Annotated in this window: 102 protein-coding genes and 1 other RNA gene (1 of these 103 running past the window's edge); 46 read left to right on the top strand and 57 right to left on the bottom strand. The window is 63.0% G+C overall.

Going from position 1 to position 115,343, the window contains the following annotated elements; translation table 11 throughout:
- The 8 genes from ccoG to ACIQUS_RS19740 form a co-directional block, all read left to right on the top strand.
- Positions 1 to 573: the final stretch of a cytochrome c oxidase accessory protein CcoG gene (gene ccoG, locus ACIQUS_RS19775; RefSeq protein ID WP_403050140.1), read on the top strand. 843 nt of this gene lie to the left of the window's left edge; the window shows 573 of its 1,416 coding nt (coding positions 844-1,416); its start codon lies beyond the left edge, outside the window; it ends in the stop codon at positions 571 to 573.
- Positions 574 to 585: 12 nt separating this feature from the next.
- Positions 586 to 1,122, top strand: a complete 537-nt coding sequence (locus tag ACIQUS_RS19770; protein ID WP_403050137.1) for a FixH family protein — start codon at positions 586 to 588, stop codon at positions 1,120 to 1,122.
- 90 nt (positions 1,123 to 1,212) lie between these two features.
- Complete coding sequence (locus ACIQUS_RS19765) at positions 1,213 to 3,666, top strand: heavy metal translocating P-type ATPase (protein WP_403050134.1); 2,454 nt, start codon at positions 1,213 to 1,215, stop codon at positions 3,664 to 3,666.
- 12 nt (positions 3,667 to 3,678) lie between these two features.
- Positions 3,679 to 3,891: a cbb3-type cytochrome oxidase assembly protein CcoS gene (gene ccoS, locus ACIQUS_RS19760; protein ID WP_285862367.1), complete on the top strand. Its 213-nt coding sequence runs from the start codon at positions 3,679 to 3,681 to the stop codon at positions 3,889 to 3,891.
- Positions 3,884 to 4,567 carry a sulfite exporter TauE/SafE family protein gene (locus ACIQUS_RS19755; RefSeq protein ID WP_403050130.1) on the top strand — a complete coding sequence of 228 codons (684 nt, stop codon included), beginning with the start codon at positions 3,884 to 3,886 and terminating at the stop codon, positions 4,565 to 4,567. The genes ccoS and ACIQUS_RS19755 overlap by 8 nt, the downstream gene beginning before the upstream one ends.
- 84 nt (positions 4,568 to 4,651) lie before the next feature.
- A complete protein-coding gene (hemN, locus tag ACIQUS_RS19750) occupies positions 4,652 to 6,034 on the top strand; it encodes an oxygen-independent coproporphyrinogen III oxidase (protein WP_403050127.1) in 1,383 nt (460 codons plus the stop codon).
- A 155-nt stretch (positions 6,035 to 6,189) separates the two neighbouring features.
- Positions 6,190 to 6,924, top strand: a complete 735-nt coding sequence (gene fnrA / locus ACIQUS_RS19745) for a Crp/Fnr family transcriptional regulator FnrA (RefSeq protein ID WP_403050124.1) — start codon at positions 6,190 to 6,192, stop codon at positions 6,922 to 6,924.
- A gap of 55 nt (positions 6,925 to 6,979) precedes the next feature.
- Positions 6,980 to 7,528: an adenine phosphoribosyltransferase gene (locus ACIQUS_RS19740; RefSeq protein ID WP_403050121.1), complete on the top strand. Its 549-nt coding sequence runs from the start codon at positions 6,980 to 6,982 to the stop codon at positions 7,526 to 7,528.
- Between the two features lie 50 nt (positions 7,529 to 7,578).
- Here the strand turns inward: ACIQUS_RS19740 and recR are convergent, their stop codons facing one another.
- Positions 7,579 to 8,181, bottom strand: a complete 603-nt coding sequence (recR, locus tag ACIQUS_RS19735) for a recombination mediator RecR (protein ID WP_403050118.1) — start codon at positions 8,179 to 8,181, stop codon at positions 7,579 to 7,581.
- A gap of 360 nt (positions 8,182 to 8,541) precedes the next feature.
- On the opposite strand from recR, the gene ACIQUS_RS19730 reads away from it, so the two are divergent.
- The 4 genes from ACIQUS_RS19730 (at position 8,542) to ACIQUS_RS19715 (ending at position 13,626) form a co-directional block, all read left to right on the top strand.
- On the top strand, positions 8,542 to 9,081 hold the full coding sequence (locus tag ACIQUS_RS19730; RefSeq protein ID WP_403050115.1) for a fimbrial protein: 540 nt from the start codon (positions 8,542 to 8,544) through the stop codon (positions 9,079 to 9,081).
- Between the two features lie 89 nt (positions 9,082 to 9,170).
- Positions 9,171 to 9,905, top strand: a complete 735-nt coding sequence (locus ACIQUS_RS19725; RefSeq protein ID WP_403050112.1) for a molecular chaperone — start codon at positions 9,171 to 9,173, stop codon at positions 9,903 to 9,905.
- A 163-nt stretch (positions 9,906 to 10,068) separates the two neighbouring features.
- Positions 10,069 to 12,576 (top strand): fimbria/pilus outer membrane usher protein, encoded by a 2,508-nt coding sequence (locus tag ACIQUS_RS19720; protein ID WP_403050109.1) that lies wholly within the window; start codon positions 10,069 to 10,071, stop codon positions 12,574 to 12,576.
- Positions 12,577 to 12,660: 84 nt separating this feature from the next.
- Positions 12,661 to 13,626, top strand: coding sequence for a fimbrial protein (locus tag ACIQUS_RS19715; protein WP_403050106.1), 966 nt, complete (start codon positions 12,661 to 12,663; stop codon positions 13,624 to 13,626).
- 40 nt (positions 13,627 to 13,666) lie between these two features.
- Here ACIQUS_RS19715 and ACIQUS_RS19710 read toward each other — a convergent pair whose 3' ends face one another.
- From ACIQUS_RS19710 to ACIQUS_RS19675, 8 genes are all read right to left on the bottom strand, one after another.
- The gene (locus tag ACIQUS_RS19710) at positions 13,667 to 13,993 is read right to left on the bottom strand and encodes a YbaB/EbfC family nucleoid-associated protein (RefSeq protein WP_403050103.1); all 327 of its coding nucleotides are present in this window, start codon (positions 13,991 to 13,993) and stop codon (positions 13,667 to 13,669) included.
- Between the two features lie 69 nt (positions 13,994 to 14,062).
- Positions 14,063 to 16,075 (bottom strand): DNA polymerase III subunit gamma/tau, encoded by a 2,013-nt coding sequence (gene dnaX, locus ACIQUS_RS19705; RefSeq protein WP_403050100.1) that lies wholly within the window; start codon positions 16,073 to 16,075, stop codon positions 14,063 to 14,065.
- A 91-nt stretch (positions 16,076 to 16,166) separates the two neighbouring features.
- Entirely contained in the window at positions 16,167 to 20,804 is a 4,638-nt protein-coding gene (locus ACIQUS_RS19700) for a dermonecrotic toxin domain-containing protein (protein WP_403050097.1), read from the bottom strand.
- Positions 20,805 to 20,952: 148 nt separating this feature from the next.
- Positions 20,953 to 21,049: signal recognition particle sRNA small type (gene ffs / locus ACIQUS_RS19695), an RNA gene on the bottom strand.
- Positions 21,050 to 21,238: 189 nt separating this feature from the next.
- Positions 21,239 to 23,593: an NAD-dependent DNA ligase LigA gene (gene ligA / locus ACIQUS_RS19690; RefSeq protein ID WP_403050094.1), complete on the bottom strand. Its 2,355-nt coding sequence runs from the start codon at positions 23,591 to 23,593 to the stop codon at positions 21,239 to 21,241.
- Between the two features lie 68 nt (positions 23,594 to 23,661).
- Positions 23,662 to 24,534 (bottom strand): cell division protein ZipA, encoded by an 873-nt coding sequence (gene zipA, locus ACIQUS_RS19685; RefSeq protein WP_403050091.1) that lies wholly within the window; start codon positions 24,532 to 24,534, stop codon positions 23,662 to 23,664.
- 203 nt (positions 24,535 to 24,737) lie between these two features.
- Complete coding sequence (gene smc / locus ACIQUS_RS19680; RefSeq protein ID WP_403050088.1) at positions 24,738 to 28,226, bottom strand: chromosome segregation protein SMC; 3,489 nt, start codon at positions 28,224 to 28,226, stop codon at positions 24,738 to 24,740.
- 2 nt (positions 28,227 to 28,228) lie between these two features.
- Complete coding sequence (locus ACIQUS_RS19675) at positions 28,229 to 28,888, bottom strand: GntR family transcriptional regulator (protein WP_403050085.1); 660 nt, start codon at positions 28,886 to 28,888, stop codon at positions 28,229 to 28,231.
- A 272-nt stretch (positions 28,889 to 29,160) separates the two neighbouring features.
- On the opposite strand from ACIQUS_RS19675, the gene xdhA reads away from it, so the two are divergent.
- From xdhA to guaD, 4 genes are all read left to right on the top strand, one after another.
- Positions 29,161 to 30,615, top strand: a complete 1,455-nt coding sequence (gene xdhA / locus ACIQUS_RS19670; RefSeq protein WP_403050082.1) for a xanthine dehydrogenase small subunit — start codon at positions 29,161 to 29,163, stop codon at positions 30,613 to 30,615.
- On the top strand, positions 30,608 to 33,004 hold the full coding sequence (xdhB, locus tag ACIQUS_RS19665; RefSeq protein ID WP_403050079.1) for a xanthine dehydrogenase molybdopterin binding subunit: 2,397 nt from the start codon (positions 30,608 to 30,610) through the stop codon (positions 33,002 to 33,004). The genes xdhA and xdhB overlap by 8 nt, the downstream gene beginning before the upstream one ends.
- A 100-nt stretch (positions 33,005 to 33,104) precedes the next feature.
- The gene (gene xdhC, locus ACIQUS_RS19660; RefSeq protein WP_403050076.1) at positions 33,105 to 33,950 is read left to right on the top strand and encodes a xanthine dehydrogenase accessory protein XdhC; all 846 of its coding nucleotides are present in this window, start codon (positions 33,105 to 33,107) and stop codon (positions 33,948 to 33,950) included.
- Between the two features lie 10 nt (positions 33,951 to 33,960).
- A complete protein-coding gene (gene guaD / locus ACIQUS_RS19655; RefSeq protein ID WP_403050073.1) occupies positions 33,961 to 35,265 on the top strand; it encodes a guanine deaminase in 1,305 nt (434 codons plus the stop codon).
- An 84-nt stretch (positions 35,266 to 35,349) separates the two neighbouring features.
- Here the strand turns inward: guaD and ACIQUS_RS19650 are convergent, their stop codons facing one another.
- Positions 35,350 to 36,117 carry a GntR family transcriptional regulator gene (locus ACIQUS_RS19650; protein ID WP_403050070.1) on the bottom strand — a complete coding sequence of 256 codons (768 nt, stop codon included), beginning with the start codon at positions 36,115 to 36,117 and terminating at the stop codon, positions 35,350 to 35,352.
- A 360-nt stretch (positions 36,118 to 36,477) separates the two neighbouring features.
- Here ACIQUS_RS19650 and ACIQUS_RS19645 point away from each other — a divergent pair, with 360 nt between their 5' ends.
- Positions 36,478 to 37,827 (top strand): NCS2 family permease, encoded by a 1,350-nt coding sequence (locus ACIQUS_RS19645; protein ID WP_403050067.1) that lies wholly within the window; start codon positions 36,478 to 36,480, stop codon positions 37,825 to 37,827.
- A gap of 329 nt (positions 37,828 to 38,156) precedes the next feature.
- Here the strand turns inward: ACIQUS_RS19645 and uraH are convergent, their stop codons facing one another.
- Positions 38,157 to 38,510 (bottom strand): hydroxyisourate hydrolase, encoded by a 354-nt coding sequence (uraH, locus tag ACIQUS_RS19640; protein ID WP_403050064.1) that lies wholly within the window; start codon positions 38,508 to 38,510, stop codon positions 38,157 to 38,159.
- Between the two features lie 397 nt (positions 38,511 to 38,907).
- Here uraH and puuE point away from each other — a divergent pair, with 397 nt between their 5' ends.
- The 7 genes from puuE (at position 38,908) to ACIQUS_RS19605 (ending at position 45,823) form a co-directional block, all read left to right on the top strand.
- On the top strand, positions 38,908 to 39,837 hold the full coding sequence (puuE, locus tag ACIQUS_RS19635; RefSeq protein ID WP_403050061.1) for an allantoinase PuuE: 930 nt from the start codon (positions 38,908 to 38,910) through the stop codon (positions 39,835 to 39,837).
- Positions 39,834 to 40,349, top strand: a complete 516-nt coding sequence (uraD, locus tag ACIQUS_RS19630) for a 2-oxo-4-hydroxy-4-carboxy-5-ureidoimidazoline decarboxylase (protein WP_403050058.1) — start codon at positions 39,834 to 39,836, stop codon at positions 40,347 to 40,349. The genes puuE and uraD overlap by 4 nt, the downstream gene beginning before the upstream one ends.
- Before the next feature lie 48 nt (positions 40,350 to 40,397).
- A complete protein-coding gene (locus ACIQUS_RS19625) occupies positions 40,398 to 40,901 on the top strand; it encodes an ureidoglycolate lyase (protein ID WP_403050055.1) in 504 nt (167 codons plus the stop codon).
- A 50-nt stretch (positions 40,902 to 40,951) separates the two neighbouring features.
- The gene (locus tag ACIQUS_RS19620; RefSeq protein WP_403050052.1) at positions 40,952 to 42,277 is read left to right on the top strand and encodes a urate hydroxylase PuuD; all 1,326 of its coding nucleotides are present in this window, start codon (positions 40,952 to 40,954) and stop codon (positions 42,275 to 42,277) included.
- A gap of 119 nt (positions 42,278 to 42,396) precedes the next feature.
- Positions 42,397 to 43,752, top strand: a complete 1,356-nt coding sequence (locus ACIQUS_RS19615; protein WP_403050049.1) for a nucleobase:cation symporter-2 family protein — start codon at positions 42,397 to 42,399, stop codon at positions 43,750 to 43,752.
- A gap of 132 nt (positions 43,753 to 43,884) precedes the next feature.
- Complete coding sequence (locus ACIQUS_RS19610) at positions 43,885 to 44,670, top strand: outer membrane protein OmpK (protein WP_403050046.1); 786 nt, start codon at positions 43,885 to 43,887, stop codon at positions 44,668 to 44,670.
- Positions 44,671 to 45,034: 364 nt separating this feature from the next.
- Complete coding sequence (locus ACIQUS_RS19605; RefSeq protein ID WP_403050043.1) at positions 45,035 to 45,823, top strand: outer membrane protein OmpK; 789 nt, start codon at positions 45,035 to 45,037, stop codon at positions 45,821 to 45,823.
- 71 nt (positions 45,824 to 45,894) lie between these two features.
- Here ACIQUS_RS19605 and ACIQUS_RS19600 read toward each other — a convergent pair whose 3' ends face one another.
- A complete protein-coding gene (locus tag ACIQUS_RS19600) occupies positions 45,895 to 46,212 on the bottom strand; it encodes a hypothetical protein (RefSeq protein ID WP_403050040.1) in 318 nt (105 codons plus the stop codon).
- Between the two features lie 163 nt (positions 46,213 to 46,375).
- On the opposite strand from ACIQUS_RS19600, the gene ACIQUS_RS19595 reads away from it, so the two are divergent.
- Positions 46,376 to 48,322, top strand: coding sequence for an LTA synthase family protein (locus tag ACIQUS_RS19595; RefSeq protein WP_403050037.1), 1,947 nt, complete (start codon positions 46,376 to 46,378; stop codon positions 48,320 to 48,322).
- A gap of 19 nt (positions 48,323 to 48,341) precedes the next feature.
- On the opposite strand, the gene ACIQUS_RS19590 is transcribed toward ACIQUS_RS19595, so the two are convergent.
- A complete protein-coding gene (locus ACIQUS_RS19590) occupies positions 48,342 to 49,250 on the bottom strand; it encodes a DUF808 domain-containing protein (protein ID WP_403050034.1) in 909 nt (302 codons plus the stop codon).
- Positions 49,251 to 49,374: 124 nt separating this feature from the next.
- On the opposite strand from ACIQUS_RS19590, the gene ACIQUS_RS19585 reads away from it, so the two are divergent.
- Complete coding sequence (locus ACIQUS_RS19585) at positions 49,375 to 49,983, top strand: TetR/AcrR family transcriptional regulator (RefSeq protein ID WP_403050031.1); 609 nt, start codon at positions 49,375 to 49,377, stop codon at positions 49,981 to 49,983.
- A gap of 47 nt (positions 49,984 to 50,030) precedes the next feature.
- Here the strand turns inward: ACIQUS_RS19585 and ACIQUS_RS19580 are convergent, their stop codons facing one another.
- Together ACIQUS_RS19580 and ACIQUS_RS19575 are read right to left on the bottom strand one after the other, a co-directional pair.
- A complete protein-coding gene (locus ACIQUS_RS19580) occupies positions 50,031 to 51,539 on the bottom strand; it encodes a type IV secretion protein Rhs (protein WP_403050029.1) in 1,509 nt (502 codons plus the stop codon).
- Between the two features lie 393 nt (positions 51,540 to 51,932).
- Entirely contained in the window at positions 51,933 to 52,373 is a 441-nt protein-coding gene (locus ACIQUS_RS19575) for a heme-binding protein (protein ID WP_045200407.1), read from the bottom strand.
- A 257-nt stretch (positions 52,374 to 52,630) separates the two neighbouring features.
- Between ACIQUS_RS19575 and gcl the strand changes: the two genes are divergently transcribed.
- The 12 genes from gcl to ACIQUS_RS19515 all read left to right on the top strand — a co-directional run bounded on the left by gcl (position 52,631) and on the right by ACIQUS_RS19515 (position 68,485).
- Positions 52,631 to 54,406: a glyoxylate carboligase gene (gene gcl, locus ACIQUS_RS19570; RefSeq protein WP_403050026.1), complete on the top strand. Its 1,776-nt coding sequence runs from the start codon at positions 52,631 to 52,633 to the stop codon at positions 54,404 to 54,406.
- 57 nt (positions 54,407 to 54,463) lie between these two features.
- Complete coding sequence (hyi, locus tag ACIQUS_RS19565; protein WP_403050023.1) at positions 54,464 to 55,246, top strand: hydroxypyruvate isomerase; 783 nt, start codon at positions 54,464 to 54,466, stop codon at positions 55,244 to 55,246.
- Between the two features lie 111 nt (positions 55,247 to 55,357).
- Positions 55,358 to 56,251: a 2-hydroxy-3-oxopropionate reductase gene (locus tag ACIQUS_RS19560; RefSeq protein ID WP_403050020.1), complete on the top strand. Its 894-nt coding sequence runs from the start codon at positions 55,358 to 55,360 to the stop codon at positions 56,249 to 56,251.
- A gap of 165 nt (positions 56,252 to 56,416) precedes the next feature.
- On the top strand, positions 56,417 to 57,697 hold the full coding sequence (locus tag ACIQUS_RS19555; protein ID WP_403050017.1) for a glycerate kinase: 1,281 nt from the start codon (positions 56,417 to 56,419) through the stop codon (positions 57,695 to 57,697).
- Complete coding sequence (gene pyk, locus ACIQUS_RS19550) at positions 57,687 to 59,102, top strand: pyruvate kinase (protein WP_403050014.1); 1,416 nt, start codon at positions 57,687 to 57,689, stop codon at positions 59,100 to 59,102. Before ACIQUS_RS19555 ends, pyk begins: the two co-directional genes overlap by 11 nt.
- A gap of 158 nt (positions 59,103 to 59,260) precedes the next feature.
- A complete protein-coding gene (locus tag ACIQUS_RS19545; protein ID WP_403050011.1) occupies positions 59,261 to 60,148 on the top strand; it encodes an urea transporter in 888 nt (295 codons plus the stop codon).
- A gap of 44 nt (positions 60,149 to 60,192) precedes the next feature.
- Positions 60,193 to 61,017 (top strand): ion transporter, encoded by an 825-nt coding sequence (locus tag ACIQUS_RS19540; protein ID WP_403050009.1) that lies wholly within the window; start codon positions 60,193 to 60,195, stop codon positions 61,015 to 61,017.
- Between the two features lie 93 nt (positions 61,018 to 61,110).
- The gene (locus tag ACIQUS_RS19535; RefSeq protein ID WP_403050006.1) at positions 61,111 to 62,109 is read left to right on the top strand and encodes a sulfate ABC transporter substrate-binding protein; all 999 of its coding nucleotides are present in this window, start codon (positions 61,111 to 61,113) and stop codon (positions 62,107 to 62,109) included.
- Between the two features lie 167 nt (positions 62,110 to 62,276).
- Positions 62,277 to 64,313, top strand: a complete 2,037-nt coding sequence (locus tag ACIQUS_RS19530) for a mechanosensitive ion channel family protein (RefSeq protein WP_403050003.1) — start codon at positions 62,277 to 62,279, stop codon at positions 64,311 to 64,313.
- Between the two features lie 43 nt (positions 64,314 to 64,356).
- The gene (locus ACIQUS_RS19525; protein WP_403050000.1) at positions 64,357 to 64,743 is read left to right on the top strand and encodes a DUF2946 domain-containing protein; all 387 of its coding nucleotides are present in this window, start codon (positions 64,357 to 64,359) and stop codon (positions 64,741 to 64,743) included.
- 102 nt (positions 64,744 to 64,845) lie between these two features.
- Positions 64,846 to 67,014 (top strand): TonB-dependent receptor, encoded by a 2,169-nt coding sequence (locus ACIQUS_RS19520; protein WP_403049997.1) that lies wholly within the window; start codon positions 64,846 to 64,848, stop codon positions 67,012 to 67,014.
- Between the two features lie 10 nt (positions 67,015 to 67,024).
- Positions 67,025 to 68,485 carry a PepSY domain-containing protein gene (locus ACIQUS_RS19515; protein ID WP_403049994.1) on the top strand — a complete coding sequence of 487 codons (1,461 nt, stop codon included), beginning with the start codon at positions 67,025 to 67,027 and terminating at the stop codon, positions 68,483 to 68,485.
- 124 nt (positions 68,486 to 68,609) lie between these two features.
- On the opposite strand, the gene ACIQUS_RS19510 is transcribed toward ACIQUS_RS19515, so the two are convergent.
- The gene (locus ACIQUS_RS19510) at positions 68,610 to 69,533 is read right to left on the bottom strand and encodes a class I SAM-dependent methyltransferase (RefSeq protein WP_403049991.1); all 924 of its coding nucleotides are present in this window, start codon (positions 69,531 to 69,533) and stop codon (positions 68,610 to 68,612) included.
- Between the two features lie 106 nt (positions 69,534 to 69,639).
- Here ACIQUS_RS19510 and ACIQUS_RS19505 point away from each other — a divergent pair, with 106 nt between their 5' ends.
- A complete protein-coding gene (locus ACIQUS_RS19505) occupies positions 69,640 to 70,332 on the top strand; it encodes an alpha/beta hydrolase (protein ID WP_403049988.1) in 693 nt (230 codons plus the stop codon).
- Here the strand turns inward: ACIQUS_RS19505 and ACIQUS_RS19500 are convergent.
- On the bottom strand, positions 70,319 to 71,224 hold the full coding sequence (locus ACIQUS_RS19500; RefSeq protein WP_403049985.1) for a DMT family transporter: 906 nt from the start codon (positions 71,222 to 71,224) through the stop codon (positions 70,319 to 70,321). The genes ACIQUS_RS19505 and ACIQUS_RS19500 overlap by 14 nt on opposite strands.
- A 131-nt stretch (positions 71,225 to 71,355) precedes the next feature.
- Here ACIQUS_RS19500 and ACIQUS_RS19495 point away from each other — a divergent pair, with 131 nt between their 5' ends.
- On the top strand, positions 71,356 to 71,793 hold the full coding sequence (locus ACIQUS_RS19495) for an Lrp/AsnC family transcriptional regulator (RefSeq protein ID WP_285865813.1): 438 nt from the start codon (positions 71,356 to 71,358) through the stop codon (positions 71,791 to 71,793).
- A 156-nt stretch (positions 71,794 to 71,949) separates the two neighbouring features.
- Here the strand turns inward: ACIQUS_RS19495 and ACIQUS_RS19490 are convergent, their stop codons facing one another.
- From ACIQUS_RS19490 to ACIQUS_RS19480, 3 genes are read right to left on the bottom strand one after another with little or no spacing between them, the layout of a single operon-like run.
- Positions 71,950 to 72,846, bottom strand: coding sequence for a transporter substrate-binding domain-containing protein (locus tag ACIQUS_RS19490; RefSeq protein WP_403049981.1), 897 nt, complete (start codon positions 72,844 to 72,846; stop codon positions 71,950 to 71,952).
- A gap of 9 nt (positions 72,847 to 72,855) precedes the next feature.
- A complete protein-coding gene (locus ACIQUS_RS19485) occupies positions 72,856 to 73,206 on the bottom strand; it encodes a RidA family protein (RefSeq protein ID WP_403049978.1) in 351 nt (116 codons plus the stop codon).
- A 35-nt stretch (positions 73,207 to 73,241) separates the two neighbouring features.
- Entirely contained in the window at positions 73,242 to 74,483 is a 1,242-nt protein-coding gene (locus ACIQUS_RS19480) for a D-amino acid dehydrogenase (RefSeq protein ID WP_403049975.1), read from the bottom strand.
- 105 nt (positions 74,484 to 74,588) lie between these two features.
- Between ACIQUS_RS19480 and ACIQUS_RS19475 the strand changes: the two genes are divergently transcribed.
- A complete protein-coding gene (locus tag ACIQUS_RS19475; RefSeq protein ID WP_403049972.1) occupies positions 74,589 to 75,503 on the top strand; it encodes a LysR family transcriptional regulator in 915 nt (304 codons plus the stop codon).
- A gap of 13 nt (positions 75,504 to 75,516) precedes the next feature.
- Here ACIQUS_RS19475 and ACIQUS_RS19470 read toward each other — a convergent pair whose 3' ends face one another.
- The 3 genes from ACIQUS_RS19470 to ACIQUS_RS19460 form a co-directional block, all read right to left on the bottom strand.
- Positions 75,517 to 76,179 (bottom strand): histidine phosphatase family protein, encoded by a 663-nt coding sequence (locus tag ACIQUS_RS19470; RefSeq protein ID WP_403049969.1) that lies wholly within the window; start codon positions 76,177 to 76,179, stop codon positions 75,517 to 75,519.
- 206 nt (positions 76,180 to 76,385) lie between these two features.
- Positions 76,386 to 76,724 (bottom strand): FKBP-type peptidyl-prolyl cis-trans isomerase, encoded by a 339-nt coding sequence (locus ACIQUS_RS19465; RefSeq protein WP_403049966.1) that lies wholly within the window; start codon positions 76,722 to 76,724, stop codon positions 76,386 to 76,388.
- A 68-nt stretch (positions 76,725 to 76,792) separates the two neighbouring features.
- Complete coding sequence (locus ACIQUS_RS19460) at positions 76,793 to 77,719, bottom strand: DMT family transporter (protein WP_403050230.1); 927 nt, start codon at positions 77,717 to 77,719, stop codon at positions 76,793 to 76,795.
- 166 nt (positions 77,720 to 77,885) lie between these two features.
- On the opposite strand from ACIQUS_RS19460, the gene ACIQUS_RS19455 reads away from it, so the two are divergent.
- Entirely contained in the window at positions 77,886 to 78,779 is an 894-nt protein-coding gene (locus ACIQUS_RS19455) for a LysR substrate-binding domain-containing protein (RefSeq protein WP_403049963.1), read from the top strand.
- Here ACIQUS_RS19455 and ACIQUS_RS19450 read toward each other — a convergent pair.
- The 12 genes from ACIQUS_RS19450 to ccmA all read right to left on the bottom strand — a co-directional run bounded on the left by ACIQUS_RS19450 (position 78,772) and on the right by ccmA (position 87,622).
- Positions 78,772 to 79,179, bottom strand: coding sequence for a GFA family protein (locus ACIQUS_RS19450; protein ID WP_403049960.1), 408 nt, complete (start codon positions 79,177 to 79,179; stop codon positions 78,772 to 78,774). The genes ACIQUS_RS19455 and ACIQUS_RS19450 overlap by 8 nt on opposite strands.
- A gap of 113 nt (positions 79,180 to 79,292) precedes the next feature.
- Positions 79,293 to 80,231: a 2-hydroxyacid dehydrogenase gene (locus tag ACIQUS_RS19445; RefSeq protein WP_403049957.1), complete on the bottom strand. Its 939-nt coding sequence runs from the start codon at positions 80,229 to 80,231 to the stop codon at positions 79,293 to 79,295.
- Positions 80,232 to 80,278: 47 nt separating this feature from the next.
- Positions 80,279 to 80,692: a hypothetical protein gene (locus tag ACIQUS_RS19440; RefSeq protein WP_403049954.1), complete on the bottom strand. Its 414-nt coding sequence runs from the start codon at positions 80,690 to 80,692 to the stop codon at positions 80,279 to 80,281.
- A gap of 10 nt (positions 80,693 to 80,702) precedes the next feature.
- On the bottom strand, positions 80,703 to 81,899 hold the full coding sequence (ccmI, locus tag ACIQUS_RS19435) for a c-type cytochrome biogenesis protein CcmI (protein ID WP_403049952.1): 1,197 nt from the start codon (positions 81,897 to 81,899) through the stop codon (positions 80,703 to 80,705).
- A complete protein-coding gene (locus ACIQUS_RS19430) occupies positions 81,892 to 82,368 on the bottom strand; it encodes a cytochrome c-type biogenesis protein (RefSeq protein WP_403049949.1) in 477 nt (158 codons plus the stop codon). The genes ccmI and ACIQUS_RS19430 overlap by 8 nt, the downstream gene beginning before the upstream one ends.
- On the bottom strand, positions 82,365 to 82,898 hold the full coding sequence (locus tag ACIQUS_RS19425; protein ID WP_403049946.1) for a DsbE family thiol:disulfide interchange protein: 534 nt from the start codon (positions 82,896 to 82,898) through the stop codon (positions 82,365 to 82,367). The genes ACIQUS_RS19430 and ACIQUS_RS19425 overlap by 4 nt, the downstream gene beginning before the upstream one ends.
- Entirely contained in the window at positions 82,895 to 84,868 is a 1,974-nt protein-coding gene (locus tag ACIQUS_RS19420; protein WP_403050227.1) for a heme lyase CcmF/NrfE family subunit, read from the bottom strand. Before ACIQUS_RS19420 ends, ACIQUS_RS19425 begins: the two co-directional genes overlap by 4 nt.
- 11 nt (positions 84,869 to 84,879) lie before the next feature.
- Positions 84,880 to 85,335, bottom strand: coding sequence for a cytochrome c maturation protein CcmE (ccmE, locus tag ACIQUS_RS19415; protein ID WP_191833248.1), 456 nt, complete (start codon positions 85,333 to 85,335; stop codon positions 84,880 to 84,882).
- The gene (gene ccmD / locus ACIQUS_RS19410; protein WP_028945460.1) at positions 85,332 to 85,508 is read right to left on the bottom strand and encodes a heme exporter protein CcmD; all 177 of its coding nucleotides are present in this window, start codon (positions 85,506 to 85,508) and stop codon (positions 85,332 to 85,334) included. Before ccmD ends, ccmE begins: the two co-directional genes overlap by 4 nt.
- Positions 85,505 to 86,281, bottom strand: a complete 777-nt coding sequence (locus ACIQUS_RS19405; protein ID WP_403049942.1) for a heme ABC transporter permease — start codon at positions 86,279 to 86,281, stop codon at positions 85,505 to 85,507. Before ACIQUS_RS19405 ends, ccmD begins: the two co-directional genes overlap by 4 nt.
- Positions 86,282 to 86,324: 43 nt before the next feature.
- Positions 86,325 to 86,993, bottom strand: coding sequence for a heme exporter protein CcmB (ccmB, locus tag ACIQUS_RS19400; protein WP_403049939.1), 669 nt, complete (start codon positions 86,991 to 86,993; stop codon positions 86,325 to 86,327).
- Positions 86,990 to 87,622, bottom strand: coding sequence for a cytochrome c biogenesis heme-transporting ATPase CcmA (gene ccmA, locus ACIQUS_RS19395; protein WP_403049936.1), 633 nt, complete (start codon positions 87,620 to 87,622; stop codon positions 86,990 to 86,992). The genes ccmB and ccmA overlap by 4 nt, the downstream gene beginning before the upstream one ends.
- A 188-nt stretch (positions 87,623 to 87,810) precedes the next feature.
- Here ccmA and ACIQUS_RS19390 point away from each other — a divergent pair, with 188 nt between their 5' ends.
- The 4 genes from ACIQUS_RS19390 (at position 87,811) to ACIQUS_RS19375 (ending at position 95,424) form a co-directional block, all read left to right on the top strand.
- A complete protein-coding gene (locus ACIQUS_RS19390; RefSeq protein ID WP_403049933.1) occupies positions 87,811 to 89,379 on the top strand; it encodes a flagellar hook-length control protein FliK in 1,569 nt (522 codons plus the stop codon).
- Complete coding sequence (locus ACIQUS_RS19385) at positions 89,376 to 89,723, top strand: EscU/YscU/HrcU family type III secretion system export apparatus switch protein (protein WP_403049930.1); 348 nt, start codon at positions 89,376 to 89,378, stop codon at positions 89,721 to 89,723. Before ACIQUS_RS19390 ends, ACIQUS_RS19385 begins: the two co-directional genes overlap by 4 nt.
- A 70-nt stretch (positions 89,724 to 89,793) precedes the next feature.
- Positions 89,794 to 92,598: a dermonecrotic toxin domain-containing protein gene (locus tag ACIQUS_RS19380; RefSeq protein ID WP_403049927.1), complete on the top strand. Its 2,805-nt coding sequence runs from the start codon at positions 89,794 to 89,796 to the stop codon at positions 92,596 to 92,598.
- A 90-nt stretch (positions 92,599 to 92,688) separates the two neighbouring features.
- Positions 92,689 to 95,424 (top strand): dermonecrotic toxin domain-containing protein, encoded by a 2,736-nt coding sequence (locus tag ACIQUS_RS19375; RefSeq protein WP_403049924.1) that lies wholly within the window; start codon positions 92,689 to 92,691, stop codon positions 95,422 to 95,424.
- A 19-nt stretch (positions 95,425 to 95,443) separates the two neighbouring features.
- On the opposite strand, the gene ACIQUS_RS19370 is transcribed toward ACIQUS_RS19375, so the two are convergent.
- The 22 genes from ACIQUS_RS19370 to fliL all read right to left on the bottom strand — a co-directional run bounded on the left by ACIQUS_RS19370 (position 95,444) and on the right by fliL (position 115,104).
- Positions 95,444 to 95,836 (bottom strand): DUF2802 domain-containing protein, encoded by a 393-nt coding sequence (locus tag ACIQUS_RS19370; RefSeq protein ID WP_403049921.1) that lies wholly within the window; start codon positions 95,834 to 95,836, stop codon positions 95,444 to 95,446.
- 1 nt (position 95,837) lies between these two features.
- Complete coding sequence (locus tag ACIQUS_RS19365; RefSeq protein WP_403049918.1) at positions 95,838 to 96,317, bottom strand: chemotaxis protein CheW; 480 nt, start codon at positions 96,315 to 96,317, stop codon at positions 95,838 to 95,840.
- Between the two features lie 61 nt (positions 96,318 to 96,378).
- On the bottom strand, positions 96,379 to 97,251 hold the full coding sequence (locus ACIQUS_RS19360) for a chemotaxis protein CheW (protein WP_403049915.1): 873 nt from the start codon (positions 97,249 to 97,251) through the stop codon (positions 96,379 to 96,381).
- Entirely contained in the window at positions 97,251 to 98,039 is a 789-nt protein-coding gene (locus ACIQUS_RS19355; protein ID WP_403049912.1) for a ParA family protein, read from the bottom strand. The genes ACIQUS_RS19360 and ACIQUS_RS19355 overlap by 1 nt, the downstream gene beginning before the upstream one ends.
- Positions 98,040 to 98,084: 45 nt before the next feature.
- Positions 98,085 to 98,972, bottom strand: coding sequence for a flagellar motor protein MotD (gene motD, locus ACIQUS_RS19350; protein ID WP_403049909.1), 888 nt, complete (start codon positions 98,970 to 98,972; stop codon positions 98,085 to 98,087).
- A 3-nt stretch (positions 98,973 to 98,975) separates the two neighbouring features.
- The gene (locus ACIQUS_RS19345) at positions 98,976 to 99,716 is read right to left on the bottom strand and encodes a flagellar motor protein (RefSeq protein ID WP_403049906.1); all 741 of its coding nucleotides are present in this window, start codon (positions 99,714 to 99,716) and stop codon (positions 98,976 to 98,978) included.
- Complete coding sequence (locus tag ACIQUS_RS19340; protein ID WP_403049903.1) at positions 99,716 to 100,828, bottom strand: chemotaxis response regulator protein-glutamate methylesterase; 1,113 nt, start codon at positions 100,826 to 100,828, stop codon at positions 99,716 to 99,718. The genes ACIQUS_RS19345 and ACIQUS_RS19340 overlap by 1 nt, the downstream gene beginning before the upstream one ends.
- A gap of 45 nt (positions 100,829 to 100,873) precedes the next feature.
- Positions 100,874 to 103,090: a chemotaxis protein CheA gene (locus ACIQUS_RS19335; RefSeq protein WP_403049900.1), complete on the bottom strand. Its 2,217-nt coding sequence runs from the start codon at positions 103,088 to 103,090 to the stop codon at positions 100,874 to 100,876.
- 12 nt (positions 103,091 to 103,102) lie between these two features.
- Positions 103,103 to 103,891, bottom strand: a complete 789-nt coding sequence (locus ACIQUS_RS19330) for a protein phosphatase CheZ (RefSeq protein ID WP_403049897.1) — start codon at positions 103,889 to 103,891, stop codon at positions 103,103 to 103,105.
- A gap of 19 nt (positions 103,892 to 103,910) precedes the next feature.
- On the bottom strand, positions 103,911 to 104,285 hold the full coding sequence (locus ACIQUS_RS19325; protein WP_036990294.1) for a chemotaxis response regulator CheY: 375 nt from the start codon (positions 104,283 to 104,285) through the stop codon (positions 103,911 to 103,913).
- Between the two features lie 104 nt (positions 104,286 to 104,389).
- On the bottom strand, positions 104,390 to 105,130 hold the full coding sequence (gene fliA / locus ACIQUS_RS19320; RefSeq protein WP_285865441.1) for an RNA polymerase sigma factor FliA: 741 nt from the start codon (positions 105,128 to 105,130) through the stop codon (positions 104,390 to 104,392).
- The gene (fleN, locus tag ACIQUS_RS19315; RefSeq protein ID WP_016393812.1) at positions 105,127 to 105,960 is read right to left on the bottom strand and encodes a flagellar synthesis regulator FleN; all 834 of its coding nucleotides are present in this window, start codon (positions 105,958 to 105,960) and stop codon (positions 105,127 to 105,129) included. The genes fliA and fleN overlap by 4 nt, the downstream gene beginning before the upstream one ends.
- 119 nt (positions 105,961 to 106,079) lie before the next feature.
- Positions 106,080 to 107,390 carry a flagellar biosynthesis protein FlhF gene (gene flhF, locus ACIQUS_RS19310; RefSeq protein ID WP_403049892.1) on the bottom strand — a complete coding sequence of 437 codons (1,311 nt, stop codon included), beginning with the start codon at positions 107,388 to 107,390 and terminating at the stop codon, positions 106,080 to 106,082.
- Between the two features lie 11 nt (positions 107,391 to 107,401).
- A complete protein-coding gene (flhA, locus tag ACIQUS_RS19305) occupies positions 107,402 to 109,531 on the bottom strand; it encodes a flagellar biosynthesis protein FlhA (protein ID WP_403049889.1) in 2,130 nt (709 codons plus the stop codon).
- Positions 109,532 to 109,693: 162 nt separating this feature from the next.
- Positions 109,694 to 110,827 carry a flagellar biosynthesis protein FlhB gene (gene flhB, locus ACIQUS_RS19300; protein ID WP_403049885.1) on the bottom strand — a complete coding sequence of 378 codons (1,134 nt, stop codon included), beginning with the start codon at positions 110,825 to 110,827 and terminating at the stop codon, positions 109,694 to 109,696.
- 2 nt (positions 110,828 to 110,829) lie between these two features.
- Positions 110,830 to 111,606: a flagellar biosynthetic protein FliR gene (gene fliR, locus ACIQUS_RS19295; RefSeq protein ID WP_403049882.1), complete on the bottom strand. Its 777-nt coding sequence runs from the start codon at positions 111,604 to 111,606 to the stop codon at positions 110,830 to 110,832.
- 7 nt (positions 111,607 to 111,613) lie between these two features.
- Positions 111,614 to 111,883, bottom strand: a complete 270-nt coding sequence (fliQ, locus tag ACIQUS_RS19290; protein WP_403049879.1) for a flagellar biosynthesis protein FliQ — start codon at positions 111,881 to 111,883, stop codon at positions 111,614 to 111,616.
- Positions 111,884 to 111,904: 21 nt separating this feature from the next.
- Complete coding sequence (fliP, locus tag ACIQUS_RS19285) at positions 111,905 to 112,657, bottom strand: flagellar type III secretion system pore protein FliP (protein ID WP_285865579.1); 753 nt, start codon at positions 112,655 to 112,657, stop codon at positions 111,905 to 111,907.
- Positions 112,657 to 113,049, bottom strand: a complete 393-nt coding sequence (gene fliO, locus ACIQUS_RS19280) for a flagellar biosynthetic protein FliO (RefSeq protein ID WP_403050224.1) — start codon at positions 113,047 to 113,049, stop codon at positions 112,657 to 112,659. Before fliO ends, fliP begins: the two co-directional genes overlap by 1 nt.
- 60 nt (positions 113,050 to 113,109) lie before the next feature.
- Positions 113,110 to 113,580: a flagellar motor switch protein FliN gene (fliN, locus tag ACIQUS_RS19275; protein WP_403049875.1), complete on the bottom strand. Its 471-nt coding sequence runs from the start codon at positions 113,578 to 113,580 to the stop codon at positions 113,110 to 113,112.
- 48 nt (positions 113,581 to 113,628) lie between these two features.
- Positions 113,629 to 114,597, bottom strand: a complete 969-nt coding sequence (fliM, locus tag ACIQUS_RS19270; RefSeq protein ID WP_403049872.1) for a flagellar motor switch protein FliM — start codon at positions 114,595 to 114,597, stop codon at positions 113,629 to 113,631.
- A 9-nt stretch (positions 114,598 to 114,606) separates the two neighbouring features.
- Positions 114,607 to 115,104, bottom strand: coding sequence for a flagellar basal body-associated protein FliL (gene fliL, locus ACIQUS_RS19265; RefSeq protein WP_403049869.1), 498 nt, complete (start codon positions 115,102 to 115,104; stop codon positions 114,607 to 114,609).
- Between the last annotated feature and the right edge of the window lie 239 nt (positions 115,105 to 115,343).

The following is a 115,343-nucleotide window of genomic DNA, read 5'->3' as shown; positions in this document are numbered from 1 at the left end:
ACCGGCATCGACATCCGTGACGGCCTGCAGATCGAATGCATCGGCTGCGCCGCCTGCATCGATGCCTGCGACACCATCATGGACAAGATGAACTACCCCAAAGGCCTGATCAGCTATACCACCGAACACAATCTCTCGGGCCAGAAGACCCACATGCTGCGCCCGCGCCTGATCGGCTACGCCCTTGTCCTGCTGGCCATGATTGCTCTGCTCGCCACGGCCTTCGTGACCCGCTCGCTGGTGGGCTTCGATGTCAGCAAGGACCGCGTCCTGTATCGCGAGAACGCCCAGGGCCGGATCGAGAACGTCTACAGCCTGAAGGTGATGAACAAGGACCAGCGCGACCACGTCTACGTGCTCGAAGCCACTGGCCTGCCAGGCCTGAAGCTCGAAGGCGCGGGAGAAATCCGCGTGGAGGCCGGCGACATCGTCAGCCTGCCGGTGCAACTGTCGATGGCCCCGGAAAAACTGCCGTCGTCCACCAACGAAGTCACCTTCATCCTCAAGAACGCCGACGACAGCGGCGACCAGGTTGAAGCCAAGAGCCGGTTCATCGGCCCACAAATTCGATAAGAGAGCCACTACATGCCTGCAACTGCCGCCAGCCCCTGGTACAAACATCTCTGGCCCTGGATCATCATCGGGGTGCTGGCCACCTCGGTGACCCTGAGCCTGACCATGGTCACCATTGCCGTGAACAACCCGGACAACCTGGTCAATGACAACTACTACGAGGCTGGCAAAGGCATCAACCGCTCACTGGACCGCGAACTGCTGGCCCAGACCCTGAACCTCAAGGCCAGTGTGCACCTGGACGAGCTGACCGGCGAAGTCGACCTGCGCCTGACCGGCAACAGCCAGCCGCAGACCCTGGAGCTGAACCTGATCTCCCCAACCCAGCCAGAGAAGGACCGCAAGATCGTCCTGACCCGCAGCGACAGCGAAGCCGGGCGCTACCTGGGCCAGCTTGGCGACAAGGTCGAAGGCCGGCGTTTCGTCGAGCTGCTGGGCAGCCAGGATGAGCACGTATGGCGGTTGTTCGAGGAGGAGAAGGTCGAACATGGCGTGACCCTGCAGCTCGGTGACGAAGCCTTGCAAGGGGCCGAACACCTGGAGAAATGATTCGCACCTGATCACCGGCTATGCCGGCTCCCACACATGTGGGAGCCGGCGTAGCCGGTGATGGCGTCCTGAATTACAGCGAAGAGTGCCATGACCAGCCCCACGCCCTGCTACCACTGCGCCCTGCCCGTGCCTGCCGGCAGCCACTTCACCGCCGTGGTACTCGGCCAGCCCCGGCTGTTCTGCTGCCCCGGTTGCCAGGCCGTGGCCGAGGCCATTGTCGCCGGCAACCTGGAAAGTTATTACCAGCACCGCAGCGAGGCCAGTGCCAATCCCGAGGCGCTGCCCCAGCAACTGGTCGACGAGTTGGCCCTGTACGACCGCGCCGATGTGCAGAAGCCCTTCGTGCACCACACCGGGGAGCTGGCGCACACCACCTTGCTGATCGAAGGCATCAGCTGCGCCGCCTGCGGCTGGCTGATCGAAAAGCACCTGCGCAACCTGCCGGGCGTCGCCGAGGCGCGACTGAACCTGTCCAACCACCGCCTGCAGGTCAACTGGGCCGACAGCCAACTACCGCTGTCGAAACTGCTCGCCGAGCTGCGCCACATCGGCTACGCCGCCCACCCCTACCAGGCCGACCGCGCCGCCGAACAACTGGCCAGTGAAAACCGCACCGCCCTGCGCCAGCTGGGGGTCGCCGGCCTGCTGTGGTTCCAGGCGATGATGGCGACCATGGCCACCTGGCCGGAATTCAATATCGACCTGAGCCCGGAACTGCACACCATCCTGCGCTGGGTCGCGCTGTTCCTGACCACCCCCATCGTGTTCTACAGTTGCGCGCCGTTCTTTCGCGGCGCCGCCCGCGACCTGCGCACCCGCCACCTGACCATGGATGTCTCGGTGTCCCTGGCCATCGGCCTGGCTTATGGCGCCGGCATCTGGACCGCGATCACCGGCAGTGGCGAGTTGTACTTCGATGCCGTGGGCATGTTCGCCCTGTTCCTGCTGGCCGGCCGTTACCTGGAGCGCCGCGCCCGGGAACGCACGGCGGCGGCCACGGCGCAACTGGTCAACCTGCTGCCAGCCTCCTGCCTGCGCCTGGGCGCGGCGGGCCAGAGCGAGCGGATCCTGCTCAGCGAACTGCAACTGGGCGATTGCGTGCTGATTCAGCCCGGTCACGTGGTCCCCGCCGACGGGCGCATCGTCAACGGCCAGTCGAGTGTCGATGAGTCGCTGCTGACGGGCGAATACCTGCCCCAACCCCGCCGCTCGGGCGATGCGGTCACCGCCGGCACACTGAACGTGGAAAGCGCGCTGACCGTCGAGGTCCAGGCCCTGGGACAGGACACCCGCTTGTCGGCCATCGTCCGCCTGCTGGAACGGGCGCAGTCGGAAAAGCCGCGCCTGGCCGAGATCGCCGACCGCGCTTCGCAGTGGTTCCTGCTGTTCTCGCTGGTCGCTGCGGCGGCCATTGGCCTGCTCTGGTGGCAACTGGACCCATCGCGCGCCTTCTGGATCGTGCTGGCCATGCTGGTCGCCACCTGCCCGTGCGCCCTGTCCCTGGCCACCCCGACCGCCCTGACCGCCGCCACCGGCACCCTGCACAAGCTCGGCCTGCTGCTGACCCGCGGCCACGTGCTGGAAGGCCTGAACCAGATCGACACGGTGATTTTCGACAAGACCGGCACCCTCACCGAAGGCCGCCTGACCTTGCGCGCCATCCGCCCGCTCGGAGCCGTCGATGCCGACCAGTGCCTGATGCTCGCCGCCGCCCTGGAAAACCGCTCCGAACACCCGATTGCCCGCGCCTTCGGTCGTGCCAGCGTGCCTGCCGACGAGGTCCGCGCCGAGCCCGGGCTGGGGCTTGAAGGCGTCGTCCAGGGTCAGCGCCTGCGCATCGGCGCTGCGGATTTTGTCTGCGCCCTCAGCGGCATTGCCGTGCCATCGATGCCCAGCGAACCCGGCCAGTGGCTGTTGTTAGGTGACAGCCAGGGCGCCCTGGCCTGGCTGGTGCTCGACGACCGTCTGCGCAGCGACGCCGCCGACCTGCTGGCCGCCTGCCGCGCACGGGGCTGGCAAACCCTGCTGTTGTCGGGCGATAGCTCGCCAATGGTGCAGAGCGTTGCCGCCGAACTACAGATTGACCAGGCCATCGGCGGCCTGCGCCCGGACGACAAACTGGACAAGCTCAAGACCTTGCAACAGCAGGGCCGCAAGGTGTTGATGATCGGCGACGGCGTCAACGACGTGCCGGTGCTGGCGGCTGCCGACATCAGCATCGCCATGGGCTCGGCCACCGACCTTGCCAAGACCAGCGCCGATGCGGTGCTGCTGTCCAATCGCCTGGACGCACTGATCCAGGCCTTCAGCCTGGCACGCCGCACCCGGCGGATCATTATCGAGAACCTGTTGTGGGCGGCGCTGTATAATGGCCTGATGTTGCCCTTCGCCGCCCTGGGCTGGATTACCCCGGTATGGGCGGCGGTCGGCATGTCGGTCAGTTCGCTGATCGTGGTGCTCAACGCCCTGCGTTTGACCCGCATCAAAGGCCTGCCGGCCAACGGCGCACCAGCCAGCGCTTCACACCCTGCCACGGCCTGACCAGGAGCCACCATGCCTGCGCTATACGTCATGATCCCGGCCGCGCTGCTGATCGTCGCCATCGCCGTGTACATCTTCTTCTGGGCGGTGGACAGCGGCCAGTACGACGACCTCGACAGTCCGGCCCACAGCATCCTGTTCGACGACCAGGACCCGCAGCACACTGCCGCCATGGACGAAGCCGACGGCAAGAAACCCGACGACGGTGCGCCACCCCGTGCTTGAGTTGTTACCCCTGCTCAGCTCGGCGCTGATTCTTGGCCTGCTCGGTGGCGGCCACTGCCTGGGGATGTGTGGAGGCCTGATGGGCGCGCTGACCCTGGCCATCCCCAAGGAGCAACGCAGTCGCCGTTTTCGCTTGCTGCTGGCCTACAACCTGGGCCGCATCCTCAGCTATGCCCTGGCCGGCCTGGTGCTGGGCCTGGCCGGCTGGGCCGTGGCCAACAGTCCGGTGGCCCTGGGTCTGCGCGTGGTGGCGGCCTTGCTGCTGATCAGCATGGGTCTGTACCTGGCGGGCTGGTGGAGCGGCCTGAACCGTATCGAAGGCCTGGGGCGTGGGTTGTGGCGACATATCCAGCCCGTGGCCAACCGCCTGCTGCCGGTGTCCAGCCTGCCCCGCGCCCTGCTGCTCGGCGCCTTGTGGGGCTGGCTACCCTGCGGCCTGGTCTACAGCACCTTGCTCTGGGCCGCGAGCCAGGGCAACGCCGTCGACAGTGCCTTGCTGATGCTGGCGTTCGGCCTGGGCACCTGGCCGGTGCTGCTGGCCACCGGACTTGCCGCCGAGCAAACCCAAGCCCTGCTGCGCCAACGGGGCGTGCGCATCGCCGGCGGCCTGCTGGTGATCCTCTTTGGCCTCTGGACCCTGCCGGGGCCGCACCAGCACTGGTTGATGGGCCACTGAAGCGCCTTTGATACAAATCAAAACAGATTTTCTCGCCACTCCCTAGACTCCGGACACTAGCTGTTACATCCGGGGACTGCCCACATGATCGACGCACTTCGCTGGGACACCGGCCTGATCCGCCGCTACGACCTGGCCGGCCCACGCTACACCTCCTACCCGACCGCTGTGCAACTGCACAGCGAAGTCGGCTCCTTCGACCTGCTGCATGCCCTGCGTGACAGCCGGCGCGCCGTGCGTCCCTTGTCGATCTACGTGCATGTGCCGTTCTGCGCCAACATCTGCTACTACTGCGCCTGCAACAAAGTCATCACCAAGGACCGCGGCCGTGCCGCGCCCTACCTGCAGCGCCTGGAACAGGAAATCCAGCTGATCGCCTGCCACCTGGACCCCAGGCAGACCGTCGAGCAACTGCATTTCGGTGGCGGCACCCCGACTTTTCTCAGCCATGTCGAACTGCGCCAGCTGATGGCGCATCTGCGCAAGCATTTCAACCTGCTCGATGATGACTCCGGCGACTACGGCATCGAGATCGACCCCCGCGAAGCCGACTGGTCGACCATGGGCCTGCTGCGCGAGCTGGGCTTCAACCGCGTCAGCCTCGGCGTCCAGGACCTCGACCCGGTGGTGCAGCGGGCAATCAACCGCCTGCAAAGCCTGGAGCAGACCCGGGCGATCATCGACGCAGCCCGCACCCTGCAATTTCGCTCGATCAACCTGGACCTGATCTACGGCCTGCCCAAGCAGACCCCGGAAGGCTTTGCCCGCACCGTGGACGAAGTCATCAAACTGCAACCGGATCGCTTGTCGGTGTTCAACTATGCGCACCTGCCGGAGCGCTTCATGCCCCAGCGACGCATCGACAGCAATGACCTGCCGGCCCCTGCCGCCAAGCTGGAAATGCTGCAACGGACCATCGAGCAACTGACTGCAGCCGGCTACCGCTACATCGGCATGGACCATTTCGCCCTGCCCGACGACGAGCTGGCCATCGCCCAGGAAGAATCGACCCTGCAGCGCAATTTCCAGGGCTACACCACCCATGGCCATTGCGACCTGATCGGCCTGGGGGTCTCGGCCATCAGCCAGATCGGCGACCTGTATTGCCAGAACAGCAGCGACCTGAACACCTACCAGGACACCCTCTCCACGTCGCAGCTGGCCACCAGCCGCGGCCTGGTGTGCAACGCCGACGACCGCCTGCGCCGGGCGGTGATCCAGCAACTGATCTGCCATTTCGAACTGGACTTCGAGACCATCGAGCAGGCGTTCACCATCGACTTTCGCGGTTATTTCAAGGAGGAATGGCCCGCCCTGCAGGCCATGCACAAGGACGGCCTGATCAGCCTCAGCGACCAGGGCATCGAGGTACGACCCGCCGGCCGCTTGCTGGTGCGTTCGGTGTGCATGGTGTTTGACGCCTACCTTGGCATGCACAGCCAGCAGCGCTTCTCCCGGGTCATCTGATTTACAGATTTCCTTGTAAAGCACACTATGTTCGGCGAGGTCGGACGATAGGCCGCACCTCAGCCAGCATGCCTTACCCGGCATGGACTGGCCGAAACCCCATGCCCTGAGTTACCCTTACGGCTTATGTGTGCTTTCCCACAAGGAATGAAGAAATGTCTGAGCCAGTCAAACTGCGCGCCCACAACCAGGCTCACTGCAAGGATTGCAGCCTGGCGCCTCTGTGTCTGCCCTTGTCGTTGAACCTGGAAGACATGGATGCACTGGATGAAATCGTCAAGCGCGGGCGACCGCTGAAAAAAGGCGAGTTCCTGTTCCGCCAGGGCGACAATTTCGATTCGGTCTACGCCGTGCGCTCTGGCGCCCTGAAAACCTTCAGCTTGAGCGACGGTGGTGAAGAACAGATCACCGGCTTCCACTTGCCCAGCGAGCTGGTCGGCCTCTCCGGCATGGACACCGAGACCTATCCGGTGTCGGCCCAGGCCCAGGAAACCACCTCGGTATGCGAAATCCCGTTCGAACGCCTGGACGAGCTGTCGGTGCAACTACCCCAGCTGCGCCGGCAACTGATGCGGGTGATGAGCCGCGAGATCCGTGACGACCAACAGATGATGCTGCTGTTGTCGAAGAAAACCGCCGACGAGCGCATCGCCACCTTCCTGGTCAACCTCTCGGCGCGCTTCCGTGCCCGCGGCTACTCGGCGAACCAGTTCCGCCTGAGCATGTCGCGCAACGAGATCGGCAACTACCTGGGCTTGGCAGTGGAAACTGTTTCACGGGTTTTCACCCGCTTCCAGCAAAATGGCCTGATCGCCGCTGAAGGCAAGGAAATCCACATCCTCGACCCGATCCAGCTGTGCGCGCTGGCCGGTGGTTCGCTGGAGAGCTGAGCCCGCAGGATAAAGGGTATACTGGCGGGCATTCGTTTTTCAGGATACCCGCCCCATGCACAGCGATACCTTCGACCTCAAAGCCCTGATCCGCCCGGTGGTAGACTTCCCGAAGCCCGGCGTGATCTTTCGCGACATCACCCCGCTGTTCCAGTCGCCACGGGGGCTACGCCACGTGGCCGATGCGTTCATCGAGCGTTATGTCGAGGCCGAATTCAGCCACATCGGTGCCATGGACGCCCGGGGCTTCCTGATCGGCTCGATCATCGCCCACCAGTTGAACAAGCCACTGATCCTGTTCCGCAAGCAGGGCAAGCTGCCAGCCGACGTGCTTGCCGAGGGCTACCAGACCGAGTACGGCGAAGCCTTCCTCGAAGTGCATGCCGACAGCCTGTGCGAAGGCGACTCGGTGCTGATTTTCGATGACCTGATCGCCACCGGCGGCACCCTGCTGGCGGCCACCAAGCTGGTGCGGCGCACGGGCGCCGAGGTGTTCGAAGCGGCAGCGATCATCGACCTGCCGGAGCTCGAAGGCTCCAAGCGTCTGAATGATGCAGGTGTCCCTACTTTCTGCCTGACCGCGTTCTCGCTGAGCGAGTACTGAAAGCATCGCGGGGCGACGACTCGACTTACCCCGCGATTGAAGGTCGATGGTTACAGCGAGATGGGTTTGCGCCCGGCGAACGAATGCGCCAGGGTGCCGCCATCGACCAGTTCCAGCTCACCGCCCAAAGGTACGCCATGGGCGATGCGCGAGGCGACCAACCCCTTGTCGGCCAGCAACTGGGCGATGTAATGGGCCGTCGCCTCACCCTCCACTGTCGGGTTGGTGGCCAGGATCACCTCGGTGAAGGTGCCCTGCTCTTCGATACGCGCCATCAACTGCGGAATGCCGATGGCCTCGGGGCCCAGACCATCGAGCGGCGACAGGTGCCCCTTGAGCACGAAGTAACGGCCGCGATAGCCGGTCTGCTCAACGGCATAGACGTCCATCGGCCCTTCCACCACGCACAACAATGTGTCGTCACGCCGTGGATCGGAACACTGCGGGCAGAGTTCCTGCTCAGTCAGGGTCCGGCACTGGCGGCAATGCCCCACCCCTTCCATGGCCTGGCTCAGGGCCTGGGCCAGACGGGTTCCGCCGCTGCGATCACGCTCCAACAGTTGCAACGCCATGCGTTGGGCGGTTTTCTGGCCAACGCCAGGCAAGATACGCAACGCGTCGATCAGCTGTCGGATAAGTGGACTAAAGCTCATGGGAAAAAACCTTGGTGCAAGTGAAGGCGGTTTATACCCGGCTGTTAAGCCTGCGTCAAACCGGGCAGTGACCGCACTCAGTAGCGTAGGAAAATCGCAAGATTATCCACCAAACAAGAATATTACCTACACACACGGACACTATCAAAGTACCAGCTTCCAACACAGACAACTTCCTACATCACTGGGTAGATAGCTCCACACAACCAAAGACCTCTAACCTACATCCCCACCCTACAAGAAAATCCATAATTACGCCGCCCAACAACATTGCTGCTCAAAACTTCAGAACCCCAGTTATTGAAGTTCGCATCAATGAAGTTAACGGCACAACAACTTACTACCAATTATGGACGCAACATGAAAAAAAGTATCATTGGTTTCGCCCTCTCCCTGCCACTCCTGGCCGGCATGAGCCTCACTGCTCAAGCCAACGATGGACAGATTGATTTCACTGGTAGCATCGGCAGCTCTACCTGCATCATCAACGGTGGCGCCGGTGGTCAGAACTTCACCGTTGCCCTTAAGCCGGCACAACGAAGCGAGCTGGCAGCCACTGGGCAAACCGCACAACCGGAACCCTTTCAAATCCGGCTGAGCGAATGCACGCCTGCTGCCGGGAGGGTAGATATCTCCTTTCCCCCTGGCCCTCAGGTGGATCCTACCACTGGTCGCCTGAACCTGCTCTCGGGTGGTGCGCAAAACGTCCAGTTGCAGCTGCTCAACTCCGCTAGTCAACCTATTCGCATCGGTGCGGCCCCTGGTTCGCAGGACACCATTCCGGTGGATCTGAGCGCGGGCGCCGCCACCCTTGATTACACCATCCGATACTTCGCGACCGGAGCCGCCACTGCCGGTGCCGCGAACAGCAATGTGCAGTACCTGATTCGCTTCCCGTAAGTCTCGCCACTGGCAGTTGTCCGAGACCGGGCAGCTGCCATTGCGGCGGGCGCCCATCCGTCCCTACCCCTCAGGATAGATGAACTCCAATGATTCACTCGCTTCCCAAGCTACTCATATCCCTGACATTGCTGGCGATTTTCACTCAGGCACATGCCAGTGTAGTGATTTCCGGCACCCGGGTGATCTTTCCTGCCCAAGAGCGTGAAGTCACCGTTAACCTCACAAATACTGCCAAAACCCCTTCTCTGGTTCAGGTCTGGCTCGATGATGGCGATGCCGAAGCGCCACCCGAAACCCTGCAGGTCCCCTTCACGATTACCCCGGTGCTGACGCGCATCGAGCCCGAACAAGGGCAGGCTATTCGCCTGATTCACAACGGCGCGCCCATGAGCAAGGACCGCGAGACCCTGTACTGGTTGAACATGCTTGAAGTGCCACCCAAAGCCCAGCAAGCAAACCACTTGCAGATGGCCTTCAGGACCCGCATCAAATTGATGTATCGGCCACAAGGGCTACCAGGCAAGGCCGCTGAAGCCCCCGCCCAGGTCACCTGGAGCACGATGGACGGTGAAAACGGCAAGGGCCTGGTGCTCATCGGACGTAACCCAACCGCCTATTACATCAACATGGGCGAGATCATCTATGAACAAAATGGCAAAGCAGAATTACTGGGCACCGGCTATATCGCGCCATTCAGTAGCGAACGCTTTGTAATAAAAGAGCATTCAACTCCCCACGCCGATGCCCGAGTAAAAATCATCAGTATCAATGACTATGGCGCGGGCACACCTAATACGTTCAGCCTCGACAAACTGCGTTAAAACAGCCGACGCACTTAGCCCACCTTACATACCCATTAATGCCTCTCAGTGCCCGCACTGCGATTGTCCGTGGCCGCCAACTATTACTACAGACGCCCCCAACATGACTTCAATCAAACTTTGTGTGCCTGTACCGGACAAAGTTATCAGTCTAGTGGCCTTGATGCTACTTCACGCCAGCGCCCAGGCCGAAACGACGTCCGCATCCGCAACTCAATTTGAACCGGCCTTCCTGATCAACGGCAGCGGCCAGGCGATTGACCTGTCACGGTTCGAGCACCGCAACATTGTTGCCGCCGGCACTTACAACGTCGATGTGTTTGTTAATCAGGCCTGGCAGGGACGTTTCGACCTGCCCTTCAAGGCTGACGATCAACATAACGACGCCCAAGCCTGCTTTGATCTGGCGCTTATGGAACACCTGGCCATCAACCCGCAAGGCCTGAGCCTTGAAGTCCAGGAGCGCTTGGCGCCTCAGGGGGCGTGCCTGCCACTGGCACAAGCGATCAGCGATGCCAACAGCCGCTTCGAGTTCGCCAGCCAACGCCTGTATGTGTCCATCCCTCAGGCTTCGCTCAAACGCACTGCCCGCGAAACGGTCGATCCCGAACAGTGGGACAGTGGAGTGACTGCGGGCTTTATCGGCTACAACCTCAACCTTTACGGCAGCCGTCAGCGACAACAGGCACAGAACAGCCTGACCCAGGGTTACCTGGGGCTCAACACCGGCCTCAATCTCGGTCAGTGGCGCTTGCGCCACGATGGCACCCTGAACTGGAACAACCAGGGTCAACAGCACTACCAGAGCATCGCCAGCTACGCCCAACGGGATATCACGCCGTGGACTTCGCAACTGACCTTGGGCGAGGCCTACACCTCTGGGGAACTGTTCGATTCGGTCAGCTTTACCGGTTTGCGCCTGGCCAGCGATGACCGCATGCTACCCAACTCCTTGCGCGGCTTTGCCCCTGTGGTTCGCGGTGTGGCCAGCAGCAACGCACGGGTGGTGATCCGCCAGCGCGGCACCCTCCTGCATGAAACCACCGTCGCACCGGGCGCGTTCGTTATCGACGACCTGTATGCCACCGGCTACGGCGGCGACCTGGAAGTAACGGTGATTGAAGCCGATGGCCGCGAACACGGGTTCTCGGTGCCCTACGCAGCGGTACCGCTATCCCTGCGCCCAGGCATCAGCCGCTACAGCGCCACGCTGGGTACGTTGCGTAACCCGCAGCTGGACAGCGACCCGGTGTTTGTCGAAGGCACCTGGCAGTATGGCCTGAACAACCTGGTCAGCGCCTACAGCGGCATGAACCTGGCTTCCGGCTATGGCTCGGCGCTGCTCGGTGCGGCCCTGAATACCGAACTGGGTGCGTTCGGCGCCGACATCACCCAGGCACGCACCCACCTGCAGGGCCAGGGCAGCGTCCAGGGTCAGAGCCTGCGCCTGAGTTATGCCAAGACACTCGCCGACACCGACACCCAGATTGCCCTGGCCACCTACCGTTATTCAACCAGTGGCTTTTTCGGCCTGGAAGACGCACACCTGCAGCGCCAATACCAACGCGACCATGTCGACAGCGACGGTTTCTGGCGCCAGCGCAACCGAACCACGCTTGCCCTGGGGCAACCGCTTGCCGACACCTATGGCCAATTGCACTTCAGCGCATCGGCAGCCAGCTACTGGAATCGCTCAGGCAGCGACCTGAGCTACACCTTCGGTTATAGCAATCGCTACAAAGCCCTGGGCTACAGCCTCAATGCCAGCCGTGAACGCAGCCCATCCGGGCGCAGTGACAATAGCCTGCACCTGGGCCTGTCCTTGCCACTGGGCGGCGAACACTCACGCAGCCTGAGCGCCAGTGCTTCGCGAGACAACCATGGCCGTACCAGCGGCCAGACCACGCTGACCGGCACCGCCGGCGATGACCGCAACCTCACCTATGGCGTGACCGCCAGCCACGACCGCGCCGAAAGCCAGCAAACCAGCACCATCAGCACCCACACCCTGTATCGCAGTTCGGCGGCAGAACTCAGTGCCTCCCTCAGCCGCGGCAGTAATACCTCACAGGCCTCGGTCGGTGTGCGCGGCGCCGTGGTCGCTCACCCTGGCGGTATAACGTTGTCCCAGCCGCTGTCGGACACCTTCGCCGTGGTCAAGGCCGAGCATGCCCAGGGCGCACGGGTGTCCGGTGGCACAGCGCTCAAGCTCGATAGCCGTGGTTACGCCGTAGTGCCGAGCCTTACCCCCTACCGCCGCAACACGGTCAGCCTGGACCCCAAGGGGATCTCGACCGACGTTGAACTGCAGATCAACAGCCAGCATGCCATTCCAAGGGCCGGCGCCATCCCGTTACTGGCGTTCAAAACCACCTCTGGGCGCTCAGCGATCATTCACGCCACACGTCCCGACGGAACCGCCCTGCCCTTTGGTGCAAGCGTATTGGACGAGACCGACGCAGAAATAGGCGTCGTCGGCCAGGGCAGCCAGATCTTTGCTCGCGGCCTGCAGGAACGCGGCATCTTGCACGTGAGTTGGGGGGACAGTTCCACCACCGGCTGCGCAATTGCCTACACGTTCCCGGCAAAGCCACCAGCCGATGCCCGAACCCCACAGCTGCATGGCACCTGCAGCCCCCTCACGCCCGACCAGCCTTCGCCGGAAGCATGACCCATGATATTACCCACTGCTTTGCAAGCCTTTGCCATGAGATTCGCTGCGAGCAAGTCAGTGCCCCACCTGACGGTAGGGGCAATGATTCTGGGCGCCTGCCTCAACCAGGCGGCGGCGGACACCCTCAACAGCTGTAGCTACGCCGATGGCGCAGGCCCGCAAACCTACAACTTCAACCTACCGCCGCGCCTGGTTATCAACAGTGCCGATCCGGTTGGCCATGAGCTCTATAGAGAGCGAGTGAGTGGCAATCCAAGCAACGTAACCTGTACACCCGGATCGCAGTTCACCCACGGTTTCAGTAATGCACTATCCGTGGCCACTGGCGATGTCTATCAAACCAACATCCCTGGCGTGGGTGTTCGTATCCTGGTTGATGAGGGACAGCAGCTCTCTATGCAATGGCCTCGTCGCTCCACCCATCAGCCGACAGTCGGCGCCGCGCCGAGCCAATCTGAATTTACCTTGAGCCTGATCAAAACCGGGACCATCACGCCGGGCACACTCAGGCTACCAGTAGAGTTGGCACACCTGACAGCCGCCGCACTGACCCCTGCAACATTGCGGATGAGCAATCCGCAAACCGAGATCGTGGAGGCCAACCCGACTTGCTCGGTCGATGCGGGCTCAAAGCTGATTCCGGTGTTTCTAGGCGATTATCCGCGCAGCTACTTTATCGGCGTCAACCATACCACCCCTCCAGTAGAGTTCACTATTCTCCTCAACTGCTCTGGTGGAGCATCAGGTGGAAGCAAGGGTATTCGCTTCATGATTACCGATACCCACGACCCAGCAAACAGCACCAGCGCATTGAAGCTGGCGCCTGGCGCAGGTGCCAGTGGCGTTGGAATACGTATTCGACGCCTTTTGAGTGGAGACAATCCGCTGATCCAATTGCGTACCATGCAAAATGCCGGAACTGTATTTCCCGGAGAACCTCGCTTTGAAATCCGCCTGAGTGCCCAGTACGTTCAACAAGTACTTCAGCCACAGATACTCGAAGGCCCGGCGCCAGGTCGAGCGTCGTTCAACATTTTCTACAACTAATCAAGAAAGAAAAAGCCAGGCATCGCCTGGCTTTTTTACTTTAGAACGGCATCTTGAAGCCCGGCGGCAACTGCATGCCGGCGGTCATGCCGCCCATTTTTTCCTGGCTGCTGGCCTCGACCTTGCGCACGGCGTCGTTGACGGCGGCGGCGATCAGGTCTTCGAGCACTTCCTTGTCCTCCTGCATCAGGCTGTCGTCCAGGCTGATGCGCTTGACGTCGTGACGACCAGTCATCACCACGCTGACCAGGCCGGCACCGGATTGGCCGGTCACTTCGGCGTTGGCCAGTTCTTCCTGCATCTTGGCCATTTTTTCCTGCATCTGCTGGGCCTGCTTCATCAGGCCGGCCATGCCACCTTTCATCATGGGGATCACCTCAACTATAACGTTACGGAATGCGGCGCGGGTCTGGGCCGGGCCGCTTGTGTCATTCGGTTATTCGCCCCGGGTATCCGGGGCGTCCACAGGTTCAATCGTATCCTGCCGGACCATGGCGCCAAACTGCTGAATCATCTGCTGGATGAGTGGATCGGCGTGAATCGATGCCTCGGCTTCGCCCTGGCGCTCGGCACGCTTGCGCGCCGCCGCCTGGGCCGGTGTTTCCTGCTCAGGGCGAATCAGCTCGATGGACAGCCTGAGCGTGCGTCCGAAATGCTGGTTCAGGGCCTCATTCAGGCGCCGCTGCTGGGTGGCGTTGAACAGGGCACTGTGGGCCGGGTCCAGGTGCAGTAGCCAGTCATCGCCCTGCGCAGCGATCAGCGTACAGTTGGCGGCGATACTGCCGGTCATCCCGGAAATCGGCAACTGCGGGAATAATTCCAGCCATTGCAAGGCCAGGCCGGTGGCCGGCTGGGCGGCCGGCAGGGGCTCGGGCTGGGCGAGCGGCGCAGCCTCGTGGACATGCTCGATGGCCAGTTCATCCAGATAACTGTAGCTGGCCGGGTCCATGTCCGGCGCGTAATAGTCTTCGTCCAGCGGCGGCTCATCGTCGCGGTCCATGCCCACCGGGCTGTAGCCCATGCCGTCGTCGTGCGGCGGTTCATCCTGAGGAGCGCCGGCCTGGACCGGTGCCGGTACCGGTACCGGCTGCGGTGCTTCAGGTTCAGCCTCGACAACAGGCGGCGCCTCGACCGGATCGTTCCAGGGCAGATCGACAACCGGCTCGGGCGCTTGCGTGACCACCTCGACCGGCTCGGGCTCAGTTAGCGGTTCCACGACAGGGACGGCCGGGGCAGGCGCATCAACCGGCGCAGCACTCACGGCAGGCGCAGCCGGGCTGGCTGCTGCCACCTTGCTCGCAGAATCAGCTGTGGCCTGGCTGATCCCCACCGGCTTTAGTACCGGCGTCGGCGCGTCATCGGTATCGGCGGGACGGAACGCCAGCATGCGCAGCAGGACCATCTCGAACCCACCGCGAGGATCCGGCGCCAGCGGCAGGTCGCGGCGGCCGATCAGGCCCATCTGGTAGTAGAACTGTACGTCTTCGGCCGGCAACGCCTGGGCCAGGGCCAACACCCGCTCACGGTCGCCCTGGCCGTTGTCGACCGCCTCGGGCAGCGCCTGGGCGATCGCCACGCGGTGCAGCACGTTGAGCATCTCGGCCAGCACGCCGTTCCAGTCCGGCCCCTGCTCGGCCAGGTGCCGCACTGCCTCGAGCAACCCCCGGGCATCGCCGTCGAGCAATGCCTGCAACACGCCATAGACCTGGCCGTGATCGAGCGTACCGAGCATGGCGCGCACATCGGCCGCCAGTACCTTGCCTTCCCCGAAGGCAATGGCCTGGTCGGTCAGGCTCATGGCATCGCGCATGGAACCGTCGGCGGCGCGGCCCAGCAACCACAGGGCATCGTCTTCGAACGGAACGTTCTCGGCCGCCAGTACATGGCTCAGGTGCTCGACCACCCGCTCGGGGGTCATGTTCTTCAGGGAGAACTGCAGGCAGCGCGACAGGATGGTCGCCGGCAGCTTCTGCGGGTCGGTGGTGGCCAGGATGAACTTGACGTAGGGCGGCGGCTCTTCCAGGGTTTTCAACAAGGCGTTGAACGAATGGCTGGAGAGCATGTGCACTTCGTCGATCAGGTAGACCTTGAAGCGCCCACGGCTTGGCGCGTACTGCACGTTGTCGAGCAGTTCGCGGGTGTCTTCGACCTTGGTGCGGCTGGCGGCGTCGATCTCGATCAGATCGACGAAGCGACCTTCGTCGATCTCCCGGCACACTGAACAGGTACCGCAGGGGGTCGAGGTGATGCCGGTCTCGCAGTTCAGGCACTTGGCGATGATCCGCGCAATGGTGGTCTTGCCCACGCCGCGGGTACCGGTGAACAGGTAGGCATGGTGCAGGCGCTGGTTGTCCAGCGCGTTGATCAGGGCCTTGAGCACATGGGTCTGGCCGACCATTTCGCGGAACGAGCGCGGACGCCATTTACGTGCAAGAACCTGATAACTCATTGAAAACCGTCGCGCCTGGCATGCTGGAAAGGGCTAATGCTAGCGGAGCGGGGGCAAAATTGCACCCCGCCCGCCACACGCAAGCTGTCGATCAGCCGTCTCTGCGCGGTTCAACCCCTGGCAATCCCAACGCCTCCCGGGTGAGGCGCCTGAGCAAGGCCCATTCAGCATCGGAAAGCTGCTGCTGCAGCTCCAGCTCCCGGGCCTCCCTCTGACTTTGCGACAAATCGGTCCAGGTCAGGCGCCGGGCAATCAGTCGCTCCCTGAACAATGCGTCCAACGCGTTCAGATTGTGCCATCGGGTTTGCAAGATGTACTGAATCCAGTAGTCACGCGCAGCCAGAAAGCTCGCGAACGCATCGTCTGTGCCGGCCAGCACATGGGCAATCGCAAGGGCCAACCGATCTTCTGCAATGACCAGGTGGCCAGGCGGGCCGCTCAGACGCGCCCCCGGCAGCTCCAGACGCTGATGCAGCGCATGGCGATAGGCCAGCGTGACATCCTCGCCAGCCTGCTGCAGCGCCGCGCTGCCTTCCACCTGCTGGCGAACGAACGCATCCAGGCGCTGCTGCCGGAAACTGGCACGGGAAAACGCCACCAACGCCGTTGCCGAGCCACTTTCAATACCCTCGCGCAGGGCTTGCAGGGCCTGGACCCGGTGTTCCAGGGCTATGAATGTGCGTAGAGGGCTTTCACCGCGCATGACCGGATTGGCCAACTCCAGCGCAAGCTCCCGCGCCATGCGAGGCCCCCTGGCGGCCTCCAGCAGCATCCGGACGCGCGCCCGCAACTCCTCGGTGAATTCATGGGCGACTTCCGAGCTCGACAATCGCTCGAATAACCGCAACAGCGATTGGCAATCCGGATCGCGTTCAAGCAACTGCCAATGCTCCAGCGCCTGAGGGTACAGACTCCGTGGCGCCAGCCAGAACAGTTCATTGCTCGAAGCCCCGGTCGCCATCAATGCCGGCAGGGTTTCCGCCGCCTGCAATTGCAGGAATGCTTGATAGTCCTGCGTTGACAGGGGGTTGTCGTCCAGGCTGACACTGCGCAGAAAGTCTGCAGGCTCTTGTAGAAAAGTCGGCGGCAATGCGCTGATCTGATTGTCACGCAGATCGATCATGTGCAGTTGGGCGAGGTTTTGCACGCCCGATGGCATTTCCTCCAGCCCGGTGTTGCGTAACTGAACGACCCGCAGATGCGGTTGCAAGGTGAAGTCCGGTGCTTGTGCAAGCGCTGTCCCGGTCAAGTCCAGGGTCTCGAGCGATTCGATAAGCTGCAGTTGCGCCAGGTCCGCCTGAGTCAGAAGCTGGCCGTTGTTACGCAATTGAAGGTTGCGCAGGAACCCGCAGGTCACCAGGCGCCGAGGGAAGGAATTGAGTCGATTCCCGGACAAATCCAACATCCGCAAGCGAGGAAATGACTGAAGCAGCCCATCGACTCCTTCAGCAAGATCCATGTGCGATAAGTCCAGTTCAACCACATGACTGAAATCGATACCGGTCAAGTTGGGCAATTCGCCAACATGCAAGCCTGATAAAGACAGCGAATAACCCAAATGCTGCCCGAACGCCGTAAGCACACCTCGGCCCTGGCGCCTCCAGGCTAATTCCAGACGCTGGCCAAACGCCTGACGATGAACGCCCTGGCGCAGCGTACCCGGTTGCTCCTGCCAGCGCCCCAGCACGTGTCGCAACTGCTGCAACTGTTCGCGCTGTTGCCGCAGCAAGGCATGCAACGCCTGTGGTCGCTGCGCATAGGGCTGCATGAAGGCGGCAATATCCTGCTCGGTGAAATCCGGGTACAACGCAAGAATCATCTCGTTGACATCGCCCGCCGCCCCTGGCAGCACACCTTTACCACTCAGGGCATAGCCCAGTCGACCATCCTCGAAACGCTGCAACGGCATCCACCAGCTCCGCTCCTTGATGCCCAGGACACTACGACTGACAGAACGACGGGCCGCAGCCTGCAGACCCAGTTGTCGGCGTAATGCATTGATGCCCTCGGCAGGATCCAGATTGGCGAGGTTTAGCGCCAGCTCGATCAGGTCCAGTGGTCGTGCGGTAGGTGTACGCTCATCGACAAAGCCATTACCGCGTCTGTGTAAACTTACCACGCCCTCCTCACCGCGCCCTTCGATTGTCAGCTTCAGGGACGACGGCCAGCGAGCGTCGAGGCTGAGAAAGTGCAATAGCAGGCGGTGATTGTCATCATTGGCCAGGCGTGGCCAGAAAAAACCTTCCAGTGCCTGATCGATACGCTGCTCACGCAAGGCGCTACGCGCCATTTCGCCGAGACGCAACGGCAATCGTCTTTCCACCGCCAGAGACCTTGACTCCTGTGCCGTCGCCATAGCCTCGAGACTGGCGGCCCAGTGCCGACCCAGTCCCGGGAAATACGGATACAGCAACCCCGGCTGCAATAGCTCTTCGCGCTGCAGGCACTGTGCAAAACACGCTTGCCAGTTGCTCTGCAGCCAGTCGCTCAAGCTGTGCCCCAACTGACTGACACTGCGCCCGGCAACCTGGACGCCCGGCATCAGCAGCAGCCGCTCGTCCTCCTGCAGTGCCGTGAACACTGTCTCCAGCAGACCGTCACGCTCCACCTCTGAAGTGAGAAGTTGCATGCTGTACCTGGCGTCCTCAGTCCGCGCTGCAACCAGCTCGATCTGACGCGCCGATCGCCCTTCGTGCATCAGTTTAATCAACGCCAGCGTCAGTTCTGGATCAATTGCCCTGGCTGAAGTGTTCAGGTGCTCATTGAATCGCTGCAACCGCCGATAAATGCGCAAACGCGCGCAGGCATCGAGCAATCTGCCATCCAGAGGACGACGTCGCTCGAACAAACGTCGCAAGTGAGCGTCATCCCTTCCCGCGATGGCCATCAGCGCCTCGATCTCCTGCTCATCCAAGCCTTTGGCGACCTGCCCGGCGCGACGGAACAAGGCAGCACCCCCCGGCCACTGTCGTGGGCATTCGAACGCGGCCCACCAGCCCCCCTGGCCGTTATGCTCAAGCTCCGGTTGCCAGGCCTGGTCGCGGCGTGGGTGATGCAGGCGGTAGCGGCCCTCGGCATCCTTTTGCACGTGATAATAGCGACCTTGCATCTCGATGAACGACTGCCCCTCCAACGGGTAGATACCCTTGTCATCCGCCATGCCGAGCTCTTCCGGCCGCAGGTTGCAAGCATAGGGCTCCAGGTCAGGGTTCCACAGATACTGCTTGTTACCATGCTTGACGGACAGCAGCCGCTGAAACAGCGCCGACTGACGAAACAGGATGCTCACCGAACTGATCACCAAGGCGCCTGCAGCCAACCCGGCGACCTCGGCAGCCACCTGTGACAAACAATGCGCTGCTTCGTAATGATCACCCTCAGCCCAGTCCTCAAAGCCGGTAAACACCTCCCCCATCAACTGCGCCACGGTTACCCCGAACAGCAGCTCACCCGCTCCCGGCAGTAGCAGGGAGGCCACTCCCAGCACATCGAGGCCGATTTCCAGCGCCTTTTCCAGCGCCTGTCGACGTGCCGTATTGTCTTGTTCGGCTGTCGGCACAGCGCAAAAGCGGGCGTCATCCTTCATTTGCTCCAGACGTTTGTGAAAAACGTCATCGAAATACCCCCCAGGACGCCGCAGCGAATCGAGCCAGAGTTCAGGTGCCGGGCGCAAAACCGTCTGCCCGTCCACGACACTGAACAGCGCCTGCTGCAATCGCTCGAGCAACCGGGGCTGATCACGCTTATGGGCGAAGCCGAGGAAGAAGTCTCGGTAATGTTCGTCGGCGAGCTTGTCGATCAGGTCCTGCTCGAATGCTCTCCAACTGGTGTACTCCTTCAGCGGGAAGCGGATATCGTTGGGAATATGCACCAGTAAACGGACCCAGGGCCGCTGCGCCCCGGCCAGCGCCCCCAGCGGGGTAAAGGACCATTCGAACACCCCGATGCCAGGCAATTTGATCCCTTCCAGCGACAAGGTGCGATAACTGATCGGCAACGAGTTGTAGGAAACATCTTGCTTGCCTGTGCTTATGTCGATCAACCGCGTATACATGTCGCGGCTGATACGCTTGTGGATCAAGGCAAGATGAGCATCGATCTGCAGGCTAAACCGGTCACAATCGGTGAACAACTTGCGGATACTGGCGCTCGCCGCCCCTCCATCGTCGGGCGTGAACAACGCGCCGATATGTTTCTGATATTGCCCGCCCAGATCCAGTTGGCGACAGAACCGTGCATACGCGGCCGCCGAAACGCCGGCCAACACCTTTCCTTGTCGCAAGAGGGTTACCGATTGCTCCGCCCCTTCACCTTCCACTGCATCTGTCGCATTGAAGTTGTGCAACGCGGCTTGCAACAGGGTCTGCGAACTCAAGCTCCGCCGATATACCGGCCGGTAACTTGGGTAACTGAACTCCTTCAAGGTGTGATGGGTTCGTGAACATGTATCGGACAGGGGGTTCAGCAAGGTCCCGAACTGCCTGTTCAGTTCCTGTTCGAAGCGAGGCTTGACGAAGTCCTGCAACGGTTGCAGCGGCGCGAGGAAGGCACGTCGTTTGTAATTGCTTTTCACACTGTTGGAGAGGCTATCAGAAAGCGCCTTGAGCAAAACGGCATCTCCATCCTGCAAGGAAATGCGCAACTGCTTTCTGATGAATGCCAGATTATCACTGGCCGCTGAAAAGTCCGCGGGGGCGAGGTCGGCCTGATCTGTTGAGGTGCCGGTCATGGTGCAACTCCTGGGCTTTGAAAAGCCGGGAGCTTAGGCAATCATTATTGAGCAGGTGCGGTACAAGATTATTACCCGGCGCGGGGCGCATCAGGTGGCAAAATCGGGTATTGGATGCTGGGCAGAGGCGCCCTGAAGATGGAGGCAACCCCACCAGCCACACCCCGGCACACAATGTCACCGCTGCGGCTGCTCCCTTCCGGGCCTGACCGGGTTCACGGCTGATCGTTGCGGGGGGACCGATGGGGTCACCATAACGATGCTCGCCTGGCAGCGAGCGGGGCCATTGTACCGGTCTGACGCCAAGATACAACCTCTACTGAACGAAAAAACCACTTTACCTCAAGGACTTGAGTCGCTTTTGTCGGTCATGCATCGATTCCTCCGGGCCGCTGCCAAGGCCAGCCCGGTGTCGCCAAACGGCTACAGCTGCGTTACACGGCTATACCCTGCCCGGCCAGGAAGGCGACGAAAGCGTCCTCGTCCAGCACCTTCAGCCCCAGCTCGCTGGCCTTGGCCAGCTTGGAGCCAGCGCCGGGCCCGGCCACCACGCAGTGGGTCCTGGCCGACACGGAGCCTGCAACCTTGGCCCCCAGGCTTTCCAGCTTGTCCTTGGCGACGTCGCGGCTCATGCGCTCCAGCGAGCCGGTCAGCACCCAGGTCTGCCCGGCCAGCGGCAAGCCCGCCGCGACTTTCTTCTCGCTCGACCAATGCATGCCGAAATCACGCAGCTGCGCTTCGATCGCCAGAGCCAGGGCGGCATTCTCCGGTACCAGGAAGAAGGTGCGCACCGCTTCGGCCGGCTTGGCGGCCAGGGCCTGACGCAGGTCGATACCGTCGGCGGCAATGATCTTCTCCAGGCTGTCGAGCTTGCTCACCAGCTTCTCGGCACCGGTCGGCCCCACCGAAGGGATGTCGAGCTTGGCGATCAGGCCGGCCAGGGTGGTGCTGGCGGCAAATTCGGCGCCCAGCTCGCCCTCGTCCTGCAACTGCAGGCCGCGCTCGAGCAACTGGGTGATCACCGTGCGGTTGTGCTCGTCTTCGAAGAAGCTGTGGATCTCGTGGGCCACTTCCAGACCGATATCCGGCAGGTAGGTCAGCACTTGCGGCAATGCCGCCATGACCCGCTGCAACGACCCCAGGGAACGCGCCAGGACCTTGGCTGTTTCTTCGCCGACATCGGGGATGCCCAGGGCATAGATAAAGCGCGCCAGGCCCGGTCGCTTGCTGGCCTCGATGGCCGCCAGCAGGTTCTTGCTCGACAGCTCGGCAAAGCCTTCGAGGCCGACCACCTGCTCGAACGTCAGCTGGTACAGATCGGCGGGCGAGCGGATCAGGCCCTCATCGACCAGTTGCTCGACGCTCTTCTCGCCCAGGCCCTCGATATCCATGGCCCGGCGCGACACGTAGTGAATAATCGCCTGCTTGAGCTGGGCGGCGCAGGCCAGGCGACCGACACAGCGGTACACGGCGCCTTCGGTAACGGTTTCCTTGCCCTTGCTGCGCTTGACCAGCTGGGTGCGCTCGACCTGCGAGCCGCAGACCGGGCACTCGGTGGGAATATGCACCGGCCGCGCATCCGCGGGACGCCGCTCGGTGACCACCTGCATGACCTGGGGGATCACATCGCCTGCCCGGCGTATGATCACCGTATCGCCGATCATCAGCCCCAGGCGCGCCACTTCATCCATATTGTGCAAGGTGGCATTGGCCACCGTCACACCGGCGACCTTGACCGGCTTGAGCCGCGCCACGGGCGTCACCGCACCGGTACGGCCGACCTGGAACTCCACATCCAGCACTTCGGTCAGCTCTTCCATGGCCGGAAACTTGTGGGCAATCGCCCAGCGCGGCTCACGAGCGCGGAAACCCAGTTCACGCTGGGAGGCCAGGCTGTTGACCTTGAACACCACACCGTCGATCTCGTACGGCAGGTCGTTACGTCGCTCGCCAATGTCCTTGTAGTACGCCAGGCACTCGGCCACGCCCGCCGCATGACGCAGTTCGCGGCTGATCGGCAGGCCCCAGGCCTTGAGCTGCTCGAGAATACCGATGTGGGTATCGCCAAACTGCTCCGACACCTGGCCCAGGCCATAGCAGCAGAATTCGAGCGGGCGGCTGGCAGTGATCTTCGAGTCCAGTTGGCGCAGGCTGCCGGCAGCGGCGTTGCGCGGGTTGGCGAAGGTCTTGCCGCCCTGCTCGATCTGGGTCTGGTTCAGGCGCTCGAAGCCAGCCTTGGACATGTACACCTCGCCGCGCACCTCCAGCACTGCAGGCCAGCCTTCGCCCTGCAGCTTCAGCGGAATGTTGCGCACGGTACGTACGTTGACACTGATGTCTTCGCCGGTGGTGCCGTCGCCACGGGTGGCACCTTGCACCAGTTGCCCGTCGCGGTACAGCAGGCTCACCGCCAGGCCGTCGAGCTTGGGCTCGCAGCTGTAGTCCACCGCTGCGCCATCGCCGAACAGGTCGCCGCTGGGCAGGTCCAGGCCTTCGACAACCCGGCGGTCGAACTCGCGCAGGTCATTCTCCTCGAAGGCGTTGCCCAGGCTCAGCATCGGTACTTCATGGCGCACCTGGCTGAACGCCGACAGCGCGGCGCCGCCGACACGCTGGGTCGGCGAGTCGGCCGTCACCAGTTGCGGGTGCTCGGCCTCCAGCGCCTTGAGTTCATTGAACAGGCGGTCGTACTCGGCATCCGGCACGCTGGGCTCGTCGAGCACGTAATAACGGTAGTTGTGCTGGTCGAGTTCGGCACGCAGTTCAAGGATTCGGGATTCGGCGGTCATCAAAGTGTTCTCTTGCAAAGCAAAAGAGCAGCCTGGGCTGCTCTTGCGTGTTCTTCATCGCGGGGCAATCAGCGTTTCTGGGTCAGCGCACGGCGCTCGAACTCGACGATCCGCTGACGGTAGTGCTCGATGGTCTGGGCGGTCATTACGCTGCGCTGGTCATCCTTGAGCTCGCCGTTGAGTTCATGGGCCAGCTTGCGAGCGGCAGCCACCATGACATCGAAGGCCTGCTTGGGATGGCGCGGCCCCGGCAGGCCGAGGAAGAAGCTCACGGCGCGGGTGCTGAAATGGTCGATGTCATCCAGGTCGAACACTCCCGGCTTGACCGCGTTGGCCATGGAGAACAGTACCTCGCCGTTACCGGCCATGCTCTCGTGACGGTGGAAGATGTCCATTTCGCCGAAACGCAGGCCGCTTTCGAGGATGTTCTGCAGCAACGCCGGGCCCTTGAAACCGCCTTCGTCGCGGGAGATCACGCTGATCACCAGCACTTCTTCGACCGGTGGCAGCTCGCGGCCTTCGCTGGTGCCGTAACCTGTGCCGTTGCTGCGGGCTTCTTCGGGGAAATCGTCGTCGACATTGGCGAACAGGTCGGGTTCACGCTCACGCGGCTCGGCGGCCAGGTTCAGGTCGCCCTGTTGCGGTTCGTTACCGCGCTTGCGCTTGGCGGCTTTCGATTTGCTGCTGTTGTCACGCGCAGGCGCACTCATCGACGGCAGGTCATGCTCGTCCAGTTCAGGCTCCTTGTGGGTGTCCAGCACCCGTGGCGGGCCGAGCACCTCGGCGCCACCCTCTTCATCCGGCAGGTTGGAGAAGCTGCGGTCCAGGCGGAATTTCAACTTGCCCTTGCCGCCACGCATGCGACGCCAGCCGTCGAAAAGAATACCGGCAATGACAATGATGCCGATGACGATCAGCCACTCGCGCAGACCGATTTCCATGTAATCCCGTGCCTCTGTAAAAAATGCTGAAAAATAAAGGGTTTAAACCCCTTTAAGACGTGGCGCCAACTCTATGTTCTGACAGGCGTTTTACCCACGCGAAAAATAAGTGACATTAAGCTAGCACGACCAAAGATAACTTTACACCGTCTGTCGCAACTGACAGGGCTATTTACCGCAGGTTCGCGCCTTATCGCCTCCGATCAGGCGTCGACCATCGCCATCGCCTCCTCCACATCAACTGCAACAAGACGTGAACAGCCCGGTTCATGCATGGTAACGCCCATCAATTGCTCGGCCATTTCCATGGCGATCTTGTTGTGGGTGATATAGATGAACTGCACCGTCTGACTCATCTCCTTGACCAATCGGGCGTAACGTCCGACGTTGGCATCGTCCAGTGGCGCATCGACTTCGTCGAGCATGCAGAACGGTGCCGGGTTGAGTTTGAAAATGGCAAACACCAGGGCCAGGGCGGTCAGCGCCTTCTCACCGCCCGAGAGCAAATGAATGGTGCTGTTCTTCTTGCCCGGTGGCCGCGCCATGATCGTCACCCCTGTATCGAGTAAATCTTCGCCCGTCAGTTCCAGATAAGCGCTGCCGCCACCGAAAACTTTTGGGAAAAGTGCCTGTAATCCGGCATTTATCTGATCAAAGGTATCCTTGAAGCGGTTGCGGGTTTCCTTGTCGATCTTGCGAATGACGTTTTCCAGCGTGTCCAGGGCTTCGACCAGGTCGGCATCCTGGGCATCCAGGTAACGCTTGCGCTCGGACTGCTGCTGGTACTCGTCGATGGCCGCGAGATTGATCGCACCCAGGCGCTGGATGCGTCCGTCGAGACGCTCCAGTTCCTGTTCGGTGTCCTGCTCGCTGGTGGCCTCGGTCAAAGTCGCCAGCACACCCTGCAGGTCATAGCCATCGGCCTGCAGTTGTTCCTGCAAGGTCTTGCGCCGCACGCTCAGGCCCTGCCACTCCAGGCGGTGCTGCTCCAGCTGGCCGCGCAGCATCTGCGCCTGCTGCTCGGCCTGGGTCCGGCGCTTTTCCACATCACGCAGTTCGCGGTCTGCTTCATCCATGTGCAAGCGAGCCTGACGCATTTCGTCATCCACGCTCATGCGCTTTTCCAGCAGTTCTGCGAGTTTCAGGCGCAACTCTTCCAGCGGCGCCTCGCCTTCCTCAAGATTGAGGGTGAGCTGCTCACGCCTTTCCGTGAGTCGCAGCGCCTGCAACTGCAGGCGCTCCAGGGCCTGGCGGGTGGAGTCGTGCTGGGCGCGCAGCGAACCCAGGCGCACTGCCAGTTGATGGGCGTGATCCTTGTGCTGGCGGGCCTCCTGGCGCACGCGATCGAGGCGTTCGCGCAGGCTGTCGCGCTGGGCCAGCAACAACTCGCGCTGCTCGGTGTCCCGGGCCATCAGGTCGAGGGCTTCTTGCAGCTGCAGGCGCGACAGCCCGAGGTTCTCGGTTTCTACCGCACGCTGCTCCACCAGCTCGGCCAGCTCTTCTTCCAGGCGCTGACGGCGCAGGCTGAGCTGCTCGGCACGGGCCTTGCCCGCCGACAGGCGGGCATTGAGCTCGCTCTGCTGCCGGGCTTCGTCCTGGGTGCGACGGCGCAACTGCTCGCGCTGCTCCTCAAGGGCCTGTTGCTGCTCGCGTAGCTCCAGCAGCCGGGCCTCAAGCGACTCCAGGGCGGCTTCCTGTTCCTGGCGCTCAAGATCGAGTCGCTCGATCTCCTGGCCCCGGGCCAGCACGCCACCCTGTGCCTCACCGGCGCGGTTGACCCGCAGGAAATGCCGGCCGACCCAATAGCCGTCACGACTGACCAGGCTCTGGCCGTCGCTCAATTGACTGCGCAAGGCCAATGCCTGCTCCAGGCTTTCCACCGGCCGCACCTGCCCAAGCCAGGGTGCCAGGTCGATGCGCCCCTCGACCTTGTCGAGCAGGCTGCCTGGAATCCGTGCACCTTCGGCAGATGCATCCAGCAAGCGCAGATCGCCCTGAGTGAAAGCCCCCAGATCAAGGCCGGCGAAGTCATCGACCAACACCGCCTGCAGGTCGGCGCCCAGCACGGTTTCCACCGCCAGCTCCCAACCCGGCTCGACCCGCAGGCCTTCGGCCAGGCGCGGGCGTTCTTCCAGCCCCTGCTCACGCAGCCATTGCGCGGCGCCGGTGCCAGGCTCCAGTGCCGCCTGCTGCAAGGCCTCAAGCGATGCCAGTCGCCCGCCCAGGCGCTGCAACTCGCCCTGGGCCTGCTGCTGGGCCTGCACCGCCTGCTGTAACTGGTCACGCAGCGACTCCAGCTGCTCGACTACCTGCAATTCCTGAATCTGCAGCTCTTCCAGCAACAGCTCGCTGCTGGCCACCTGCTCGCCCAACTCCACGATCGCCGCGTCTTCCGGGTCGGTGCTGAGCTGATCGCGCTCTTCGCCGAGCTTGCGCTGGCGTTCGGCCAGGCGCTCCAGGGCTTGCTCAAGCTGCTGGATCCGCGCCTGCTGCACTTCGGCCTGCCGACGCGGCTCGGCCGAGCGCGTGTTGAAACTGTCCCACTGCTCCTGCCAGCCGTGCATGGTGACTTCGGCGTCTTCCAGGGTAGCGGCGGACTCTTCGGCAGCGGCCAGGGTCATTTCCTGCTCGGGCTCGAGCATGGCCAGCTCTTCGCCCAGGGTCTCCAGCATCGTGCGATCATGGCCCAGGTGCGATTCGGTCTCCAGGCGCGCGCGCTCGGCTTCCTTGAAGTCGTCCTGCAACTGGCGCAGGCGTTGCTGGCCATGCTGGATGCTCTGCTCGACCCGGGCGATATCCCCGGCGACCGAATAGAAGCGCCCCTGCACCAGGTTGAAGCGCTCGGACAGCTCATGGTGACCATCACGCAGGCGCTCGATAGTGGCATCGGCATTGCGCTGTTCGGCCATCAGGGCCTCGAAGGCCACTTCCTGATCGCCGATCACCGCCTCGCGCTGCCCGACCTGCTGATCCAGCGCCTGCCAGCGCAACGCCGACAGCTGCGCCTTGAGCTGGCGCTCCTCGGCTTTATATTCCCTGTACTTCTCCGCCGCCTGGGCCTGGCGGTGCAGGCGCTCCAGCTGGCGCTCCAGCTCTTCGCGCAGGTCGGTCAGGCGTTCGAGGTTTTCATGGGTGCGGCGGATGCGGTTCTCGGTCTCGCGCCGGCGCTCCTTGTACTTGGAGATGCCGGCCGCTTCTTCGATGAAGTTGCGCAGATCCTCGGGCTTGGCCTCGATCAGCTTGGAGATCATCCCTTGCTCGATGATCGAGTAGCTGCGCGGCCCGAGGCCAGTACCGAGGAAGATGTCGGTGATATCACGACGCCGGCACTTGGTGCCGTTGAGGTAATAGGTGTTCTGCCCGTCGCGGGTCACTTTGCGACGAATGGATATTTCCGCGTAGGCGGCGTACTCACCGACCAGGGTGCTGTCGGAGTTGTCGAATACCAGCTCGATGCTGGCCTGGCTCACCGGCTTGCGGCTGGTGGAGCCGTTGAAGATGACATCGGTCATCGACTCGCCACGCAGGTTCTTTGCCGAGCTTTCGCCCATCACCCAGCGCACCGCATCGATGATGTTGGACTTGCCGCAGCCATTGGGCCCGACGACGGCCGCCATGTTGCTGGGAAAGTTGACCGTGGTCGGGTCGACGAACGACTTGAACCCGGCCAGGCGAATGCATTTGAGGCGCATGCTCAGGCAGTCGCCAGGGCCGCCAGCACCAGCTCGCAGCTGCGCTGGCAATACTCGACCAGCACCGTGCGGATACGTGCCAGGTCACGGGCTACCACGGCTTCAAGCAGGTTGGCGAACAACGCCAGGAAGTCGCTCATTTCGGCCTTGCGCTGGTCCAGTGCCAGGTAATAGGCGCGGCTCATGGCCGGCTGCAGGTTTTCCACGGTTTCCTGCAGGTAGGGATTGTTGGCGAACGGATAGGCCGCGCGCATCACGGCAAAGCTTTCTTCGACGAACGACTTGATGTCTTCGCGCTCGCAGGCCGCGGTCAAGCGTTGCTGGATGTTCAAGAACGGCAGCAGGTCGCCCTGCTGGCGCCAGCCCTGGGCCACCGCATTGCCCAGCAGGATATAGAACTCGGCCATCAGGGTGCACAGGCTGCGCACGCCATGGGCGTCGAGCTCGGTTACATGGGCGCCACGACGCGGCAGGATGGTCACCAGATGACGACGTTCGAGGATCAACAGGGCCTCACGCACCGAACCGCGACTGACATTCAACGCCTGGGTGACCTTCTGCTCCTGGATCCGCTCGGCGGGCTTGAGCTCGCCGCGAATGATCCGCTCGGCCAGGTAATGGGCAATTTGCTCGGAGAGACTGTCCGGCGCCTTGAACGTCATGGTTTTCCTTCAAAATCATTGAACTGTGTACAAGGGGCGGATTGTAGCGCACTTGCCCCTGCGCCGCGCAGGGGCAAGAAAGCGGAAGTTGGCACTGTGGATGCAAAAGAGTCGAGGTCGCCCTGGCGAACTATGCTCTATGGAGAAGCACCTGCGGCAGGGGGATTGGTCATGGAAAATTTCCTGACCCTAAAGTCAGAAAATTGTTGACCTGAAAATCAAGTCTGCTTACAGTCCGCTCAACAACAATAAACCGCGTGTGAGGCCTTCCCGTGATCCAGTTTCTACTCAACCAGGAGCTGCGCAGTGAGCATGCCCTGGACCCCAACCTGACCGTGCTCGAGTACCTGCGCGAACACCTGGGCAAGACCGGTACCAAGGAAGGCTGCGCCAGCGGCGATTGTGGCGCCTGCACCGTGGTGGTCGGCGAACTGGAGCAGGATGACAGCGGCCGCGAGCATATCCGCTACCGCAGCCTGAACTCCTGTCTGACCTTCGTTTCGTCGCTGCACGGCAAGCAATTGATCAGTGTCGAAGGACTCAAGCACCAGGGCAAGCTGCACAGCGTGCAACAGGCCATGGCAGACTGCCATGGTTCGCAGTGTGGTTTCTGTACACCAGGCTTCGTCATGTCGCTGTTCGCCCTGCAAAAGAACAGCGATGCACCTGATCTGCACAAGGCCCAGGAAGCCCTGGCCGGCAACCTCTGCCGCTGCACCGGCTACCGGCCGATCCTCGCCGCCGCCGAACAGGCGTGCTGCCAGGCCTGCCCCGACCAGTTCGACAACGGTGAAGCCCAGACCATCGCCCGCCTCAAGGCCATCGCCCCGAGCGAAACCGGTGAGCTCAACAGCGGCGACAAGCGTTGCCTGGTGCCGCTGACCGTGGCGGACCTGGCCGATCTCTACGGCTCGCACCCCGAAGCACGCCTGCTGGCCGGCGGCACCGACCTCGCGCTGGAAGTCACCCAGTTCCACAAGACCCTGCCGGTGATGATCTATGTCGGCAACGTCGCCGAACTCAAACGCATCGAGCGCCAGGGTGAATGCCTGGAAATCGGCGCTGCCACCCCGCTGACCGATTGCTACGACGCCCTGAGCCACGAATACCCCGATTTCGGCGAGCTGTTGCACCGCTTCGCCTCCCTGCAGATCCGCAACCAGGGCACCCTGGGTGGCAACATCGGCAACGCCTCGCCGATCGGTGACTCCCCGCCCCTGCTGATCGCCCTGGATGCGCAGATTGTCCTGCGCAAGGGCCAGAGCACCCGCACCCTGGCGCTGGAGGACTATTTCATCGATTACCGCATCACCGCGCGCCAGGAAAGCGAGTTCATCGAGAAGATCATCGTACCCAAGGCCCGCGAGGGTTGGACGTTCCGCGCCTACAAAGTGTCCAAGCGCCTGGATGACGATATTTCCGCGGTGTGCGCCGCGTTCAACCTGCGCATCGAGAACGGTGTGGTGCAAGCGGCGCGCATCGCTTTCGGCGGCATGGCGGCGATTCCGAAACGGGCCCGCGCCTGCGAAGCGGCCCTGGTTGGCAAGCCCTGGAACCAGGCCAGCCTCGAGCGCGCCTGCCAGGCCCTGGGCGAAGATTTCACCCCGCTCTCGGACTTCCGCGCCAGCAAGGAGTACCGCCTGCTCGGCGCCCAGAACCTGCTGCGCAAATACTTCATCGAACTGCAAACGCCGCACATCGAGACTCGGGTGACCGCATATGTCTAACCACCACGTCGCCAAGACCCAGGCCGAAATGGCCGAACTGTTCCGCCAGGACCTGACCACCGGCGTCGGCCGCAGCCTCAAGCACGACAGCGCCGACAAGCAGGTGGCTGGCGAGGCCGTGTACATCGACGACCGCCTGGAATACCCGAACCAGTTGCACGTCTATGCCCGCATGTCGGACCGCGCCCATGCGCGCATCCTGAAGATCGACACCAGCCCGTGCTATGCCATCGAAGGTGTGCGCCTCGTCATCACCCATGAAGACATTCCAGGCCTCAAGGACATCGGCGCGGTCATGCCCGGCGATCCACTGCTGGCCATCGATGTCGTCGAGTTCGTCGGCCAGCCGGTGCTCGCCGTCGCCGCCTGCGACCTGGACACCGCACGCCGCGCAGCCATGGCCGCCATCGTCGAGTACGAAGACCTGGAGCCGGTGCTGGATGTGGTCGAGGCCCTGCGTAAAAAACACTTCGTGCTCGACACCCACACCCACAAGCGCGGTGACTCGCAGTCGGCATTGGCCAGCGCGCCGCACCGCCTGCAGGGCACCCTGCACATCGGTGGCCAGGAGCACTTCTACCTGGAAACCCAGATTTCCTCGGTGATGCCCACCGAAGACGGCGGGATGATCGTCTACTGCTCCACGCAGAACCCCACCGAAGTGCAGAAACTGGTTGCCGAAGTGCTCGACGTCCCCATGCACAAGATCGTCGTCGACATGCGCCGCATGGGTGGCGGTTTCGGCGGCAAGGAAACCCAGGCGGCCAGCCCTGCGTGCCTGTGCGCGGTGATTGCGCGCCTGACCGGTCAGCCGACCAAGATGCGCCTGCCGCGCGTCGAAGACATGTTGATGACCGGCAAGCGCCACCCGTTCTACGTCGAATACGACGTCGGTTTCGACGACAGCGGCCGCCTGCACGGCATCAACCTGGACCTTGCCGGCAACTGCGGCTACTCGCCGGACCTGTCCGCCTCCATCGTCGACCGGGCGATGTTCCACTCCGACAACGCCTATTACCTGGGCGATGCCACGGTCAACGGCTACCGCTGCAAGACCAACACCGCCTCCAACACCGCCTACCGTGGCTTTGGCGGCCCGCAGGGGATGGTCGCCATCGAGGAGGTGATGGACAACATCGCCCGCCACCTGGTGCTCGATCCACTGGAGGTGCGCAAGGCCAACTACTATGGCAAGACCGAGCGCAACGTCACCCACTACTACCAGACCGTCGAGCACAACATGCTCGAGGAAATGACCGCCGAGCTTGAAGCCAGCGCCGACTACAAACAACGCCGCGAGTCGATCCGCCGCTTCAACGCCAACAGCCCGGTCCTGAAGAAGGGCCTGGCGCTGACGCCGGTCAAGTTCGGCATCTCGTTCACCGCCACGTTCCTCAACCAGGCCGGCGCGCTGGTGCACATCTACACCGACGGTAGCATCCACCTGAACCACGGTGGCACCGAGATGGGCCAGGGCCTGAACACCAAGGTGGCGCAGGTGGTGGCCGAAGTCTTCCAGGTCGATTTCAGCCGTATCCAGATCACCGCCACCAATACCGACAAGGTACCCAACACCTCGCCGACGGCGGCCTCCAGTGGCGCCGACCTGAACGGCAAGGCGGCGCAGAACGCGGCGCAGATCATCAAGCAGCGGCTGGTCGAGTTCGCCGCGCGGCACTACAAGGTCACCGAGGAAGACGTCGAGTTCCGCAACGGCCATGTGCGTGTGCGTGACGAGATCCTGTCCTTCGAGACCCTGATCCAGCAGGCGTACTTCGCCCAGGTGTCGCTGTCGAGCACCGGCTTCTACCGCACGCCGAAGATTTTCTACGACCGCAGCCAGGCGCGCGGCCGGCCGTTCTACTACTACGCCTTCGGCGCCGCCTGCGCCGAGGTGATCGTCGACACCCTGACCGGCGAGTACAAGATGCTGCGCACCGACATCCTGCACGACGTCGGCGCCTCGCTGAACCCGGCCATCGACATCGGCCAGGTCGAAGGCGGCTACATCCAGGGCATGGGCTGGCTGACCACCGAGGAGCTGGTGTGGAACGCCAAGGGCAAGCTGATGACCAACGGCCCGGCCAGCTACAAGATCCCGGCAGTGGCCGACATGCCGGTGGACCTGCGGGTCAAGCTGGTGGAAAACCGCAAGAACCCGGAAGACACGGTGTTCCATTCCAAGGCCGTGGGCGAGCCGCCGTTCATGCTCGGCATCGCCGCCTGGTGTGCGATCAAGGACGCCGTGGCAAGCCTGGCCGACTACAGCGTGCAGCCGAAGATCGACGCACCGGCAACGCCTGAGCGGGTGCTCTGGGGTTGCGAACAGATGCGCAAGGCGGTGGCGGCGCGCGAGCCGGCTGCCATGGTCGAGACAGTGGCACCGTGAGGCCCTGATCGCCGGCGCTGCCGGCTCCCACAGGGGTGAATCGTGGGAGCCGGCAGCGCCGGCGATCAGGCCAGAACAGGCACCCCCTAGGTAACTGAATATGCACACCTGGATCAACGCCCTCGCCGACCTGCAGTCCCGTGGCGAACCCTGCGTACTGGTGACCATCATCGAAGAGCGCGGCTCGACGCCACGCAATGCCGGCTCGAAGATGGTGGTCAGCGCCGAACAGCTGTTCGACACCATCGGTGGCGGCCACCTGGAATACAAGGCGATGAAGATCGCCCGGCAGATGCTCGCCGAGCGTCGCGAATCCCCTCACCTGGAGCGCTTCAGCCTCGGCGCAAGCCTCGGCCAGTGCTGCGGCGGTGCCACGGTGCTGCTGTTCGAGCCCATGGGTCAGGTACAGGCGCAAATCGCCGTATTCGGCGCAGGCCATGTCGGCCGCGCTCTGGTACCCTTGCTCGCCGCGCTGCCCTGCCGGGTGCGCTGGATCGATTCGCGCGAACAGGAATTTCCCGAGAGCATTCCCGCCGGGGTCAGCAAGATCGTCAGCGAAGAACCGGTCGATGAAGTCGACGACCTGCCGGTAGGCAGTTATTGCATCGTCATGACCCACAATCATCAGCTGGACCTGGAACTGACCGCCGCCATCCTCAAACGCAATGACTTCACCTGGTTCGGCCTGATCGGTTCGAGAACCAAACGGGTCAAGTTCGAGCACCGCCTGCGCGAACGCGGCTTTGCCGAGGAGCGCCTGCAACGCATGCGCTGTCCGATGGGCCTGGCCGAAGTCAAAGGCAAGCTGCCGATCGAGATCGCCGTGTCCATCGCAGCGGAAATCATTGCCACCTACAACGCCAGCTTCGGCCAGCACGACACTGCTGCCAACGCCGGCCCCATTGCCCAGTTGCTGCCGCCCTCACGGCGCAGCCAAGCCCAATGACGAGAGCCTTATGAGCGCAACACGCAAAGCCTACCGTGCCGCCATCCTGCACAGCATCGCCGACCCTGCCGAGGTAGGCGTCGAAGCGTCCTACCAGTATTTCGAAGATGGCCTGCTGGTGATCGACAACGGCAAGATCAGCGCCCTGGGCCATGCCAGCGAGCTGCTGCCGACCCTGGCGGCCGACATCGAGATCGAGCATCACCAGGATGCCCTGATCACCCCGGGCTTTATCGACACCCATATCCATTTCCCGCAGACCGGCATGATCGGCTCCTACGGCGAGCAATTGCTGGACTGGCTCAACACCTACACCTTCCCCTGCGAAAAGCAGTTCGCCGACAAGGCCCACGCCGACAAGGTGGCGAAGATCTTCATCGAGGAACTGCTGCGCAACGGCACCACCACGGCCCTGGTGTTCGGCAGTGTGCACCCCGAGTCGGTCGATGCCTTCTTCGAAGAAGCCGAGCGCCTGGACCTGCGGATGATCGCCGGCAAGGTGATGATGGACCGCAACGCCCCGGACTACCTGACCGACACCGCCGAATCAGGCTACCTGGAGAGCAAGGCGCTGATCGAGCGCTGGCATGGCAAGGGTCGCCTGCACTACGCCGTGACCCCGCGTTTCGCCCCCACCAGCACCCCGCAGCAACTGACCCTGGCCGGGCAGCTGCTGGGCGAATTCCCTGACCTGTACATGCACACCCACCTGAGCGAGAACCTCAAGGAGATCGACTGGGTCAAGGAGCTGTTCCCCGAGCGCAAGGGCTACCTGGACGTCTACGACCACTTCAAGTTGCTCGGCGAGCGCTCGGTCTTCGCCCATGGCGTGCACCTGTGCGACGACGAATGCCAGCTCCTGGCCGAAACCGGCTCGGCCGTGGCCTTCTGCCCGACCTCCAACCTGTTCCTGGGCAGCGGCCTGTTCAACCTGCCGCAAGCCGAGAAGTTCAAGGTCAAGGTCGGCCTGGGTACGGACGTGGGTGCCGGCACCAGCTTCTCGCTGCTCAACACCCTCAATGAAGCCTACAAGGTCATGCAGTTGCAGGGTGCGCGCCTGAGTCCGTTCAAGTCGTTGTACCTGGCCACCCTGGGCGGTGCCCGGGCGCTGAGCCTGGATGACCGCATCGGCAGCCTGCAACCGGGCAACGATGCTGACTTCGTGGTCCTGGACTACAAGGCCACTGCCTTGATGGACTACCGCATCCAGCAATCGAACAGCATCGACGAGACGCTGTTCGTGCTGATGACCCTGGGCGACGACCGTACCGTCAAGCAGACCTTCGCTGCCGGCCGCTGCGTGCACCAGCGTTAGTCGACACAAAAAAAATCGCGGGGCAAGCCCGCTCCTACGTAACTGGTAGGAGCGGGCTTGCCCCGCGATCGGCGTTTATTGGCCTCAGCCTTTTACCGGCGCCACCCCACCCCGCTTCTTGGTCTGCAACAGGTGCGAGAACACCGCATGCAGGTCGTCCGAGGCGCTCTCTTCGTCGAGGTTGAGCTTGCTGTCGATGTGATCCATGTGATGCATCATCAGGCTCACCGCCTGTTCGAGGTCACGGGCCTCGATGGCGTCGATCAACTGCATGTGTTCGTCGTAGGAGCAGTGCGAGCGGTTGCCGCTCTCGTACTGGGCGATGATCAGCGAGGTCTGCGACACCAGGCTGCGCTGGAAGCTGATCAGCGGCGCATTGCCCGCCGCTTCAGCCAGCTTGAGGTGGAACTCGCCGGAGAGGCGGATGCCGGCACCCCGATCGCCGCGGGAGAAGCTGTCACGCTCTTCGCGCACCATCTGACGCAATTCGTTGAGTTGCTCGAGCGTGGCATGGGCAACCGCCAGCTCGGTGATGGCACGCTCGACCATGCGCCGGGAGAAAAACACCTGGCGAGCTTCCTCGACCGTCGGACTGGCCACCACCGCACCGCGGTTGGGCCGCAGCAGCACCACGCTTTCATGGGCCAGGCGCGACAAGGCGCGGCGAATGATGGTGCGACTGACCCCGAAGATCTCGCCCAGCGCTTCCTCGCTCAACTTGGTACCCGGTGCCAGGCGCTGCTCGAGAATGGCCTCGAAAATGTGCGCGTAGACAATGTCGTCCTGGGTTCCGCTGCGACCGGCCTTGCCGGTACGCACTGGTTTCTTGAGAGGTTGCAGCTGTTCGTTCATGGGCGCTCGAGCACGGAGGTCCGCCAGTCGGACCCTGACTGTTCTAGCAGCCGGTGGGTCGAAGGCAAGTCCTGATTAAGAAAATTAAACGATTAAGGTATGACCACATTGTACACAGCCGCAGCGATTTCTGCAGGGGGTGATGGCCTTTATAGCTGCACGGCGAAATTATCTGCGCACAACAACGAAAACATTATTTGCATTCTTTGTATACAAACGCATAATCCATCCGTGCAACTTCCTGACTCAGAAGTCAACAAACGGTCCGGTCGCCTGCCACCCCATCCGCCTCATAGAGCCCCCCAGTGCGTGCGCAGGACTGGCTCTGAAAAACAAGAAAAGACTTGAGGAGTACATGCTGTGGAAAGCCGCAAATCCGAAGCCCCTACGCTGGATCTTGCCCCACCGCTCGAAACGAGCTGGCTGGAGCGGATTTTCAAACTCAAGCTACATGGCACCACCGTCAAGACCGAAATGATCGCCGGGTTGACCACCTTCATCACCATGGCCTACATCATCTTCGTCAACCCCAACATCATGGCCGATGCCGGCATCGATCACGGTGCGGCGTTCGTCGCCACCTGCATCGCCGCCGCCCTGGGCTGCCTGTTGATGGGCCTGTACGCCAACTGGCCGGTCGGCCTGGCGCCGGGCATGGGGCTCAACGCCTTCTTTACCTACACCGTGGTCGGGACCATGGGCTACACCTGGGAGGCCGCACTGGGCGCGGTGTTCGTCTCCGGGGTGCTGTTCATGCTGCTGACTTTGTCGCGGGTGCGCGAATGGCTGCTCAACAGCATTCCCGTCAGCCTGCGTCATGCAATGGGTGCCGGCGTCGGATTGTTTCTCGGACTGATCGGTCTTAAAACCGCGGGGATTGTCGTCGACAGCCCGGCAACCCTGATCAAGCTCGGCTCCCTGCACGAGCCTGGCCCGCTGCTGGCGGCCATCTGCTTCTTGATGATCGCGGTGCTCAGCTACCACCGCGTGTTCGGCGCGATCCTGATCAGCATCATCAGCGTCACCCTGGCCGGCTGGGGCCTGGGCCTGGTCGAATACGGCGGACTGTTCTCGCTGCCGCCGAGCCTGGCACCGACCTGGATGGCCATGGACGTGGCGGGCGTGTTCAACGTCAGCATGATCGCCGTGGTGTTCGCCTTCCTCTTCGTGCACATGTTCGACACCGCCGGCACCCTGATGGGCGTTGCCCAGCGCGCCAACCTGGTGAATGCCGACGGTCGCATCGAAAACCTGTCGCGGGCACTGAAGGCCGACAGCGCCTCGAGCGTGTTCGGTGCGGTGGTGGGTGTGCCGCCGGTGACCAGCTATGTGGAAAGTGCGGCAGGTGTCGCGGCCGGGGGCCGTACCGGTCTGACGGCGGTGGTGGTCGGCCTGTTCTTCATCGCGGCGATGTTCTTCGCCCCGTTGGCCGGGATGATCCCCGCCTATGCCACCGCCGGCGCGCTGATCTACGTCGCCATGCTGATGATGGGCAGTATGGCCCACATCGAATGGGATGAGGCCACCGACAGCATTCCGGCGATCGTTACCGCGATCATGATGCCGCTGACTTTCTCGGTCGCCGATGGCATTGCCCTGGGCTTTATCACCTATGTGGTACTCAAGGCCGGTACCGGGCGTTTCAGTGAGATTTCGGCGAGCCTGTGGGTACTGACCGCGATCTTCATTGCCAAGTTCGTGTTCCTGTAACCGATACGCTGCGCCCCCAAAGCCTCACCTTCGGGTGGGGCTTTTTGTTGCCTGCCCGGAAGGGGGATTGATTGCCTGGCGGTGTAGCCGCTGCCGCCAGGCTGCGATCGGTGGGAGCGGCGGTGCGACGACTCGACTTGCCCCGCGATTGAACGCTGCAACGCATCGCGGGGCAAGCCCGCTCCTACAGGCAGTCAGTCGCAGCCTCGTTCCTCGGCAGCGGCTACAGACCCATTCCCCGGACAAACCATACGCCCGGCAAACGCCAGGCAAAAAAAAGCCCGCAGTGTGGGCGGGCAAGGACCTACGAAGATTCTTCTAGCGACCAACTAGCTTCCACGATAGGTCGAGTAACTGTACGGCGAGATCAGCAGTGGCACGTGGTAGTGGTCCTGCTCGGCATTGATGCCAAAGCGCAGCACCACTACATCCAGAAAGGCAGGCTCGGGCAGTTGCACGCCACGGGCACGGTAGTAATCGCCGGCGCTGAACTGCAGCTGGTAGACACCGCTGCGGTAGTCGTCACCCTGCAACAGCGGCGCGTCGCAACGGCCATCGCTGTTGGTCAGGGCGGTGTTCACCAGTTCCAGCTGCTGGCCTTCGACCCGGTACAGCTCGACCTTGATCGAACTGCCAGGGCAGCCATGCGCGGCATCCAGTACATGCGTGGTCAAACGTCCCATTGCTTGCTCGCCTCTGTTCTATCTGTGGGCAAAAAATACCCGTACGGCACCGGCAGTAAACACCGCCGCCTACGGCTGTCGGATTATTAAGACATTTTTCTGCAAAATTGTACACAATAATTCGGTATTCTTTCCTGACACACCGATCATCCCCTGTAAATACACCATCAGTCGCAAATCCATGCCACTGGCCGACACCAGCGTCATTAGCTGACCGATCAGGCAGGTTTCTTGCAGGGTATCGCATAGCCGGTTTTCGGGGTGCAAAGGCGAAGAAATGCAAAAAAACAGGCTTACAAATCGTAAATAAAGTTGTATACAATCAACCCATCGTCGTGGCCGCTTTCCTATCCGGACGCCACGCCCTCCGAATTCACGTACAAGAAGGAAGACTGCAGTGAGCGCTGATTACCCTCGCGACCTGATCGGTTACGGCAACACCCCACCCCATCCGCGCTGGCCGGGGAATGCCCGCATCGCTTTGTCTTTCGTGCTCAATTACGAAGAAGGTGGCGAACGCAACATCCTGCACGGTGACAAAGAGTCCGAAGCCTTTCTCTCCGAGATGGTCGCCGCCCAGCCGCTGCAGGGCGCTCGCAACATGAGCATGGAATCCCTCTACGAATACGGCAGCCGCGCCGGTGTCTGGCGCCTGCTCAAGCTGTTCAAGGACAGCGGCGTGCCGCTGACCATCTTCGCCGTGGCCATGGCCGCCCAGCGCCATCCGGACGTGATCCGCGCCATGGTCGAAGCCGGCCACGAGATCTGCAGCCACGGCTACCGCTGGATCGACTACCAGTACATGGACGAGGCCCAGGAACGCGAGCACATGCTCGAAGCCATCCGCATCCTCACCGAGCTGACCGGCGAGCGCCCACAGGGCTGGTACACCGGTCGCACCGGCCCGAACACCCGTCGCCTGGTGATGGAGGAAGGCGGCTTCCTGTATGACAGCGACACCTATGACGACGACCTGCCCTACTGGGAGCCGAACAACCCGACCGGCAAACCGCACCTGGTGATCCCGTACACCCTGGACACCAACGACATGCGTTTCACCCAGGTCCAGGGCTTCAACTGCGGCGAGCAGTTCTTCCAGTACCTCAAGGACGCCTTCGACGTGCTGTACGAGGAAGGCGCCGAAGCGCCGAAGATGCTCTCCATCGGCCTGCACTGCCGCCTGGTCGGCCGTCCGGCGCGCCTGGCCGCGCTCAAGCGCTTCGTCGAATACGCCAAGAGCCATGATCAGGTCTGGTTCGCCCGGCGCGTGGACATCGCCCGTCACTGGCATGCCACACACCCTTTCCAAGCCGAGAACACCAAATGACCGCTTTCAAGACCCTCAAGCCTTCGACCCTGGATCGCGCCGCCTTCGTCGACGCCTTCGCCGACATCTACGAGCACTCGCCGTGGGTTGCCGAGAAGGCCTACGACCTGGGCCAACTGCAGGAAATCGAGCAGATCGAAGCCCTGCACCAGCGCATGAGCGACATTCTCCTGAGCGCCGATCACGCCGCCCAGCTGGCCCTGATCAACGCTCACCCGGACCTCGCCGGCAAGGCCGCGATCCAGGGTGAACTGACCGAGTCGAGCACCAACGAACAGGCCGGCGCCGGCATCCACCAATGCACCGCCGAAGAGTTCGCCCGTTTCACCGAACTCAACGATGCCTACAAGGCCAAGTTCAAGTTCCCGTTCATCATGGCAGTCAAAGGCAGCAACCGGCACCAGATCCTCGCCTCGTTCGAGAAGCGCATCCACAACTCGGTCGAGGCCGAGTTCAAGGAAGCGCTGGCGCAGATCAACCTGATTGCCCTGTTCCGCCTGCTGCAACTTTAAGGGCCAGTCCGGTACTGCCCCCCACAACACAGAATAAAGAGAACCTGCATGCGCACTTTAGTGATTGAACCCTTGACCAAAGAAGCCTTCGCCCCTTTCGGTGACGTGATCGAAACCGATGGCAGCGACCACTTCATGATCAACAACGGTTCGACCATGCGCTTCCACAAGCTGGCCACGGTCCAGACCGCCCAGCCCGAGGACAACGCGATCATCAGCATCTTCCGCGCCGATGCGCTGGACATGCCACTGACCGTTCGCATGCTGGAGCGCCATCCGCTGGGCAGCCAGGCGTTCATTCCGCTGCTCGGCAATCCCTTTCTGATCGTGGTCGCGCCACTTGGCGATGCACCTGTATCGGGCCTTGTCCGCGCCTTCCGCAGTAATGGAAGGCAGGGCATCAATTACCATCGCGGCGTCTGGCACCACCCGGTGCTGACGATCGAAAAGCGGGATGACTTCCTGGTGGTTGATCGCAGTGGTTCTGGCAACAACTGCGACGAACATTTCTTCATAGAGGATGAGCAACTGATCCTCGCCCCCCACCAATAAGAGAAGGCCTGAGCACCCGGCTACAGGGTGCCAGGGAAGAGGTAAAGACTGTGGAAGCACATCTGTTGGAATGGCTGAACCTGAGCGTGCGTTGGGTTCACATGATCACTGGCGTGGCCTGGATCGGCGCGTCGTTCTACTTTGTCTGGCTGGAGAACAACCTCAACCGGGCCAACCCGCGCGACGGCCTGTCGGGCGATCTTTGGGCAATCCATGGTGGCGGTATCTACCACCTGGAGAAGTACAAGCTGGCTCCGCCGAAAATGCCGGAGAACCTGCACTGGTTCAAATGGGAAGCCTATTTCACCTGGATGTCGGGTATCGCCCTGCTGTGCCTGGTGTTCTACTGGAATCCGACCCTTTACCTGTTGGCCCCCGGCAGCACCTTGAGCGGTGGTGAAGGTATCGCCATCGGCGTCGGTTCGCTGATCGCCGGCTGGTTCATCTACGACTTCCTCTGCGACTCGCCACTGGGCAAGCGCCCTGCCCTGCTGGGCCTGGTGCTGTTCGTGCTGGTCATCGCCGCCTGCTACGGCTTCAGCCAGGTGTTCAGTGGTCGTGGTGCCTACCTGCACACCGGCGCGATCATCGGCACCATCATGGTCGGTAACGTGTTCCGCATCATCATGCCGGCCCAGCGTCAGCTGGTCGCCGCCATCGAAGCCAACCAGACCCCGGACCCGGTACTGCCGGCCAAGGGCCTGCTGCGCTCGCGGCACAACAACTACTTCACCCTGCCGGTGCTGTTCATCATGATCAGCAACCACTTCCCGAGCACCTACGGCAGCCAGTACAACTGGCTGATCCTGGCCGGTATCGCGGTGGCTGCGGTATTGGTGCGTCACTACTTCAACACCCGTCATGACAGCAACAAGTACGCCTGGACCCTGCCGGTCGGTGCCCTGTCGATGATCTGCCTGGCTTACGTCACCGGCCCCGCGCCGATGCCGACCGCTCCTGAGCAGGCCGCCGCCAAGGTCGAGTACCAGCCGCTGCCGGAAACCGCCCTGGGTGGCAAGACCGCGGCCGAAAAAGCCGCCGAGAAAGCCGCCGCACCTGCCGAGCCCGCTGCACCTGCCCAAGCGCCGGCGGCTGCCACCGCCAAGCTCGACGATGCCGGGTTCGACAAGATCCACAGCGTCATCCAGGAACGTTGCACCGTGTGCCACTCGGCCAAGCCGACCAGCCCGCTGTTCAGCGCTGCCCCCGCCGGCGTGATGCTCGACACCCCGCAACAGATCCAGCAACAGGCCGCGCGCATCCAGGCGCAGGCCGTGACCACGCAGATCATGCCACTGGGCAACATCACCCAGATGACCCAGCAGGAGCGTGAGCTGATCGGTGCCTGGATCGCCAAGGGTGCTCCTACTCACTAAGCAACACGTTTCACGCGACAAGCTACAAGCTGCAAGCCAAGCGCGACCACCTGCTTCTGATCGAAGCCGGGCGCTTGAGCTTGCGGCGCTAAAGAATAAAAACAAAACCGAGGTGTTGCATGTCCGAGTCACGCAAGGCGTACATCCCCGTTGCGCCCCCACGACAGCCACTGCCCTTGCTCCAACTGTTCCTGGTGGGTCTGCAGCATGTCTTGCTGATGTACGGAGGCGCGATTGCCGTGCCCTTGATCATCGGCCAGGCCGCTGGCCTCTCTCGTGAAGAAATCGCTTTCCTGATCAATGCCGACCTGCTGGTCGCTGGTGTCGCCACCATCGTCCAGTCGTTCGGCATTGGCGCAGTCGGCATCCGCATGCCCGTCATGATGGGTGCAAGCTTCGCCGCCGTCGGCAGCATGGTGGCCATGGCCGGCATGCCCGGCGTCGGCCTGCAGGGGATCTTCGGCGCGACCATCGCCGCCGGGTTCTTCGGCATGCTGATCGCGCCGTTCATGTCCAAGGTGGTGCGCTTCTTCCCACCGCTGGTGACCGGTACGGTCATCACCTCGATCGGCCTGTCGCTGTTCCCGGTTGCGGTCAACTGGGCCGGTGGCGGCGCCAGCGCCGAAACCTTCGGCTCGCCCATCTACCTGATCGTCGCCGGCCTGGTGCTGGCCACCATCCTGCTGGTCAATCGCTTCATGCGTGGCTTCTGGGTCAATGTCTCGGTGCTGATCGGCATGGGCCTGGGCTACATCCTCGCCGGCTCCATCGGCATGGTCGATCTTTCCGGCCTCGACGAAGCGCCCTGGCTGCAAGTGGTCACGCCGCTGCACTTTGGCATGCCGACCTTCAGCCTGGCGCCGATCCTGTCGATGTGCCTGGTGGTGGTGATCATCTTCGTCGAGTCCACCGGCATGTTCCTGGCCCTGGGCAAGGTCACCGACCGTGAAGTCACCCCGGGCATGCTGCGCCGCGGCCTGATGTGCGATGCCGGTGCGTCGTTCGTCGCTGGCTTCTTCAACACCTTCACCCACTCCTCGTTCGCCCAGAACATCGGCCTGGTGCAGATGACCGGCGTGCGTTGCCGCTATGTCACCGTGGTGGCCGGTGGTTTCCTGATCCTGCTCAGCCTGCTGCCCAAGGCGGCCTTCCTGATCGCCTCGATTCCACCGGCGGTGCTGGGCGGCGCGTCGATCGCCATGTTCGGCATGGTCACCGCCACCGGTATCAAGATCCTCCAGGAAGCCGACATCGCCGACCGCCGCAACCAGCTGCTGGTTGCCGTCAGCGTCGGCATGGGCCTGATCCCGGTGGTACGCCCCGAGTTCTTCGCGCAGATGCCCCAGTGGATGGAACCCATCACCCACAGCGGCATTGCCATGGCCACGGTCAGCGCGCTGATCCTCAACCTGTTGTTCAACATCCTGGGCGGCGCCGAACGTGCCGCACACAACGACACCGCCCACCAGCACTGAGTTACGGGCGGCGCTCGCCGCCCTGCACCACCCAGGTTCCATGCAGCACCGTCGACCCGTGGGAGCGGGTCGGCCGGGGCGCTTTGCGCCGAAAAACCCAAGACCAACAATAACAACGCCGGGAAACACAACATGAAAGGCATCACCACTCCCCTTGTGTTGGGTAGCAGTCTGCTGGCCGCATTGCCCGCCAGCGCAGGAGACTTCCTGCTGTGGCACACCAACAGCCTCTCCTATCTCTATGGCAAGGACTTCCAGGTCAACCCCGCCATCCAGCAGACGGTGACCTTCGAACACGCCAACCAGTGGAAATACGGCGATACCTTTTTCTTCGTCGACAAGATCTTCTACAACGGCGGCACCGACCGTAACAAAGGCAGCAACACCTACTACGGCGAGTTCAGCCCGCGCCTGTCGTTCGGCAAGATGCTCGGCAAGAAACTGGAATTCGGTCCGATCACCGACGTGCTGCTGGCCATGACCTACGAGTCGGGCGAAGGCGACAACGAGGCCTACCTGATCGGCCCCGGCTTCAACCTGGCGATTCCCGGTTTCAACTACTTCACCCTGAACTTCTACCAACGCAACACCGAGGGCAGCCGTCCGGGTGATCGCGTCTGGCAAATCACCCCAACATTTTCCTACACCATTCCCGTAGGTCGGTCCGACATCCTGATCGACGGCTACATGGACTGGGTGGTCGACAACGACGAGAGCCGGCGCGGCACCTACCATGCCAACCTGCAGTTCAACCCACAGGTCAAGTACGACCTGGGCAAGGCCCTGAACCTGGGCGCCAAGCAGTTGTACGTGGGTATCGAATACAGCTACTGGAAAGACAAATACGGCATCGAGAACAGTGGACGGCTCGATTCCAACCAGAGCGTTACCAGCGCCCTGGTTAAGGTTCACTTCTAAAACCTGACCAAACGCACAGTTTTAGCCACACTCGCTCCAGGACGGAGCACTTGAGGACCCGCGCGCAAGCCAGTAATCTGCGCGCCCCCCTCGATCCGGGCAGGATGGATCCTGCCCGCGTTTGCTGACCGCTCAGTCAATGAATACTGGCGATCGGTGGACGTGACGCCAGCCTGAAAGACCCCCTTTCATCTGTTCAGAAAGACGTCGAGCAGGATTGTTGTGCCGTACCCGGAAAGTTGGCGCAGCTCTTGCCAAACAGCTGTGGCCAATCGAAAAAAACTGACCCAAAAGACAAGTATTTAGACCCAACGGTGCCGTCCAGAGTACCGACAACAGAATCAATCAAGGGAGCAACACAGCGATGCGCATTACCAACAGCCTGATCCTCGCCAGCGGCCTGCTGGCGGCGAGCACCGCCGCCACCGCCGGTGATCTGCTGCAATGGCAGACCAACAGCCTGACCTACCTGTGGGGCAAGAATTTCGCGGTCAACCCGGAAATCCAGCAAACCGTGACCTTCGAGCACGCCGACGGCTGGAAGTACGGCGACAACTTCATGTTCGTCGACAAGATCTTCTACAACGGTGACAAGGACTTCATCAACGGCGACAACACCTACTACGGCGAAATTTCGCCACGCCTGTCGTTCGGCAAGATCTTCGACCAGCGACTGGAGTTCGGCCCGATCAAGGACGTGCTGCTGGCCATGACCTACGAGTTTGGCGAGGGCGACACCGAGTCCTACCTGATCGGTCCTGGTTTCGACCTGAATATCCCGGGCTTCGACTATTTCCAGCTGAACTTCTACCAGCGCACCACCGACGGCAGCCGTGCCGGTGACAACGTCTGGCAGATCACCCCGGTCTGGTCCTACACCATTCCCGTGGGCAAGTCCGACATCCTCATCGACGGTTTCATGGACTGGGTAGTCGACAACGACTCCACCAGCCGCCATGGCGACTACCACGCCAACCTGCACTTCAACCCACAGGTCAAATATGACCTGGGTAAAGCGTTGAACTGGGGCGAGAAGCAGCTGTATGTTGGTTTCGAATACGACTACTGGAAGAACAAGTACGGCATCAAGGATAGCGATGCCTTCGATACCGACCAGAACACTGCAAGCTTCCTGGTCAAGGTACACTTCTGATCAGGCCATAGTTGAAAACCGTGCCTTTTAAAAGGCACGGTTTAGAACTTCAGTTTCTTCCTACAAAACAATCAGAAAGTTTTTTCACCTTGTGTTCGCAAACGAACATAGAGCGCCGTCATTGCCATTCCCGGCACAATGGCGCCGAACACAAGCAACCCAAAGAGCACCACACCATCGTCCACCAGACGCAGCACATCGGCCAGCAAAAGACCCAGGCAGACAAACGCGCCAATCGCGCCCACAGACAGGCAACCGCGGGCCGATGCATCGGCCGCCTGCCTTCGGGCCCTGAGCAATAGCATGACGCACAGGGTGGTCCAGACCAGGACCGCGACCATGTACAAGCCCAGGTGAAAGACATCGTAAGTCAGTGCTCTGAATGGCATCCGATTGTTCCTTATTCAACTACCACTTGCACATTCCTGTGCGCTCATGGGGCATCACTATAAGCCAGCAGCAAACTTCTTCATTGCATTTATTTGACAATTTTTTCTCATTACCGGCGTTAGTTTGCCTGCCCTCTTCTTTGACAACAACAAGGCAAACGCCATGCGCACTACACGCTCAGCACCGCTGCGCTATTTATTGTTATTGATATCGCTGTGGTTATTCACTTTCTTACTGACAAGAAGCGTCCTGTACTTCACGCACCTGAGTGAAGCCGGCGAGTATTTTTTCTCGATTTTCACCACCGGCCTGGTCTACGACCTGAGTTTCCTGGCCTATGCCGCCCTGCCACTGGGCCTGTACCTGCTGCTGTGCCCGGCGCCACTGTGGCGCACGCGCCTGCACCGGGCTGTGCTGCACGCCGCGCTGTTCACCAGCCTGTTCGTCATGCTGTTCGTGGCCGTTGCCGAATGGTTGTTCTGGGACGAGTTCGGCGTGCGTTTCAACTTCATCGCCGTCGACTACCTGGTGTATTCCGACGAGGTGCTGAATAACATCCTCGAGTCCTATCCCATCGGGCTGATTCTCAGCGCACTGGCGCTGAGCGCCCTGGTGCTGTCGCTGCTGCTGCGCGAGCCCCTGCGCCAGATCCTCGATGCGCCCTTGCCTACCTGGCGCCAGCGCCTGGCAAGCCTGGGCGTCCTGGCAGTACTGGCGGGCGTAGGTCTGTTGCTGATCAACCAGGGTATGCCTCGCGGCCAGGGCGGCAATGCCTATGCCCGGGAACTGGCCAGCAACGGGCCGTACCAGTTCTTCGCCGCGTTTCGCAACAATGAGCTGGACTACTCGCGGTTCTACGGCAGCCTGGACGAAGGCCAGTCGACCCGGCTGATCCGCAGCGAACTGCAGGAGCCCAACGCCCGTTTCGTCGACCAGGAGCCCATGGGCATCCGTCGGCAGATCACCCAGGCGGGCACCCCGACCACGCCCAACATCGTGCTGGTCACCCTCGAGAGCCTGAGCGCCAAATACCTGGGCAGCAACGGCGACACCCGCAACCTCACGCCCAACCTCGATGCCCTGCGCAAGCAGAGCCTGTACTTCAACAACTTCTATGCCACCGGCACCCGGACCGACCACGGCCTGGAGGCAATCACCCTGTCGATGCCGCCGACCCCGGGCCGCTCGATCGTCAAGCGCATCGGCCGTGAAAGTGGCTTTGCCAGCCTTGGCCAGCAATTATCGGAAGTGGGTTACGACAGCGTGTTCGTCTATGGCGGGCGTGGCTACTTCGACAACATGAACGCGTTCTTCAGCGGCAACGGCTATCGCATCGTCGACCAGAGCAGCGTCGAGGAAGCCGACATCAGCTTCAAGAATGCCTGGGGCATGTCCGATGAGGACCTGTACAACCAGGCCATCAAGCTGGCCGACGCCGACCATGCCAATCAGGTGCCGTTCTTGCTGCAGCTGATGACCACCTCCAACCATCGCCCCTACACCTACCCCGAAGGCCGTATCGATATTCCTTCAGGCAACGGTCGTGATGGCGCGGTGAAGTACACCGACTATGCGATCGGGCGCTTCCTCGAACAGGCGCGCAGCAAGCCCTGGTTCGACAACACCCTGTTCATTTTCGTCGCCGACCACACCGCAGGCAGCGCCGGCAAGGAAGACCTGCCGGTCAGCAACTACCAGATTCCGCTGTTCATCCATGCGCCCAAGCTGATCCCGGCGCGCGAGGAATCGAAGCTGGCCAGCCAGATCGACCTGGCACCGACCCTGCTCGGCCTGCTGAACATGAGCTATACCTCGACGTTCTTCGGCCGCGACCTGATGCAGGAGGACAACCTGCCGCCCCGGGTCCTGATCGGCAACTACCAGCACCTGGGGTTGTTCGATGGCCAGGACCTGGCGATCCTCAGCCCCCGTGACGGCCTGCGCCGTCACAATCAGGCCCTGGGCAGGAGCACCGAGGTGACCAGTGACAAGCGCGATCCGTTGATCCAGCGTGCCATCGCCTACTACCAGGTCGCAAGCCTCGGCTTTACCCATCACCTGCTGGACTGGCAGCCGGATGCGAGCGAGCAGACCGCGCTGAAAAACTGAGCCCGGCAACCGGTCGGCCTCAAGCTCTGGCGACCCGCCAGAGCTTGCCGACCGCAGCCACCACGGCCAGCACCAGCGCGCCGGCAACGATACCGATGCCGCCATTGAGCAGTGCCCCGGTCAATGCCCCGCCCCGCCCTTCGCTGAAGGCTTCGACGGCGTGGTGCAACGGCGCCACGCCATGCACCAGGATCCCGCCACCGACCAGGAACATCGCCGCCGTGCCGATCACCGACAGGCTTTTCATCATGTAGGGCGCTGCCCGCAAGATGCCGTTGCCCAGGGCTTGCGCCGCACGCGAGGCTTTGCCGGTCAGCCACAAGCCCAGGTCATCGAGCTTGACGATGCCGGCGACCAGGCCGTACACCCCGATGGTCATGACAATTGCAATGCCCGACAGCACGATGATCTGTTGGGTCAGCGGCGCATCGGCGACCGTGCCCAAGGTGATGGCGATGATCTCCGCCGAGAGGATGAAGTCGGTGCGGATCGCCCCTTTGATCTTGGTCTTCTCGAAAGCCACCAGATCGACCGCAGGATCGGCCACGGCCTCTTTCAGCGCCGCCTGGTCGGCCTGCTCCTCGTCCTTGCTATGGAGGAACTTGTGCGCCAGCTTTTCGAAGCCCTCGAAACACAGGAAGGCGCCGCCGACCATCAGCAGCGGCGTCACTGCCCAGGGAATGAACGCACTGATCAACAGCGCCGCCGGCACCAGGATCAGTTTGTTGACGAACGACCCCTTGGCCACCGCCCAGACCACCGGGATTTCCCGTTCCGCGCGTACCCCCGTGACCTGCTGGGCATTGAGCGCCAGGTCGTCACCGAGTACCCCTGCGGTCTTTTTTGCCGCGACCTTGGTCATTACCGAAACATCGTCGAGTACGGTGGCGATATCGTCGATCAATACCAGAAGACTGCTGCCTGCCATGTTTGCCTGAATCCAGCGGAATGTGAGGGGCTCAGTCTAGCCCAAAGTCGCCACCTTGAGCCCTTTGCAAACGCGGTGCTACCATGCGCAACCGCCCTCCCAGGCCCGAGGAACAGCGTCAACCATGAGCAGCATTCGCGAGCGCAACAAAGAACTGATCCTGCGCGCGGCCAGTGAAGAATTCGCCGACAAGGGCTTCGCCGCCACCAAGACCAGCGACATCGCGGCCAAGGCCGGGCTGCCCAAGCCGAACGTCTACTACTACTTCAAATCCAAGGAAAACCTCTACCGCGAGGTTCTGGAAAGCATCATCGAGCCGATCATGCAGGCATCCACCCCGTTCAATGCCGAGGGTGATGCCAAGGAAGTGCTCAGCGCCTATATCCGCTCCAAGGTCAGGATCTCCCGCGACCTGCCGTTTGCATCCAAGGTGTTCGCCAGCGAGATCATGCACGGCGCCCCGCACCTGAGCCCCAACCAGGTCGAGCAGCTCAACGAGCAGGCCCGGCACAACATCGAGTGCATCCAGGGCTGGATCGACCGCGGCCAGATCGCCCCTATCGATCCCCACCACCTGATGTTCAGCATCTGGGCGGCGACCCAGACCTACGCCGATTTCGACTGGCAGATTTCGGTGGTCACCGGAAAGGCCAAGCTTGAGGACAGTGACTACGAAGCGGCGGCGCAAACCATCATTCGCCTGGTGCTCAAGGGGTGTGAGCCAGACGCCTGACTGGTTGCTGGGGGCAACCGAGGGCTCACCGGGAGTCCTAGGGAATCTTATACATTGGGGTGCTCCTTGCGCTGCCGGCCCTCGGCCGGGCGATTGATGAACAGCACATCCAGCGCGCTGCTATTCCAGCCCTTGACGGCATTCCAGTTCGCCGAGAGATGAATATAGCGACGGCGCAGCAAAGCGGTTTCCTGCTCGGTCAACGGGGTGAAGGCTTCGCCCAGGGCAACGGCCTGAAGCTTGGTGGCGATGGGTTGCAGTTCCGCCGGCAAGGCTACCCGGTTGTCATCAGGGTCGATCGACGCGAACGCCACCCCGGCGCGCACCGCCCACTCGCGCATGATGCGCAGGTACACCAGCGACAACTCGCCACGCACCTCACGTTCGCTGGTGATGGCGGCGTACACCCGCTGTTGCGCCAGCGTGTCCCGCACCCGGTGCTGGGTTGGCACCGACCAGGTCAGGATATCCAGTCCCCCGGGCGGCACATAGGTCAGCCAGTGGCGCACCTCCCGGTTCAAACGCTGTTTAGTGCGCGAGAAGGCGGCGCTGCGCTCGTTGGCCAGCAGGTCGGACTCGAGGCTGCTGTCCGGTTTGCTCAGCAGCACCTTCTCCCGCATCAGCGGCCGGTAGCCGCCGCCGATGTCCGAATGGCAACCGGGCAGCGCGATATCCCGTTCGGCCCGGGTCAGGGGGAAGTTATGGCGGTACTCATCACCGGCCACCAGGTGAATCACCTTACGCGCCGCGCCTGGCGCAAGCCGCAACTGGAGCCCGTGATTATCGGCGTCGTGCGGACTGAAATCGCCCTTGTGCGGCGAAACGATGCCGGCCACGGTGTCGAACAGCCCGATGAAATTGAGGACGAAGTCACTGCGATGGCGCCAGCCGAAGCCGCTCACCAGCAACGGCGAACCCGCCGGCAGGGCCCGGGCCAGCAGGCTGTTCGGCCCCTTGAGCAGGTCATTGGCACAGTGCCGTGCCGCTGCGGCGCCCCGGCTGAAACCGAACAGATCGATTTCGATGCGGTGAACCATGACCTTGGGGTTTGTACCCTGAAACCGATCCAACTGTTTTAGAACCAGCGCCGGCATCTGCTCGACCCGCGCGGCGACACCGGTCGCTCCACGGCCGGTACCTTGACTGTAGAGCGAATCGCCCAGGCCGCTGCGGGTGCCGATGCCCTCAATGTAAACCTTGAGGTAGGCCTCTTCGACGCCAGACGGCAGCCGTTCCCCGGCCTGATCAGGATAGAGGCCATGAAGACGCGCAACATTGCTCAGGTCATTGCCGTAGCTGTTGTCCGGCGAGCTGCCTTTACCGTCATACCCCAGGGCGACGCAGTGCTGGCGGATGTCCTCGACGACTTCCGCCGTCAGCCCTGCATCAGCGGCATGACAACCGGCCGCCGTCGCACTGTTGGCCTGATTGTTCCCGGTGCCGTCGAAGAACAGCCCCAGGCGCAGCACGATACCGGTCGCGCCCAGCTCTTCCTCTTCTTCCTCCGCTTCCAGCGAGGGCTTGTCACCCAGCGCAATGAGATAATCGATAGTCATTGAACTTCCTGTCCGCAAGGCGCCCCACACGGGTAGCGCCGCACCTTGTCCGTTGATGATGGAAGCACCGACTCGCCGGTAACGGCTGCCGGTACAACGCTCGGCCCAGAGCACAGCAGATCAGGCACTACAAGTAAGCAGGAAAGGTCTTAAAGACCGAAAGAAAGGTGTGAATCATTAGTACGAGGTGTCAGAACCTCCAGGACAGGCGGTCAGAATTGCTGGAACCAGAAGTCAGCATCACTGGAAAACCAACCTGCCATAAGGTCAGCCCCCTCGAAAGGGGATCGGTGTCCGTTACGGTCGCCGTGCAGGCGGACTCATTCACGCTGGGGTACAAGGTAGCCCCGCCCTTCGTGATGAATCCGCCCGTTCATCAAACCCCTCGCAAAATCAAGCCGCTACGCCGGCATCCGCGGTCAACCCTGCCTCCTCGATCGCACTGATCGCGCACTGCTCGTCGATGTCCGAGGTATCGCCACTGATACCGATCGCCCCCAGTACCACGCCCTGCTGATTACGGATCAGCACACCACCTGGTGCCGGAACCACCGGGCTCTGTCCCAAGCCATTGAGCGCGGCGAAGAACGCCGGGCGCTGCTGCGCGTCCAGCGCCAGCAGGCGCGAGCCCTTGCCCAGGGCAATCGCGCCCCAGGCCTTGCCCATGGCCACTTGCGGGCGCAGCAGGCTGGCGCCGTCTTCGCGCTGCAGGGCCAGCAGGTGACCACCGCTGTCGAGCACGGCAACGGTCAGCGGGGCCGAGGAAATCTTGCGGCCCGCCACCAGCGCGGCGTTCACCAGGCTGACGGCGACTTTCAAGGTCAATGCATTCATGGAAAGGTCCTCTTGTTGTTAGAAGCCCTGAGGGCAGGTGTGAAAAGCAATAGAACAAATAGAACACAATGGCGAATTTTTTTGTATACAATAATTCAAGCGCGATAACCCAATTCTGACGAAACGCCTTTTTTATGGCCTTCCCGACGAAAGCACTCATCGCCGATGAAAATGGATTGACCAGAGTCGCCTGGCGTGAATACACTCTGACGAAAAGCCATTTGTATACAATTACAAAACCAATGAGGCACAAAGCCATGAGCAAAATGAGAGCAATTGATGCAGCCGTTCTGGTGATGCGCCGCGAAGGTGTTGAAACCGCGTTTGGTATCCCGGGTGCCGCCATCAACCCGCTGTACTCGGCCCTGAAGAAAGTCGGCGGTATCGATCACGTCCTCGCTCGCCACGTTGAAGGCGCCTCGCACATGGCCGAGGGTTACACCCGCACCAAGGCCGGCAACATCGGCGTGTGCATCGGCACTTCCGGCCCTGCCGGCACCGACATGGTCACCGGCCTGTACAGTGCCTCGGCCGACTCCATCCCGATCCTGTGCATCACCGGTCAAGCGCCACGCGCCCGTCTGCACAAGGAAGATTTCCAGGCCGTCGACATCACCAGCATCGTCAAGCCGGTGACCAAGTGGGCGACCACCGTTCTGGAACCAGGCCAGGTGCCTTACGCGTTCCAGAAAGCCTTCTATGAAATGCGCTCCGGCCGTCCAGGCCCCGTGCTGATCGACCTGCCGTTCGACGTGCAGATGGCTGAAATCGAATTCGACATCGACGCCTACCAGCCGCTGCCGGTACAAAAGCCTGCGGCCAACCGCGTACAGGTCGAGAAAGCCCTGGCCATGCTCGACACCGCCGAGCGTCCGCTGCTGGTCGCCGGTGGCGGCATCATCAACGCCGATGCCAGCGACAAACTGGTCGAGTTCGCCGAACTGACCGGCATCCCGGTCATCCCGACCCTGATGGGCTGGGGCACCATCCCGGACGATCACCCGCAGATGGTCGGCATGGTCGGCCTGCAGACCTCGCACCGCTACGGCAACGCCACCATGCTCAAGTCCGACCTGGTGCTGGGTATCGGTAACCGTTGGGCCAACCGCCACACAGGTTCGGTGGATGTCTACACCGAAGGCCGTCGCTTCATCCACGTCGACATCGAACCGACCCAGATCGGCCGGGTGTTCACCCCTGACCTGGGTATCGTCTCCGACGCCGGTGCTGCCCTGGATGTGTTCCTGGAAGTGGCCCGCGAGTGGAAAGCCGCCGGTAAGCTGAAGTGCCGCAAAGCCTGGTTGGAAGACTGCCAGCAGCGCAAGTCCAGCCTGCAACGCAAGACCCACTTCGACAACGTGCCGGTCAAGCCGCAGCGCGTGTACCAGGAGATGAACCAGGTATTCGGCAAGGACACCTGCTACGTCACCACCATCGGCCTGTCGCAGATCGCCGGCGCGCAGTTCCTGCACGTCTACAAGCCGCGCCACTGGATCAACTGTGGCCAGGCAGGCCCGCTGGGCTGGACCATCCCTGCTGCCCTGGGCGTGGTCAAGGCCGACCCGAGCCGCAAGGTCGTGGCACTGTCGGGCGACTATGACTTCCAGTTCATGATCGAAGAGCTGGCCGTGGGTGCGCAGTTCAATCTGCCCTACGTCCACGTCCTGGTGAACAACTCCTACCTGGGGCTGATCCGCCAGGCCCAGCGTGGCTTCGAGATGGATTACTGTGTGCAGCTGGCGTTCGAGAACGTCAACGCACCGGAACTCAACGGTTATGGCGTCGATCACGTCGCCGTGGTCGAAGGCCTGGGCTGCAAGGCCCTGCGCGTGACCGAGCCTGGCGAAATCGCCCCGGCCCTGCTCAAGGCGCAGAAACTGGCTGAAGAGTTCAAGGTTCCAGTGGTGGTCGAAGTTATCCTCGAACGTGTGACCAACATTTCCATGGGCACCGAAATCAACGCGGTCAACGAATTCGAAGACCTGGCCCTGGTCGGCGACGACGCGCCAACCGCGATTTCCCTGCTCGACTGATCGCAACGAAGGCCCTGCTGCGAGATGCGCAGGGCCCACTTTTGCAAGGAGACAACCATGCCACGTTTTGCCGCCAACCTGTCCATGCTGTTCACCGAGCAGGACTTCCTGGCCCGTTTCAAGGCCGCAGCCGACGCCGGTTTCAGCGGGGTCGAGTACCTGTTCCCGTACGATTACAGCTCCGCTGAAATCAAGCAGCAGCTCGACGCCCACGGCCTGACCCAGGTGCTGTTCAACCTGCCGGCCGGTGACTGGGCCAAGGGTGATCGCGGCATCGCTTGCGACCCTGCCCGTGTCGAGCAGTTCCGCGCCGGCGTCGACCTGGCCATCGCCTACGCCCAGGTGCTGGGCAACACCCAGGTCAACTGCCTGGCCGGTATCCGTCCACAAGGTCCGGACTGCGCCACCGTGCGCAAGACCTTCGTCGACAACCTCAAGTATGCCGCCGACAAGCTGCAAGCTGCCGGGATCAAGCTGGTCATGGAAATGATCAACACCCGCGACATCCCCGGTTTCTACCTGAACAACACCAAGCAGGCCCTGGAAATCCAGGCCGAAGTCGGCAGCAGCAACCTGTTCCTGCAGTACGACATCTACCACATGCAGATCATGGAGGGCGACCTTGCCCGCACCATGGAAAGCAACCTGGCCAAGATCAATCACATCCAGCTGGCCGACAACCCCGGCCGCAACGAGCCAGGCACCGGCGAAATCAACTACCGCTTCCTCTTCGAACACCTGGACCGCATCGGCTACCAGGGCTGGGTGGGCTGTGAATACAAGCCGCTGACCACCACCGAAGCAGGCCTTGGCTGGTTGAAGACCCACAACGCGATCTGACCTGTGGGAGCGGGCTTGCCCCGCGATGCGATGGCGACCTCAGCGCCGCTATCGCGGGCCAGCCGCTCCTACAACAGTCCCGGTACCCAATAATTACAAGAGGCATTTCTCATGGCTAAAATCGGATTCATCGGCACCGGCATCATGGGCCTCCCAATGGCCCTGAACCTGCAAAAAGCAGGTCACAGCCTGTTCGTCTCCACCCACCACGACGCAGCGCCAGCGGACCTGATCGCCGGCGGCGGCGTGGCCCTGGCCAACCCGAAGGAAGTGGCCCAGGAAGCTGAATTCATCATCGTCATGGTGCCTGATACCCCGCAGGTCGAGAGCGTGCTGTTCGATGCCAACGGCGTGGCTGAAGGCGTCGGCCCGAACAAGGTGGTGATCGACATGAGCTCGATCTCGCCGACCGCCACCAAAGCCTTCGCCGAGAAGATCAAGGCCACCGGCGCCGCCTACCTGGACGCTCCGGTGTCCGGCGGTGAAGTCGGTGCCAAGGCCGCGACCCTGAGCATCATGGTCGGTGGTTGCCCGAACGCCTTCGAACGTGCCCTGCCGCTGTTCCAGGCCATGGGCAAGAACATCACCCGCGTCGGCGGCAACGGCGACGGCCAGACCGCCAAGGTCGCCAACCAGATCATCGTCGCCCTGAACATCCAGGCCGTGGCCGAAGCCCTGCTGTTCGCCGCCAAGAACGGCGCCGATCCTGCCAAGGTGCGTGAAGCACTGATGGGCGGCTTCGCTTCTTCGAAGATCCTCGAAGTGCACGGCGAGCGCATGATCAAGGGCACTTTCGACCCGGGCTTCCGCATCAGCCTGCACCAGAAGGACCTGAACCTGGCCCTGCAAGGCGCCAAGGAACTGAACATCAACCTGCCCAACACCGCCAACGCCCAGCAAGTGTTCAGCACCTGCGCGGCCATCGGTGGCGCCAACTGGGACCACTCGGCGTTGATCAAAGGCCTTGAGCACATGGCCAACTTCTCGATTCGAGACGGCGAATAAGTCGCACGCTACACGCGGCAAGAAAAGCAGGCTGCGCATCGACCTGCTTTCTCTTGAAGCTTCAAGCGTGCTGCTCAAAGAGCAACACCGCCCCTGGGTCGGCCTGCACGGAGGCAGATCCGGGGGCGTTTTCGATTCTGCAGAACAATAAGATTGGAGCCTGCCATGTCGCTCGATCCGCAACACTTCCTGCGCGAGCTGTTCGCCACGGCCATCGACGCCGCACACCCTCGCCAGGTGCTTGAAGCCCACCTGCCCAGCGACCGCAGCGGTCGCGTCATCGTCATCGGCGCCGGCAAAGCGGCCGCCGCCATGGCCGAAGTGGTCGAACGCAACTGGCAAGGGCCGGTGTCCGGCCTGGTTGTCACCCGTTACGGCCATGGCGCCAGCTGCTCGAAAATCGAAGTGGTCGAAGCCGCCCACCCGGTCCCCGATGCCGCAGGCCTGGCCGTGGCCAAGCGGGTGCTGGAGATGGTCAGCAACCTGAGCGAAGACGACCGCGTGATCTTCCTGCTGTCCGGCGGTGGCTCTGCCCTGCTGGCCCTGCCGGCCGAAGGCCTGACCCTGGCCGACAAGCAGCAGATCAACAAGGCCCTGCTCAAGTCCGGCGCCACCATCGGCGAGATGAACTGCGTGCGCAAGCACCTCTCGGCGATCAAGGGCGGCCGCCTGGCCAAGGCCTGCTGGCCTGCCACCGTCTACACCTATGCGATTTCCGATGTACCGGGCGACCTGGCCACGGTCATCGCCTCCGGCCCCACCGTGGCCGACCCGAGCACCTCGGCAGAGGCCCTGGCGATCCTCAAGCGCTACAAGATCGAGGCCCCGGCCGCCGTCACCGCCTGGCTGAACAACCCGGCCTCCGAAACCGTCAAGGCCGATGACCCGGCCCTGGCACGCAGCCACTTCCAGCTGATCGCCCGTCCCCAGCAGTCGCTGGAAGCTGCCGCAGTCAAAGCCCGCCAGGCAGGTTTCAGCCCATTGATCCTCGGCGACCTGGAAGGCGAATCGCGGGAAGTGGCCAAGGTGCATGCCGGCATCGCCCGGCAGATCGTCCAGCACGGCCAGCCGCTGTCGCCACCCTGCGTGATCCTCTCCGGTGGCGAGACCACCGTGACCGTGCGCGGCAATGGCCGTGGCGGGCGCAACGCCGAGTTCCTCCTGAGCCTGACCGAAAGCCTCAAGGGCCTGCCCGGGGTCTACGCCCTGGCCGGTGACACCGACGGCATCGACGGTTCGGAAGACAACGCCGGCGCCTTCATGACCCCGGACAGCTACGCCCGCGCCGCCGCCCTGGGCCTGTCGGCCAGCGACGAGCTGGACAACAACAACGGCTATGGCTACTTCGCCGCCCTCGATGCCTTGATCGTCACCGAGCCGACGCGGACCAACGTCAACGATTTTCGCGCCATTCTGATCCTCGGGAGTGCCAACCATGACGCCTGACAAAAAAGTCAAAATCCTCGCCACCCTGGGTCCTGCGATCAAGGGCATCGATGACATCCGCCAACTGGTCGAGGCCGGGGTCAACATCTTCCGCCTCAACTTCAGCCACGGCGAGCACGAAGACCACGCCCTGCGCTACCAGTGGATCCGCGAGGTCGAGAGCCAGCTCAATTACCCGCTGGGCATCCTCATGGACCTGCAAGGCCCGAAACTGCGGGTGGGCCGCTTTGCCGAGGGCAAGGTCCAGCTGCAACGCGGCCAGGCCCTGCGCCTGGATCTGGACAGCACCCCGGGCACCGCCCAGCGGGTCAACCTGCCGCACCCGGAAATCATCGCCGCCCTGGAGCCGGGCATGGACCTGTTGCTCGATGACGGCAAGCTGCGCCTGCGGGTGACCGCCAAACACAGCGACGCGATCGAGACCGAAGTGCTCAACGGTGGCGAGCTGTCCGACCGCAAAGGGGTCAACGTGCCGCAAGCGGTGCTGGACCTGAGCCCCCTGACCGCCAAGGATCGCCGCGACCTGACCTTCGGCCTGGAACTGGGCGTGGACTGGGTGGCCCTGTCGTTCGTGCAGCGCCCGGAAGACATCGTCGAAGCCCGCCAGCTGATCGGCGACCGCGCCTACCTGATGGCCAAGATCGAGAAACCCTCGGCGGTTACCCAGCTGCGCGCCATCGCCGAGCTCAGTGATGCGATCATGGTCGCCCGTGGCGACCTGGGCGTGGAAGTGCCGGCCGAAAGCGTGCCGCAGATCCAGAAGAGCATCATCAACACCTGCCGCGAACTGGGCAAACCGGTGGTAGTGGCCACCCAGATGCTTGAGTCGATGCGCTTCTCCCCGGCCCCGACCCGCGCCGAGGTCACCGACGTAGCCAATGCCGTGGCCGAAGGTGCCGATGCGGTGATGCTCTCGGCCGAGACCGCCTCCGGCGACTACCCGCTCGAAGCCGTGCAGATGATGAGCAAGATCATCCGCCAGGTGGAAAACGGCCCGGACTACCAGGTGCAACTGGACGTGGGCCGGCCCAAGGCCGAAGCGACCGTGTCCGATGCCATCAGCTGCGCGATCCGTCGCATCAGCGGCATCCTGCCGGTGGCGGTACTGGTCAACTACAGCGAGTCGGGCGCCTCGACCCTGCGTGCCGCCCGCGAGCGGCCACGGGCACCGATCCTCAACCTGACCCCCAACCTGTCCACCGCCCGGCGCCTGAGCGTGGCCTGGGGTGTACATTCGGTGGTCAACGATCGCCTGCGCCAGGTCGACGAAATCTGCTCCACTGCCCTGGAAATTGCCCAGGCACAAGGCATGGCCAGCCGTGGCGACACCCTGTTGATCACCGCCGGTGTGCCTTTTGGCAAGCCGGGATCGACTAACACCCTGCGGATCGAAACCTTGCTTTGAAGGTGATCCCCATCGCGGGCTTCGCCCGCTCCCACAGGGTCTGCATGCAGTGAACCCTGTGGGAGCGGGCGAAGCCCGCGATGCGGCCAACACACACTCACGTGGGACAACCCGGCCCGACAGAGGCTCCCCACTCCACATCAACCCAGACTGCCCCCATGTACACCAAGAATTTCGTCAACCCGTGCCCAGACTGGGCGACGGCCTTGCTCAACGGCTTCAGCCAGGTCCTGCTGCAGCGCAACCCGCTGTGCGGCCTGTTCTGCCTGCTGGCCATCACGCTCACCGCCCCCGACCTGGTCGGCGGCGCCCTGCTCGGCGCCCTCGCCGGGCTGCTCACCGCCCAGCGCCGCGGCTACAACCGCACCGATCGCCAGGCCGGCCTGTACAGCTACAACGGCGTGCTGATCGGCCTGCTGCTGAGCTACGCCCTGCCTTGGTCGGCGATCCTGCCGCCGCTGATCATCGCCGCCGGCGGCCTGAGCAGCATGATCGTGCACCAGTGGCTCAAGCGCGCCAGCTCCAACCTGCTGCTGCCGGCCTACACCGCACCCTTCGTGCTGATCGGCTGGGCGGCCCTGGCGATCAGCGAACCGGCCACCAGCGCGGCCGGCCCCATGGAACACAATGCCCTGTTTGCCCTGGCGCGCGGACTGGGCCAGATCTTCCTGCTCGACAACCCGCTGGCCGGACTGCTGATTGCCATCGGCCTGCTGATCGCCAACCGCTATGCTGCCGCCTGGGCCCTGCTCGGCGCGGCGCTGGGTGGCAGCGTCGCGTTGCTCGGTGGTGAAACCAATGCCGCCTATGCCGGCCTCTACGGCTTCAACGCTGCCCTCGCCGCCCTGGCCTTCAGCCAGACCCGCAAGCAGCCCTGGCTGCCGTTGCTGGCCATGCTCACGGCCATCGTCCTGCAACCTGTGATCGCCCAGCTGCCGGTGCCGGGCCTGACCGCGCCGTTCATCCTGGCCTGCTGGCTGGTGCTGATCGGCCAGCGCCTGCTGCGCCAGCCGCTGGCCCGCCGTGCCGGTCGCTTGCATAGCTGAAGCGCTGCCCCTAGGCTCAGCTCCATTGTGAAATGGAGTTGAGCATGCAAACCCCTTCGAGCTGGCGCGAACGGCTCTACGTCATCGTTTTTCAAACCGACACAGTCGCCGGCCGGCGCTTCGACAGCATCCTGCTGCTGATCATCCTCGCAAGCCTGGTGACGGTGATCCTCGACAGCATCGATGAAGTCCACCAGCACTACGCAGGCCTGCTGGCCGCCATCGAGTGGGGGTTTACCGCGATCTTCCTGGTCGAGTACCTGATCCGCCTGTACTGCTCGCCCAAGCCCGTGCGCTATGCCTTCAGTTTCTACGGCCTGGTCGACCTGCTGGCGATCGTCCCGGGGATCATCGCCCTGTACTACAGCGACGCCCAATACCTGTTGATCATCCGGGTGATCCGGATGCTGCGCATCTTTCGCGTGCTCAAGCTCAGCCCCTACCTCAAGCAGGCCCATTACCTGCTGGCAGCGCTGCACGGCAGCAAGCAGAAAATCATCGTGTTCCTGGTCAGCGTCTCGACCCTGGTCACCGTGTTCGGCACCCTGATGTACGTGGTCGAAGGCCCCGAGCATGGCTTTACCAGCATCCCCAAGGGTATCTACTGGGCCATCGTCACCCTGACCACTGTCGGCTTTGGCGACATCGTGCCCAAGACCCCGCTGGGCCAGGTGCTGTCGTCGCTGGTGATGATCACCGGTTACTCGATCATCGCCGTGCCCACCGGGATCTTCACCGCCGAACTTGCCAATGCCCTGCGCGGCGAACAGCTGCAGCACGACTGTCCGGTGTGCCGAAAGAACCATCATGAGCACGGCGCCGCCTTCTGCTCGCGCTGCGGCAATGCACTGTTCAAAAAACTGGAATAAGCAAAGTACTTTTTAATCTTTTAGCGCCTAAGGCCCAACCGCTATAGTCGCTGGCATAATGCCCTTAACGAAAACTCGAACAAGGAATGCGCAGTGAAAAAACTCTTCAGTGCCTCGCTTCTGGCCGCAGGTCTCGCCCTGGGCAACGTGGCCCATGCAGCGGCCCCGTTGCTCAACGTCTCCTATGACGTGATGCGCGACTTCTACAAGGACTACAACGCTGCCTTCCAGAAACACTGGGAAGCCGAGCACAAAGAGAAGATCGCCGTGCAGATGTCGTTTGGCGGTTCGAGCAAGCAGGCCCGCTCGGTGATCGATGGCCTGCCGGCCGACGTCATCACCATGAACATGGCCACCGACATCAACGCCCTGGCCGACAACGGCAAGCTGGTGCCGGACAACTGGGTCACCCGCCTGCCAAACAACAGTGCACCCTTCACCTCGGCCACCGTGTTCATCGTTCGCAAGGGCAACCCCAAGGCCCTCAAAGATTGGCCCGACCTGCTCAAGGACGGCGTCCAGGTCATCGTCCCCAACCCCAAGACCTCGGGTAACGGCCGCTACACCTACCTGTCGGCCTGGGGCTATGTACTGAAGACCGGCGGCGACGAGAACAAGGCCAAGGCATTCGTCGGCAAGCTGTTCAAGCAGGCGCCGGTGCTCGATACCGGTGGCCGCGCCGCCACCACCACCTTCATGACCAACCAGATCGGCGACGTGCTGGTGACCTTCGAGAACGAAGCCGAAATGATCGCCCGCGAGTTCGGTCGCGACCAGTTCGAGGTGATCTACCCGAGCGTCTCCGCCGAAGCCGAGCCACCGGTGAGCGTGGTCGACAAGGTGGTGGACAAGAAAGGCACCCGCGCCACTGCCGAGGCCTACCTCAAGTACCTGTGGTCGCCTGAGGCCCAGGAGATCGCCGCCAACAACTACCTGCGTCCACGGGACCCTGCGGTACTGGCCAAGTACACCGACCGCTTCCCGAAAGTCGACTTCCTGTCGGTGGAGAAGACCTTCGGCGATTGGCGCACCGTGCAGAAGACCCACTTCAATGATGGTGGCGTGTTCGACCAGATCTATACCGGGCAGTAAGCCGGTATGACGAATCCGGGGCCTGTCATGGGCCCCGGATTTTTTATGCCCGACCTTCAGACCTTGCTCCTGTGGGAGCTGGCGTAGCCTGCGATACGGACAACGCATACTCCCTCGGGCGGTTCATTGACTACCCTTTCCGTCATCCACGGTTTGAGGAGTGTCCAGTGGCCCGATCCCTATTCGCCCTTCTGCTTGCTTGCCTGCTGAGCCTGCAACTGGCCGGCGCTGCGCCTCTGCTGCCGGCCAGCAAGCCGGCCGAGCCCGCAGAGCCCGTGGTTCAGGGCGGCCTGCTGGGGGCCATTGCCGATGGCCTGGACGATGTCAGCAAGGAACTCGATGTCGACAGCCACGTGATCGACAACTGGCGCCTGCGCGCCGACCGCGCCGCCGATGAAGTCGATCAACTGGTCACCGAGCATGCAGGCATCAGCCCGCTGGAACTGTGGCGCGACTTCGCCCTGCTCACCGTTACCTGGCTGGTCGCCTTCGCCCTGCTGACCAACTTCGGCCGGCTGCTCTCACGCACCTTCAACCGCTCCCGCCTGATACGCGACCGACTTCGCCCGCGCCGGGTCATCAAATACCTGCTGGCCTACACCCTGCCGGCGGTGCTGAGCCTGATCGTGACCCTCTACGTCAGCCATTTCCTCCTGCTTTCCGCCGGCCGTGCGCTGGGCATGAGCCTGGCCTACGCCACCAGCGCCGGTATCTTCTCGACCTCGATCATCTTCTGCCTGATCACCCTGTTCGACACCGGACACAAGCGCACGGCGGTGCAGATCATTCGCCGGGCAGCGCCCCGGGCGCTGTTCCTGATCGGCTTTCTGGCGGCCTGGAGCGATGCCCTGACCAGCCCGCAGATCGCCCGGCACCTGGGCGGTAATTTCACCAGCAGCGTCGCCGCCCTGACCGGCCTGCTGGCCACCCTGTCCTTCGCCGTGTTGGTGCTCAAGCTGCGCCGTCCGGTAGCGCACCTGATCCGCAACCGCGCCCTGCACGACCGCCTGCAACACCGCGCCGTGCAGGAAACCCTGCGGATCTTCTCGGCGCTGTGGTACCTGCCGATCCTGCTGATGATCCTGGTCTCGGCGATCAACCTGATCGGTGCCGGCGAAGAGAGCCAGCGCGCCCTGCAGAAAGCCCTGATGACCTCGATCCTGCTGATCGTCACGGTGTTTCTCAGTACGGTGCTGCAGCGCATGTTCAAGAACCGCGAAGGCGAGGACGCCAGGCAACGCCTGCGCCCCTACAAGGAACTGTTGCGCAACCTGGCCCACGCCTTGCTGCGTATCGTCATGGCCGTGGCCTTCATCGAACTGCTGGGGCGCATCTGGGGCGTTTCCGTGCTCGATTTCGCTCTCAGGAACAGCCTGGGCCGGGCCATCAGCGACTCACTGAGCAGCATCGGCCTGATCCTGCTGGTCACCTGGCTGCTGTGGGTGGTAATCGACACCGCTATTCAGGAAGCCCTCAAGCCCACGGTCGGGCGCCGCGCCTCGCGCCAGCCCAGCACCCGGGTACGGACCATCCTGCCGATGCTGCGCAATGCGATCAAAATCATCCTGGTGGTGATCTGCACCATCACCACCATGGCCAACCTGGGCATCAACGTCGCCCCCTTGCTGGCCGGTGCCGGGGTGGTGGGCCTGGCCATCGGTTTCGGCTCCCAGCAGCTGGTGCAGGACGTAATCACCGGGTTGTTCATCCTGATCGAGGACACCATCGCCATCGGCGACTGGGTAGTGCTCGACTCGGGCCACGCCGGTACGGTGGAGAGCCTGACCATTCGCACCCTGCGCCTGCGCGACGCCAAGGGCTTCGTGCACTCGGTGCCGTTCGGCCAGATCAAGGCGGTCACCAACCAGTCGCGGCAGTTCGCCTATGCCTTCTTCTCGGTGCAGTTCAGCTACGCCACCAACGTTGACAGCGCCCTGAAGCTGATCCGCGAGGTCGGTCACTCGATTAGCGAAGACCCGATTCTGCGCCACAGCCTGCAAGGGCCGTTGCAGGTGTTCGGGGTCGACAGCATGAACCTCAACGGCATCACCCTCACCGCCCAGTTTCGCACCAGCTCCGGCGGCCAGTATGCGGTGAACCGGGCCTTCAACGAGCGCCTGAAAAAGCGCGTGGACGAAACCGAGGACGTCAGCTTCGCCCAGTACAATCCACCTGTGTCCAGAGCCGGTGAAAAGGGGGCCTGATTCGGCTTTCTCGCCCCCGACCAACGGTGCTAAAGTCGCGCCCATGAAACCCACGCCCGCCCACCGCCCGCTGATTGCCTGGACCCTGTACTTCTGCGTCCTGTTCAATCTGTTCGCCTGCGGCATCGGTCACGGGCAGATGATGGGCCTGAAACTCAACGGTATCGGCGGCGCCTTCTGCTCGGCCATGGGCAGCGCCGGCCCGACGCTGAAAAGCGACTTCGGCGATCAGCCGGTCGCCGGCTGGGACAGCCTGCAAACCTGCCCGGTATGCGCCGCGGCGGCGGTTTGCCTGGGCCTGGTACTGGTCATCGGCTGGCTGCTGGCAGCCACCCGCATTCGTCGTTATCACCGCGAGCTGCGCAGCAAGGCGCCGCCGCGCTATTGCTGGCCTGCGGCCAATCCCCGCGCCTCCCCGCTTCTGGCTTGAACCACCTGGCAGTCCTTGCGCCTGCCTGAAAACCGGCCCTTTTCTGCCGCGCCTGCCTGACAGGTGCTGCGGGCCGCTGGCTCACTCTCCAGAGTTCGCTCCATGCCCTATTCCTATCGCTTTTCCGGTTGCGCGGCACTGTTTTGCGCGCTGTCCTTCAATGCCGCGGCCGATACGCCGCTGACCCTGCCCGACCTGCGCATCGAGGGGCGCGCCGACAACGAAGAGGGCGTGCTGCTCGACACCCCGTCGCAAACCGGCTCGCGCCTGGGCCTGACCCCGCGGGAAACCCCAGCCTCGGTGACCGTCGTCAACCGCCAGCAGATCGAACAGCGCGGCGCCCAGACCACCCAGGACATGCTCACCGGCGTGCCCGGCATGACCGCTGCCTCACCGCCCGGCTCGGCAGGCTCGGTGGCCTACCGGGGTTTCTCCGGCGCGCAGATCACCCAACTGTTCAACGGCATCAGCGTCCAGTACGACGCCATCGCCGCGCGGCCGGTGGACAGCTGGATCTATGACCGGGTCGAGGCCATCGGCGGGCCGTCGAGTTTCCTGTTCGGCGCCGGTGCCGTCGGCGGCTCGATCAACTACATCACCAAGCTGGCCAGCCGCGACGAGTCCTTCAACGAAGGGCGCATCAAGTACGGTTCCTACGACAGCAGCGAAACCTCGTTCGGCTTCAACCACGCCCTCAACGAAGGCGACGGCATCCGCAACTATGCCCGCCTGGACTTCAGCCATACCCACAGCAACGGCTATGTCGACCGCGAGGAGCGCGACGCCTGGAGCGTGGCCTTCTCGTTGCTGACCGACATCAACGATCAGCTGAGCCACACCCTGGCCCTGGAGTACCAGAACGAGACCGTCGACAGCCCCTACTGGGGCAGCCCGGTGCTCAACCCGCTGGGCGGCGAGATGAAGGTCGACGAGAGTCGTCGCTTCGAGAACTACAACGTCGAGGACGGCCGTTACGAGCAGCGGGTACGCTGGTTGCGCTCGATCACCGAGTACCGCTTCAATGACGCTACCTCGGTGCGCAACACCCTGTACCACTACAACACCGAGCGTAACTTCCGAAACCTCGAAACCTACGCCTACAACGCCGACAACAGCCGGGTCAATCGCTCCAACGCGCTGTTGCAGCGCCACGACCAGGAGCTCAACGGCAACCGCTTCGAGCTGCTGCACCAGGGCCAGTTGCTGGGCATGGACAGCCAGTGGTCGAGCGGGGTGGACTACAGCCACAACGTGCAGATGAACTACCCGCGTTCGGTCACCGGCGTGTTCGACAACGTCGACCCGGCCAACTTCGATCCCGGGCACTTCTACGACCTCAAGGGCATGGTCCCCGGCTACCAGAAGAACCGCCAGAACACCGTGGACACCTGGGCGGCGTTCCTGGAAAACCGCCTGCAACTGACCGAGCGGCTGTCGCTGCTGACCGGCCTGCGTCATGACCATATTGACCTTGAGGTGCACAACTACCGCACCGTCGATGCCAACAACCCACTGGACTACAAGCAGAACTACGAACCCACCACCGGGCGCGTCGGCCTGGTCTACCAACTGACCCCGGCGGCCAACGTCTACGTGCAGTACAGCACCGCCGCCGATCCACCGGCCGGCATCCTGACCACCGCCACCTTCGCCCAGCTGCGCGATTTTGACCTGAGCACCGGCAAGCAGATCGAAGTCGGCAGCAAGTTCGACTTCCTCGACGGCCTCGGCGCCGCCACCCTCGCCGCCTATCACATCGAGCGCAAGAACCTGGCCACCGCCGACCCGGCCAACCCCGGTTTCACCCAGCCGGTGGGCAAGCAGTCGTCGCGCGGCGTCGAGGTGTCGGCCTCCTTGCACGTCACCCCGAAACTGCTGGCCGAGGGCAACTTCGCCTATGTCGATGCCCAGTACGACGAGTTCAACGAAAACGTCGGCGGCACCAGCGTGTCGCGCAAGGGCAACACACCGACCAACATCCCCGAGCGGGTGGCCAACTTCTGGCTGACCTACGACATCGACCCCAACTGGCAGGTGGGGGGCGACAGCCGTTACGTGTCGTCGGTGTATGCCGATGCGGCCAACACCCGGCATGCGCCGTCCTACACCCTGTTCGGTGCCTTCCTCGGCTACAAGGTCGATACCGACACCCGTATCACCGCCCGGGTGCGCAACCTGACCGATGAAGTCTATGCCCGCTGGACCTCGTCGAGCATGCTCTACCTGGGTGCGCCACGGACCCTGGAGCTCGCCTTGCAGACACGCTTCTAGGACACCGCCGATGAAACGCTACCTGTACCTGTGGCACCGCTGGCTGGGGATCGGGCTGTGCCTGTTCATGGCCCTGTGGTTCTTTTCCGGGATGGTCATGCTCTATGTCGGTTATCCGAAGCTGACGCCCCGGGAGCACCTGGCCCATCTCCCGACACTGGCGCTGCAGGACTGCTGCGTCGACCTGGAAACAGCCTTGACCGCCGCCGATGCGCAGCGAACGCCTTCGGGCATTCGCCTGAGCACGGTGGCGGGCGTGCCGCGCTACCTGTTCAGCTATCCGGGTCGCAACAATGTGGCGGTGGAAGCCCGTACAGGCCAGCGCGTGGGGCCCATCGACCGCGACCAGGCCCTGGCCGGTGCCCGCCAGTACGATCCACTGGCGATGCCGAGCTACCAGGGCGTGGTGGAGGAAGACCTGTGGAGCCACTCCCGCGCCCTGGATGCCGACCGCCCGTTGCAGCGGGTGCGACTGGCCGATGTCGACGGCACCTTGCTGTACATTTCCGGGCACACCGGCGAAGTGGTCCGTGATGCCAGTGCGCTGGAACGTGGCTGGAACCTGGCCGGCGCCTGGCTGCACTGGCTGTACCCGTTGCGTGGCATCGGCCTGGACGGGCTGTGGAGCAACCTGGTGATCTACCTGTCCCTGGCTACCACGCTGATGGCGGTACTGGGCGCAATCATCGGCGTGCTGCGCTGGCGCATCCGCAAGCCCTACCGCAGCGGCTCACGCTCGCCTTATCGCGGTTTTGCCCGCTGGCACCATATCGGCGGCTTGCTGTTCGGGGTACTGGCGATCACCTGGATCTTCAGTGGCTTGATGTCGATGAACCCCTGGCGGATCTTCAGCGCTGGTGCACCGCTGGACATGGCCGCCTACCAGGGTGGTCCGTTGACGGCAGCGGCCTTCCCGGTTTCGCCAGCGCAGGCACGGTCGCGCTTTGCCGAGCAAGGGTTTGTCGCACGGGAGCTGGAATGGCGCCTGATTGGCGGTGCCGGTTACCTGGTTGCCTACGATGGCGCAGGTCGTACGCGGTTGTTATCAATGGCTGACGGGCAAGTGCTCGAACGCCTGCCGGCGCAGGTGCTGGAACAGGCCGCCCAGGCGGTGCTGCCCCGGGCACGGATGCACAGCGAACGGCTCGATGTCTACGACTTCCATTACTACGCCAGGGCTGAACAGAGCATGCTCGGGCACCTGGAGAAACGCCTGCCGGCCTTGCGCGTGCGCTTTGACGATCCGCAGCAAACCTGGCTGCACCTGGACCTGTACACCGGTGAAGTGCTGGGTGTGGTGGATCAATCCAGACGCGCCTCGCGCTGGCTGTTTGCCCTGCTGCACAGCTGGGACTGGTTGCCGTTGCTGGAGCGGCGCCCGCTGTGGGATGCCTGGATGATCGTCTTCAGCCTGGGCGGCATGGTGCTCAGCGTCAGCGGCGTCGTGCTCGGCTGGCGCCGCCTGCGGTAGTTGCCGCCAGGCTGCGATCGAGCATGTAGGAGCGGGCTTGCCCCGCGATTGCGCCGTATCAGTCACATCGCATCGCGGGGCAAGCCCGCTCCTACACAGATATGCCCTCAAACCATAAAGCCCTCTACAACCGAAACACCAACGCCTTGAGCCCACCCACCGGATCGACATCAGCAAACTCCGGCGGGTTGGCCAGCCGCTCGACAAACTTGAGCCCCGGCGCCTCTTCTGCCATCTCCTCGATCAAAAAACCGGGCCCGATCCCCGGATCATTCACACACGCAAGCACTGTTCCCCCGGCGGTCAGCAACTCAGGCAAGCGCCGCAAAATCTTCCGGTAATCCTGGGTCAACACAAAACTGCCCTTCTGGAAGCTTGGCGGATCGATGATGATCAAATCATAGGGTCCGAACTTGCGCACCTTGCCCCACGACTTGAACAGTTCATGCCCGAGAAAACTCACCCGCCCCAGGTCATGCCCGTTGAGCCGGTGGTTATCCCGCCCCCGGCTCAGGGCCGAACGCGACATGTCCAGATTGACCACCTGCCCGGCCCCGCCAGCAACCGCCGCCAGCGAAAAGCCACAGGTATAGGCGAACAGGTTCAACACCCGTTTGCCCGCCGCCTGCTCCCGCACCCAGCGCCGGCCATAACGCATATCGAGAAACAGCCCGGTGTTCTGCTTGAACCCCAGATCCAGCTGATAACGCAGGCCGTCTTCATCGATCAGCCAGTGCTCACTGGGCTCACCCAGCAACCACTGCCCCGGGCTGTCAGGCAGGTAGCGGTGCTGGATGAGAATCGCCTGCGCCGTCCAGCAAGGCGCCTGAGCCAGACTCAGCAGCATCTGCTCAAGGGCCGGCAACTGCCCGGCTGGCGGCTCGCGAAACAGCGAGACCAGCAACACGCCCTGCAGCCAGTCCACGGTGATCTGCTCCAGCCCCGGCCAGCAGCGCCCACGGCCATGAAACAGGCGCCGGGTTTCGGCCGGCGCCGGATCGAGCGCGGCAAGCAAGTGGTGGTGAAGGGTGTCGATCACAGAAGTCATGGGCAGATTCAACAAGAGTAAAGCTGGCTATTCTACCCTGCCCGCCGCCAGGAAACGGCAGCAGCATCTACACTGCCATTCCCACCCTCTGTGCTGGACAACCATCATGAGCGAGAAACCCACCATCGTTCTGGTCCACGGCTTCTGGGGCGGTGCCGCCCACTGGAGCAAGGTCATCCTCGAACTGTCGCGCCTCGGCCACCGCAACCTGCACGCCGTGGAAATGCCCCTGACTTCCCTGGCCGACGACGCCGAACGCACACGCAAGATGGTGGCCGGCATTCCCGGCAAGGTGCTGCTGGTCGGCCATTCCTATGGCGGTGCGGTGATTACCCAGATGGGCAACCAGGCCAATGTCGCCGGCCTGGTCTACATCGCCGCCTTCGCCCCCGACGACGGCGAAAGCCCGGGCAGCATCACCGGGCAGAAGCCGCCCGAAGCCGCCGCCAACCTGCAACCGGACAGCGATGGCTACCTGTGGATCAAGGCGGACAAACTGCATGAGAGCTTCTGCCAGGACCTGAGCCTGGACGAAGGGCTGATCATGAGCGTGACCCAGAAAGCCCCGCTGGCCAGCACCTTCGGCGACACCATCAGCAACCCGGCGTGGAAGCACAAGCCCTGCTGGTATCAGCTCTCGACCCATGACCGGATGATTCACCCGGACAACCAGCGATCCATGGCCAAGCGTATGAACCCCAGAGAACTGCTGGAGCTGGACGCCAGCCATGCCTCACTGGCGTCCAGGCCCGCCGAAGTGGCGGCGCTGATCGACCGGGCAGCCGTCAGTCTGGCTTGACCTGCGCAGCCTTGATCGCCGGTTTGAACCACCAGCCTTGCTGCATACCGGCCGCGGCCAGCAGGATCGCGGCCACGCCCAGCCATTGCAGCATCTCCAGGCGATGGCCAAAGGCGAACCAGTCGACGAAGATCGCCGCGATCGGGTAGATGAACGACAAGGCCCCGGTCAAGGCGGTCGGCAGCTTCTGGATCGCGCCGTAGAGCAGCACATACATCACCCCGGTATGGACGATGCCCAGGGTCACCAGGCTGGCCAGCGCGCCGGCGTCGGCGGGCAGGCCCGAGGTATTGGCCCAGGGCGCCAGCAAGAGCACGCCGGTGCACACCTGGATCAGCGCGATCAAGTGCGGCGGCGTACCGCTCAGGCGCTTGATGATCAGCGCCGCCACGGCATAGAGGAAGGCCGCGCCCAGAGCAAGTGCGATGCCCACCAGGTAGTCATCGCCGCTGCCGCTTTGGCTGCCATGGGCACTGACGATCGCCAGCATGCCGAGAAACGACACGGCCAGCCAGAACAACTTGGGCACGGTGATCTTCTCACCGAGGAACAGCGCCGCCAGCCCCACCAGCATGAACGGCTGGACGTTGTACACCGCCGTGCCGATGGCGATCGAGGCCCGTGAATAGGAGGCGAACAACAGCACCCAGTTACCGACGATCGCCACGCCACTGAGCACCGCCAGGGCGAAGGTGGTGAGGGTCAGGATGCCGGGCTTGAGAAAGCCCATGGCCAGGCAGATCAGCAGCAAGGTGCAGGCACCGAACACACAGCGCCAGAACACCACATCCAGCACCGGCTGCCCGGATACCAGCACGAACCAGCCGATGGTCCCCGAGATCAGCATCGCGGTGACCATTTCCAGCGAACCACGGCGTATTGAACTGTCCATCACTCACCTCCTTGACGATGGGCAAATTATGACCTGTGTGACTGGGGTCATTCCAGCGGATAAAACAGGCTAAGCTGACAATCTACCTTTACTATCAAGGCAGATTTAGCAATCTACCTAACGAGGCAGCGATGACCGACGATATCGACCAGTTGTTGATCCAGGCGCTGATGGAAGACTCGCGACGCTCGCTCAAGGCGTTGGCACAGCTTAGCGGGCTGTCCGCCCCCAGTGTCAGCGAGCGCTTGCGGCGTCTTGAGGAACGCGGCGTGCTCAAGGGCTACACCGTGGAAATCGACCCGCGCTGTTTCGGCTACCAGTTGCAGGCCATCGTCCGCGTACGACCGTTGCCGGGCCAGTTGCAGGAGGTGGAGCGGCAGATCATGGCCATCCCCGAGTTCACCGAGTGCGACAAGGTGACGGGGGATGACTGCTTTATCGCTCGCTTGCATGTACGTTCGATGGAACAGCTCGACACGTTGCTGGACAAGCTCAACAGCCACGCCGAGACCAACACCGCGATCGTCAAGAAGACCCCGGTGAAGCGGCGCCTTCCCCCGATGGCTTGATTGCCTGATGGTGTAGCCGCTGCCGCCAGGCTGCGATCGGTCGCGAAGCGACCGTAAAGCCTGGCGACCTCGGTGCGTCAGGTACAACGAGGTGCCCGAGTTGCGACTGCTGCGCAGTCGATCGCAGCCTGGCGGCAGCGGCTACAACATGCAGCTTTATTGCACCGGCTCGCTCGAGGGCTTGGCAATCAACCCCTTCAGCTCACTGGTCATCGGAAACTCCAGGTTCAGGCCCTTGGGCGGAATCGGCTGCTCGAACCAGCGCTGGTAGATGCCCTCGATCCGGCCACTGCGGTAGACCTGCGCCAGCGCCTCGTTCACGGCCGCCAGCAACGGTTCATCGCCCTTGCGCACCATGCAGCTGTAGATCTCCTTGGACTGCGCCTCGCCGACCACCACCCAGTCGTGGGGATCGCGCGCCTTGGCCCGCTCGCCATAGAGCAGCGCGTCATCCATGTAGAACGCCGCGGCACGGCCGGACTGCAGCATCATGAACGCTTCGCCATGATCCTTGGCGCTGATCACGAAGGCGCCGAGGTTGTGCTCAAGGTTGTAGTTCTTCAGGTACTTCTCGTTGGTGGTGCCCGCGGTGCTGACCACATTCTTGCCCTTGAGGTCATCCAGCCCCTGGATGCCACTGCCCTTCTTGGTCAGCAACTGGCCCTTGACGAAAATGAAGCCGTAGGAAAAATCCACCTGCTTCGCACGCTCGGCGGTAACACCCGTGGTACCGCATTCCAGGTCGACCGTGCCGTTCTGCACCAGCGGAATCCGCGTCTGCGAGGTGACCAGGTTGTAGCGCACCTTCAGGTCCGACATTGCCAGCTTGCTTTGCAGGTGTTTGACGATTTCCCCGGCCAGGTCGACCGAGTAGCCCATGGGCTTGCCGCTGTGGTCACCGATATAAGAAAAAGGAATGGATGAATCCCGGTAGCCCAGGGTGATGCTGCCCGAGTCGGCGATTTTCTTCAGGGTACCGGTGAGCGGCGCGGTGTCGGCCAGGGCCGAATGGGCAAACAACAACGACAGGGCAAGCAGAGCGGGTTTGAACATGACGATCTCCTAGCCGCGCACGGCGATGACAGTGATTTCCACACGCACGCCGGGGCGCGCCAGTTCAGCCTGCAAGGTGGTGCGGGTCGGCGCAAGACCGGGTTCGAGCCAGGCCGACCAGACCTCGTTCATCGCCTCGAAATCGGCAGCGATATCCTTGAGGTAGACAGTCGCGCTGAGCAACTGGCGCTTGTCGCTGCCCGCCTCGGCCAGCAGCGCGTCGATCTTGTCCAGCACCTCGCGGGTCTGTTCGCGGATTTCGCGGGCCTCAGTCGGCACCTGGCCGGACAGGAACACCAGTTGCCCGAACAGGGCAGCGGCGCTCATGCGCTCGTTGCTGTGCAAACGGGTAATCGACATCGGGACACTCCTTGCGGTTGTTGTTCTTGTGAAGGTCAGGCGGCCCGGGGGGACAGCCCGTGCAAGTCGATCGATGGCGCGCGGCCGGCGATCAGTTCGGCCAGTAGCGCACCACTGGCACAGGCCAGGGTGAAGCCCAGGGCGCCATGACCGAGGTTGAGCCAGAGGTTGCGGTAACGCGTCGCCCCCAGCAAGGGCACGCCACTGGGGGTCGCCGGGCGCATGCCGGCCCACTCGCGGGCATGGCTGTAGTCGGCGGCATCGGGGAAGGTCGCCGCCGCCAGCTGACGTATGCTGGCCAGCCGCGCCGGGTCCAGGGATTCGTCGAAACCGACGATATCGACCATGGCGGCGACGCGCAGCTGATCCTCAAGACGCGCATAGACGATCTTGCGGTCGTAGTCGGTAATGCTGGCTTCCGGCGCCTGCTGGCCGGCCAGGATCGGTGCGGTGAGGCTGTAGCCCTTGAGCGGATAGATCGGCAGTTGCAGGCCCGGCAGGCCAAGGCTGGCACTGCGATGACCGGCGCACAGCACCAGACGCTCCACCGTCATGACCTGTCCGCCCAGCTCCAGCGCCTGGATCGCGCCATCCGCATGACGGATGCCGGTGACAGGCTGGCCCAGCATCAGCCGGCACTGGCCGGACGCCTGCAGGCGCTCGACCAGGGCCAGGCAGAAACGATGGCAGTCGGCGACTTCCTCGTCGGCGGTGAACACCCCGCCAATGAACGGCGCACCGGCCAGGGCCGGCTCCAGCGCGGCGATGTCCGCAGCACCGAGCACCTGCTGGCCGTGCGGGTCGAGCAGATGACTGCGCGCATGGGCGAAGCTGGCCGGGTTGCGGAACGTCACCAGTTTGCCGTTGCGCCGCCAGGCAAAGCCCTCCAGCCGGTCGGTTTCACGCCACTGTGCCAGGGTCGCCTGGCTGTGCAGGGCCAGGCGCAACAGGTGGGCGGCATTGCTGCGGTTGACCGAGGTCCGACAGGCCGCCATGAAGCCTGCCAGCCAGCGCCACTGGGCCAGGTCCAGGCGCGGGCGCAGCTTGAGCGGCGAATCGCTGCGCAGCAACCAGCCCAGGGCTTGCAGCGGTACGCCGGCATCGGCCAGCGGCGAAACGTAGCGATAGGACAATTGTCCACCGTTGGCAAAGCTGGTGCCGGCTCCCAGGGTGTCCCGCGCCTCGACCAGGTCCACCGCAAAGCCTTCGCGTACCAGGGCATAGGCCGTTGCCAGACCGATGACGCCGCCGCCGATGACTGTTACCCGCTGTGCCATGAGTGTTCATCCACCAATCCGAAGGCCTTCAGGTTAGGGCCGGTGACAGCCGCCGGATAATGAATAAAAATGGGCCGGCCATAAACAAAGGTTATGGGGTCCAGCATGCGTTTGCGTCACATTGAAGTGTTCCAGGCCATCCGCCAGACCGGCTCGATCAGCGGCGCGGCGCAGTTGCTGCACGTGACCCAGCCGGCGGTGTCGAAAATCCTCCAGCACGCCGAAGCCCAGCTGGGCTTCCCGTTGTTCCTGCGGGTGCGGGGCAAGTTGCAGATCACGCCCGAGGCCCTGGCCCTGGAGCGTGAGGTGGACAAGGTCAGCGACAGCGTTGAAGGCGTGCGCCGCCTGGCCGCCAGCCTGCGGCGCCAGCCGGGCCTGCAATTGCGTATCGGTGCCACGCCAGCCCTGGCCCTGTTGCTGCTGCCACCGGTCATCAGCCAGTGGTCCGAGCGTCATCCGCAGTCCGAATGCGAGCTTTCAAGCCTTCACAGCCGAGAGTTGGTGCAGCAGTTGCTGATGCGCGAAATCGACGTCGCCCTGACCTTGCGCCACCCCGACCACCCGGGCCTGACCGTGCAGCCCCTGGCCCATGGCGTGCTGATGGCCCTGGCGCCCAAGGGTTACTGGAGCGAGACGGACCTGGGCTCACCGCTGGCGGTGGAAGCCCTGGCCGGTGCGCCGTTGATCGGCCTGAGCAGCAGCGACCCGCTGGCCGCGCAGGTGGGCAGTTACCTGAAGAACCTGGAACCGGCGCCGCGTATCGGCATTCGCGTGCAGACCTACTCCCTGGCCCGGGCGATGGTCGAGTCCGGCGCCGGGCTGGCGCTGATCGACCCCTTCACCGCCCTGGGTTCGCAGCACACGGTGGTGCGCCCCCTCAATCCACCACTGCCCATCACCTTGTATGCCCTGACCCGGGCCAACGAAAGCCATCCGCACACCCTGGACGACCTGTTGCAGTTGTTTGGCCAGCATGCCCGCGAGCAAATTGCCCGGGTGCCTGCCCTGCCCCGTCCTTGAGCCTGGGCAGTCATCAGCTCGGGCAGCTGTGCTCGCCGTTGTTCAGGCCCTGCTTGTAGTTGCGGCTGAGCAGGCTGGCCTTGCCATCGTGCCAGGTCAGGGTCAGCACGTAGAGCGAATCGAAGTCTTCACCGTCCCAGTCCTCGGTGATCACCCGCTTTTCGCCCAGGGCTTTGCCGGCCACGGTATTGATCAGTTCGGGCAAGTAGCCGTGGGACCAGGCGGTGTAAACCGTGGCGTTACGGTACTTGTCCTGCAGCAGCTCATCGGCCAGTGCGGCGGTGTCATTGGCGCCAAAGTCGATGTTCACCGGCAGGCCGAGCTTGATGGCGCTGGGGCTGATGGTCATCAGCGGGCGGATGTAGCTGTAGGCGTCGTCCTTGCTGCCCTCTTCCACATGGCGGGACGGATCGGCGGCAAACACGTAGTCGGCCTTGCCGAATTTCTCCGGCAGCAAGGTGGCCAGGTCCAGGGCGCGGTTCAGGCCCTGGCAATTGAGCTGGCCAAGGCCTTCGCCAGGCTTTTCGGCATGGCGCAGGAACACCAGGGTCTGGGTACCGTCCACAGGCTCGGCACGGCTTTCAACCGCCTCGACGGCCAGCAGCGCGGCACCAGCGAGCAAGGCCAGTGAGCACAGGACAGGGCGGTGACGTTTGAACAGGGTGGGCAACTTCATGAAACGGGCTCTTTACGGCAAAAAGGGGTGTGGCTGACCCGCCGTGACACGACGCGGCCGAAGCCGCGGGTGATCCCTGTCTGTCGTACCGTCCGTGGTGCGGGCTATCTGAGAGTGCGATAAACCCGATTGGTTCGATCCCTGCCTGCTCGATCCCGAGCACCTGTGATTGTACTGCCTTGATATTGCCGAATTACGACCGTCGATCAGTCGTCGCGGGTGAGGACTTCCAGCAGCTCGATTTCGAACGTCAGGTTCGAATGCGGGGTGATCGCGCCCATGCTGCGTTCGCCGTAGGCCAGATGCGAAGGCACCACCAGCTTGCGCTTGCCGCCGACTTTCATGCCCATCAGGCCCTGGTCCCAGCCTTTGATCACCCGACCGGTGCCGATCACGCACTGGAACGGCTTGCCGCGATCGTAGGACGAGTCGAATTGGGTGCCGTCATCCAGCCAGCCGGTGTACTGGGTGGTGATCAGGGCGCCTTTGACGGCCTCCTTGCCCTCACCCAACTGGATATCGATGATTTGCAGCTCGCTGCTCATGCTTGACCTCGTGGTATGTGTATCAACGCAGCCTTTTCGCAGGATCGCGCATTTTTTGCAAGGCGCTATCAGGCTGGGGCAGGCGCTTGCGCCCTGGTGGGCCCATGTTGGCGCATCGACCAGCAGACACCGCCTATCACCAGCACGATCGCCGCCGCTTCCAGCAGGCTCGGCCCGCTCTGGCGCCAGATGAAGGCATACAGCAAGGCGAACAGGGTTTCGAAGACGATCAACTGGCCGCTCAGGGTCAGCGGCATGCGCCTGGACGCGGCGTTCCACAACAGCGCTGCCAGCCACGAGCCGAAAATCGCGCAACCCAGGCTGTAGAGCCAGAACAAGCCCCAACGCTCGGTCGGCGCATCCACCTGCAATTGGGCGGGTTGCCAGAGTGCAAGCGCCGCCACCAGCACCAGGCTGAACAAGCCGGTCATCACCCCGCACAGCACCGACCACTGGTGGCTGTCGAAATGCCCGCTCAGTTTCAGGCAACGGCTGTTGTGCACCGCGTACCAGGTCCAGCAGGCCAGGGCTCCAAGGGCATAGAGAACGCCGATGATCTTGTCGCCCACAGGGCCCTGTTCGACGGCGAAGGTCTGCAGGTTGATGCACAGCATGCCCGCCAGAATCAGGGCCAGCGGTGCGAACAGTTGCTTGAGCGCCACCCCGCCGCTGTCATGCCGACCATACAGGGTGATGGTCAGCGGCAAGACCCCGACGATGAGTGAAGCCGGTGCCACGCCCAAGCGCTGGATGGCCGCCACCAGGCAGATGAAATACAGCAGGTTGCCGATCAGTGCCAGGCGCCCGAGCATCCACACATCCTTGAGGGTCAGCCGCCCCAGGGCCTTGCGCATAGGGATGGCGAGCACCAGGGTCACCGCGCCGAACAGCACGAAGCGTGCGCAACTGAGCAGCACCGGGCTGAACTCGGGCAACAGTTGCGGCACCATCAGTACCAATCCCCACATCGCGCCAGCTATTCCGGCATACGCCACACCCAGTCTCACGTGCCTGCTCCTGTTCGAAGAAGTGCGCAGGCTATCCCTTGCGCAGGCGCCGGACAAAAGATCATTCGGCATGCAGGTATTCCTGTAGAGAATACCTTCCCTGCGCAAAGCATCGATCCTATGATGCAGCCATTCCCCAGACCGGACAGTCAGCATGAGCCGCTTCAGCCGTCACCTCCCCCCGCTCGACACCCTGATCGCCTTCGAGGCGGTGATGCGCACCGGCAGTTTCACCCGCGCCGCCAGCGAGCTGTACCTGACCCAAAGCGCCGTGAGCAAGCAGATCAAGCTGCTGGAAGAGCACCTGGGGGCAGTCCTGTTCGAACGCCGCGCTCGTGGCATCGCCCCGACCAGCGCCGGTGCCGAGTTCAATGCCATTGTCGAACCCATGCTCGAACGCCTGCTGGCCAATGTCCTGCGCCTTAAAAGCGGCCATGGCAGCCGCAATGTCAGCGTTATCTGCACCCATGCGGTGGCCCAGTACTGGCTGTTTCCACGGCTGCTGCGCTTCAACGAACAGCACCCGGAGCTGACCGTCAACATCCACGCCAGCAACGAGATCGGCGAAAGCGACATTGCCCACTACGACTTCGGCATTCTCTACGGCCACGGCCAATGGAGCTCGCTCAAGGCCGACAAGCTGTTCGACGAAACCATCTACCCCATCGCCAGTGCCCGGCGGGTATTGCCCGACGTCAGCTCATTGAGCGAGCTGCAGGCCCTGCCCTTGATCCAGCTGGATGCTTCGGCCTGGAACTGCCTGGACTGGCAGGACTGGTTCGGCCATCAGGGCCTGGCGTACAAAGCGCCGGCCGATGCGGTGACCTTCAACCAGGTCAACCTGGTGTTCGAGGCGGTGATGCAGGGGATGGGCGTGGGGCTGGGCTGGGAATTCATGGCCCGCGAGCGCATCGAGCAGGGTTCGATCCGCCAGGTATCGCCGTTCGTCGTGCACACCGGGCAAGCCGACTACCTGGTGCACGACAAACAGGCCAGTTGCTCGCCGGCGGCGCAGGTGTTCGCCGCCTGGCTGTTGGCGCTCAGTTGAACAGGGCCTCGACTTCGGCGCCGGTCATGGTTTTGGTCTGGTTGGCGAAGCAGTAGTACTTGGGTTTGCTGTCGACATACACCTGCAGGTCGAAGACCCAGTCGGTATCGCCGTCCAGCACCCCGACCGACACCGAGTCGAATTTTCCGTTTTTCAGGCGGTACAGCAGGTGGGTGCCGCACTGACCGCAGAAGCCGCGCTCGGCCCACTCGGAAGAGTCGTAGAACTTCGGCGTTCCGGCGGTGAATTTTACCGGGTCCGCACAGTGCACCGAGAACAGCGGCCCACCGGCCCATTTGCGGCACATGCTGCAATGGCAGGCATCGACGCTGGCGTTTTCCAGGTTGACGCTGAGTTTGACGGCGCCGCACAGGCAGCTACCGTGCTTTTCCAGGGACATGGTCAAAGCTCCTTGCTGAGGTAGGTAGCGGCTGAGTCTAGTAGGAGCGAGCTTGCCTCGCGAGGCGATGTGACTGACATTCCGCTTTCGCGGGGCAAGCCCGCTCCCACAGGCTACGCCGTCACCGGGGTCAGCACCGGTTCGCCGGCAAAGAAGGCCTGCAGGTTCTTCAACACCAGCGCCACGGTATCGCGCGCCGCATCCGGCGACTGCCCGGCCACGTGCGGTGTGAACACCACATTGCCCAGGGTTTTCAGGGCATCCGGCACCGCCGGTTCGTCATCGAACACGTCCAGCCCGGCACCGGCAATGGCGCCATTGCGCAACGCCTCGACCATGTCGGTTGTGCTGACCACGCTGGCACGGGCGATGTTCACCAGAAAACCGTCCGGCCCCAGCGCTTCGAGCACGGGCTTGTCGATCAACTGGCGGGTGTTGGCGCCGCCGGGCGTGGCGACGATCAGGAAGTCCGAGGCCTGCGCCAGCGCCAACGGGCTATCGCAGTAGGTGTACGGTACATCGCTGCGCGGTGTGCGGTTATGGTAGTTGACCTGCATGTCGAAACCCAGCGCCGCGCGCCTGGCAATGGCCAGGCCGACGGCACCAAGGCCGAGGATACCCAGGCGCTTGCCGCTGACCGAGGGACTGATGACCCGGTTCCACTCGCCACGCCGGGTCGAGGCATCGGCGCGGGGGATGTCGCGCACCACCGCCAGCAACAGGGCCATGGCATGGTCGGCCACTGCCGTGGCATTGGCGCCGGCGCCATTGGTGACGGTGATCCCACGCGCCGCCGCGGCAGCCAGGTCAACCTGCTCGTAGCCGGCGCCGATCACACAGATGATCTTCAATGCCGGCAAGGCCGCGATTTCATCGGCGGTGAGCCCCAGCGGGCCACGGGTCAGCACTGCATCGATCTCGCCGCCCTGGCGGGCGATGGCATCGGCGCGCAAGGCCGGGGTCTGGGCGCGAATCAGGCGAAAGCCTTGTTGCTCCAGCAAGGGCAGGTAATCGTCGACTGTCTCTACCAGCACCAGTACCGTCTGTGTCATTTCATGCTCCCGGGCAAAAGGCCAGGGCGCATTATGCGGACTTCGACCTACTGCGCGAAAGCCCGGCCCAGACCGCCTGGCACGCCACTGCTGTCGGTTTCCTGCCAGGGCCCGTTGAGGTTGGTCGACCAGCTCCAGCCGTTGTTCCAGCGGTAGTAGGTGCGCTGGCGGTAAAAGGTGTTGGTCTGGCCTTCAAGCACATAGACGCCCAGGCGCGGGTCCCAGTGGCTGGCCCCACCCGGTGGTGGCGCGAAGCTGGCCGAGGTGCGCGGCATCGGCTTTGGCGCCGGGGTCACCGCAGGTTTGCTCGGCACCGTGCTCGGGCGCGGTGCCGGCTTGCTGGAGGGCACCGGCGGCAGCTTTTCGATGGGCGGTGTGGTGGGCTCGTAAGGCTGGTGAACAGTACACGCACTCAGGCCCACGGCCAGGGAAAGAAGGGTCAGGCGTGCGATGCTGTTCATAAGGGGTCTCTTACTTGTCCGGGCTATCGATGGTCAGCTGCTGGGCAGCGGTGGTGCTGCTGGCCAGCGGACTGCTGTGACCGATCCACTCACCCTGGGTCGGCTGGCCTGCGCGCGAGACGCGTGCAACCAGTTGGACTTCAGGAAAGCTGGACAGTTTCATGTTTGGCATCATTGCGTCGCTGTCGCTGAGTTCGACCTCGATCGGCAACTGGGCCACGGTCACCCGCTTGGCCGCCAGCGGCATCGGCGGGCCTGCACTGGCGCGGGCGAAGATGAATACCGTGTCGTCGGGTTTGACCTTGTCCTTGAGCGCGGCCGCCAGTTCCACCCGCACCTTGAGCCGGGGCCCGGCAGCCACGGCCGGGGCGGCCTTGCCGTCACCGGCCTTGAGCTTGTCCCGGGCGCGCTCGATACCGCCCTGCAGGGCCGCGCGCGAGGCGTCGCCTTCGGGCAGTTGCACCAACAGGCGATTCCAGTAGTCGATGGCCTGCTGGTAATGCTCGGATTCGAACGCGGCGATACCGAGCAGGCCCAGGCTGGTAACCTCGTTGGGGTCGGCCTTGAGCGCTTCGTCGGTCAGGCCCTGCAGCTGCTCGCTCCACTGTTTGCCGTTGGCAAAATACAGCGCCTGGGCCCACTGCCCGAGCAGCTCCGGCTGACGGCCGGCCAGGTTGGCGGCTTTCTCGAAGACCTTGGCCGCATCCGCCGGGCGCTCCTGGGCCATGTAGGCACGGCCGAGGAAGTACAGGCCTTCGGCCGAATCCGGCTGGGCCTCGACGGCACGTTCCAGGCGTGTGGTCATCTCTTCCATGGAGTGCGGCGCATTGGCGAATTCCTGGGTCAGCGCAACTTCCTCGCTGGCGCCGAAATGCAGGTACAGGCCCAGGCCGATCAGCGGTACCAGCAGCGCCGCCAGCAGGGGCAGCGGCTTGCCCAGGCGACCCAGGCGCTGCGGCTCGGCATTCTCGGTGTCGGCCAGCAATTCGCGGGCGGCTTCGTCCCGGCCCTTGGCCAGTTGCGCTTGGTCGAGCACGCCGGCCGCTTGCTGGGCGCTCAGCTCAGCGACCCGCTCCTGGTACAGGGCGACGTTCAGGGCGGTGCGGTCTTCTTCCGGTTGCGCACGACGGCCACGCAACACCGGGATCAGCAGAAAGCTCAGGGCCACCAGTAACAGCAGGCCTGCGGCAAGCCAGAAATCAGTCATGGGTCTGTTCTTTATCCAGCAATTTGGCGAGGCGCTCGCGCTCCTCGGGGGAAAGGTCGACAGGGCCACCGGTGCTCTGCGCACGGCGCTTGCGCACGATCAGCGCGAGCAGGCCGAAGCCGCCCACCAGCAATACGCCCGGGCCGAACCAGAGCAACCAGGTGCGCGCTGTCAGCTCGGGCTTGTAGCGGACGAAATCACCGTAGCGATCGACCATGAAGTCGATGATCTGCTGGTTGCTCTTGCCTTCGCCGAGCATGCGGAAGATCTCCCGGCGCAGGTCGGCGGCGATCGGCGCATTGGAGTCGGCGATGTCCTGGTTCTGACACTTGGGACAGCGCAGTTCCTTGGTCAGGTCGTGGTAACGCTCGCGTTCGGCGTCATTGGCGAACTGATAGGTGTCGATGGCCGCCTGAGTCACCCCGGCAAGACCCAGCCCCAGCACCGCGGCGGCAAGCCAGCGCTTCATGGTTTGGCCTCGTCGACAAGCCCCTGGTACAGCGGCGCCAGTTGTTCACGCCAGACCGTGGCATCGACCACACCGACATGCTTGAAGCGGATGATGCCCTTGGCATCGATCACGAAGGTTTCCGGCGCGCCGTACACCCCAAGGTTCAGGCCGAGGCTACCCTGCTCGTCGCGGATGTCCAGCTGGTAGGGGTTGTGGAACTCGGCCAGCCACTTGAGCGCGGCGGCGTTGTCATCCTTGTAGTTGACGCCATGGATGACCACGCCCTGCTCGGCCAGCTTGTTCAGGTACGGGTGCTCGACCTTGCACGACGGGCACCAGGTGGCCCAGACGTTGACCAGGGCCGGCTTGCCGATCAGGTCGGCCTGGGTCAGCGGCTTGCCGTCCACCGACTGCAGGGAGAACGCCGGGAACGGCTTGCCGATCATCGCCGAGGGCAGTTCGGTGGGGTCCAGGAACAGGCCCCGGTAGAGAAACACCGCCACCAGCAGAAACACCGCCAGCGGCAGTACCATGATCCAACGCTTCATGCAGTTGCTCCAGACATGCCCAGTACTTCACGCACCCGGGCTTTGACCTTGACTCGATAACGTCCATCCATGGCCGCCAGCAGGCCACCCAGGCCGGTCAGCAGACCACCCAGCCAGATCCAGCGCACGAAGGGTTTGACATGCACGCGCACGGCCCAGGCGCCGTTGTCCAGCGACTCGCCCAGGGCGACATACAGGTCGCGGGTGAAGCCGGCGTCGATACCGGCCTCGGTCATCATCGACTGCTGCACGGTGTACAGGCGTTTTTCCGGGTGCAGCACGCTGATCTCGCGACCGTCCTCGACCACCCGCACCGTGCCCTTGTCGGAGGTGAAGTTCGGCCCCTCGAAGTGTTTGGCGCCTTCGAAGATGAACTGATAGCCGGCCAGTTCCACCGACTCGCCCGGTGCCAGGCGCAGGTCGCGCTCGGCGCTGTTGTTGCTCGACAGCACCACGCCCAGGGCGCAGACCGCCAGGCCCAGGTGCGCCAGGTGCATGCCCCAGTAGCTGCGGTTCAGACCGCGCAAGCCCTTGAACAGGCCTTTATGGCGGGTCTTGTCGACGATGTCGCGCACGCCGGCCAGGACAATCCACGCCGCCAGGGCGAAGGTGGTCAGCACCGGCCAGTCGAAATCATCCACCAGCAGCCCGCCGACAGGCGCCAGCACGGCGCTGGCGATCAGTACCGGGGTGAGCATGCCGGCCAGCCAGCGGGTCGGCGTGTCTTTCCAGCGCACGATCACGCCAATGGCCATGACCACCATCAGCAGGGCCATCAGCGGAATGAACAGCGCATCGAAGTACGGCGGTCCTACCGACAGCTTGGCGCCGGTCAGGGCGTCGAGGATCAGCGGGTACAGGGTCCCGAGCAGGATCATCGAAGCGGCGACCACCAGCACGATGTTGTTCGCCAGCAGCAGCGTCTCGCGCGACCACAGGGCGAAACCGACCTGGCTCTTGACCACCGGCGCGCGCAGGGCGAACAGGGTCAGCGAACCACCGACCACGAACAGCAGGAAGATCAGGATGAACACGCCGCGCTCGGGGTCGGAGGCGAAGGCGTGCACCGAAGTGAGCACCCCGGAACGGACCAGGAAGGTACCCAGCAGGCTCAGGGAGAAAGCGGCAATGGCCAACAGCACGGTCCAGCTCTTGAACACCCCGCGCTTCTCGGTGACGGCCAGGGAGTGGATCAGCGCCGTGCCCACCAGCCAGGGCATGAACGAGGCGTTTTCCACTGGATCCCAGAACCACCAGCCACCCCAGCCCAGTTCGTAGTAGGCCCACCAGGAGCCCAGGGTGATGCCGATACCCAGGAAGGCCCAGGCGACCAGGGTCCAGGGCCGCGACCAGCGGGCCCAGGCGGCGTCCAGGCGACCGCCGAGCAAGGCGGCGATGGCAAAGGCGAAGGCCACCGAGAACCCCACGTAGCCCATGTACAACATCGGCGGGTGAACGATCAGGCCGATGTCCTGCAGCAGCGGGTTGAGGTCGCGACCGTCGGTCGGTACCTGCGGCAGCAGGCGCATGAAGGGGTTGGAGGTAACGATCAGGAACGACAGGAAGCCGACGCTGATCATGCCCATCACCGCCAGCACGCGCGCCAGCATCACCTGCGGCAGTTGCCGGGAGAAGATCGACACGGCGAAGGTCCAGCCGCCGAGGATCAACGCCCAGAGCAGCAGCGAACCTTCGTGGGCGCCCCATACGGCGCTGAACTTGAAGTACCAGGGCAAGGCACTGTTGGAGTTGCTGGCGACGTAGGCGACCGAGAAGTTATCGGTCATGAAGGCGTGGGTCAGGCAGGCGAAGGCAAACGCCAGGAAAGCGAACTGCCCCCAGGCCGCCGGCCGCGCCAGGCTCATCCACAGGCTGTCGCCGCGCCAGGCACCGAGCAACGGCACGATGGCCTGCACACCGGCAAAGCAGATCGCCAGGATCATGGCCAATTGGCCGAGTTCGGGAATCATCAACGCCGCGTTCATGGCTTGGCTCCGGCATCGGTAGCCGCCTGGCCACTCTCCTTGAGGGCCTTGGTCACTTCCGGCGGCATGTACTTCTCGTCGTGCTTGGCCAGCACTTCATCGGCCACCACCACGCCTTCGGCATTGAGCTTGCCCAGGGCGACGATGCCCTGCCCTTCGCGGAACAGGTCAGGCAGGATACCGCGGTAGGTGATCGGCACCGACTTGTTGAAGTCGGTGACCACGAAGCGCACGTCCAGCGAGTCGCCGGAGCGTTGCAGCGAGCCCTTCTCGACCATGCCGCCGGCGCGGATGCGGGTATCGAGCGGCGCCTCGCCGTTGGCGATCTGGGTCGGGGTGTAGAACAGGTTGATGTTCTGCTGCAGGGCGCTCAGGGCCAGGCCCACGGCAATGCCCACGCCGGCCAGCAGGCCGAGGATGATGAACAGGCGCTTCTTGCGTTGCGGATTCACTGGTTGCTCTCCCGGCGCAGACGGCGCGCCTCTTCTTGCAGGTAACGGCGCCGGGCCAGCAGGGGCGAAGCGACGTTGACGGCCAGCACCAGCAGGCAGATGCCGTAGGCCGACCAGACATACAGGCCGTGATGGCCCATGGCGAGAAAATCGCTGAAGGACGCGAAGCTCATCGTGCCACCTCCCGACCCAGGCTGTTCAATACCTCCTCCCTGACCCAACTGGCGCGTGCTTCGCGCTTGAGCACTTCAAGGCGCATGCGCAGCAACAGCACGGCACCGAAGAAGCAGTAGAAACCCAACACCGTCAGCAGCAGCGGCAGCCACATTTCGGCGGGCATGGCCGGCTTTTCGGTGAGGGTGAAGGTGGCGCCCTGGTGCAGGGTGTTCCACCACTCCACCGAGTACTTGATGATCGGGATGTTGATCACCCCGACGATCGCCAGCACCGCGCACGCCTTGGCCGCGCTCTCACGATTGCTGATGGCCTGGCCCAGGGCAATGAGACCGAAGTACAGAAAAAGCAGGATCAGCATCGACGTAAGGCGTGCATCCCAGACCCACCAGCTGCCCCAGGTCGGTTTGCCCCAGATGGCCCCGGTGACCAGCGCCACGGCGGTCATCCAGGCGCCGATGGGGGCGCCGCACTGCAGGGCGACGTCGGCGATCTTCATCTTCCATACCAGGCCCACCACCCCGGCCACGGCCAGCATCACGTAGCAGGACTGGGCCAGCATGGCGGCCGGCACGTGAATGTAGATGATGCGAAAGCTGTTGCCCTGCTGGTAGTCCTGGGGCGCGAAGGCCAGGCCCCAGATCACGCCGATGCCGATCAACAGGATCGCGGCGACCGCCAGCCACGGCAGCATGCGGCCACTGATGGCATAGAACCACTTGGGCGAACCCAGTTTATGAAACCACGTCCAGCTGATTGCGCTGCTTTTCATCACGGTACATCCAGGGTCTTTGCTGGGCGATGCCCAGACCTCATTATTCGCCGACGCTGATCTTCAGGCCAGCCGCTATTGCAAAGGGTGCCAGGGTTACTGCCAGGGCGGTCAGGCTACCAAGCCAGAGCAGATAACCGGTCGCCGACATAGCTTGCAGTGCCGCCTGCAAGGCGCCACTGCCCAGGATCAATACCGGGATATATAACGGCAAAATCAGCAAGGCCAGAAGCAGGCCACCACGCTTCAAGCCGACCGTCAGGGCCGCACCCACGGCCCCCAGCAGGCTCAGCACCGGTGTGCCGAGCAGCAAGGATGCCAGCAGCACCGGCAGGCACGCCGAAGGCAAACCTAGCATCAGTGCCAGCAAGGGTGCCAACAATACCAGCGCCAGACCGGAAAAGGCCCAGTGTGCCAGCACTTTTGCCAGCACCAGAAGAGGCAGGGGGTGCGACGAAAGGACCCACTGCTCCAACGATCCATCCTCGAAATCACTGCGAAAAAGCCCGTCCAGCGAGAGCAGAACCGATAAAAGTGCCGCGACCCAGACCAGTCCAGGAGACAAGGTTTGCAACAATTGAGTTTCGGGACCGACCGCCAGCGGGAACAGCGCAACGACAATGGCAAAGAACACCAGCGGGTTGAGCAACTCGGCCGGACGCCGGCACAACAGACGCGCCTCGCGGCGCAACAACAGAACAAAAACACTCATGCCGCCCACTGCCCCAGGTTGAGTTCACGGTAACCGGAGGGCTTGTGCGTCAAGCTGTGGTGGGTGGTCAGGACCACCATGCCGCCCTGCTCGCAATGCTCGGCCAGGTGCGCTTCCAGTTGCGCCACGCCCTGCTTGTCCAGGGCGGTGTAGGGTTCATCGAGGATCCACAGCGGCGGGCTGTCCAGGTACAGCCGGGCCAGGCCCACGCGGCGTTGCTGGCCAGCGGAAAGGGTGTGACAGGCGACATCTTCGAAGCCACGCAGCCCCACGGCGGCCAGGGCTTGCCAGATCGCCCCGGGCTCGGCCGGACGGTGCAAGGCGCAGAGCCAGGCGAGGTTTTCTTCGGGCGTCAGCAGGTCCTTGATCCCGGCGGCGTGACCAATCCACAGCAGTTGCCGGGCCAGTTCACTGCGCTGCTCGGCCAATGGCTGGCCGTTGAGCAGGATCTGTCCGGCGGTGGGCTGCATCAGGCCGGCCAGCAGGCGCAACAGGCTGGTCTTGCCGCTGCCGTTGGGGCCGCTGATCTGCAGCATGTCGCCGGCGCACAGCTTGAATTCGAGGTGCTCGAACAGCAAGCGCCAGTCGCGCTCGCAGGCCAGGCCCACGGCTTGAAGAAGTGGGGTCACAGTTTCGCCTTATGCTTGGGATGCCTGTCTCAAGTCGACTCGGGCCTTGCCGATACACTGGCAATGGCAACACCGCCCGGCCGCTCTGTATGCTGCGGCCCAGGCAGGTCCGGGCCGCAGCGTGATCGGCCGGCATTATACATGCGAAGTCCTACTGTAAAGAGGGCTATTTCGACAGGTTGTATACAATGACAGCTGACATCGGCAGTCTCGGCTCACAAGCGCCGACTTCACCCGCGCCACGCCCGGCCAACCCGACCGGCGAGCTGCTAAGGCTGTTGCAAGCGCAACCGGGCCTGCTTGCGCCCGGCGAAATCGCGCGGGCCGAGGTGGTGTCGTTGCGCCAGATGGGCCAGGATTTCCAGCTTTTGCTCAGGCTGACCCAGGACAGCGGCAAACAGATCAACGTTCAGGCCACCAGTAGCCAGGCCATGCCCCAGGGTAGCCAGTTGGCGGTCAGCCAGACCTCCAGCAGCAACCTGAACATTGCCCTGCAGCAGGTCGTCGCCAGCAATGTGAACAGCTTGACCCGCATCGACACCGTCAGCATGCCCGTCGGCAGCCTGCTGCAAGGCAAGGTGCTGACCAGCCAGGCGCTGCCGCAGACGTCTGGCCAACCGGTGCAGTATCGCTCACTGGTCGGGCTGCTCGGGGCCAATAACGGTACCACCCTGACCCTGGACAGCCCTCGCCCCCTGGCCATTGGCAGCCTGCTCAGTGCCCGGGTCACCGGCGAGCAATCCTTGCAGTTCCTCCCGTTGAGCGGCCGCCAGGATCAACTGGCCATCACCCAGCAACTGGGCGCCCAGCAAAACCGCCAGGCGTCACTCCAGGGACTGCTGGCCGCGCTGCAACGTCTGCAGGGCGACAGCCGTCAACCGGATGAGCTGCGCGCGAGTGTGGACAAACTGCTCGCCAGCCTGCCCGACCCAGGCCAGCTCAGCGACCCCAAGGGCCTGGCCCGGGCGCTGAACAACAGCGGCGTGTTTCTCGAAGCCAAGCTGTTGGCAGGCCTGCCGCAAGCACTGGCACCCGACCTCAAGAGCCAGGTCACCCGCCTGATCGCGCAATTACTTCCCAGCCTGCCCGGCAATGCCCCGTTCAACCCGGCGATAGCCGCCAGCAGCCTGGCGCAGGTGATGCCCGGCATGGTGCGCACCGCGCTGGGCATGCTTGGCCAGGTCAGCCCGCGCCCTCACCCGAGCGCCTTTCCCCTGCCCTCGCGCCTGCTGAAAAACCACGACGGCGAAGACAGCCTGGAACATTTGCTACGCCTGGCGGCAGGGGCCCTTTCACGCCTGCAGACCCATCAACTGGCCAGCCTTGAACAAACCGGCACCACGCCCGACGGCGCGCTGCAGACCACCTGGCAACTGGAAATCCCTGTGCGTACCGGCCAGGAGTTCACGCCCCTGCAACTCAAGCTGCAGCGTGAGGAAACCCGCGAACAGCAAGACGATCCGGAGCGCGAACGGCGTGATCCACTGGCCATGGCCTGGCACATCGAACTGTCCTTCGACCTGCACCCGCTGGGGCCGCTGCAAGTCCAGGCACAGATCAACCAGGGGAAACTGAGCAGTCAGTTCTGGGCCGAGCGCCCGGCGACTGCACAATTGATAGACAGTCAGTTGGGCAACCTGCGCGAACGCCTGCTGGCGCGCGGCCTGAATGTTGGCGACCTGCATTGCCACCCGGGCACGCCACCCCAGGGTCCGCGAACACACCTGGAACAACGTTGGGTGGATGAGAACGCATGATCGACAACACGCCGCGCCAGGCCATCGCCCTCAGCTACGACGGCGACCAGGCCCCAACCTTGAGCGCCAAGGGTGAGGACGCCCTGGCCGAAGCCATCCTCGCCATCGCCCGCGAACACGAGGTGCCAATCTACGAGAATGCCGATCTGGTGCGCCTGCTGGCGCGTATGGAGCTGGGTGAGCAGATTCCCGAAGCCCTGTACCTGACCATCGCCGAAATCATTGCGTTTGCCTGGCAACTGCGTGGCAAGGTGCCTGATGACTATGTCGACGAGGGATTGCGAGAGCGGGATATCACCCCTGGCAACCAGCGCCTTTCAGCGGACTCAGCCGCGTTGGAATAGCACTATGTAACGCCTCCCCCCTCCTTGATGGCAGGAAAGTGAGTACTCACGTCACCTCAAGGAGCTCCCTATGTTCTGGTCAACCAAAGACTCCATCCAACCACTGTTCAGGTACCTGCGCCCATCAGTTGCCGACTTCCCTCCCGCCCCGCAAGTCCGCAACTTTGTCAGCCCTGGCGTCTTGAAGTTTGTCCGCGAGACATTGTCCGCGTTCCCCCGGCCCGATCGCGAGGCGGCCAGGGTCATCCGTCGCTGGGCCAGTCAACACGGCCAGGACATCGACCCTGACCAGGTCGACGCCGTCACCTTGCACTATCAGAAGCGCGGCCAGCGCTGGATCGCCCGGGTAGTCGAACGCATGAGCATGACTCAAGCGCTGCTGAACAACTGGCAAGGCGAAGGTCTTCCACTGTTCGGAGGTGGATATGGTCTGCCCTGGGCAACCTCTCCCCTGCCAGAACATCCAATCCTGATCGATCCACAACTCGAGGATGGCAATTGGGAGCCCGACGGCGCCTATCAAATCTATAACGGACTGTTCAAACGCAGCGCCTCGAACGACTACGGACGGCATAACCTCGTCAGCCTGCCAGCGCAGGGCTTCACTGAGTTCATCTGGGCCGAAGACTTTCACACCGCTTACCGCAAAATGCTCGATGCATTCTGGCTTAAGGGCTTGTCCCGATACCGCCAATGCGCCCAGATCAGTTTCATCGCCGCCAGCAACAAGCAGGTTCTCGAAGATTCCCTGAGTAACAAAGGACAGGCGCTAGCCCTGCAGGCAGCCGGGGTCCGACCACGACCGCGACATGTGACTGTCCACGCGCTCAATGTCTACGGGTACAGCAGCACGTCGTTGCTTTACGCCAGAAACAGCCAGAGCGGCCTGATCTTGTTGTACATCCCAGGCAACAGCTCACCGCTGCATGAATTCTCGAACGAGCGGCAAATGAAGAGCTGGTTCGCCACCCAATGCAAAGATCCGGATGCCCGTGATCAGTTGCTCCATCACTTTGCGCCTGCGGACCTTCCCGACGGGCTCAGCTACTCTGGCGTGGAAACCGCACTACAAGGGTTGGCTGTCTTCCCCCACAGCTTTCATCTCTCGCCGAACCGTCCTGGCTTCACCACCTCAGGCCAATGGGACCCACAGACCTACATCGATTACCGGGCTGAAACCTACAGCCCGGCCCTCCACGGGGACATGTTTCAAATCCTTGCTGAACGACAAAAAGCGCGAGCCTACGCCGATGCAGACGCCCTGATCACAACGCGGGGACAACTCAGAAAAGCAAAATGGCGCGGCTATCTGGTCAACGCCCTCGCCATCCTCGCACCCTTGGCATTGGCCCACCCGCTACTGGGTGTGCTGTTCGCCGCAGCGAGCATCGCCCAGTTTGGCCTGGGTGTCGATCAGCTGATCAATGGCCGTAGCGCCGAAGCAAAAGCCGAGGGTATCGAAGCGCTATCCTATGGGCTGCTGAATGCCTTGCCGAGCGGTGCGTTCAAGCCCTTTCGCGCCTGGCGTCTGTTCGAACTCAAAAGTCCGCAGTTCATTCGACCACGACGCATCAACAATCATCTGGGCTATCCCCTGAGCGGCGACCCGGCACTTGCGGCGCAAGCCCTGTCCCCGCTGCAGCAAGCGTTTGAATTCCCCACACGCTTTGCCAGCCTGGACGCTGAAAGCCCTGTCGGACGGCTGATCCACCGGTTCAAAGAAGGCAATGGCACACGGCTCAAAGCGTATCTTCACCCTGAGACCGAAGAGTGGGTGGATGTTGAATACGATGCAGCAACCAATCTGTTCGTGCATACCCAAGGCACCGACACCGCCTACTACAAGGCTGAAGAATGGCCCGTCGCGCTGAACAGAGTCGATACACCTCCCGCCCCCGACAACGTCACGCCTGCGCAACGCCAGGCAACCCTTCAAGGGTTAGGCATTGACCTGCAACAACCACTCGACCTTTCCGGCTTCCAGGCCATCAAGCGGAGTCAGATCCCTAAACAGGTGTCGTCCCTCTGGATCGGTAACGCGCGAATGGGTGAACACTACCTTCAGGCAATCGAACAAAACGCCAGTGTGCTGGCGGGCAGTCAATTCAGGTATCAGTTGTTTCTCGGTGGCGACGCCTCAGCCTATGAGCACAATCTGCGCACCCTGGTTGAGCGGGCTCCGGGGCTGGAGGTGCTCAAATTGGAAGAGCAGCCATTCTTCAAGGCGTTCGAGGGCAGCAAGTATTACCCTCAGTATGAGGCCGCAACCGATGCTCGATCGGTCGCCAGGAACTACTCGTCCGCCTCGGACATCCTGCGTTATCGCCTGCTCAGGCATGAGGGCGGAATCTATCTGGATTGCGATGACTTTCTGGATATCCCGGGAAAGTCCCCCGCCGAAGTGAGGGAGCAACTGGAGCAGCTGGAGCTGAGCACCACGGCAAAGGGGTTGATCCTGAACGAGCCGATGTCCAGCGCCCTCCTGGGAATGGACAACGAGTTCAATACCAGCCTGATTGGCAGTCATGCCGGCAATCCGACACTCGACGCCATTTCGGACGAAATACTCCTTCGGTATGAGCAGTTCGAACCTGATTTCTACACGGCTTCGGAAGGCAACCCGGTTGAAAGAGACCTGGACTACGCCAGGCGCCTGAACTTTCTGACCGGCCCGGACGTGCTGAACAGCATCGTGGATCGCGAGCTGCCCTGGTTGCAGCAACTGCGCGAAGCCTACAAGATTCTGATGCTCCCTATCCGTAACCGGAGCCTGTTGATGGACGTCGAGTACTTCGAAAAGGTCCTCCTACCGCGCTTCATGCCGTTGGATGACATGGTGATCGTTGGCGCCGAACACAGTTGGTTAAGCACCTGAGCACCAGCGGCACGATACCTATCTAACACACCCCCGCGCCCGCCAACATTGACCATGGTCGTTCCTTTCTCCTGACAGAGACGACCCACGATGAGCAAGACGTTCCTGAGCCCCAAGGCGATCAAGTTCGCCCATGACACCCTGCAGTCCTTTCCCCGCCCCGATCATGCCGCAGCCGAGGCATTGCGTACCTGGATGCGCTCCCACGGGCTTGATCTGGACCCCGACAAGGTCGATGCCGTGACCCTGCACTATCAGTTCCATGTACACAGCTGGGTCGGCTACGTTGCCAACAGGATGACCATGACCCAGGCCATGCTGAGCAACTGGCAAGGCGAGCATCAGGACTGGCTTGGCCATGGTGCGGGGTACCCCTGGCCTTCGCAGCCGATCCCCCAGGCAGTCACCATCCTCGACCCGAAACACCTGGAGGGCATTTTCGACTCGACCAAGGACTTCTATGTGTACAACGGCCTGTTCCAGCGCACCGACCCACCCGTTTACGGCTGGGACAACCATGTCAGTCTATCCGCCGAGGACTTCATCAATTTCGTCTGGTACAAGGACTTCCACATACCCTATCGACAAATGCTCGACGAGTACTGGAAACAGGGCCTGGAAAATTATCGGCACGCGGCACAGATTGCCTTCGTGGCAGCCTGCAACAAGCAGATGCTCGAAGGCAGCCTGTCCGAGGCGGCGCGCCAGCTCGCCTGGCAAGTGGCAGGCCTGAAGCCGCGCGAGACCAAGGTGCAGGTGGCGCCGTTGAACATCTATGGCTACCCGGCGACGTCATTGCTGTGCATCAAACATCACGCCAGCGGCCTGACCCTGCTCTACATCCCGGGCAACAGCTCGCCACTGCATGAGTTCGCCACCGAGTCGCTGATGAAGACGTGGGTCGCGCAGCAGTGCAAGGACGCACGCAAACGCATGCAACTGATGCAGCACTTTGCCCCGCAAGACCTGGCGGACGGCCTGGATTTCAGTGGACTGGAAACAGCATTACAGGGGCTTGGCGCGTATCCACATAGCTACTTGCGCCCAGCAGATCGCCCTGGCTTCACGACCGACGGCCTTTGGAACCCGCAGCAGTACATCAACTACAAGGTAGCCACCTACAGCCCGCCAATCGAGGGCGATGTGTTCCTGGCCATCGCCCAACGCCAGCAAAGCCGCTCATACGAGGATGCCGATGCCATCATCACCACCGACGCCAGCATCAACAAGACGCGCTGGCGCGGTTACATGGCCAGCGCCCTGACCATTCTGGCGCCACTGGCGCTGGTCTCCCCCTGGCTGGGCCTGCTGTTCGCCGCTGGGGGGATCGCCCAGTTCGGCCTCGGCCTCGATCAAGTCATCAACGGCAAAACGGCCGAAGAGAAAGCTGAAGGCGTGCAATACCAGGCCTATGGCCTGCTCAATGCACTGCCGCTGGCCCATGCGCCCTTTGCCGAGGACTGGCAATTGTTCGAGTTCCGAAGCGCATCGTTCGTGCAACCGCGCCTGATCAACGATCAATGGGGTTACCCGCTCAGTGGCGACCCCGCGCTGGCTGCCAAAGCGTTAAGCCCGCTCGAAGAAGCGTTTCAACTGGACATGAGCGCGCTTGCACTTGACTCTGCGGACAGCGCCGTTGCCGATGCAGTGACGCGAAACATAGGGCCCGATGGCAGGGTGCAGTTAGAGGCCAGTTTGCTGTATGACGAAAACATGCTTGCCCAGAGAGACGTTTACTATGACGCCCGAACCAACCTCTTTGCCCATGCAGAGTCGGGTGTCTGGACTTTCTACTCCCCTGAAGCCGAGAGTCCTGGACTGGTCAAAGCACAGGACCTCCCCTCCGCGGACAGCGTCACCGACCTGAGCCGCCAGCAACGCCTCAGGGCCCTCGGGATAGACCTGCAGCTGCCAGTGGATCTATCCGCCTATTCAGAACTCGTACGCACGGAGATTCCGAAGACATTCTCCAGCGTGTGGATTGGTAACCGGAAGATCGGCGAAGCGTACTTGGAGGCTATCAGCCACAACACCGAGGTGCTGGCAGACACCTCCTATGAGTATCGCCTTTACCTCTCCAGCCGTTCCCCGGAGTATGCGCACAACTTACGAACGCTCGAGCAGCGGGCGCCGGGTCTCAAGGTGCTTGAACTGGAAGACCAGGCCTTCTACAAGGACTTCCAAAACAGCAAATACTTCGAGCAGTACCGTGCGGCGACGGATGCGAGTTCCCCAGGTGTCAACTATTCATCGGCCTCCGATATCCTGCGTTACCGCCTGCTCAATGCCGAAGGAGGCATCTACCTGGACTGTGACGATCGACTGCTGGCGCACGCCAGAGGCGCCGCAGAGGGTACGTTGGTGGGCATCGACCAGGTTTCATTGAGCACCACCCAGGACGGGCTGCTGCTCAACCCTCCCGTGGTCAACCCGCGCCTGGGCATGCTCATCAAGTACAACACCAGCTTGATCGGTAGCCATGCGGGCAACCCGACCCTCGATGCAATCTCGGACGAAATCCTGCAACGCTACCAAGGTAACCGCGACTTCTACCGATCGCGCCCTGCCGCCAACGACACGGAAAAACTCTACCAATACTCGCTTGAGCTCAACCGGATGACCGGCCCTGGTGTCGTGAACGACGTCATCGATGCAAAACTGGGCTGGCTGAAACAGCTTCGAGAACTATGTGCCTTCCTGACCTGCCCTCATGCCAATGGCGAACAGGTGATCGACTTGGCACACTTCCTTGAGCTCGAGGGGCAGTTACTACCGTTGCGTGATCACACGCAAATCGGTTCGGTCCACAGCTGGCTGAGCACCTGAGGGTGCTCAACCGCGCCGCTCAAGCGCGATGCACCTTGCTCATCAGCTCCGCCTCGGCCTGGGTCAGGCCGCAGGACTGGGTCAGCTCATCGACGCTCGCGCCCATGCCCACCAGCCGCGCCGCCTGGGCGAACGACAGGCTGTTGGGGTCACGCTGTTCAAGCTGCAACAGCTTGTCCGGCAGGGGCGCTACCACCGCGCGCAGCTCGTGCAGGGCTTCGCCCATGCGCACGCTGCCGTTCTGGTAGTCATCCAGGCGCTTGGCCAGGTCCTTGATGCGCTGGTCACGCAACGCATCACCCTGGGCCTGTTGCGCGGCCAGCTCGCGCTGGCGCTTGCTGTAGTTCAGGAAGTACCACAGGCTCAGCGCCCAGAGCAGCGCCAGAAATATGACTGCTACCTCGAAGATCAACTCAGATGTTCTCCAGCTCGGACCACTCTTCCTCGGTCATCATCTTGTCCAGCTCGACCAGGATCAGCAGCTCGTTGTTCTTGTTGCACACGCCCTGGATGAACTTGGCCGATTCTTCGTTACCGACGTTCGGCGCGGTCTCGATTTCCGACTGGCGCAGGTAAACCACTTCAGCCACGCTGTCGACCAGGATGCCGACCACTTGCTTGTCAGCCTCGATGATGACGATGCGGCTGTTGTCGGTGATTTCCGTCGGCATCAGACCGAAGCGCTGACGGGTGTCGATCACGGTCACCACGTTGCCGCGCAGGTTGATGATGCCCAGCACGTAGCTCGGGGCACCCGGGACCGGGGCAATTTCGGTGTAGCGCAGGACTTCCTGCACCTGCATCACGTTGATGCCGTAGGACTCGTTGTCCAGTTTGAAGGTTACCCACTGCAGGATCGGATCTTCGGAACCTTGCGCAGACGACTTTTTCATTCCCCTATCCCTCAAAATCCGCCTTCGGCGGTGTGCTCAGTGCGATCGCTGGTGCGACCGTTCATTTATGGGTGGCGTGCAGCTGCTTGACCGCACCGCTGGCGATCAAACCGGCCAGTTCGGCGACGTCGAGCAGTGCGCACATGTGTTCGATGACCGTGCCGGCCAGCCACGGCCGCTGGCCGCGCTGGCTGCGCCATTTGATCTCGTTCGGGTCCAGGCGCAGCGAACGGCTGACCTGATGCACCGCCAGGCCCCACTCGTAGCCCTGGACCGAAATCACGTATTGCAGGCCCTGGCGAAAATCCTCGCGGTAGCGGTCAGGCATGACCCAGCGCGCGGTATCCAGCACTTTCAGGTTGCCGGCCTGGCTCGGCAGAATGCCCAGGAACCAGTCCGGCTGGCCGAACAGCGGCGTCAGCTCTTGCCCTGCCAGTGAATAGATCGAGCCCAGGCACACCAGCGGCACGGCCAGGGTCAGCCCGGCGACATCGAACAGCAGGCATTCGAACGGCTCGGCGGCCCAGGCCGGACGACCATCGACGGTGGCCGGCGGCACGGGCTGGTCGGGTGCCGGTGGCAGGTGGACCTCCACCAGCGGTTCCACATGAGCGGGCGGCTCGGCGACAACGTCAAGCGCAAGCGGCTCGGCAACCGGCGCGGGCATGGCAACCGGCATCAACGCCGGACGCACCGCAGGCACGGGCTCGGCAAAGGGCAGCGCTACGGCCGGGGCCGGCACAGGCTTTTCCTGTCGCGCTACCCGCGCATCGCGCACCTGCTCTTCGAGCACGGCGGCCTGAAATTCGTCGATCTCGATCTCGGGCTCGGGCTCGACCCGTTCAAGCTCCTCGGTGGCTTCATGCAACAGGCCGTCAAGGTAGGACTGCAGGGCCAGTTGCGGGCCGGTGGCCAGCTTTTGTGGAAGGCTCATCAGGCCACCTGCTGGGTGATGTTATGGGTCAGCAGGTGCTTGAGCAGGGCCCGGTAGGCCACCACCCCTCGGCTCTTGCCGTCGAACTGCGACGGCGTCTGCCCGGCCCGGCTGGCGTCGCGCAGGCGGGTATCCACCGGTATGTAGCCTTGCCAGATGGTCTCGGGATAAGCGTCACGCAGCACCCGCAAGGTGCCCATCGATGCCTGGGTGCGGCGGTCGAACAAGGTCGGCACGATATGGTAGGGCAAGGCTTGCTTGCGCGAGCGATTGACCATGGCCAGGGTGCTGACCATGCGTTCCAGCCCCTTGACCGCCAGGTACTCGGTCTGCACCGGGATCACCAACTGCTGGCTGGCCGCCAGGGCGTTGACCATCAGCACGCCGAGCAAGGGCGGGCTGTCGATGATGGCGTAGTCGAAGTCCTGCCACAGCTGCGCCAGAGACTTGGCGATCACCAGGCCCAGGCCACTCTGTCCCGGCGACTGGCGCTCGAGCACGGCAAGGGCGGTGCTGGACGGCAACAGGGAGATGTTCTCGTCGCTGGTGGGCAGCAGCAACTGGCCCGGCAGGCCTTCGGGCACACTGCCCTTGTGCAGGAACAGGTCGTAGCAGCTGTGCTCCAGCGTATCCGGGTTATGCCCGAAGTAGCTGGTCATGGACCCGTGCGGGTCCAGGTCGACCACGACCACACGCTTACCCGCCTCGGCCAGCAAGCCGGCCAGGGCGATGGAAGTGGTGGTCTTGCCGACGCCACCCTTTTGATTGGCTACTGCCCAGACTCTCATTACGTCGCTTCCTCCCACCAGGGCGACCTGCCCTGCCGGGAATGGTTATGGGTTCGGTGACGGAGGATTGACGCGATTGCCTCCCACCGTCGGTGATAGCGCTGGCGGTGCAGTTTGTGTGCCAGCCCGCTTCAATGCCGCGTCCGGTGTGGCGTTGGCGCTCCCGCTGGCGGTCAGGCTGCGGCGCACTTCCAGGTTGCGCGAGATCACCAGCACCACCCGGCGGTTGCGTGCCCGGCCTTCGGCGCTGGCATTGCTGGCAATCGGCTGGAATTCGCCGTAGCCGACCGCGGCCATGCGCGCCGGGTTCACCCCGTCCATCGCCAGCAAACGGACGATGCTGGCGGCCCGCGCCGACGACAGCTCCCAGTTGGTCGGGTACTGGGCGGTGCGAATCGGCAGGTCGTCGGTAAAGCCTTCGACATGCACCGGGTTGGCGAACGGCCTGAGAATCCGCGCCACCTTCTCGATGATGTTGAACGCCACGTCGCTGGGCATGGCATCGCCACTGCCGAACAACAACGAGGAATTGAGCTCGATCTCGACCCACAGTTCGTTGCCGCGCACGGTCATCTGGTCGGACTTGATAAGGTCGCCGAAGGCATCGCGCACATCGTCGGCAATGCGCTTGAGCGGATCGATGCTGGCCTGCGCCAGCCCCGCATCGACCTGCTCGCTGTCCTTGATCAACGGCTCGGCCGGTTTGACGCTCAACGGACGCTCATCACCGATGGGGATCGGCTTCAGGCTGCGCTCGGGGTCGTTGAACACCCCGATCAGCGCCTGGGAAAGGATCTTGTACTTTCCTTCGTTGACCGAGGAAATCGAGTACATGACCACGAAGAAGGCGAACAGCAAGGTAATGAAGTCGGCATAGGACACCAGCCAGCGTTCGTGGTTTTCGTGTTCCTCGGGTTGTCGACGGCGCGCCATGCGTTACTCCATGAAGCCCTGAAGCTTCAGCTCGATCGAGCGCGGGTTCTCGCCCTCGGCGATCGACAGCAAGCCTTCCAGGAGCATTTCCCGGTAGCGCGACTGACGCATGGCCAGGGCCTTGAGCTTGTTGGCGATCGGCAGCAGGATCAGGTTGGCACTGGCCACGCCATAGATGGTGGCGACAAAGGCCACGGCGATACCGTTGCCCAGCTGTGACGGATCGGCCAGGTTGCCCATGACATGGATCAGGCCCATCACTGCGCCGATGATACCGATGGTCGGCGCATAGCCGCCCATGCACTCGAACACCTTGGCCGCCTGGATATCCCGGCTTTCCTGGGTGTAGAAATCCACTTCGAGGATGCTGCGGATGGCCTCGGGTTCGGCGCCATCGACCAGCAACTGCAGGCCCTTGCGCGCATAGGGATCCGGCTCGGCATCGGCCACGCCTTCCAGGCCCAGCAGGCCTTCCTTGCGCGCGGTCAGGCTCCAGTTGACCACCCGGTCGATGCCACCGGCCAGGTCGATACGCGGCGGAAAGAGAATCCAGCGCACGATCTGCAGCGCCCGCTTGAAGGCGCTCATGGGCGTTTGCAACAGCGCCGCGGCCAGGGTACCACCGAGCACGATCAGGGCCGCCGGGCCGTTGATCAGGGCCGTCAGGTGGCCGCCTTCGAGGAAGTTGCCACCGACGATGGCAACGAACGCCAGGATGATGCCGATAAGGCTCAGGACATCCATCAGACGCACGCCTCGACCAGGTGCTTGCCGATCTCGTCCAGGCTGTAGACCGCATCGGCCAGGTTGGCCTTGACGATGGCCATGGGCATGCCATAGATCACGCAACTGGCTTCATCCTGGGCCCAGACCGTGCTGCCGCCCTGCTTGAGCAGGCGCGCGCCTTCACGACCGTCGGCGCCCATGCCGGTGAGTACCACCGAGAGCACCTTGTCGCCGTAGGATTTGGCCGCGGAGCCGAAGGTGATGTCCACGCATGGCTTGTAGTTCAGGCGCTCGTCACCTGGCAGGATCTTCACCGCACCGCGTCCGTCGACCATCATCTGCTTGCCACCGGGTGCCAGCAGAGCGAGGCCCGGACGCAGCATGTCGCCGTCCTCGGCTTCCTTGACGCGGATCTTGCACAGCTTGTCCAGGCGCTCGGCAAAAGCCTTGGTGAAGGCTGCCGGCATGTGCTGGATCAGCACGATCGGTGCCGGGAAGCTGGCCGGCAGCTGGGTCAGGACCCGCTGCAGCGCCACCGGCCCACCAGTGGAGGTGCCTATGGCCACCAGCTTGTACGGCTTGCGCTTGGGCGCCGGCGAGGTCGCGGCCGCTGCACGCACCGGCGCGCTGGCGCGCGGCGCGGGGCTGGTGCCCAGGCTGCTGACGCTCGGCGCTGGGTGCGCGGCCGGCTGCGGTGCCGGCGCGGGACTGGCGTAGGCACTGGAGCGACGGTTGCTGCGGGAAATGGTATGGACCTTTTCGCACAACAGCTGCTTGACCTTCTCCGGATTGCGGGAGATGTCTTCGAAGTTCTTCGGCAGGTAATCGACGGCCCCGGCATCCAGGGCATCGAGGGTTACCCGCGCGCCTTCGTGGGTCAGCGAGGAGAACATCAACACCGGGGTCGGGCAACGCTGCATGATGTGACGCACAGCGGTGATGCCATCCATCATGGGCATTTCGTAGTCCATGGTGATGACATCGGGCTTGAGCGACAGTGCCTGGTCGATCGCTTCCTTGCCGTTGGTCGCGGTGCCCACGACCTGGATAGTCGGGTCCGCTGAAAGAATTTCCGAGACACGGCGGCGGAAGAAACCGGAATCATCCACCACCAGGACCTTGACTGCCATAAACACTCCATTAGGGGGCGCGGCGTGCGGGCCGCGCCACCAGAATCAAATACGCCGGGCAGCGTAACGCTTGAGCATGCTCGGTACGTCGAGGATCAGCGCAATGCGCCCGTCACCGGTGATGGTGGCGCCCGACATGCCCGGCGTGCCCTGGAGCATCTTGCCCAGCGGCTTGATGACCACTTCTTCCTGGCCCACCAGTTGATCGACGACGAAGCCGATCCGCTGGGTGCCCACCGAAAGGATCACCACGTGGCCCTCGCGCTGCTCTTCATGAGCGGCGGAACTGACCAGCCAACGTTTGAGGTAGAACAACGGCAAGGCCTTGTCGCGCACGATCACCACTTCCTGGCCGTCGACCACGTTGGTGCGCGACAGGTCCAGGTGGAAGATCTCGTTGACGTTGACCAGCGGGAAGGCGAAGGCCTGGTTGCCGAGCATGACCATCAGGGTCGGCATGATCGCCAGGGTCAGCGGCACCTTGATGACGATCTTCGAGCCCTGGCCCTTGGCCGAGAAAATGTTGATCGAGCCGTTGAGCTGGGAAATCTTGGTTTTCACAACGTCCATGCCCACGCCACGACCGGACACGTCGGAGATCTCGGTCTTGGTCGAGAAACCCGGGGCGAAGATCAGGTTGTAGCAGTCCGACTCGCTCAGGCGATCGGCCGCATCCTTGTCCATCAGGCCCTTCTCTACCGCCTTGGCGCGCAGCACGTTGGGATCCATGCCCTTGCCGTCGTCGGAAATCGACAACAGGATATGGTCGCCTTCCTGCTCGGCCGAGAGCACCACCTTGCCACCCCGGGCCTTGCCCGACGCTTCGCGTTCTTCAGGGGTTTCGATGCCGTGGTCGACGGCGTTGCGCACCAGGTGCACCAACGGGTCGGCCAGGGCCTCGACGAGGTTCTTGTCCAGGTCGGTTTCTTCACCGACCAGTTCCAGGTTGATCTCTTTCTTCAACTGCCGGGCCAGGTCACGAACCAGGCGCGGGAAGCGCCCGAAGACCTTCTTGATCGGCTGCATGCGGGTCTTCATCACCGCGGTCTGCAGGTCGGCGGTGACCACGTCCAGGTTCGACACGGCCTTGGACATGGCCTCATCGCCGCTGTTCAGGCCCAGGCGCACCAGGCGGTTACGCACCAGCACCAGTTCGCCGACCATGTTCATGATCTCGTCCAGGCGCGCGGTATCGACCCGCACGGTGGTTTCCGCTTCGCTGGCGGCCTTGTCGGCAGCCGGGGCGGCCTGTCGGGCCGGCGCGGGCGCAGCCGCCTTGGTCGGGGCGGCGGCAGGCACTGGTGCGGCGGCAGGCTTGGCCGCAGCCGGTGCGGGTGCAGGTGCGGGCTTTGCAGCTACAGCCGCAGTTGCAGCCGGAGCAGCGGCAACGCTGTCGGGCGCGAACTTGCCCTTGCCGTGCAGTTCATCGAGCAGCGCTTCGAACTCGTGCTCGGTGATGTGATCGTCAGCAGCGGCCGGCGCCGACGCCTGGGCCGGTGCCGCAGCCGCGGGCAAGGCGTCGACGGCGAAGGTACCCTTGCCATGCAACTGGTCGAGCAGCGCCTCGAACTCGTCGTCGGTGATCTCGTCGCTATCACTCTGGGCGGCCACGGGCGCAGGCGCCGGAGCAGCCAGCCCCTCGGGAGCGAACTGGCCCTTGCCGTGCAATTGGTCGAGCAGCGACTCGAACTCGGCGTCGGTGATTTCGTCGCTGGCGGCGGCAGGTGCCTGCACCTGTGCTTCAGCTTCGGCCTTGACCGCGTTGAGCGAGTCGAGCAACTGTTCGAATTCAGTGTCGGTGATGTCTGCTTCGGCTTGCGCCTCGGGCGCGGCCTCGACCACCGGCTCAGGCGCCGGTGCCTGCTCGGCGCCACCCGGCTCGGCCAGGCGCGACAGCGCCGCCAGCAGCTCAGGGGTGGCCGGGGTGATCTCACTGCGCTCGCGCACCTGGCCGAACATGCTGTTGACCGTGTCCAGGGCTTCCAGGACCACGTCCATCAGCTCGGCGTCGACGCGACGTTCACCCTTGCGCAGGATGTCGAAGACGTTCTCGGCGATATGGCAGCACTCCACCAACTCGTTGAGCTGGAGGAAGCCGGCGCCCCCTTTTACAGTGTGAAAACCGCGAAAGATCGCATTGAGCAGGTCGGCATCATCGGGACGGCTTTCCAGCTCGACCAGTTGCTCGGACAGTTGCTCAAGAATCTCGCCGGCTTCTACCAGAAAATCCTGGAGGATTTCTTCATCGGCGCCGAAGCTCATTAAACGTGCTCCCTAAAAACCCAGACTGGACAGCAGATCGTCGACATCGTCCTGACCGGACACGACGTCTTCACGCTTATCGGCATGAATCTGCGGACCTTCACCCCGAGTCGGATGTTTTTCTTGATCTTTTTCAGCACGCAGCTGCTGGTGGTCATGTTCGATACCGGCAAAACGGTCGACTTGACTGGCCATCAGCACGAGCTTGAGCAGATTGCTTTCTACTTCGGTGACCAGCGCGGTGACGCGCTTGATCACCTGACCGGTGAGGTCCTGATAGTCCTGAGCCAACAGAATGTCGTTGAGGTGGCCGGCGACCTTGCGGTTACCCGCCTCGCTGCGCGTCAGGAAACTGTCGACGCGCCGGGCCAGCTCGCGAAACTCAGGCGCCGCCACTTCGCGGCGCATGAAGCGCTGCCAGTCGACACTCAAGGCCCGGGCTTCGTCGCTCAGCTCGTTGAGTACCGGCGTGCTGGCCTCGACCAGGTCCATGGTGCGGTTGGCCGCACCCTCGGTCAGCTTGACCACATAGGACAGGCGCTCGGTGGCGTCGGTGATCTGCGACACTTCCTCGGCCTGCGGCATGTGCGGGTCGATCTGGAAACTGACGATCGCGCTGTGCAGCTCGCGGGTCAGTTTGCCGACTTCCTGGTACAGGCCACGGTCTCGGGTCTGGTTCAGCTGATGGATCAGTTGCACCGCGTCGCCGAATTTGCCTCGCTCAAGGCTGTCGACCAGCTCCTGGGCATGTTTTTTCAGCGTCGACTCGAACTCGCCCAAGGATGAATGTGATTGCTCCATAGCGCCCCCGTGGCGAGTCTTAGCTGTTCACGCGCTCGAAGATCTTCTCGATCTTTTCTTTGAGCACCTGTGCGGTGAACGGCTTGACCACATAGCCGTTGACGCCGGCCTGGGCCGCTTCGATGATCTGCTCGCGCTTGGCCTCGGCAGTCACCATCAGCACCGGCAGGTGCTTGAGGCGTTCATCGGCGCGCACTTTGCGCAGCAGGTCGATACCGGACATGCCAGGCATGTTCCAGTCGGTCACGAGGAAATCGAAATGACCGCTTTCGAGCATCGGCAACGCGGTGTTGCCGTCATCGGCTTCCTGGGTGTTGGTGAAGCCCAGGTCGCGCAGCAGGTTCTTGATGATCCGCCGCATCGTCGAGAAATCGTCGACGATGAGGATTTTCATGTCTTTGTTCAATTAGACCTCCAAGCAGTCTTAGACGCGCTCAGCGCTGAACGCGCATTCAATCAATTCGGGTAATGCATTTCGCGACTGCATCGAACCTGCGTTCAACGCGCCCGCCATTCTCCCAGGCGACTGCGCAGACGCGCCGCGCACTGGCTGTGCAACTGGCTGACACGTGACTCGCTGACCCCCAGCACCTCGCCGATTTCCTTGAGGTTCAGCTCCTCGTCGTAATACAGCGCCAGTACCAGACGCTCGCGCTCCGGCAGGTTGGCAATGGCCTCGGCCAGGGCCTTCTGAAAGCGCTCGTCTTCCAGGTCGCGCGAAGGCTCGAGCTGGGCACTGGCGCCATCCTCGTGCAGGCCTTCATGTTCGCCGTCCTGCAACAGGTCGTCGAAGCTGAACAGGCGGCTGCCCAGGGTGTCGTTCAGAATCCCGTAGTAATCATCGAGACTCAATTGGAGTTCGGCAGCAACCTCGTGATCTTTAGCATCGCGGCCGGTTTTTGCTTCAATGGCGCGAATCGCGTCACTGACCATGCGGGTGTTGCGGTGCACCGAACGCGGTGCCCAGTCGCCCTTGCGCACTTCATCGAGCATTGCCCCGCGGATCCGGATACCGGCATAGGTTTCGAAACTGGCACCCTTGCTCGCGTCGTACTTGTTGGCGACTTCGAGCAGGCCGATCATCCCGGCCTGGATCAGATCCTCCACCTGCACACTGGCCGGCAAGCGCGCCAGCAAGTGGTAGGCGATGCGCTTGACCAGGGGCGCGTAGCGCTCGATCAATTCGTATTGGGCATCGCGTGAAGCCTTGCAGTACATCCGGTATCCGCTGGCATTCATAGCACAGGTCCCGCACTCGTCGGCTGCACCAGGCGCTCGACGAAAAACTCAAGGTGGCCACGCGGGTTGGCAGGCAGCGGCCAGCTGTCGACCTTCTGGGCAATGGCCTTGAACGCCAGCGCGCACTTGGAGCGCGGGAAGGCTTCATAGACCGCACGCTGCTTCTGCACCGCCTTGCGCACGCATTCGTCGTACGGCACCGCGCCGACGTATTGTAGGGCCACGTCCAGGAAACGATCCGTGACCTTGGTCAACTTGGCGAACAGGTTGCGCCCTTCCTGCGGGCTCTGCGCCATGTTGGCCAGGACGCGGAAACGGTTCATGCCGTAGTCGCGGTTGAGCAGTTTGATCAGCGCGTAGGCGTCGGTGATGGAGGTGGGCTCGTCGCACACCACCAGCAGCACTTCCTGGGCCGCGCGCACGAAGCTGACTACCGAGTCACCGATACCCGCAGCGGTGTCGATCACCAGCACATCGAGGTTGTCGCCGATTTCGCTGAAGGCCTGGATCAGACCGGCGTGCTGGGCCGGCGCCAGGTGCACCATGCTCTGGGTGCCGGAGGCAGCCGGCACGATGCGCACGCCGCCCGGCCCCTGCAACAACACGTCGCGCAGTTCGCAGCGGCCTTCGATCACATCGGCCAGGGTCCGTTTCGGGGTCAGGCCCAGCAGAACGTCGACGTTGGCCAGACCCAGGTCGGCGTCCAGCAGCATGACCCGACGGCCAAGCTCTGCCAACGCCAATGACAGGTTTACCGACACGTTGGTCTTGCCGACGCCACCTTTGCCGCCAGTTACGGCGATCACCTGTACGGGATGCATGCTACCCATGTTTGTTCATTACCTTGTCTTGCTTAGACCGAGGCCACATGAACGGCTGCGCTTTCAACACCTGAAAAATGCATGGCAGACCATCTATGCAGATACTTTGCAACGTCTTCACAATCACCTCAGCCGACACGTTTGCCGGAGCTGTGGTAGAGATCAGCGAACATATCGGCCATGGCCTCTTCGCTGGGCTCGTCCTGCATCTGCACGCTCACGGCGCGGCTGACCAGCTGGTGGCGGCGCGGCAAGTGCAGATCGTCAGGAATGCGTGGCCCGTCAGTAAGATAGGCCACTGGCAGTTCATGACTGATGGCCAGGCTCAGGACTTCGCCCAGGCTGGCCGTTTCATCGAGTTTGGTCAGGATGCACCCGGCCAGTCCGCAGCGCTTGTAGCTGTGGTAGGCGGCGGTGAGCACCTGCTTCTGGCTGGTCGTTGCCAGCACCAGGTAATTCCTGGCGGCAATGCCGCGACCGGCAAGGGTCTCCAGCTGCATGCGCAGGGCCGGGTCGCTGGCCTGCAGGCCGGCGGTATCGATCAGCACCACGCGCTTGCGCAGCAGCGGCTCCAGCGCCTGGGCCAGGGACTGGCCCGGGTCGACGTGGGTCACCGAAACGTTGAGGATCCGCCCCAGGGTCTTGAGCTGCTCCTGGGCACCGATGCGGAAACTGTCCATGCTCACCAGGGCCAGGTTCTGCGCGCCGTACTTGAGCACGTAACGCGCCGCGAGCTTGGCCAGGGTCGTGGTCTTGCCCATGCCGGCCGGGCCGACCATGGCAATCACCCCGCCCTCTTCGATCGGCTCGATTTCCGGCACCTCGATCCGCCGTGCCAGGTGCGCGAGCAGCATGCGCCAGGCATGGCGCTGCTCATCGATACCGACGGTCTGGTCGAGCAGTTCGCGCGCCAGCGGACCGGACAGGCCGATACGCTGCAGGCGCCGCCAGAGGTTGGCCTGTTGCGGCTGGTTGCCTTGCAGCTGGCTCCAGGCCAGGGAGCCGAGTTGAACTTCGAGCAGCTCGCGCAGACCGCTGAGCTCCGAGCGCATGGCATCGAACAGGCGTGGGTCGACCGGCGCGGCAGGCGCAACAGCCGGGGCGACAGGCTCGTCGACATGAGGCTCGACCAAAGGCTCCGAGGCGGTCAGCGGCAGCCCGGCAAACAATTGGCGGTTGCCGTCCTCGCTTTCGCTGCGACTGCCGAGTTCGGCCTGGGCGGTGACGATGCGCGACTGGGTCTTGCGCAGTTCGACTTCGAGCTCGACATTCGGAACCCGTGGCGCCAGGGCGGACAGCTTGTAGTCCAGCGCAGCCGTCAGCTCGACACCGCCAGCAATCCGTCGGTTGCCGATGATGGCGGCGTCAGCCCCCAGCTCATCTCGAACCAGCTTCATGGCCTGACGCATATCGGCGGCGAAAAAACGCTTAACTTGCATAACCCACTACCTCAGCCGTTGGGGCCTACTGTGGCAACGATGGTGACTTGCTTGTTGTCAGGTATTTCCTGATACGCCAAAACATGCAAATTCGGTACAGCCAGGCGGCCGAAGCGCGACAGCATTGCCCGTACCGGTCCTGCGACCAGGAGGATCGCCGGCTGCCCCTGCATCTCCTGACGCTGGGCCGCTTCGATCAACGAACGCTGAAGCTTTTCGGCCATGCTCGGCTCCAGAAGAACACCGTCTTCCTGACCTTGCCCGGCCCTTTGCAGACTATTGAGCAAAATCTGTTCCAACCTTGGCTCAAGGGTGATCACAGGCAGCTCGGACTCAACGCCGACAATGCTTTGCACGATGGCGCGACACAATCCGACGCGCACCACGGCGACCAGCGCGGCGGTATCTTGACTCTTGGCCGCATTGTTGGCGATTGCCTCGGCAATGCTGCGGATATCGCGCACCGGCACCTGCTCGGCCAGCAGCGCCTGCAGGACCTTGAGCAGGCCCGACAACGAAATGACACCCGGCACCAACTCTTCGGCAAGTTTAGGTGACGCCTTGGCCAGCACCTGCAGCAGTTGCTGGACCTCTTCGTGGCCAATCAGCTCGTGGCAGTGCTTGTGCAGGATCTGGTTCAGGTGGGTGGCGACCACCGTGCTGGCATCGACCACGGTGTAGCCCAGCGACTGCGCCTGGCTGCGCTGGTTGACGTCGATCCACACCGCTTCCAGGCCAAAGGCCGGGTCGCGGGCGGCGATGCCGTTGAGGGTACCGAACACTTGCCCGGGGTTGATCGCAAGCTCCCGATCCGGGTAGATCTCTGCCTCGGCCAGGATCACGCCCATCAGGGTCAGGCGGTAGGCACTGGGGGCCAGGTCGAGGTTGTCGCGGATGTGCACCGTGGGCATCAGAAAGCCCAGGTCCTGGGACAGCTTCTTGCGCACGCCCTTGATCCGCGCCAGCAACTGGCCGCCCTGGTTGCGGTCCACCAGCGGAATCAGGCGATAGCCCACTTCCAGGCCGATCATGTCGATCGGGGTGACGTCGTCCCAGCCCAGTTCCTTGGTTTCCAGGGCGCGCTGTGGCGATGGCAACTGGTCCTGCTGGCGCTGGACCTCCTCCAGGGCCTTGACCTTGGCCTGGTTCTGCTTGCGCCAGACCAGGTAGGCACCACCACCGGCCAGCAGGCCGAGGCTGATGAAGGCGATATGCGGCATGCCCGGCACCAGGCCCATGACGATCATCAGGCCGGCCGAAACGGCCAGGGCCTTGGGCGAATCGAACATCTGCCGGTTGATCTGCCTGCCCATGTCCTCGGAACCGGAGGCACGGGTCACCATGATCGCGGCGGCGGTGGACAGCAGCAGTGATGGCAATTGCGCCACCAAACCGTCACCGATGGTCAGCAACGCATACACCTTGCCGGCGTCGGCGAAGGCCATGTTGTGCTGGAACATGCCGACGGCCATGCCGCCGATCAGGTTGATGAAGAGGATCAAGAGGCCTGCGATGGCGTCACCGCGGACGAACTTGCTGGCACCGTCCATCGAACCGTAGAACTCGGCCTCCTGGGCCACCTCGGCGCGGCGCGACTTGGCCTGGGCCTGGTCGATCAGGCCGGCGTTGAGGTCAGCGTCGATGGCCATCTGCTTGCCGGGCATGGCATCGAGGGTGAAGCGCGCGCTCACCTCGGAAATCCGCCCGGCGCCTTTGGTCACCACCACGAAGTTGATGATCATCAGGATCGCGAAGACCACGATACCGACCACGTAGTTGCCGCCGATCACCACCTCGCCGAAGGCCTGGATCACCTTACCAGCGGCGGCGTGACCATCGTGACCATGGAGCATCACCACCCGCGTGGAGGCCACGTTCAGGGCCAGGCGCAACAGGGTCGCCACCAGCAGGATGGTCGGGAAGGCGGCAAAATCCAGGGGCCGCAGGGCATAGACGCAGACCAGCAGGACCACGATCGACAAGGCGATGTTGAAGGTGAAGAACACGTCGAGCAAGAACGGCGGGATCGGCAACATCATCATTGCCAGCATCACCAGCAGCAGCAACGGCACGCCCAGATTGCCCCGACCCAACCCGGCCAGGTTGTTACGGGCACTGCTGATTAACTGAGAGCGATCCACCGGTATTCCTCGTTGAGCTCAAGCAAAACTTTGACGCGAACGACGTGCGTTGCGCTGCTCTTTGCAAAAAGCTTTCCAACTTTGGAAATTGAGGTGACTGGATCGCGGGGCAAGCCCTATCCTACAGCACCTGTAGGAGCGGGCTTGCCCCGCGAAAGGAACTCAATCGCGACGCAGGTCCGGCGGAATCGGCGGCTCCTTGAGTGGCTCGGGCGCCTTGCCCTTGCCGGCCTGGTACTGGCGGATCTGGTAGACGTAGGCCAATACCTGGGCGACGGCCAGGTACAGCCCCGCAGGAATTTCTTCTTCGAGCTCTGTGGAATAGTAGATCGAACGCGCCAGGGCCGGCGATTCGAGCACCTGGATCTTGTGCTCCCGGGCAATTTCGCGAATCTTCAGGGCGAGGAAATCCGCGCCCTTGGCCAGCAGCAGCGGCGCAGAGCCCTTCTGCGGATCGTACTTGAGGGCCACGGCATAGTGGGTCGGGTTGGTGATGATCACGTCCGCCTCCGGAACCGCCGCCATCATCCGCCGCTGCGCCGCCTCACGCTGCAGTTGGCGAATGCGCTGCTTCACTTCCGGCTTACCCTCGCTGTCCTTGTACTCGTCGCGCACTTCCTGCTTGGTCATCTTCAGCTTGTTCAGCGCCTGCCACAGCTGGAACGGTGCATCCACCGCCGCGATCAACAGCAAGCCCGCCGCCATCCACAAGGCGCTCCAGCCCACCACCTGGACACTGTGGATAATCGCCTGCTCGATGGGCTCGTTGGCGATGGCCAACAGGTCGTCGCGGTCCGAGGCCAGCACCGCCAGGGCCACCAGCAGGATCACGAAAAACTTGGCCAACGCCTTGATCAGCTCGACCAGCGCATGCATGGAGAACATGCGCTTGAGCCCCGACAGCGGGTTCATCCGGCTGAACTTGGGCGCCAGGGTGCCGGCGGCGAACAGCCAGCCTCCCAGCGAAATCGGGCCGATGATTGCCGCCAGCAGCAGCACCAGCAGCACCGGCTGGGTAGCCAGCAACGCCATCTTGCCGGAGGCGAGCAGGAAGATCCCCATCGAGCGCTCATCGATCAGCACCTCGCGCGACAGGCTGAAGTTGATGCGCATCAGCTCCATCAGGGTTTCGGCCAGGCCACCGCCGAACGCCAGCAACGCGCCGGCACCGGCCAGGGTCACGGCGACGGTGTTGAGCTCCTTGGAACGGGCGACCTCGCCCTTCTCACGGGAGTCCTTCTTGCGTTTCTCGGTGGGGTCTTCTGTCTTGTCCTGACCGCTTTCGCTCTCTGCCATGCTCAGCGCGCCCGTGCCAGTTCACGCAACCACTGCAACGCTTCGGTGGCCAGCGACTGGTAATGAGGAAGAACGTCGGCCAGGCCGACCCAGAAAATCAGCAGACCCAACACCAGGGTCAGCGGAAAGCCGATGGAAAAGATGTTCAACTGCGGCGCGGCGCGGGTCATGACGCCAAAGGCGATATTGACCACCAGCAGCGCGGCGATCACCGGCAGCACCAACAGCAAGGCCGCACCGAACACCCAGCCCAGGCGCCCGGCCATTTCCCAGAAGTGATTGACCAGCAACCCGCCACCAATGGGCAAGGTGGTGAAGCTTTCGGTCAGCACCTCGAACACCACCAGATGGCCATTCATGGCCAGGAACAGCAAGGTCACCAGCATGGTCAGGAACTGGCTGACCACTGCCACGTTGACGCCGTTGGCCGGATCGACCATGGAGGCGAAGCCCATGCCCATCTGGATCGCAACGATCTGCCCGGCCACCACGAAGACCTGGAACAACAGCTGCAACGACAGCCCAAGCAACGCGCCGATGATGACCTGCTCGGCAATCAGCAGCAGCGCACTCAGGTCCAGGGCATTGACCTCGGGCAGCGCCGGCAAGGCGGGGACGATGACGACGGTAATCGCCACCGCGAAGTACAAGCGGATGCGCGCCGACACCAGGGTGGTACCGAATACCGGCATGGTCATCAGCACGGCGGCAACGCGAAACAGCGGCAGGATGAAACTGGCCACCCAGGTGCCGATCTGTGCGTCGGTCAGTTCGAGCATCGACGACTCAACCGATCAGCTGCGGAATGCTGCCGTACAACGACAGGATGTACTCCATGAACTTCTGCACCAGCCAGGGGCCTGCCACGATCAGGGTGATCAGCATGACCAGCAGGCGAGGCAGGAAGCTCAGGGTCTGTTCGTTGATCTGGGTGGCGGCCTGGAACATCGCCACCACCAGGCCCACCAGCAGGCTGGGCACCACCAGCACAGCCACCATCAGGGTGGTCAGCCACAACGCATCGCGAAACAGGTCGACGGCCACTTCAGGGGTCATGGGCTACTTCTCCTTGCGGCGTCAGACACCGCCGAAACTGCCGGCCAGGGTACCCATGATCAGGGCCCAGCCATCGACCAGCACGAACAGCATGATCTTGAACGGCAACGAGATGATCAGCGGCGACAGCATCATCATACCCATGGCCATCAGCACACTGGCCACCACCAGGTCGATGATCAGGAACGGAATGAAGATCATGAAGCCGATCTGGAAGGCGGTCTTGAGTTCCGAGGTGACGAAGGCCGGTACCAGGATGGTCAGCGGCGCCTGCTCGGGACTGGCGATGTCGGTGCGCTTGGACAGGCGCATGAACAGGTCCAGGTCGCTCTGGCGGGTCTGGGCCAGCATGAACTCCTTGAGCGGCACCTGGGCCTTGGCGATCGCTTCCTGGGCCACCATCTGCTCGTTCAGGTAGGGCTGCAGGGCATCCTTGTTCACCCGGTCGAACACCGGGGCCATGATGAACATGGTCAGAAACAGCGCCATGCCGGTGAGGATCTGGTTGGACGGCGTCTGCTGCAGGCCCAGGGCCTGGCGCAGGATGGAGAAGACGATGATGATCCGGGTGAAACTGGTCATCAGGATGACGAACGCCGGGATGAAACTCAGCGCCGTCATGATCAACAGGATCTGCAGGCTGACCGAGTATTCCTGCTGGCCGTCGGCACCGCTGGACAGGGTGATCGCCGGGATCGACAACGGGTCGGCAGCCACGGCCAATGGCGCTGCCAACAGCAACAGCAGCGTCAACATCATGCGCAATGCGCCCATCACGACCTACCCTTCTGATCCTTGCCCATCAGCTCCATCAGGCGCTGGGCGAATTCTGGTGTTGCCTGGCGGGCACCGGCAGGCACTTCGACCGGTTCGGCCATGACATGCAGGGCCTCGATCGAGCCGGGCGTATGACCGATGAGGATCTGCTCCTTGCCCACCTGGATCAGCAACAGGCGATCCCGTGGTCCCAGGGCGCGACTGCCGAGGATCTCGATCACCTGGCCGTTGCCGGGCGCTGCGTTCTGCACACGGCGCAACAACCAGGCCAGAAAGAAGATCAAGCCCAGCACCAGCAGCAGGCCCAGCACCAACTGGGTCAGTTGTCCGGCCGCGCTACCACCGGCGCTCGGCGCCACCACGGCAGCTGCCGGCTGCGCGGTGGCCATGGCCACATCGACGTAGAAGGCGGCCAGCAGTGCCAGGCCGCGTCGCAGGAGCCGGCTCACTCAGCGCAGCTTCTTGATGCGTTCGCTCGGGCTGATCACGTCGGTCAGGCGGATGCCGAACTTCTCGTTGACCACCACCACCTCGCCATGGGCGATCAGCGTGCCGTTGACCAGCACGTCGAGCGGCTCACCGGCCAGGCGATCCAGTTCGATCACCGACCCCTGGTTGAGCTGCAGCAGGTTGCGAATGTTGATTTCGGTGCTGCCCACTTCCATGGAAATGCTCACCGGGATGTCCAGGATCACATCCAGGTTCGGTCCTTCCAGGCTGACGTTCTCGCTGTTGCGCGGCGAGCTGCCGAACTCTTCCATGGGCAGGCGGTTGTTGGCCGTCGAACCGCCGCCGACATCCGCAGCCAACAAGGCATCGATATCGGCCTGGCCGGCATCACCGGTCTCTTCCAGGGCCGCAGCCCACTCATCGGCCAGGGCCTGGTCGTCTACGGAGGTGAAGTCGTTTTCGTTAGCCATTTTGTCCTCGACGGGCAATCAATTCGGAGTGGGAACCGGCGGCGCTGCTCAGCGGCGCTCGATCGGATCGATAATCTGCAGGGCCAGGGTGCCCTTGTGCGAGCCCAGCTTGGCCTTGAACGACGGCACGCCGTTGGCGCGCAGAACCAGGTGTTCGGGCATCTCGACCGGAATCACGTCGCCCGGCTGCATGTGCAGGATGTCGCGCAGCTTCAACTGGCGACGGGCAACCGTGGCGCTGAGCGGCACGCTGACGTCCAGCACGTCTTCGCGCAGGGCTTTTATCCAGCGCTCGTCCTGGTCGTCCAGGTCGGACTGGAAACCGGCGTCGAGCATTTCGCGCACCGGCTCGATCATCGAATACGGCATGGTCACGTGCAGGTCGCCGCCACCGCCGTCGAGTTCGATGTGGAAGGTCGAGACCACCACCGCCTCGCTCGGGCCGACGATGTTGGCCATGGCCGGGTTGACCTCCGAGTTGATGTACTCGAAGGTGACCGGCATGATCGCCTGCCAGGCTTCCTTGAGGTCAATGAAGGCCTGGTCCAGCACCATGCGCACCACGCGCAGCTCGGTCGGGGTGAATTCACGCCCCTCGATCTTGGCGTGACGACCGTCACCGCCGAAGAAGTTGTCCACCAGCTTGAACACCAGCTTGGCGTCGAGGATGAACAGCGAGGTGCCGCGCAGCGGCTTGATCTTCACCAGGTTCAGGCTGGTCGGCACGTACAGCGAGTGCACGTACTCGCCGAACTTCATCACCTGCACGCCGCCTACCGCCACGTCGGCGGAGCGGCGCAGCAGGTTGAACATGCTGATCCGGGTGTAGCGGGCAAAACGCTCGTTGATCATTTCCAGGGTCGGCATGCGTCCGCGAACGATGCGGTCCTGGCTGGTCAGGTCATAGCTCTTGATGCTGCCCGGTTCGGCGTTGCTTTCGGTTTGTACCAGCCCATCGTCGACGCCATGCAACAAGGCATCGATTTCATCCTGGGACAGCAGGTCCTGCACGGCCATCGGTGGCTCCTACTGCAATACGAAATTGGTGAACAGCAACTGGTCGACGACCGGTTTGCCGACTTCCTTCTGTGCCACTTCCTGGACGCTGGCGGTGGCCTTCTGGCGCAGCATCTCCTGGCCCACGGGGCTGGCCAGGGTGTCGAAGCCCTGCCCGGAGAACAGCATCACCAGGTTGTTGCGAATCACCGGCATGTGCACTTTCAGCGCGTCCAGCGCGGCCTGGTCGCGACCCTGCATGGTGATGCTCACCTGCATGAATCGCTGACGACCGTTCTGGTTGAAGTTGACCACGAAGGCGGGGGCCAGGGGCTCGTAGATGGCCGCAGGCTTGAGGTTGCCGGCCTGCGCCGGATCGGCGACCGACTTGTCTTCTGGCTTGTGCAGGAAGAACCAGGTGGCACCGATCGACAGGCCGATAGCCAGCACGAATGCCAGCACCAGCAGCAGGATCAGCTTGAGTTTGCCTTTAGCGGCGGGGTCTTTCTCTACGTCGCTCTTCGCCATGCCAATATTCCGTCATTCATCGGAGAATTCAGTCACATGGCGTGGGTTGAGCAAGTGTTATGCCAACCTTGTTTGTGTGGGAGCGGGGGGGGGGGCGGGGGGGGGGGGGGGGGGGGGCCCCCCCCCCCCCACGGGGGGGGGGGGGGGGGCCCCCCCCCCCCCCCCCCGACGCCACCACCAACGCGGCCCCCGACGGGCAGAACCCGCCGCACCACCACCCACCCCACGCAACGAGAAAC

This window comes from Pseudomonas sp. NPDC090755, from assembly GCF_044769005.1.
GTDB lineage: Bacteria > Pseudomonadota > Gammaproteobacteria > Pseudomonadales > Pseudomonadaceae > Aquipseudomonas.
This window is presented reverse-complemented; position numbering and strand designations above follow the sequence as displayed.

Bases quoted from the DNA above. Each gene is read 5' to 3' on its own strand.
- fliO (WP_403050224.1), bottom strand. From the start codon at position 113,049: ATGGCCACCGCGCAGCCGGCAGCTGCCGTGGTGGCGCCGAGCGCCGGT.
- dnaX (WP_403050100.1), bottom strand. From the start codon at position 16,075: ATGAGTTATCAGGTTCTTGCACGTAAATGGCGTCCGCGCTCGTTCCGC.
- ccmB (WP_403049939.1), bottom strand. From the start codon at position 86,993: ATGAGTGTTTTTGTTCTGTTGTTGCGCCGCGAGGCGCGTCTGTTGTGC.
- ACIQUS_RS19765 (WP_403050134.1), top strand. From the start codon at position 1,213: ATGACCAGCCCCACGCCCTGCTACCACTGCGCCCTGCCCGTGCCTGCC.
- fliA (WP_285865441.1), bottom strand. From the start codon at position 105,130: ATGAATGCCAGCGGATACCGGATGTACTGCAAGGCTTCACGCGATGCC.
- ACIQUS_RS19700 (WP_403050097.1), bottom strand. From the start codon at position 20,804: ATGACCGGCACCTCAACAGATCAGGCCGACCTCGCCCCCGCGGACTTT.
- hyi (WP_403050023.1), top strand. From the start codon at position 54,464: ATGCCACGTTTTGCCGCCAACCTGTCCATGCTGTTCACCGAGCAGGAC.
- ACIQUS_RS19610 (WP_403050046.1), top strand. From the start codon at position 43,885: ATGAAAGGCATCACCACTCCCCTTGTGTTGGGTAGCAGTCTGCTGGCC.
- ACIQUS_RS19470 (WP_403049969.1), bottom strand. From the start codon at position 76,179: ATGAAGTTGCCCACCCTGTTCAAACGTCACCGCCCTGTCCTGTGCTCA.
- ACIQUS_RS19545 (WP_403050011.1), top strand. From the start codon at position 59,261: ATGTACACCAAGAATTTCGTCAACCCGTGCCCAGACTGGGCGACGGCC.
- ACIQUS_RS19730 (WP_403050115.1), top strand. From the start codon at position 8,542: ATGAAAAAAAGTATCATTGGTTTCGCCCTCTCCCTGCCACTCCTGGCC.
- ACIQUS_RS19595 (WP_403050037.1), top strand. From the start codon at position 46,376: ATGCGCACTACACGCTCAGCACCGCTGCGCTATTTATTGTTATTGATA.
- ACIQUS_RS19390 (WP_403049933.1), top strand. From the start codon at position 87,811: ATGACAGCTGACATCGGCAGTCTCGGCTCACAAGCGCCGACTTCACCC.
- ACIQUS_RS19420 (WP_403050227.1), bottom strand. From the start codon at position 84,868: ATGATTCCCGAACTCGGCCAATTGGCCATGATCCTGGCGATCTGCTTT.
- fnrA (WP_403050124.1), top strand. From the start codon at position 6,190: ATGTCTGAGCCAGTCAAACTGCGCGCCCACAACCAGGCTCACTGCAAG.
- ACIQUS_RS19580 (WP_403050029.1), bottom strand. From the start codon at position 51,539: ATGACTATCGATTATCTCATTGCGCTGGGTGACAAGCCCTCGCTGGAA.
- ACIQUS_RS19740 (WP_403050121.1), top strand. From the start codon at position 6,980: ATGCACAGCGATACCTTCGACCTCAAAGCCCTGATCCGCCCGGTGGTA.
- ACIQUS_RS19600 (WP_403050040.1), bottom strand. From the start codon at position 46,212: ATGCCATTCAGAGCACTGACTTACGATGTCTTTCACCTGGGCTTGTAC.
- fliP (WP_285865579.1), bottom strand. From the start codon at position 112,657: ATGGGCGCATTGCGCATGATGTTGACGCTGCTGTTGCTGTTGGCAGCG.
- ACIQUS_RS19475 (WP_403049972.1), top strand. From the start codon at position 74,589: ATGCGTTTGCGTCACATTGAAGTGTTCCAGGCCATCCGCCAGACCGGC.
- motD (WP_403049909.1), bottom strand. From the start codon at position 98,972: ATGGCGCGCCGTCGACAACCCGAGGAACACGAAAACCACGAACGCTGG.
- ACIQUS_RS19625 (WP_403050055.1), top strand. From the start codon at position 40,398: ATGCGCACTTTAGTGATTGAACCCTTGACCAAAGAAGCCTTCGCCCCT.
- ccmI (WP_403049952.1), bottom strand. From the start codon at position 81,899: ATGACTGATTTCTGGCTTGCCGCAGGCCTGCTGTTACTGGTGGCCCTG.
- ACIQUS_RS19430 (WP_403049949.1), bottom strand. From the start codon at position 82,368: ATGAAGCGCTGGCTTGCCGCCGCGGTGCTGGGGCTGGGTCTTGCCGGG.
- flhB (WP_403049885.1), bottom strand. From the start codon at position 110,827: ATGGCAGAGAGCGAAAGCGGTCAGGACAAGACAGAAGACCCCACCGAG.
- ACIQUS_RS19455 (WP_403049963.1), top strand. From the start codon at position 77,886: ATGAGCCGCTTCAGCCGTCACCTCCCCCCGCTCGACACCCTGATCGCC.
- ACIQUS_RS19520 (WP_403049997.1), top strand. From the start codon at position 64,846: ATGCCCTATTCCTATCGCTTTTCCGGTTGCGCGGCACTGTTTTGCGCG.
- ACIQUS_RS19650 (WP_403050070.1), bottom strand. From the start codon at position 36,117: ATGAACGAACAGCTGCAACCTCTCAAGAAACCAGTGCGTACCGGCAAG.
- ACIQUS_RS19385 (WP_403049930.1), top strand. From the start codon at position 89,376: ATGATCGACAACACGCCGCGCCAGGCCATCGCCCTCAGCTACGACGGC.
- ACIQUS_RS19425 (WP_403049946.1), bottom strand. From the start codon at position 82,898: ATGAAGCGTTGGATCATGGTACTGCCGCTGGCGGTGTTTCTGCTGGTG.
- ACIQUS_RS19440 (WP_403049954.1), bottom strand. From the start codon at position 80,692: ATGAACAGCATCGCACGCCTGACCCTTCTTTCCCTGGCCGTGGGCCTG.
- hemN (WP_403050127.1), top strand. From the start codon at position 4,652: ATGATCGACGCACTTCGCTGGGACACCGGCCTGATCCGCCGCTACGAC.
- ACIQUS_RS19500 (WP_403049985.1), bottom strand. From the start codon at position 71,224: ATGGACAGTTCAATACGCCGTGGTTCGCTGGAAATGGTCACCGCGATG.
- fliL (WP_403049869.1), bottom strand. From the start codon at position 115,104: ATGGCGAAGAGCGACGTAGAGAAAGACCCCGCCGCTAAAGGCAAACTC.
- ccmD (WP_028945460.1), bottom strand. From the start codon at position 85,508: ATGAGCTTCGCGTCCTTCAGCGATTTTCTCGCCATGGGCCATCACGGC.
- fliN (WP_403049875.1), bottom strand. From the start codon at position 113,580: ATGGCTAACGAAAACGACTTCACCTCCGTAGACGACCAGGCCCTGGCC.
- ACIQUS_RS19380 (WP_403049927.1), top strand. From the start codon at position 89,794: ATGTTCTGGTCAACCAAAGACTCCATCCAACCACTGTTCAGGTACCTG.
- ACIQUS_RS19355 (WP_403049912.1), bottom strand. From the start codon at position 98,039: ATGAGAGTCTGGGCAGTAGCCAATCAAAAGGGTGGCGTCGGCAAGACC.
- uraH (WP_403050064.1), bottom strand. From the start codon at position 38,510: ATGGGACGTTTGACCACGCATGTACTGGATGCCGCGCATGGCTGCCCT.
- ACIQUS_RS19445 (WP_403049957.1), bottom strand. From the start codon at position 80,231: ATGACACAGACGGTACTGGTGCTGGTAGAGACAGTCGACGATTACCTG.
- ACIQUS_RS19490 (WP_403049981.1), bottom strand. From the start codon at position 72,846: ATGTTCAAACCCGCTCTGCTTGCCCTGTCGTTGTTGTTTGCCCATTCG.
- pyk (WP_403050014.1), top strand. From the start codon at position 57,687: ATGACGCCTGACAAAAAAGTCAAAATCCTCGCCACCCTGGGTCCTGCG.
- ACIQUS_RS19340 (WP_403049903.1), bottom strand. From the start codon at position 100,828: ATGGCAGTCAAGGTCCTGGTGGTGGATGATTCCGGTTTCTTCCGCCGC.
- ACIQUS_RS19525 (WP_403050000.1), top strand. From the start codon at position 64,357: ATGAAACCCACGCCCGCCCACCGCCCGCTGATTGCCTGGACCCTGTAC.
- ACIQUS_RS19720 (WP_403050109.1), top strand. From the start codon at position 10,069: ATGCTACTTCACGCCAGCGCCCAGGCCGAAACGACGTCCGCATCCGCA.
- ACIQUS_RS19450 (WP_403049960.1), bottom strand. From the start codon at position 79,179: ATGTCCCTGGAAAAGCACGGTAGCTGCCTGTGCGGCGCCGTCAAACTC.
- ACIQUS_RS19575 (WP_045200407.1), bottom strand. From the start codon at position 52,373: ATGAATGCATTGACCTTGAAAGTCGCCGTCAGCCTGGTGAACGCCGCG.
- ACIQUS_RS19485 (WP_403049978.1), bottom strand. From the start codon at position 73,206: ATGTCGATTACCCGTTTGCACAGCAACGAGCGCATGAGCGCCGCTGCC.
- recR (WP_403050118.1), bottom strand. From the start codon at position 8,181: ATGAGCTTTAGTCCACTTATCCGACAGCTGATCGACGCGTTGCGTATC.
- ACIQUS_RS19480 (WP_403049975.1), bottom strand. From the start codon at position 74,483: ATGGCACAGCGGGTAACAGTCATCGGCGGCGGCGTCATCGGTCTGGCA.
- ccoS (WP_285862367.1), top strand. From the start codon at position 3,679: ATGCCTGCGCTATACGTCATGATCCCGGCCGCGCTGCTGATCGTCGCC.
- ACIQUS_RS19495 (WP_285865813.1), top strand. From the start codon at position 71,356: ATGACCGACGATATCGACCAGTTGTTGATCCAGGCGCTGATGGAAGAC.
- ACIQUS_RS19360 (WP_403049915.1), bottom strand. From the start codon at position 97,251: ATGAGCCTTCCACAAAAGCTGGCCACCGGCCCGCAACTGGCCCTGCAG.
- xdhC (WP_403050076.1), top strand. From the start codon at position 33,105: ATGCACACCTGGATCAACGCCCTCGCCGACCTGCAGTCCCGTGGCGAA.
- fliM (WP_403049872.1), bottom strand. From the start codon at position 114,597: ATGGCCGTGCAGGACCTGCTGTCCCAGGATGAAATCGATGCCTTGTTG.
- guaD (WP_403050073.1), top strand. From the start codon at position 33,961: ATGAGCGCAACACGCAAAGCCTACCGTGCCGCCATCCTGCACAGCATC.
- uraD (WP_403050058.1), top strand. From the start codon at position 39,834: ATGACCGCTTTCAAGACCCTCAAGCCTTCGACCCTGGATCGCGCCGCC.
- ACIQUS_RS19405 (WP_403049942.1), bottom strand. From the start codon at position 86,281: ATGAAAAGCAGCGCAATCAGCTGGACGTGGTTTCATAAACTGGGTTCG.
- ACIQUS_RS19590 (WP_403050034.1), bottom strand. From the start codon at position 49,250: ATGGCAGGCAGCAGTCTTCTGGTATTGATCGACGATATCGCCACCGTA.
- ACIQUS_RS19710 (WP_403050103.1), bottom strand. From the start codon at position 13,993: ATGATGAAAGGTGGCATGGCCGGCCTGATGAAGCAGGCCCAGCAGATG.
- ACIQUS_RS19560 (WP_403050020.1), top strand. From the start codon at position 55,358: ATGGCTAAAATCGGATTCATCGGCACCGGCATCATGGGCCTCCCAATG.
- ACIQUS_RS19615 (WP_403050049.1), top strand. From the start codon at position 42,397: ATGTCCGAGTCACGCAAGGCGTACATCCCCGTTGCGCCCCCACGACAG.
- smc (WP_403050088.1), bottom strand. From the start codon at position 28,226: ATGCGCCTCAAATGCATTCGCCTGGCCGGGTTCAAGTCGTTCGTCGAC.
- ACIQUS_RS19515 (WP_403049994.1), top strand. From the start codon at position 67,025: ATGAAACGCTACCTGTACCTGTGGCACCGCTGGCTGGGGATCGGGCTG.
- fliR (WP_403049882.1), bottom strand. From the start codon at position 111,606: ATGCTCGAACTGACCGACGCACAGATCGGCACCTGGGTGGCCAGTTTC.
- ACIQUS_RS19330 (WP_403049897.1), bottom strand. From the start codon at position 103,891: ATGGAGCAATCACATTCATCCTTGGGCGAGTTCGAGTCGACGCTGAAA.
- ACIQUS_RS19365 (WP_403049918.1), bottom strand. From the start codon at position 96,317: ATGAAAAAGTCGTCTGCGCAAGGTTCCGAAGATCCGATCCTGCAGTGG.
- ACIQUS_RS19555 (WP_403050017.1), top strand. From the start codon at position 56,417: ATGTCGCTCGATCCGCAACACTTCCTGCGCGAGCTGTTCGCCACGGCC.
- ligA (WP_403050094.1), bottom strand. From the start codon at position 23,593: ATGACCGCCGAATCCCGAATCCTTGAACTGCGTGCCGAACTCGACCAG.
- zipA (WP_403050091.1), bottom strand. From the start codon at position 24,534: ATGGAAATCGGTCTGCGCGAGTGGCTGATCGTCATCGGCATCATTGTC.
- fliQ (WP_403049879.1), bottom strand. From the start codon at position 111,883: ATGACCCCTGAAGTGGCCGTCGACCTGTTTCGCGATGCGTTGTGGCTG.
- ACIQUS_RS19345 (WP_403049906.1), bottom strand. From the start codon at position 99,716: ATGGATGTCCTGAGCCTTATCGGCATCATCCTGGCGTTCGTTGCCATC.
- fleN (WP_016393812.1), bottom strand. From the start codon at position 105,960: ATGGGTAGCATGCATCCCGTACAGGTGATCGCCGTAACTGGCGGCAAA.
- ACIQUS_RS19465 (WP_403049966.1), bottom strand. From the start codon at position 76,724: ATGAGCAGCGAGCTGCAAATCATCGATATCCAGTTGGGTGAGGGCAAG.
- ACIQUS_RS19605 (WP_403050043.1), top strand. From the start codon at position 45,035: ATGCGCATTACCAACAGCCTGATCCTCGCCAGCGGCCTGCTGGCGGCG.
- ACIQUS_RS19510 (WP_403049991.1), bottom strand. From the start codon at position 69,533: ATGACTTCTGTGATCGACACCCTTCACCACCACTTGCTTGCCGCGCTC.
- ACIQUS_RS19540 (WP_403050009.1), top strand. From the start codon at position 60,193: ATGCAAACCCCTTCGAGCTGGCGCGAACGGCTCTACGTCATCGTTTTT.
- ACIQUS_RS19770 (WP_403050137.1), top strand. From the start codon at position 586: ATGCCTGCAACTGCCGCCAGCCCCTGGTACAAACATCTCTGGCCCTGG.
- ACIQUS_RS19505 (WP_403049988.1), top strand. From the start codon at position 69,640: ATGAGCGAGAAACCCACCATCGTTCTGGTCCACGGCTTCTGGGGCGGT.
- ACIQUS_RS19335 (WP_403049900.1), bottom strand. From the start codon at position 103,090: ATGAGCTTCGGCGCCGATGAAGAAATCCTCCAGGATTTTCTGGTAGAA.
- xdhB (WP_403050079.1), top strand. From the start codon at position 30,608: ATGTCTAACCACCACGTCGCCAAGACCCAGGCCGAAATGGCCGAACTG.
- ACIQUS_RS19675 (WP_403050085.1), bottom strand. From the start codon at position 28,888: ATGACGTTCAAGGCGCCGGACAGTCTCTCCGAGCAAATTGCCCATTAC.
- ACIQUS_RS19725 (WP_403050112.1), top strand. From the start codon at position 9,171: ATGATTCACTCGCTTCCCAAGCTACTCATATCCCTGACATTGCTGGCG.
- ACIQUS_RS19325 (WP_036990294.1), bottom strand. From the start codon at position 104,285: ATGAAAATCCTCATCGTCGACGATTTCTCGACGATGCGGCGGATCATC.
- ACIQUS_RS19715 (WP_403050106.1), top strand. From the start codon at position 12,661: ATGATTCTGGGCGCCTGCCTCAACCAGGCGGCGGCGGACACCCTCAAC.
- flhF (WP_403049892.1), bottom strand. From the start codon at position 107,390: ATGCAAGTTAAGCGTTTTTTCGCCGCCGATATGCGTCAGGCCATGAAG.
- ACIQUS_RS19585 (WP_403050031.1), top strand. From the start codon at position 49,375: ATGAGCAGCATTCGCGAGCGCAACAAAGAACTGATCCTGCGCGCGGCC.
- gcl (WP_403050026.1), top strand. From the start codon at position 52,631: ATGAGCAAAATGAGAGCAATTGATGCAGCCGTTCTGGTGATGCGCCGC.
- ACIQUS_RS19375 (WP_403049924.1), top strand. From the start codon at position 92,689: ATGAGCAAGACGTTCCTGAGCCCCAAGGCGATCAAGTTCGCCCATGAC.